The 114351-nt window shown below is 63.6% G+C and carries 102 protein-coding genes, 1 other RNA gene and 2 pseudogenes (1 of these 105 only partly in view); 75 read left to right on the top strand and 30 right to left on the bottom strand.

Annotation, left to right across the window (positions count from 1 at the left end):
- Nucleotides 1-40, bottom strand: the beginning of a protein-coding gene (locus GTP77_RS12245) for a hypothetical protein (protein WP_161072441.1). Its footprint begins 236 nt before the window's first position; 40 of the gene's 276 nt are visible here — the first part of the coding sequence; its start codon is at nucleotides 38-40; its stop codon lies off the left edge, out of view.
- 271 nt (nucleotides 41-311) lie between these two features.
- On the opposite strand from GTP77_RS12245, the gene GTP77_RS12240 reads away from it, so the two are divergent.
- From GTP77_RS12240 to GTP77_RS12195, 10 genes are all read left to right on the top strand, one after another.
- A complete protein-coding gene (locus GTP77_RS12240) occupies nucleotides 312-497 on the top strand; it encodes a hypothetical protein (protein ID WP_161072440.1) in 186 nt (61 codons plus the stop codon).
- Nucleotides 498-499: 2 nt separating this feature from the next.
- A complete protein-coding gene (locus tag GTP77_RS12235; protein ID WP_161072439.1) occupies nucleotides 500-991 on the top strand; it encodes a hypothetical protein in 492 nt (163 codons plus the stop codon).
- Between the two features lie 40 nt (nucleotides 992-1031).
- On the top strand, nucleotides 1032-2699 hold the full coding sequence (locus tag GTP77_RS12230) for an AAA family ATPase (protein WP_161072438.1): 1668 nt from the start codon (nucleotides 1032-1034) through the stop codon (nucleotides 2697-2699).
- A gap of 1 nt (nucleotide 2700) precedes the next feature.
- Nucleotides 2701-3477, top strand: a complete 777-nt coding sequence (locus tag GTP77_RS12225; protein ID WP_161072437.1) for a general secretion pathway protein GspB — start codon at nucleotides 2701-2703, stop codon at nucleotides 3475-3477.
- Between the two features lie 11 nt (nucleotides 3478-3488).
- Complete coding sequence (gene mobB / locus GTP77_RS12220) at nucleotides 3489-4034, top strand: molybdopterin-guanine dinucleotide biosynthesis protein B (RefSeq protein WP_161072436.1); 546 nt, start codon at nucleotides 3489-3491, stop codon at nucleotides 4032-4034.
- A 76-nt stretch (nucleotides 4035-4110) separates the two neighbouring features.
- Nucleotides 4111-4287, top strand: a complete 177-nt coding sequence (locus GTP77_RS12215) for a YjfB family protein (RefSeq protein ID WP_228895360.1) — start codon at nucleotides 4111-4113, stop codon at nucleotides 4285-4287.
- A gap of 163 nt (nucleotides 4288-4450) precedes the next feature.
- Complete coding sequence (locus GTP77_RS12210; protein ID WP_161072434.1) at nucleotides 4451-4633, top strand: hypothetical protein; 183 nt, start codon at nucleotides 4451-4453, stop codon at nucleotides 4631-4633.
- 176 nt (nucleotides 4634-4809) lie between these two features.
- Nucleotides 4810-5079, top strand: a complete 270-nt coding sequence (locus tag GTP77_RS12205) for a BufA1 family periplasmic bufferin-type metallophore (RefSeq protein WP_161072433.1) — start codon at nucleotides 4810-4812, stop codon at nucleotides 5077-5079.
- A gap of 27 nt (nucleotides 5080-5106) precedes the next feature.
- Nucleotides 5107-6780, top strand: coding sequence for an MNIO family bufferin maturase (bufB, locus tag GTP77_RS12200; protein WP_161072432.1), 1674 nt, complete (start codon nucleotides 5107-5109; stop codon nucleotides 6778-6780).
- A 41-nt stretch (nucleotides 6781-6821) separates the two neighbouring features.
- Complete coding sequence (locus GTP77_RS12195) at nucleotides 6822-7292, top strand: DoxX family protein (protein ID WP_161072431.1); 471 nt, start codon at nucleotides 6822-6824, stop codon at nucleotides 7290-7292.
- On the opposite strand, the gene GTP77_RS12190 is transcribed toward GTP77_RS12195, so the two are convergent.
- From GTP77_RS12190 to fumC, 3 genes are all read right to left on the bottom strand, one after another.
- Nucleotides 7289-7573, bottom strand: a complete 285-nt coding sequence (locus tag GTP77_RS12190) for a DUF883 domain-containing protein (RefSeq protein WP_161072430.1) — start codon at nucleotides 7571-7573, stop codon at nucleotides 7289-7291. The genes GTP77_RS12195 and GTP77_RS12190 overlap by 4 nt on opposite strands.
- A gap of 106 nt (nucleotides 7574-7679) precedes the next feature.
- The gene (locus GTP77_RS12185) at nucleotides 7680-7916 is read right to left on the bottom strand and encodes an RNA-binding S4 domain-containing protein (RefSeq protein ID WP_161072429.1); all 237 of its coding nucleotides are present in this window, start codon (nucleotides 7914-7916) and stop codon (nucleotides 7680-7682) included.
- Nucleotides 7917-7964: 48 nt separating this feature from the next.
- The gene (fumC, locus tag GTP77_RS12180) at nucleotides 7965-9362 is read right to left on the bottom strand and encodes a class II fumarate hydratase (RefSeq protein WP_161072428.1); all 1398 of its coding nucleotides are present in this window, start codon (nucleotides 9360-9362) and stop codon (nucleotides 7965-7967) included.
- 184 nt (nucleotides 9363-9546) lie between these two features.
- Between fumC and GTP77_RS12175 the strand changes: the two genes are divergently transcribed.
- Nucleotides 9547-10758 (top strand): type IV pilus assembly protein FimV, encoded by a 1212-nt coding sequence (locus GTP77_RS12175; protein ID WP_161072427.1) that lies wholly within the window; start codon nucleotides 9547-9549, stop codon nucleotides 10756-10758.
- 179 nt (nucleotides 10759-10937) lie between these two features.
- Complete coding sequence (locus GTP77_RS12170; RefSeq protein ID WP_161072426.1) at nucleotides 10938-12155, top strand: aspartate aminotransferase type Ic; 1218 nt, start codon at nucleotides 10938-10940, stop codon at nucleotides 12153-12155.
- Nucleotides 12156-12259: 104 nt separating this feature from the next.
- Here GTP77_RS12170 and GTP77_RS12165 read toward each other — a convergent pair whose 3' ends face one another.
- Both GTP77_RS12165 and GTP77_RS12160 read right to left on the bottom strand, forming a co-directional pair.
- Complete coding sequence (locus GTP77_RS12165; RefSeq protein WP_161072425.1) at nucleotides 12260-12541, bottom strand: flagellar protein FliT; 282 nt, start codon at nucleotides 12539-12541, stop codon at nucleotides 12260-12262.
- A 172-nt stretch (nucleotides 12542-12713) separates the two neighbouring features.
- A complete protein-coding gene (locus GTP77_RS12160) occupies nucleotides 12714-13541 on the bottom strand; it encodes an HDOD domain-containing protein (RefSeq protein WP_161072424.1) in 828 nt (275 codons plus the stop codon).
- Nucleotides 13542-13775: 234 nt separating this feature from the next.
- Here GTP77_RS12160 and GTP77_RS12155 point away from each other — a divergent pair, with 234 nt between their 5' ends.
- The 3 genes from GTP77_RS12155 (at nucleotide 13776) to GTP77_RS12145 (ending at nucleotide 16744) form a co-directional block, all read left to right on the top strand.
- The gene (locus GTP77_RS12155) at nucleotides 13776-15797 is read left to right on the top strand and encodes a M13 family metallopeptidase (RefSeq protein WP_161072423.1); all 2022 of its coding nucleotides are present in this window, start codon (nucleotides 13776-13778) and stop codon (nucleotides 15795-15797) included.
- A 9-nt stretch (nucleotides 15798-15806) separates the two neighbouring features.
- Entirely contained in the window at nucleotides 15807-16445 is a 639-nt protein-coding gene (locus GTP77_RS12150; protein WP_161072422.1) for a class I SAM-dependent methyltransferase, read from the top strand.
- 107 nt (nucleotides 16446-16552) lie between these two features.
- Nucleotides 16553-16744 (top strand): CsbD family protein, encoded by a 192-nt coding sequence (locus tag GTP77_RS12145; RefSeq protein WP_161072421.1) that lies wholly within the window; start codon nucleotides 16553-16555, stop codon nucleotides 16742-16744.
- 110 nt (nucleotides 16745-16854) lie between these two features.
- Here GTP77_RS12145 and GTP77_RS12140 read toward each other — a convergent pair whose 3' ends face one another.
- Nucleotides 16855-19071, bottom strand: coding sequence for a S9 family peptidase (locus GTP77_RS12140; RefSeq protein WP_161072420.1), 2217 nt, complete (start codon nucleotides 19069-19071; stop codon nucleotides 16855-16857).
- Nucleotides 19072-19182: 111 nt separating this feature from the next.
- Complete coding sequence (locus GTP77_RS12135) at nucleotides 19183-20574, bottom strand: MATE family efflux transporter (RefSeq protein WP_161072419.1); 1392 nt, start codon at nucleotides 20572-20574, stop codon at nucleotides 19183-19185.
- A 155-nt stretch (nucleotides 20575-20729) separates the two neighbouring features.
- On the opposite strand from GTP77_RS12135, the gene GTP77_RS12130 reads away from it, so the two are divergent.
- From GTP77_RS12130 to GTP77_RS12120, 3 genes are all read left to right on the top strand, one after another.
- Nucleotides 20730-21428: a beta/gamma crystallin family protein gene (locus GTP77_RS12130; protein ID WP_161072418.1), complete on the top strand. Its 699-nt coding sequence runs from the start codon at nucleotides 20730-20732 to the stop codon at nucleotides 21426-21428.
- 82 nt (nucleotides 21429-21510) lie between these two features.
- Nucleotides 21511-22491 (top strand): DnaJ C-terminal domain-containing protein, encoded by a 981-nt coding sequence (locus tag GTP77_RS12125; protein ID WP_161072417.1) that lies wholly within the window; start codon nucleotides 21511-21513, stop codon nucleotides 22489-22491.
- A gap of 2 nt (nucleotides 22492-22493) precedes the next feature.
- Entirely contained in the window at nucleotides 22494-22832 is a 339-nt protein-coding gene (locus tag GTP77_RS12120) for a MerR family transcriptional regulator (RefSeq protein WP_161072416.1), read from the top strand.
- Here GTP77_RS12120 and GTP77_RS12115 read toward each other — a convergent pair.
- Nucleotides 22798-23304, bottom strand: a complete 507-nt coding sequence (locus GTP77_RS12115) for a chemotaxis protein CheD (protein ID WP_228895379.1) — start codon at nucleotides 23302-23304, stop codon at nucleotides 22798-22800. The genes GTP77_RS12120 and GTP77_RS12115 overlap by 35 nt on opposite strands.
- A 184-nt stretch (nucleotides 23305-23488) precedes the next feature.
- Here GTP77_RS12115 and GTP77_RS12110 point away from each other — a divergent pair, with 184 nt between their 5' ends.
- Genes GTP77_RS12110 through GTP77_RS12070 form a run of 9 tightly spaced genes read left to right on the top strand, consistent with a single transcriptional unit; the run spans nucleotide 23489 to nucleotide 33114 of the window.
- Nucleotides 23489-24661 (top strand): methyl-accepting chemotaxis protein, encoded by a 1173-nt coding sequence (locus tag GTP77_RS12110; protein WP_228895381.1) that lies wholly within the window; start codon nucleotides 23489-23491, stop codon nucleotides 24659-24661.
- 10 nt (nucleotides 24662-24671) lie between these two features.
- The gene (locus GTP77_RS12105) at nucleotides 24672-25040 is read left to right on the top strand and encodes a response regulator (protein WP_107877119.1); all 369 of its coding nucleotides are present in this window, start codon (nucleotides 24672-24674) and stop codon (nucleotides 25038-25040) included.
- Between the two features lie 12 nt (nucleotides 25041-25052).
- Entirely contained in the window at nucleotides 25053-25391 is a 339-nt protein-coding gene (locus GTP77_RS12100) for an STAS domain-containing protein (RefSeq protein ID WP_161072414.1), read from the top strand.
- A complete protein-coding gene (locus GTP77_RS12095; protein ID WP_161072413.1) occupies nucleotides 25388-27628 on the top strand; it encodes a chemotaxis protein CheA in 2241 nt (746 codons plus the stop codon). Before GTP77_RS12100 ends, GTP77_RS12095 begins: the two co-directional genes overlap by 4 nt.
- Before the next feature lie 28 nt (nucleotides 27629-27656).
- Nucleotides 27657-29324 (top strand): methyl-accepting chemotaxis protein, encoded by a 1668-nt coding sequence (locus GTP77_RS12090; protein WP_161072412.1) that lies wholly within the window; start codon nucleotides 27657-27659, stop codon nucleotides 29322-29324.
- Nucleotides 29325-29348: 24 nt separating this feature from the next.
- Nucleotides 29349-29885: a chemotaxis protein CheW gene (locus GTP77_RS12085; protein ID WP_161072486.1), complete on the top strand. Its 537-nt coding sequence runs from the start codon at nucleotides 29349-29351 to the stop codon at nucleotides 29883-29885.
- Nucleotides 29886-29917: 32 nt separating this feature from the next.
- The gene (locus GTP77_RS12080) at nucleotides 29918-30724 is read left to right on the top strand and encodes a CheR family methyltransferase (protein ID WP_161072411.1); all 807 of its coding nucleotides are present in this window, start codon (nucleotides 29918-29920) and stop codon (nucleotides 30722-30724) included.
- 9 nt (nucleotides 30725-30733) lie between these two features.
- A complete protein-coding gene (locus GTP77_RS12075) occupies nucleotides 30734-31864 on the top strand; it encodes a protein-glutamate methylesterase/protein-glutamine glutaminase (protein ID WP_161072410.1) in 1131 nt (376 codons plus the stop codon).
- A complete protein-coding gene (locus GTP77_RS12070; protein WP_161072409.1) occupies nucleotides 31861-33114 on the top strand; it encodes an EAL domain-containing response regulator in 1254 nt (417 codons plus the stop codon). The genes GTP77_RS12075 and GTP77_RS12070 overlap by 4 nt, the downstream gene beginning before the upstream one ends.
- Before the next feature lie 18 nt (nucleotides 33115-33132).
- Here the strand turns inward: GTP77_RS12070 and GTP77_RS12065 are convergent, their stop codons facing one another.
- The gene (locus GTP77_RS12065; RefSeq protein WP_161072408.1) at nucleotides 33133-34050 is read right to left on the bottom strand and encodes a LysR family transcriptional regulator; all 918 of its coding nucleotides are present in this window, start codon (nucleotides 34048-34050) and stop codon (nucleotides 33133-33135) included.
- A 112-nt stretch (nucleotides 34051-34162) separates the two neighbouring features.
- On the opposite strand from GTP77_RS12065, the gene GTP77_RS12060 reads away from it, so the two are divergent.
- From GTP77_RS12060 to pncB, 3 genes are all read left to right on the top strand, one after another.
- Complete coding sequence (locus GTP77_RS12060) at nucleotides 34163-34777, top strand: FMN-dependent NADH-azoreductase (RefSeq protein ID WP_161072407.1); 615 nt, start codon at nucleotides 34163-34165, stop codon at nucleotides 34775-34777.
- Between the two features lie 145 nt (nucleotides 34778-34922).
- Entirely contained in the window at nucleotides 34923-35804 is an 882-nt protein-coding gene (locus GTP77_RS12055; RefSeq protein ID WP_161072406.1) for a cysteine hydrolase family protein, read from the top strand.
- Between the two features lie 31 nt (nucleotides 35805-35835).
- A complete protein-coding gene (gene pncB, locus GTP77_RS12050) occupies nucleotides 35836-37023 on the top strand; it encodes a nicotinate phosphoribosyltransferase (RefSeq protein ID WP_187358692.1) in 1188 nt (395 codons plus the stop codon).
- Here the strand turns inward: pncB and GTP77_RS12045 are convergent.
- Both GTP77_RS12045 and GTP77_RS12040 read right to left on the bottom strand, forming a co-directional pair.
- Nucleotides 37020-37982, bottom strand: coding sequence for a GlxA family transcriptional regulator (locus tag GTP77_RS12045; RefSeq protein WP_161072404.1), 963 nt, complete (start codon nucleotides 37980-37982; stop codon nucleotides 37020-37022). The genes pncB and GTP77_RS12045 overlap by 4 nt on opposite strands.
- Nucleotides 37983-37999: 17 nt before the next feature.
- The gene (locus tag GTP77_RS12040) at nucleotides 38000-38995 is read right to left on the bottom strand and encodes an SLAC1 anion channel family protein (RefSeq protein ID WP_161072403.1); all 996 of its coding nucleotides are present in this window, start codon (nucleotides 38993-38995) and stop codon (nucleotides 38000-38002) included.
- 260 nt (nucleotides 38996-39255) lie between these two features.
- Here GTP77_RS12040 and GTP77_RS12035 point away from each other — a divergent pair, with 260 nt between their 5' ends.
- Entirely contained in the window at nucleotides 39256-39579 is a 324-nt protein-coding gene (locus GTP77_RS12035) for a DMT family transporter (protein ID WP_161072402.1), read from the top strand.
- A 14-nt stretch (nucleotides 39580-39593) separates the two neighbouring features.
- Here GTP77_RS12035 and GTP77_RS12030 read toward each other — a convergent pair whose 3' ends face one another.
- The 7 genes from GTP77_RS12030 to GTP77_RS12000 all read right to left on the bottom strand — a co-directional run bounded on the left by GTP77_RS12030 (nucleotide 39594) and on the right by GTP77_RS12000 (nucleotide 45345).
- Nucleotides 39594-39896 (bottom strand): hypothetical protein, encoded by a 303-nt coding sequence (locus tag GTP77_RS12030; protein WP_161072401.1) that lies wholly within the window; start codon nucleotides 39894-39896, stop codon nucleotides 39594-39596.
- Between the two features lie 77 nt (nucleotides 39897-39973).
- The gene (locus GTP77_RS12025; protein WP_161072400.1) at nucleotides 39974-40273 is read right to left on the bottom strand and encodes an antibiotic biosynthesis monooxygenase family protein; all 300 of its coding nucleotides are present in this window, start codon (nucleotides 40271-40273) and stop codon (nucleotides 39974-39976) included.
- Nucleotides 40274-40353: 80 nt separating this feature from the next.
- Complete coding sequence (locus tag GTP77_RS12020; protein WP_161072399.1) at nucleotides 40354-40599, bottom strand: hypothetical protein; 246 nt, start codon at nucleotides 40597-40599, stop codon at nucleotides 40354-40356.
- Nucleotides 40600-40703: 104 nt separating this feature from the next.
- A complete protein-coding gene (locus GTP77_RS12015; protein ID WP_161072398.1) occupies nucleotides 40704-40994 on the bottom strand; it encodes a hypothetical protein in 291 nt (96 codons plus the stop codon).
- Between the two features lie 74 nt (nucleotides 40995-41068).
- Nucleotides 41069-42703: a glycoside hydrolase family 43 protein gene (locus tag GTP77_RS12010; protein WP_161072397.1), complete on the bottom strand. Its 1635-nt coding sequence runs from the start codon at nucleotides 42701-42703 to the stop codon at nucleotides 41069-41071.
- Between the two features lie 2 nt (nucleotides 42704-42705).
- A complete protein-coding gene (locus GTP77_RS12005) occupies nucleotides 42706-43968 on the bottom strand; it encodes an MFS transporter (protein ID WP_161072396.1) in 1263 nt (420 codons plus the stop codon).
- Nucleotides 43969-44088: 120 nt separating this feature from the next.
- Nucleotides 44089-45345: an acetamidase/formamidase family protein gene (locus GTP77_RS12000; RefSeq protein WP_223149345.1), complete on the bottom strand. Its 1257-nt coding sequence runs from the start codon at nucleotides 45343-45345 to the stop codon at nucleotides 44089-44091.
- 635 nt (nucleotides 45346-45980) lie between these two features.
- On the opposite strand from GTP77_RS12000, the gene GTP77_RS11995 reads away from it, so the two are divergent.
- Both GTP77_RS11995 and GTP77_RS11990 read left to right on the top strand, forming a co-directional pair.
- Complete coding sequence (locus GTP77_RS11995) at nucleotides 45981-46457, top strand: hypothetical protein (protein WP_161072394.1); 477 nt, start codon at nucleotides 45981-45983, stop codon at nucleotides 46455-46457.
- 66 nt (nucleotides 46458-46523) lie between these two features.
- On the top strand, nucleotides 46524-51926 hold the full coding sequence (locus GTP77_RS11990) for a reverse transcriptase domain-containing protein (protein WP_161072393.1): 5403 nt from the start codon (nucleotides 46524-46526) through the stop codon (nucleotides 51924-51926).
- 5 nt (nucleotides 51927-51931) lie between these two features.
- On the opposite strand, the gene GTP77_RS11985 is transcribed toward GTP77_RS11990, so the two are convergent.
- Nucleotides 51932-53326, bottom strand: coding sequence for an RNA-directed DNA polymerase (locus GTP77_RS11985; protein WP_161072392.1), 1395 nt, complete (start codon nucleotides 53324-53326; stop codon nucleotides 51932-51934).
- Nucleotides 53323-53925, bottom strand: coding sequence for an SLATT domain-containing protein (locus tag GTP77_RS11980; RefSeq protein WP_161072391.1), 603 nt, complete (start codon nucleotides 53923-53925; stop codon nucleotides 53323-53325). The genes GTP77_RS11985 and GTP77_RS11980 overlap by 4 nt, the downstream gene beginning before the upstream one ends.
- Nucleotides 53926-54484: 559 nt before the next feature.
- Between GTP77_RS11980 and GTP77_RS11975 the strand changes: the two are divergent.
- A pseudogene (locus tag GTP77_RS11975) lies at nucleotides 54485-54798 on the top strand (IS30 family transposase); the annotation flags it as partial.
- Between the two features lie 235 nt (nucleotides 54799-55033).
- On the opposite strand, the gene GTP77_RS30330 reads toward GTP77_RS11975, so the two are convergent.
- Both GTP77_RS30330 and ssrA read right to left on the bottom strand, forming a co-directional pair.
- Nucleotides 55034-55846, bottom strand: coding sequence for a PD-(D/E)XK nuclease domain-containing protein (locus GTP77_RS30330; RefSeq protein WP_223149344.1), 813 nt, complete (start codon nucleotides 55844-55846; stop codon nucleotides 55034-55036).
- Nucleotides 55847-55977: 131 nt separating this feature from the next.
- Nucleotides 55978-56337, bottom strand: a transfer-messenger RNA (tmRNA) gene (gene ssrA, locus GTP77_RS11965).
- Between the two features lie 179 nt (nucleotides 56338-56516).
- On the opposite strand from ssrA, the gene GTP77_RS11960 reads away from it, so the two are divergent.
- Together GTP77_RS11960 and GTP77_RS11955 are read left to right on the top strand one after the other, a co-directional pair.
- Nucleotides 56517-56957, top strand: coding sequence for a hypothetical protein (locus GTP77_RS11960; protein WP_161072390.1), 441 nt, complete (start codon nucleotides 56517-56519; stop codon nucleotides 56955-56957).
- Nucleotides 56958-56970: 13 nt separating this feature from the next.
- The gene (locus GTP77_RS11955) at nucleotides 56971-57114 is read left to right on the top strand and encodes a hypothetical protein (RefSeq protein WP_161072389.1); all 144 of its coding nucleotides are present in this window, start codon (nucleotides 56971-56973) and stop codon (nucleotides 57112-57114) included.
- Nucleotides 57115-57147: 33 nt separating this feature from the next.
- On the opposite strand, the gene GTP77_RS11950 is transcribed toward GTP77_RS11955, so the two are convergent.
- The 6 genes from GTP77_RS11950 to ompA all read right to left on the bottom strand — a co-directional run bounded on the left by GTP77_RS11950 (nucleotide 57148) and on the right by ompA (nucleotide 67260).
- Entirely contained in the window at nucleotides 57148-58104 is a 957-nt protein-coding gene (locus GTP77_RS11950) for a hypothetical protein (protein WP_161072388.1), read from the bottom strand.
- A gap of 97 nt (nucleotides 58105-58201) precedes the next feature.
- Nucleotides 58202-58909, bottom strand: coding sequence for an HAD family hydrolase (locus tag GTP77_RS11945; RefSeq protein WP_161072387.1), 708 nt, complete (start codon nucleotides 58907-58909; stop codon nucleotides 58202-58204).
- Nucleotides 58910-58949: 40 nt separating this feature from the next.
- Nucleotides 58950-59645: a bifunctional 2-polyprenyl-6-hydroxyphenol methylase/3-demethylubiquinol 3-O-methyltransferase UbiG gene (gene ubiG / locus GTP77_RS11940; protein WP_161072386.1), complete on the bottom strand. Its 696-nt coding sequence runs from the start codon at nucleotides 59643-59645 to the stop codon at nucleotides 58950-58952.
- A gap of 99 nt (nucleotides 59646-59744) precedes the next feature.
- Nucleotides 59745-64550 carry an MBG domain-containing protein gene (locus GTP77_RS11935; RefSeq protein ID WP_161072385.1) on the bottom strand — a complete coding sequence of 1602 codons (4806 nt, stop codon included), beginning with the start codon at nucleotides 64548-64550 and terminating at the stop codon, nucleotides 59745-59747.
- 96 nt (nucleotides 64551-64646) lie between these two features.
- Nucleotides 64647-66338, bottom strand: coding sequence for a ShlB/FhaC/HecB family hemolysin secretion/activation protein (locus tag GTP77_RS11930; RefSeq protein ID WP_161072384.1), 1692 nt, complete (start codon nucleotides 66336-66338; stop codon nucleotides 64647-64649).
- 202 nt (nucleotides 66339-66540) lie between these two features.
- Nucleotides 66541-67260 carry an outer membrane protein OmpA gene (gene ompA / locus GTP77_RS11925; protein ID WP_161072383.1) on the bottom strand — a complete coding sequence of 240 codons (720 nt, stop codon included), beginning with the start codon at nucleotides 67258-67260 and terminating at the stop codon, nucleotides 66541-66543.
- Between the two features lie 420 nt (nucleotides 67261-67680).
- Between ompA and gyrA the strand changes: the two genes are divergently transcribed.
- The 39 genes from gyrA (at nucleotide 67681) to GTP77_RS30605 (ending at nucleotide 114116) form a co-directional block, all read left to right on the top strand.
- Nucleotides 67681-70341, top strand: coding sequence for a DNA gyrase subunit A (gyrA, locus tag GTP77_RS11920; protein WP_161072382.1), 2661 nt, complete (start codon nucleotides 67681-67683; stop codon nucleotides 70339-70341).
- Between the two features lie 190 nt (nucleotides 70342-70531).
- Complete coding sequence (locus GTP77_RS11915; protein ID WP_161072381.1) at nucleotides 70532-71077, top strand: DUF2059 domain-containing protein; 546 nt, start codon at nucleotides 70532-70534, stop codon at nucleotides 71075-71077.
- A gap of 9 nt (nucleotides 71078-71086) precedes the next feature.
- Nucleotides 71087-72169, top strand: coding sequence for a 3-phosphoserine/phosphohydroxythreonine transaminase (serC, locus tag GTP77_RS11910; RefSeq protein ID WP_161072380.1), 1083 nt, complete (start codon nucleotides 71087-71089; stop codon nucleotides 72167-72169).
- A 28-nt stretch (nucleotides 72170-72197) separates the two neighbouring features.
- The gene (gene pheA / locus GTP77_RS11905) at nucleotides 72198-73271 is read left to right on the top strand and encodes a prephenate dehydratase (protein ID WP_161072379.1); all 1074 of its coding nucleotides are present in this window, start codon (nucleotides 72198-72200) and stop codon (nucleotides 73269-73271) included.
- 19 nt (nucleotides 73272-73290) lie between these two features.
- A complete protein-coding gene (gene hisC, locus GTP77_RS11900) occupies nucleotides 73291-74409 on the top strand; it encodes a histidinol-phosphate transaminase (RefSeq protein ID WP_161072378.1) in 1119 nt (372 codons plus the stop codon).
- Nucleotides 74402-75301, top strand: a complete 900-nt coding sequence (locus GTP77_RS11895) for a prephenate dehydrogenase (protein ID WP_161072377.1) — start codon at nucleotides 74402-74404, stop codon at nucleotides 75299-75301. Before hisC ends, GTP77_RS11895 begins: the two co-directional genes overlap by 8 nt.
- A 14-nt stretch (nucleotides 75302-75315) precedes the next feature.
- A complete protein-coding gene (gene aroA, locus GTP77_RS11890) occupies nucleotides 75316-76653 on the top strand; it encodes a 3-phosphoshikimate 1-carboxyvinyltransferase (RefSeq protein ID WP_161072376.1) in 1338 nt (445 codons plus the stop codon).
- A 3-nt stretch (nucleotides 76654-76656) separates the two neighbouring features.
- Nucleotides 76657-77325 (top strand): (d)CMP kinase, encoded by a 669-nt coding sequence (cmk, locus tag GTP77_RS11885; RefSeq protein ID WP_161072375.1) that lies wholly within the window; start codon nucleotides 76657-76659, stop codon nucleotides 77323-77325.
- Between the two features lie 82 nt (nucleotides 77326-77407).
- Nucleotides 77408-79087 carry a 30S ribosomal protein S1 gene (gene rpsA, locus GTP77_RS11880; RefSeq protein ID WP_161072484.1) on the top strand — a complete coding sequence of 560 codons (1680 nt, stop codon included), beginning with the start codon at nucleotides 77408-77410 and terminating at the stop codon, nucleotides 79085-79087.
- A 17-nt stretch (nucleotides 79088-79104) separates the two neighbouring features.
- Nucleotides 79105-79410, top strand: coding sequence for an integration host factor subunit beta (locus GTP77_RS11875; RefSeq protein ID WP_050408958.1), 306 nt, complete (start codon nucleotides 79105-79107; stop codon nucleotides 79408-79410).
- Between the two features lie 104 nt (nucleotides 79411-79514).
- Nucleotides 79515-79820: a LapA family protein gene (locus GTP77_RS11870; RefSeq protein WP_107877036.1), complete on the top strand. Its 306-nt coding sequence runs from the start codon at nucleotides 79515-79517 to the stop codon at nucleotides 79818-79820.
- 13 nt (nucleotides 79821-79833) lie between these two features.
- Entirely contained in the window at nucleotides 79834-81009 is a 1176-nt protein-coding gene (gene lapB, locus GTP77_RS11865; RefSeq protein WP_161072374.1) for a lipopolysaccharide assembly protein LapB, read from the top strand.
- 124 nt (nucleotides 81010-81133) lie between these two features.
- The gene (gene rfaE1, locus GTP77_RS11860) at nucleotides 81134-82078 is read left to right on the top strand and encodes a D-glycero-beta-D-manno-heptose-7-phosphate kinase (RefSeq protein WP_161072373.1); all 945 of its coding nucleotides are present in this window, start codon (nucleotides 81134-81136) and stop codon (nucleotides 82076-82078) included.
- Between the two features lie 81 nt (nucleotides 82079-82159).
- Complete coding sequence (locus GTP77_RS11855) at nucleotides 82160-83437, top strand: DUF4214 domain-containing protein (protein WP_161072372.1); 1278 nt, start codon at nucleotides 82160-82162, stop codon at nucleotides 83435-83437.
- A complete protein-coding gene (locus GTP77_RS11850; RefSeq protein ID WP_161072371.1) occupies nucleotides 83434-83928 on the top strand; it encodes a TlpA family protein disulfide reductase in 495 nt (164 codons plus the stop codon). The genes GTP77_RS11855 and GTP77_RS11850 overlap by 4 nt, the downstream gene beginning before the upstream one ends.
- A gap of 10 nt (nucleotides 83929-83938) precedes the next feature.
- Entirely contained in the window at nucleotides 83939-84202 is a 264-nt protein-coding gene (locus tag GTP77_RS11845) for a DUF4266 domain-containing protein (RefSeq protein WP_161072370.1), read from the top strand.
- Nucleotides 84202-85347: a DUF3570 domain-containing protein gene (locus tag GTP77_RS11840; protein ID WP_229202166.1), complete on the top strand. Its 1146-nt coding sequence runs from the start codon at nucleotides 84202-84204 to the stop codon at nucleotides 85345-85347. The genes GTP77_RS11845 and GTP77_RS11840 overlap by 1 nt, the downstream gene beginning before the upstream one ends.
- A 4-nt stretch (nucleotides 85348-85351) precedes the next feature.
- Nucleotides 85352-86245 carry an FAD:protein FMN transferase gene (locus tag GTP77_RS11835; RefSeq protein ID WP_228895422.1) on the top strand — a complete coding sequence of 298 codons (894 nt, stop codon included), beginning with the start codon at nucleotides 85352-85354 and terminating at the stop codon, nucleotides 86243-86245.
- A 101-nt stretch (nucleotides 86246-86346) separates the two neighbouring features.
- Nucleotides 86347-86718: a ComEA family DNA-binding protein gene (locus GTP77_RS11830; protein WP_161072369.1), complete on the top strand. Its 372-nt coding sequence runs from the start codon at nucleotides 86347-86349 to the stop codon at nucleotides 86716-86718.
- 283 nt (nucleotides 86719-87001) lie between these two features.
- The gene (locus GTP77_RS11825; RefSeq protein ID WP_161072368.1) at nucleotides 87002-87307 is read left to right on the top strand and encodes a hypothetical protein; all 306 of its coding nucleotides are present in this window, start codon (nucleotides 87002-87004) and stop codon (nucleotides 87305-87307) included.
- Between the two features lie 3 nt (nucleotides 87308-87310).
- Nucleotides 87311-88678, top strand: coding sequence for a pilus assembly protein TadG-related protein (locus GTP77_RS11820; protein WP_161072367.1), 1368 nt, complete (start codon nucleotides 87311-87313; stop codon nucleotides 88676-88678).
- Between the two features lie 35 nt (nucleotides 88679-88713).
- A complete protein-coding gene (locus tag GTP77_RS11815; RefSeq protein WP_161072366.1) occupies nucleotides 88714-89580 on the top strand; it encodes a hypothetical protein in 867 nt (288 codons plus the stop codon).
- Nucleotides 89577-90416 carry a hypothetical protein gene (locus tag GTP77_RS11810; protein ID WP_161072365.1) on the top strand — a complete coding sequence of 280 codons (840 nt, stop codon included), beginning with the start codon at nucleotides 89577-89579 and terminating at the stop codon, nucleotides 90414-90416. Before GTP77_RS11815 ends, GTP77_RS11810 begins: the two co-directional genes overlap by 4 nt.
- The gene (locus GTP77_RS11805) at nucleotides 90413-91153 is read left to right on the top strand and encodes a hypothetical protein (RefSeq protein WP_161072364.1); all 741 of its coding nucleotides are present in this window, start codon (nucleotides 90413-90415) and stop codon (nucleotides 91151-91153) included. Before GTP77_RS11810 ends, GTP77_RS11805 begins: the two co-directional genes overlap by 4 nt.
- Complete coding sequence (locus tag GTP77_RS11800; protein ID WP_161072363.1) at nucleotides 91150-91344, top strand: hypothetical protein; 195 nt, start codon at nucleotides 91150-91152, stop codon at nucleotides 91342-91344. Before GTP77_RS11805 ends, GTP77_RS11800 begins: the two co-directional genes overlap by 4 nt.
- A 2-nt stretch (nucleotides 91345-91346) precedes the next feature.
- Nucleotides 91347-92291: a Flp pilus assembly protein CpaB gene (gene cpaB / locus GTP77_RS11795; RefSeq protein ID WP_161072362.1), complete on the top strand. Its 945-nt coding sequence runs from the start codon at nucleotides 91347-91349 to the stop codon at nucleotides 92289-92291.
- A gap of 73 nt (nucleotides 92292-92364) precedes the next feature.
- Complete coding sequence (locus GTP77_RS11790; protein ID WP_228895428.1) at nucleotides 92365-93906, top strand: type II and III secretion system protein family protein; 1542 nt, start codon at nucleotides 92365-92367, stop codon at nucleotides 93904-93906.
- A gap of 2 nt (nucleotides 93907-93908) precedes the next feature.
- Nucleotides 93909-95774, top strand: a complete 1866-nt coding sequence (locus GTP77_RS11785) for a TadA family conjugal transfer-associated ATPase (protein ID WP_161072360.1) — start codon at nucleotides 93909-93911, stop codon at nucleotides 95772-95774.
- Complete coding sequence (locus tag GTP77_RS11780) at nucleotides 95771-96634, top strand: type II secretion system F family protein (protein ID WP_161072359.1); 864 nt, start codon at nucleotides 95771-95773, stop codon at nucleotides 96632-96634. Before GTP77_RS11785 ends, GTP77_RS11780 begins: the two co-directional genes overlap by 4 nt.
- Before the next feature lie 10 nt (nucleotides 96635-96644).
- Nucleotides 96645-97577: a type II secretion system F family protein gene (locus tag GTP77_RS11775; RefSeq protein ID WP_187358691.1), complete on the top strand. Its 933-nt coding sequence runs from the start codon at nucleotides 96645-96647 to the stop codon at nucleotides 97575-97577.
- A gap of 3 nt (nucleotides 97578-97580) precedes the next feature.
- The gene (locus GTP77_RS11770; RefSeq protein ID WP_161072358.1) at nucleotides 97581-99203 is read left to right on the top strand and encodes a DUF192 domain-containing protein; all 1623 of its coding nucleotides are present in this window, start codon (nucleotides 97581-97583) and stop codon (nucleotides 99201-99203) included.
- A gap of 5 nt (nucleotides 99204-99208) precedes the next feature.
- On the top strand, nucleotides 99209-104308 hold the full coding sequence (locus GTP77_RS11765; protein WP_161072357.1) for a DUF6765 family protein: 5100 nt from the start codon (nucleotides 99209-99211) through the stop codon (nucleotides 104306-104308).
- Nucleotide 104309: 1 nt separating this feature from the next.
- Nucleotides 104310-105215: a right-handed parallel beta-helix repeat-containing protein gene (locus GTP77_RS11760; protein ID WP_161072356.1), complete on the top strand. Its 906-nt coding sequence runs from the start codon at nucleotides 104310-104312 to the stop codon at nucleotides 105213-105215.
- Nucleotides 105212-106168 (top strand): right-handed parallel beta-helix repeat-containing protein, encoded by a 957-nt coding sequence (locus GTP77_RS30615; protein WP_161072355.1) that lies wholly within the window; start codon nucleotides 105212-105214, stop codon nucleotides 106166-106168. The genes GTP77_RS11760 and GTP77_RS30615 overlap by 4 nt, the downstream gene beginning before the upstream one ends.
- Nucleotides 106165-107061, top strand: coding sequence for a right-handed parallel beta-helix repeat-containing protein (locus tag GTP77_RS11750; RefSeq protein ID WP_161072354.1), 897 nt, complete (start codon nucleotides 106165-106167; stop codon nucleotides 107059-107061). The genes GTP77_RS30615 and GTP77_RS11750 overlap by 4 nt, the downstream gene beginning before the upstream one ends.
- 43 nt (nucleotides 107062-107104) lie before the next feature.
- The gene (locus GTP77_RS11745; protein WP_161072353.1) at nucleotides 107105-111706 is read left to right on the top strand and encodes an RHS repeat-associated core domain-containing protein; all 4602 of its coding nucleotides are present in this window, start codon (nucleotides 107105-107107) and stop codon (nucleotides 111704-111706) included.
- Between the two features lie 15 nt (nucleotides 111707-111721).
- Entirely contained in the window at nucleotides 111722-112699 is a 978-nt protein-coding gene (locus GTP77_RS11740) for a hypothetical protein (protein ID WP_161072352.1), read from the top strand.
- A 34-nt stretch (nucleotides 112700-112733) separates the two neighbouring features.
- Complete coding sequence (locus tag GTP77_RS30610; protein WP_229202165.1) at nucleotides 112734-113591, top strand: M28 family peptidase; 858 nt, start codon at nucleotides 112734-112736, stop codon at nucleotides 113589-113591.
- On the top strand, nucleotides 113592-114116 hold the full coding sequence (locus GTP77_RS30605) for a zinc-binding metallopeptidase family protein (protein WP_229202164.1): 525 nt from the start codon (nucleotides 113592-113594) through the stop codon (nucleotides 114114-114116). It begins immediately after the preceding gene.
- A gap of 127 nt (nucleotides 114117-114243) precedes the next feature.
- Here GTP77_RS30605 and GTP77_RS31225 read toward each other — a convergent pair.
- Nucleotides 114244-114351, bottom strand: a pseudogene (locus GTP77_RS31225) (IS110 family transposase); the annotation flags it as partial.

The raw sequence follows: 114351 nt of genomic DNA, 5'->3' as shown, positions 1-114351 counted from the left end.
CCAGAACGGTCAGGGCGGCGATCAGTTTCAGCGATTTCATGGTCTTGCTCCTTGTGGAAGTGTGGTGATGGGGTGTTTCCTCATCGATACTTGCCATTGTATACAGCGGGATTGGGCAGAAAAAGACGCATAATCGCAATGCACAATTTTGTTGCTGGCAATAATCACCACCCTACAGCTTTTGCCGTTTCAGTCCGTAAAGTTGTGTAGCGGCATAGCCACTCAATTGCTGATGGCCACGCTTATAGCTGTCATAATGGCTGCAGAGCGACGCCGGCGGAGCGAATGCCAAGCCGGGAAGGAGAAAGAGCATGATCAAATACATAGGGACCAAGAAAACGAGTGAAGGCGGCATCCTCTATGTTTTCCTGATTAACGGCTTGCAGAAGGAGGTGCGGGAGAGCGCGCTCAAGCAATATCCGGGCTGCTACGACGCCTTGCCGGCCGCTGCCAAGGCCAAGATCAGCGCCAACCGCGCCTGGATGTCCAAAATCTAGCAATGTCGTCTTACACCCCACCGTCCGCGCTGCGCGCACTGGTGTTGAGCCTGCTGCTGGCCGCTTCGGCCGCGCAGGCCGCGCCGCCCACCACCTTTGGCACGGTCATCGGCAGCGGCCTGCTGTGCCGCGACGAAACCAGCAACCGTTTTTACTACGACTACATGGTCAAGTTCTTCGGGCCGCCCTACAAGCGCGAAGGCGGCGCTTGGTGGTTCCGCACCCAGGACGCGCGGCTGTGGGGCGCCGAGATCGTGGAAGTGATCGTCAGCGACGACAGCTGGCCCATGGTGTTCGTCGGCGCGGTGGTTGAAAGCACGCCGGAAAAGCTGGAAGAAGCCATCATTGCCCAGGATGGGCTGCGGTATGCGAAAATTGACAGTTCGCGCTACCCGGTGCGGGAAGCCAAGCCCGGCAGCCGCATCGTGTATGCCGACCGCAGGGCGAAGATATACTGCGCCAAGTTCAAGCCGCTGCCGCCTGCCTTGCGCTGACGGCGGGCCTGCGCTGCGGTGGTGCTCATCCAGGGACTACATGTACACGCAATTTTTCAATCTGAAACAATCGCCGTTTTCCATCGCGCCCGACCCGCGCTATCTGTACATGAGCGAACGCCACCGCGAAGCGCTGGCGCACCTGCTGTACGGCGTTGGCAGCGGCGGCGGCTTCGTGCTGCTGACCGGCGAAATCGGCGCCGGCAAAACCACCGTGTGCCGCTGCTTCATGGAGCAGATTCCCGAGAATTGCCAGCTGGGCTATATCTTCAATCCCAAGCTGACGGTGGAGGAGCTGCTGCTGTCGGTCTGCGACGAGTTCCGCATCACGCTGCCGCCGCAGGGCGCGGGGGCGGTCAGCGTGAAGGGCTATGTGGACGCGATCAACCAGCACCTGCTGGCCAGCCACGCGCAGGGCCGCAACAATGTGCTGATTATCGACGAGGCGCAGAACCTGTCGGCCGACGTGCTCGAGCAGCTGCGCCTGCTGACCAACCTGGAGACCAGCGAGCGCAAGCTGCTGCAAATCATCCTGATCGGCCAGCCCGAGCTGCGGTCCATGCTGGCCCGGCCGGAGCTGGAGCAGCTGGCGCAGCGCGTGATCGCGCGCTATCACCTGGGCTCGCTGTCGGTGGAGGAAACCGGCAGCTATATCGGGCACCGGCTGGCGGTGGCGGGCGCGGTGGGCGTGGCGCCGTTCCCGGGCGGGCTGATGCAGCAGATCCACCAGCTGACGAAGGGCGTTCCGCGCCGCATCAACCTGCTGTGCGACCGCGCCATGCTGGGCGCCTACGTGGAAAACGCGCAGCAAGTCACGCGCAAAATCCTGCGGCGCGCCGCAGCGGAAGTGTTCGCCACCGAAACGGGCGCAGCGACCGTGGCGCGGCCATGGCTCCCCATCGCCGCCGGCGTCCTGGCCGGCGCCGTCCTCACCGCCATCGCCGCTTGGCAACTGATGCCGCATTCCGTGCCCATGGCGGGGCCAGGAACTGCCAATGTGGCAGGGTCAGGCGCCGCCAAAATGCCGCAATCCGGCGCCGTTGTGAATGGCGGCGCCGCCGCGCCGGGGTCAGGAGTCGCCAATTTGGCGGGGTCAGGCACCGTGGCGGCGACATCGGACGTGGCGTTGCGGCAGATGGCAGCGCTGTGGGGACAAACTGTTCCGTCCGGGGAGTTTTGCCCGGCGGCGGCGAAGCAGAATTTGCGCTGCCTGTTCGGCAAGGGCGGCCTGGATGATGTGCGCCTGCTGGACCGTCCGGTCGTGTTGAAGCTGATCGACGACCCAACCACGCCGCGCTTCGCGATGCTGACGGCGATGGACGGGCAGGGCGCCACGCTGGACATCGCGGGCAAACGCGAGACCGTGCGATTGGATGCGCTGGCCAGCCGCTTCGACGGCAGCTTCATTACGCTGTGGCGCGCGCCGCGCGGCTGGCGCGACGAGGTGTCGGCGGGCGATCACGGGCCGGACGTGGACTGGCTGGCCAAGCGGCTGGCGTCCCTGCACGGCGGCAAGCCGCCCCAGGAGAACCGCCCCATGGACGCGGAGACCCAGCGCCTGTTGCGCGAGTTCCAGCTCAGCCAGAATCTGAAGGCCGATGGCGTGGCGGGACCGAAGACTTTTATCAGGCTGAATCAGCTCGGCGGCGTGAATGAACCGCGCCTGCTGGCGCCAGCAAAGCCCGGCGTTGCCGTGGCGGGGAAATAATATGTCGTACATTCTGGAAGCGCTCAAGAAGGCGCAGGCCGAACGCCAGCTGGGCGCCACGCCGACCATCCATGCGCCGACGCTCGATGCGGCCGTTCCGCGCGGCACAGGCGGCGCGCGCTGGAAGCCGCTGGCGCTGGCGGCCGGCGCCGTTGTAATCGTGGGCGCCGCCGTACTGCTTTGGCGCCAGCAGCCTGCGCCTGCCGTTCTGACCAGTGCGGCGCAAGTGGCAGCCACTGCACCTGTGGCGGCATCGCCTGCGCCTGTTTCTCAGCCTGTGCCGCCAGCCGCGCTGGATGCGCCCGCCGCAGCGCCGTCTGCTGCGGTGCCCTTGCCTTCCGCCGTGCCGCCTGCGCCGCCCGTTGCCGCTCCAGCGCAAGCGTCTGTTGCCCCGGCGCATCAGGCCGCGCCTGTGCCAGTCCCGGCCCCCGCGCCGCTGGCCCGGCCCGCTGCAAGCGCACCCGCCGCGCCGCAAGCGCAGATTGCTCCCGAGCCGGCAAAGGCGCAGCCTCCGGCACCCGCGCCGCGCGCCGCCGAAGCCCCCGAGGAACCCGTCCAGCTGCTGCGCGACCTGCCCGAACCTATCCAGCGCAGCATCCCGCAGATCACCATGGGCGGCTATATGTACTCGCGCAACCCCGCCGATCGCCTGGTGCTGATCGACAAAATCCTGCGCCACGAAGGCGAGGAGGTGGCTCCCGGCCTGGTACTCGAGAAACTACTGCCCAAGGCAGCCATCTTCACCTTCAAAGGCTACCGCTACCGCGTGCCGTACTGAAAGAATCCCTGATGTATCCAGAACATCCCCCGCTCCCCGGCAATGTCGTCGGCATCGTCGGCACTTCGGGCAGCGGCAAGACTACGCTGCTGGAGTTTTTGGTGGCGCAACTGGCAGCGCAAGGCTTGCGCGTCAACGTCATCAAGCATAGCCACCATGACCTGGAACTGGAGCCGCCGCGCAAGGATTCCGCCCGCCTGCGCATGGCTGGCGCGGCCGAAGTGATGGTGGCGTCGCCATTTCGTTTCGCCATTATCCAGGAGCTGCGCGGCGCGCCCGAGCCCACGCTGGACGAGCAGTTGGCCCGCCTGGCGCCAGCCGACCTGACCCTGGTTGAAGGCTTCAAGTCCTATCCTTTCGACAAGCTGGAGGTCTACCGCCCGGACACTGGCCGCGCCCCCCTGTATCCGGCCGACCCGAACATCGTGGCGGTCGCCTCCGACCAGCCTGCGCCCCCCGAATTGCGCGACGGCCTGGCCTGGCTGGACCTGAACCATCGCCCCACCGTCCTGGCCTGGCTGGCGCAGCGCATAAAAATTATTTCGCCGGCGGCCTAAAGCTTGCAAAAAAACGTCCGTAAACAGGGGATAGCCCACAGTGGAGGAAGTCATGGACGTTACAGGAATTGCCCGGTTGGCAACCAGCATTGCCGATACCGGCACCAAGCAAGACGTGGCTGTGGCCGTGCAGAAAAAAGCCCAGGACATCCAGGCTTCCAGCGCGCAGGCGCTGATTGAAGCGATCCCGCCCGTACCCAAGGCGTCGAATCTGCCTTCGAATCTCGGCAACACCATCAACACCACCGCGTAGTATCAGGCGGCACCCTGCCTGCTTGCGGGCAGGCGCGCCCGCTATTGTTTGCAAACGCAAAAAAAGTTTCACAATCTCTTCAAAATCACGTCAACAGATTCCCGGCGTGCGGCGTTAATGCCCTACGTAGGAATTCTTACGGACAACATCGAGGGAACACCAAATGAAGAAACTGATCGCCGCTGCTATCGCCGCCACTTTCGCCATGGGCACCGCTTTTGCACAGGCGCCTGTCGCCGCCGCTGAACCTGCTGCCGCTCCAATGCACAAGAAAGCCGTGCACAAGAAGGCAACGCACAAGAAAGCCGCACACAAAAAGGCCAAAAAAGCAGTACCAGCCGCTTAATGTCCTGACGCGCCCCGCGCGCACCAGCTAGCCCGGATTCACTGCCTCGGTGACTCCGGGCTTTTTCTTTTTGTAAATCTAAAAAAATGTGTAAGGATGCTGGCACAGTGCGCGACTATGCTTCAGCCGCAGATTTCTGCGCACTGGAAACGATAACTTACCCAAAGGAGATACACATGAACAAGCGTCAAGCCCTGATCGCCGCAGCCCTGGCAACCGTCTGCAGCGCCGCTTCCGTTAGCGCCTCGGCAGGCATGGAACCAGCCGGCGACAAGGAAAAATGCTTCGGCGTGGTCAAAGCCGGCCAGAATGATTGCGCTTCGTCCAACGGCTCGCATTCCTGCGCCGGACAAGCCAAGGCCGACAACGCGCCGACCGAGTGGAAGTACGTGGCCAAGGGCACGTGCGAAAAAGCCGGCGGCAAGACCACCGCGCCAGCCAAGTAATCACCTGCGGACCACGGAGCCCTCGCCATGCCGCACAGCGCCCATCCGGCCCATGCCCTGGGCGCCGGCGTCGGCCTGAGGGCGCCGCATTACCGCCAGTTCCTGGAGCAGCGGCCGCGCGCCGGCTGGCTGGAAGTCCACACCGAGAACTATCTCGACCAGGGCGGATGGGACTGGCATGTGCTGCAGGAATTGCGGCGCGACTATCCGCTCAGCTTGCATGGCGTGGGGCTGGGACTGGGTTCTGCGCGCGGCTTTTCCGAGCAGCATCTTGAGCGTGTGCGGGTGCTGGTGCGGGCGGTGCAGCCGGCGCTGGTGTCCGAGCATTTGAGCTGGGGCGCGGTGTTCGGGCGGCATTTGAACGACCTGCTGCCGCTGGCGCTCAACGCCGCCGCGCTGGACTTGCTCAGCGAGCGCGTGCATCGCGTGCAGGACAAGCTGCAGCGCAGGATATTGCTGGAAAACGTGTCCACCTATGTGCGCTTCCGCGACGATGCGATGAGCGAGGCGGAGTTCCTGGCAGCCTTGGCGCGGCGCACCGGTTGCGGGCTGCTGCTGGACATCAATAATCTGTATGTGAATCAATGCAACCACGGCGAGGACGCGCTGGCCGCCATCGCCGCGATTGCGCCGGGCACGGTGGGCGAGTTCCACCTGGCCGGTCACCTGGCGACACCGGACGCGGTGATCGACCACCACGGCGCGCAAGTCGCCGCGCCCGTCTGGGCCTTGTACGAGGCGGCCCTGCGCCGCTTCGGCCCGCTGCCCACGCTGATTGAGTGGGATACCGATATTCCCGCGCTGGACGTGCTGCTGGCCGAAGCGGACAAGGCCGCCGCCATCGCCGAGCGCGTGGCGGCAGGGCAGGGTGCTGGTGCCGCCGGTAGCGCCGGCGTAAGCTTTGCGCCGCTGCAAGCGGCGCCTGCCGCCGCCTCTGCCGATGGCGACGCGCTGGCCGCCTCTCAGCAAGCCTTCGCCGCCGGCCTGCTCAACATTGCCGAGTCCGCCCCGGCGCTGGCGGCCTTCCAGGGCGAGGGCAAAGAGCATGGCTACGCGCTGTATCGCGGCAACCTCACCGTCACCTGGCGCAAGACTTTATCCAGCGCCTACCCGGTGATCGCGCAACTGGTGGGCGAGGAATTCTTTGACGCGCTGAGTGCCGAATATGGCCGCGCCCATCCGTCCTCCAGCGGGGACCTGAACCAGTTCGGCGCCGAGTTCGCCAGTTTCCTGCGCACCTTCCCGCACACGACCGAGCTGCCCTACCTGCCCGACATGGCCCGCCTGGAATGGTCGCTGCACCGCGCCCATTACGCCGCCGACGCGCCCGCCATGACCGCCGCCGATTTGGCCGCCGTGCCACCCGAAGCAATCGAGGACGCCTGTCTGGCGCTGCGGTCGGCCTGCATTCCGCTCGCCTTCGATTACAGCGTGGTGCAGCTATGGCAAGCCCATCAGCCCGATGGCCCGCCGTTCCCCGGGCTGATGGAAGCGCCCAGCCATGCGCTGATCGCCCGCCCGCGCTGGAAGACGGAAGTGCTGCCCCTGAGCCCGGCCAGCCACGCCGCCTTGGCCGTGCTGCACGGCGGCGGCAACTTCGGCGCCGCGCTGGATGCCGCCTTCGATATCGACGAAACCTTCGACGTTGCCGCGCATTTGCAGCAATGGCTGGAGCACGCCGTGTTCAGCACCATAGCTTGAACCCGCAGCTCCGGCTGCCTCCCGACTGAAACGAGACCAACATGAAAAATCTGTTTGCATTGCATCGCCTGTCCACCCGCTACGACGCCGCGCTGAGCGACTGGGGCGGTTCCGTGGCCAGCGTGGCGCTGCGCCTGTACGTGGGCTGGCAGTTCATGAAAGCCGGACTGGCCAAGCTGAACGACTGGAGCGCCACGCTGGCGCTGTTCCACGACGAATACAAAGTGCCGCTGTTGCCGCCGGACCTGGCCGCCTACATGGGCGCGGGCGGCGAACTGGTGCTGCCGCTGCTGCTGTTCGTAGGATTGTTTTCGCGCCCGGCGGCGCTGGCGTTGTTCTTTGTCAACGCGGTGGCGGTGCTGTCCTACCCGCAGCTGTTCAGTTTTGAATGCCCGGCCGCGGTCAACGACCATTTCTTCTGGGGCGTGATGCTGCTGGTGCTGGTGGCGTTCGGGCCGGGCCGCTTTTCGCTGGACGCGCTGATTGCGCGCCAGCGCCAGGGCCGGATTTAGCGGAAGGCGCGCATCAGCTTGGCCTCGCCGCTGATGTCGTGGAATTGCAGGTTGGCGGAGTGGGTGGCGGCGATCATGCGGGCCAGTTGCGCGTCTTCAAACCGCGCCAGTTCTTCGGTGGCGGCCAGCAGCGCCTGGGTGAGTTTGGCGCGCGCGCTCTGGTACAGCGCGCTGGTGCACTGGTCGGTATTTTTCAGGAGTTCTTCCGCGTTCTCGATGACCTGCCGCAAATCGCCGATCAGGCGCTCCTGGTTTTGCAGCTTCTGTTCAGGGCCGTCCATGGCGCCTCCCCCTCCAGCTGGTTGAGCACTATTTTGCGGAATAGGCACGGCCCGTCCCGCTTTCAGCTTAGCGGCAGATTGCTCAAATGCAAGTAAATTTGCTCTATCAAGCGCCGTCCGCGCCGCTGTCGCCGAGAACGCTGATGCGCACATCGCCTACGCTTACTTGCTGGCCTGCGCGTATTTTGCAGGTCTTGCGCAACTCCTGCTTGCCGTCGACCTTCACCTGGCCGCTGGCCACCAGCACCTTGCCGGCGCCGCCGCTGTCGCACAGGCCGACATTCTTCAACAGCTGGTTCAATTCGATGAATTCCGACGTCAGTTCAAAACTAACCTTTTGCATTTATTTTATCCTCAGTCGCGATGACTTGTAGTTCAGTTATTAAAAAAATCACCCATGGGCGTTGGGTTGCGTCATCTCCAGCGGAACTATCCACCGTTCAAACTGTTCGGCGCTGACAAAACCCAGCGCCAGCGCCGCTTCCTTCAGCGTTGTGCCCTCATGCTGCGCTTTCTTCGCGATTTGCGCGGCGCGATCATAGCCGATATGCGGCGCCAGCGCAGTGACCAGCATCAGCGAACGCTCCATCAGCTCGCTGATACGGCCCAGATTGGGCTCTATGCCCTGGGCGCAATGGTGATCGAAGCTGCGCATGCCATCGCCCAGCAGGCGCGCGCTTTGCAGGAAGTTGTGCGCGATCAATGGCTTGTAGACGTTCAGCTCGAAATTGCCCGAGGCCCCGCCGACGGTAATGGCCACGTCGTTGCCGAACACCTGGCAACACAGCATGGTAACGGCTTCGCACTGGGTAGGGTTGACCTTGCCTGGCATGATGGAGCTGCCCGGTTCGTTTTCCGGGATGGTGATCTCGCCGAGGCCGGAGCGCGGACCGGACGCCATCCAGCGCACGTCGTTGGCGATTTTCATCAGCGCGGTCGCCAGGGTTTTCATGGCGCCGTGGGCCGCCACCAGCGCGTCGTGCCCGGCCAGCGCGGCGAATTTATTGTCGGCGGTCTGGAACGGCAACTGCAGGCGGTCCGCCAGCTCGGCTGCGATGCGGGTGGCGTATTCCGGATGCGCGTTCAGGCCGGTGCCCACCGCCGTGCCGCCGGCGGCCAGTTCCAGCAGCGGGGGCAGGGCGGCGGTGATGCCCAGGTCCGCGTAGTCCAGCTGCGCCACATAGCCGGAAAATTCCTGGCCCAGGGTCAGCGGCGTGGCGTCCTGCAAATGGGTGCGGCCGATCTTGACGATGCCGGCGAAGGCCTTGGCCTTGGCGTCCAGCGTGGCGCGCAGGTCGCGCAGCGCCGGCAGCACGGTGTGCGCCAGCGCGTTGGCCGAGGCGACGTGGATGGCGGTGGGGAAGATGTCGTTGGACGACTGGCCCATGTTCACATGGTCGTTCGGGTGCAGCAAGCGCTTTTCGCCGCGCTCGCCGCCCAGGATCTCGGAGCCCCGGTTGGCCAGCACCTCGTTCATATTCATATTGGACTGGGTGCCGGAACCGGTTTGCCACACGGCCAGCGGGAATTCGCTTGGGTGCTTGCCCGCCAGCACCTCGTCGGCCGCCTGGGTGATGGCGCCGGCCTTGGCTTCGTCCAGCAGGCCCAGGTCCAGGTTGACGCGCGCGGCGGCGCGCTTGACGCTGGCCAGCGCATGGATCAGCTCGGGCGGCATGCGTTCGGTGGAGATGGCGAAGTGTTCCAGCGAGCGCTGGGTTTGCGCGCCCCACAGCTGCCCGGCGGGGACGTCGATAGGTCCAAAACTGTCGCGCTCGGTACGGATGCTCATGGATGCCTCTGTCATGGTGGAATATGCAATTAGTGTAGCGCAGAGTCCAATTTCCGGCGCAGGACTTCAAAACGGAAAATTCCAGCCGTTAAGACTGTTACACTTTAGAAATTCGCAGCTTAGCGACCCCGAATACATGCAGCGTCGTCCTTACCGTTTTCTTGCCCTTCGCGCCGGCGGCCTTGTGCTGGCAGCCGTCCTGTCGTCCGCTTCCCTGGCGGCCGAGCTGGGCGACGTGGTGGTGCGTTCGCACATAGGGCAGCAATTGTCGGCCGACATAGAGCTGGTGATGCTGGCGCCGGAGGATCTGGCAGGCGTGCAGGTCAGGCTGGCGGGGGCGAATGTGTACCAGGGCGCGAATGTGCGCATGAATCCGGTGCTGTCGTCGCTGCGTATGACGGTGGTGAAGCGCGACAACCGGCAGTTTCTGCATTTGACGACTTTCCAGCCGGTGGATGCGGAATTGCTGCATCTGTTTGTGGAACTGGGGACGGGGGCGCGGGCCAGCGTGCGGTCGGCAACCTTGTGGCTGACGCCCGAACCTGCGCCTTTGCCTGCGCCAGCGCCGCTGCCCGCGCCACGGCCTCAGCTTGCCGCGCCGTCTGCGGGCGGCTTGTCCGAGGCGGAACGCGGCGCGCAGGACGCCCAAGCGGCGGCCAACCGCGCAGCGGCCTTGCGCGCGGCCAGGATGCGCGCAGCGGCGAACGCGGCGCGTGATGCGGCCGGCGGCACGGTCGGCAACACCGGCCCCGCAGCTGAGCAGGCCGGCGCCGAGGTCAAGCCGGGGCCGGCTGCTGTGCCCATCAAGCTCGGCCCGGAGCCGCGTGTCGCCAAAAGCAAAGCCGGCGCCAAGGGGGGCGTCTGCGCCGCAGGGCAGCCGGACGGCGAGGCCCAGCAATGCCTCGCGCTGGACCAGACCAATGCTGAACTGAAGACCAAACTGATCGATCTGGAAGGCAAGGTCAAGCAATTGCAGGCCGCGCTGGGGGCGGGCGCCGCAACAGCCGCCGCGCCTGCTGCTGCCTCGGCCGCATCAGCCGCGGCGTCGGCCGCGTCCGCCAGCGAGACGGCTGCCGCAGCATCGGCCGGCGCCTCTGCCGCCGCCAGCGCGCCCGAGGCGGCGAACAAGGCAGACACTGTTACTCCCGCGTCCACGCCGCCCAAGGCCAGCGGCAAAAAGAAACGCGAGCCCGGCGGCGTGAACACCACCACCATGGTGATAGGCGGCGTCCTGCTGCTGGCGCTGCTTGGCGGCCTGCTGTACTACCTGATCCGCCGCAAGAAGATCAAATTCTCCACCGCCCCGCTGAAGGTCTGGCAAGGCTGGCGCAAGGACAAAATAGCCGCCGAAGCCGAGCCTGCGCCTGCCGAAGCCGCCATACCCGAAAAAGAATAACCGCCATAAGGGCGGCCTCGGCAGTGCGGCGCGAAACGCGATATACTCATGCCGTGCTTTTCTGCACCCATCCCCCTCAGTCCAGCTAAACCAGCATCCGCCAGCGCTCCCGCCTGGCGACAGGCGCTGGGTGGTGCCCGCGCACTGCGCACCCGCTTTCAATCCCCAGGAAAGGCATCATGAGCACCGCACCATTACAGTCCCAATACGACGAATTCAAGCAACTCGGCCTGAAACTCGACATGTCGCGCGGCAAGCCCGCGCCTGAACAGCTGGACCTGTCCAACGCGCTGATGGCCGCGCTGGACGGCTACGCCGCGCACGACGGCACCGACACCCGCAACTACGGCGGCGGCGTGGGCCTGCCCGAAGCGCGCGCCCTGTTCGGCGAACTGCTGGACGTGCCCGCCGCGCAAGTGGTGGTCGACAGCAGCGCCAGCCTGTCGCTGATGCACGACGTGATCGTCTACAGCCTGCTGCTGGGCGTGCCCGGCCATGCGCCGTGGATGGGCGCGCAGCCGGTCACCTTCCTGTGCCCGGTGCCGGGCTACGACCGCCACTTCGCCATCTGCGAACAGCGCGGCATCAATATGGTCAACATTCCGATGACGGAAGACGGCCTGGACATGGACCTGGTCGAGCGCCTGGTGGCCTCGGACGCCAGCATCAAGGGCATGTGGTGCGTGCCAAAGTACAGCAACCCGGGCGGCGTGGTCTACTCGGACGAGGTGGTGCGCCGCCTGGCCGCGATGAAAACCGCCGCCCCCGACTTCCGCCTGATGTGGGACGACGCCTACCGCTTCCACCACCTGGGCGACGAGAAAATCGGCATGGCCAATATCCTGGACGAGTGTGCCAAGGCGGGCAATCCGGACCGCGCCATCGTGTTCGCGTCCAGCTCCAAGGTCAGCTGGGCAGGCTCCGGCGTGGCCGCGCTGGCCGCGTCGCCGGCCAATATCGCCTGGTGGACCAAGCACGCCGGCATCCGCAGCATCGGCCCGGACAAGGTCAACCAGCTGCGCCACGTGCGTTTCCTGAAAAACAAGGCCACGGTCGAAGCGCTGATGGAGCAGCACCGTGCGCTGCTCAGGCCCAAGTTCGACACCGTGCTGGCCCTGTTCGAAGAGCATCTCGGCAGCGTGCCCGGCGTAAGCTGGACCCGTCCCAAGGGCGGCTACTTCATCGACCTGGTCACCCCGCCGGGCGCCGCCAAGCGCACCATCGCGCTGGCCAAGGAAGCCGGCATCACGCTGACCCCGGCCGGCGCCGCCTATCCCTACGGACTGGACCCCGAAGACAGCCACATCCGCATCGCCCCGAGCTTCCCCTCGCTGGACGAAATCCGCCAGGCCGCCAAAGGCATCGCCCTCTCCCTGCGCGTAGCAATCAGCCAATAAGCATGTAAGCCTTGCCGAAAAGCCAAAAGGGGTCTGACCCCTTTTTTCGGCTATGGAAATAAAAAAGCGCCGTGAAGGCGCTTTTGTCGTTGGGGCGGGGCGGCTTATTGCGGCATGCCGGGAATGCGGTTCAGCCATGGCTCGGTGACGTCGCGCACGGCGCGGTCGTTGGCCAGGATTTGCTTGAGCAGGTCGATCTTGCGCTGGCGGGCGGCGCCTTCCAGCGGGGCCACGGTGGCGCCGGCCGCTACGGTGGCGGTGGCCACGGCGGTCTGGTTTTCCAGGCGACCCAGGCTCTCCCAGTCGCTTGCGCGCGCTGCCATCACCATGTTATTGGTCAAGGTGGCAACATTTTCGTACATGGCGAGCACTTCGTTGGAGGTCATGGCGCATCCTGAAAAGTAAAAATGGATTACTGCTTGTCTGGATTAACGTCATGCCGTTCGGGAACTTTAGGGTTTTTTCAAAATATTTTGAATTTATTTTTGGGGTGGTGAAAAAGACAAGGCCGGCGCGGCCTCGAAGGGCGGCGCCGGCCTCGGGGGCGGGGCGTGATTCTTACTTGACCAGTTCTTCCAGACCGGCGCTCAGCTCGCTAGGCGGCGGCATGTCGTCGATCAGCGCGTTCGGCTCCAGGCCCAGCTCTTCGGCGATCTCGGTCGGGTAGCAGGCTTCGATTTCCTCGTCCGTCAGCTTGTTTTCCTCGACCCGCGCGCGCCAGGCGGCCAGGTGGATGATGCCGGCCAGGCGGGTGCCGTGCTCGTGGTTCATCGGGTCGGGGAAGGCCATGATGGTCTCGGAGAAGGCTTCCGGGAACTTCCAGCGTTTGGCCAGTTCCGCGCCCACGTCGGCGAAGGTGTAGGCCAGCGACGCTTGTTCGGCGTCCAGGCGGCGCGAGTCCAGCGGGCCGGCGACCTTGTCCAGCTGCATGGCCTGTTCCGGCATGGCGGCGTGCATCACCAGCTGGCCGATGGCGTGCATCATGCCGATGGTGAAGGCGAGGTCGGTGTTTTCCTTGGTCTTTTTGGCGATCCACTTGGCCGAGCAGGCGGTGTACAGGCTGTAGCGCCAGAATTGCTTCAGGTCCAGGCCGGGCACCGTTTTGAAGCCGCTGACCAGGCCGGAGCTGATGACCAGCGTGCGCACGGTGACAAAGCCCAGCATGAGCACGGCGTCTTCCACCGTGCCGATGCTGCGCGAGACATGGTAGTAGGCTGAGTTGGCCAGGCGCAGCAGCTTGGCGCTCAGGACGGGATCGGCGGACAGTTTCTTCGCGATTTCCTCGGTGGAAACGCTGGCTTTATCAAAGCTGCTGATCAGTTCTTCGACAACTTTGGGAGCCGTAGGCAACGCAGTCGGGTTCTGGAAAAGGGCTTCAAGTTTCATAGGGGGCTCTCCTTGTTTTGTATGCGTTGCTGTAAGTGAACTATATAGGGATTCCTTGCTTCGTTGTGGCCTTTTTGCACTGTGCGTAGCATGGATGCACCGCATTCCCCGTATTCTGCAGTGCATCCCCATATTTTGCAGTCTGTCGCGCGGCGCTGGCTTCCGGCCGCGCGCTTGCTTAGAGTGGAGCCTGGCGTACCACGCCGTTTAAAAACACAACAACAGGAACAAGACATGCACGCACCCATCAAGACCGTACTCGGCTTCGCGCTGGCCGGCGCCCTCCAGGCGCTGGCCCCTTGCTATGCGGCCCAGGCAGACGCGCCGGTCTCCACCGCCAAGGCCGCGCTGCTGCCTGGCGACGACTTCTTTGCCTACGCCAACGGCAACTGGCTGGCAAGCACCCAGATCCCGGCCGACCGGGGCAGCTGGAGCTCGATGGCCCAGCTGGCCGAAGACACCAACCAGCGCATCATCAAGCTGATCGAAGCGGTGCCGGGCGACAAGCACGCCGGCGCGGAAGCGCGCAAAGTGAGCGATTACTACCTGGCCTTCATGAACGAGGCCGCGATTGAAGCCAAGGGTGTGGAGCCGCTGCGGCCGGCGCTGAAAAAAATCGGCGCCATCGCCGACAAGACCGAGCTGACCAGGATGCTGGCCGCCACCGTGCGCGCCGACGTCGATCCGCTCAACGCCACCGAATTCCATACCGAAAACATCTTCGGCCTGTGGGTGGCCCAGGGCCTGAACGACCCCAAGCGCAACATGCCTTACCTGCTGCAGGGCGGCCTGGGCCTGCCGGACCGCGTCTACTACCTGGAAGACAACGAGCGCATGCACAAGCTGCGCACCGCCTACCAGGCCCACATCGCCGCCATGTTCAAGCTGGCCGGCTATAGCGACCCGGAAACCCGCGCCGCCCGCGTGTTCGAGCTGGAGCGCAAGCTGGCGCTGACCCACGCCAGCCGCGAAGACTCGGCCGACGTCATGAAAGCCAATAACACCTGGACCGTAGCCGATTTCAGCCAGAAAGCGCCCGGCATGGACTGGAAGCTGTTCCTCAAATACGCCGGCCTGGGCAAGCAGCAAAGCTTCATCCTGTGGCACCCCAGCGCCGTGGTGGGCGTGGCCGCGCTGGTGAAAGAGTGTTCGCTGGATGCCTGGAAAGACTTCCTCGCCTTCCACGCCATCAACACCAGCGCCGGCCACTTGCCGCAAGCCTACACCGAGCAGCATTTCGACTTCTACGGCCGCACGCTGGGCGGCACGCCGCAAATGGCGGTGCGCTGGAAGCGCGCCCTGGCCGCCGTCAACGACGGCATGCCGGACGCGGTGGGCAAACTCTACGTCTCCACCTATTTCCCGCCGGAGGCCAAGGCCAAGCTGCAGCACATGGTCAGCAATATCGTGCAAGCCTTCCACGTCCGCATCGACAAGCTGGACTGGATGGCGCCCGCCACCCGCAAGGAAGCGCACGCCAAGCTGGACGCGCTCTACGTCGGCGTCGGCTATCCCGATAAATTCACCTCCTACGGTCCGCTGGCCGTGAAAGCGGACGACGCCCACGGCAACGCCGAGCGCGCCTCCAGGCTGCACTACCAGCAGCAGTTGGCCAAGCTGCACCAGCCGGTCGACAGCAAGGAATGGTGCATGCCGCCGCAACTGGTGAACGCCGTGAATATGCCGATGCAGAACGCGCTGAATTTCCCGGCCGCCATACTGCAGCCGCCGTTCTTCGATCCTAAAGGGCCGGACGCGCTGAACTACGGCGCCATCGGTTCGGTCATCGGCCATGAAATCAGCCACAGCTTTGACGACACCGGCTCCCAGTTCGACTCCCAGGGCCGCCTGCGCGACTGGTGGACCCCGTCCGACGCGGCGCACTTCAAGACCGCCTCCGGCGCGCTGGTGGCGCAGTACTCCGCCTACAAGCCGTTTGCCGACCTGCCCATCAACGGCCAGCTGACGCTGAGCGAGAACCTGTCCGACCTGGCCGGCCTGGCCGCGTCCTACGACGCCTTCAAGGCCGCCAATCCGCAAGCCGACGACCGCGACTTCTTCCTGGGCTACGCGCAGAGCTGGCGCGGGCTGGCGCGCGAGCAGTCGCTGCGCCGCCAGGTGATGACGGACGGACACGCGCCCTCGAAATGGCGCACCTACACCGTGCGCAATCTGGACGCCTGGTACAAGGCTTTCAATGTGCAGCCAGGGCAGCAGTTGTACCTGGCGCCGGAGCAGCGCGTGCGCGTCTGGTAAAGTAGGAGGATGGAACCGGACAAAGACATCGACAGCATCACGCGGATCACGCAGGCCACGCTGCGGCACTACGAACACAGCGCGCAGCAGTTTTTCGAGGGCACGCGCGACCACGACGTGAGCCAGAACGTGTCGGCGCTGCTGGGCGCCATCCGGTCCGCAACCCCGTACCGCATCCTCGACCTGGGATGCGGGCCGGGGCGCGATCTCAAGACTTTCACCGAACTGGGCCATGTTGCCGTCGGCGTCGACGGCTCGGCGGAGTTTGTCCGCATGGCGCGGGAATGGAGCGGCTGCGAGGTCTGGCGCCAGGACTTCGTGGCGCTGGACCTGCCCGCCGGCGCCTTCGACGGCATCTTCGCCAACGCCTCCCTGTTCCACATCCCCAGCGCCGCCTTGCCGGACGTGCTGCTGCGCCTGTACGCCGCCCTGAAGCCGGACGGCGTGCTGTTTAGTTCCAACCCGCGCGGCGACAACCGCGAAGGCTGGAACGGCCCGCGCTACGGCAGCTATTACGACTACGAAACCTGGGAACGCTATCTGACCGCCGCCGGCTTCGAGCCGCTCGGCCATTACTACCGTCCGCCCGGCCTGCCGCGCGAGCAGCAGGCCTGGCTGGCCAGCCTGTGGCGCAAGCCGATAGCCTGATGGACCGTTAGCGTGCGCTGGCGTACAGAAGCAGGCATGCTCAAAGGATAGGATGCACTCCAGCACACCGCATCTGCGTGTGAGCCTAACCAACCAAGGAGAGCATCATGAACAAGGACCAAGTCAAAGGTAAAGCGAAAGACATCGCCGGTAAAGTTCAGGAAGAAGCTGGCAAGCTGGTAGGCAGTTCCGAGCAGCAGGCCAAGGGCCTGGCCAAGCAGTCCGAAGGCAAGCTGCAAAAAGGCGTAGGCGACGCCAAGGAAGTAGTCAAGGACGCCATCGACCGCGGCAATCGCTAAGCCATAAAAAAGCCCGCAGTACGCGGGCTCTCTGGCAAGCAAAATGGGGTCAGGGTTAGTTTTTCCGCATGGATTAATTAACCCTGACCCCTTTTTGCGTTTTTTTTTTTTTATTGCACCGTATCGGGTTTGAGGTTCTTTTTGAAGAAGGCTTCGATGTTGCCGTACACGTGGCGCTGGCTGGTGGTGCCGGAGATGCCGTGCTTGGCGCCGGGGTAGGTCATCAGCTCGAAACGGATGTTGCGCTTGACCAGCGCGTCTATCATGCGCGTGGTGTTGGTGAACAGTACGTTGTCGTCGGCCATGCCGTGCATCAGCAGCAGCGGCGACTTCAGGCCGTCCACGTGCGGGAAGATGCTGGCCTGCTTGTAGCCTTCGGCGTTGTCCTTCGGCGTGCTCATGAACTGTTCGGTGTAGTGGGTGTCGTACAGTTTCCAGTCCGTCACCGGCGCCACCGACACGCCCATGGCGATCTTGTCCGACGCTTGCGACAGCAGGCGCAAGGTCATGAAGCCGCCGTAGCTCCAGCCGAATACGCCGATGCGCTTGGCGTCCACGAAGCTTTGCTTGCCCAGCCATTCCACGCCGGCCAATTGGTCTTCCACTTCCACCGTGCCCAGGCGCTTGTAGTTGGCGTCGGTGAAGACGCGCTCGCGGCGCGAGGAGCCGCGGTTGTCCAGGCGGAACACCACGAAGCCTTGCTGCGCCATGTACTGGTCGAAGTAGTTGCCCCATTTACGCGACACGTGCTGCGAGTGCGGGCCGCCGTAGGTGGACAGGTAGACCGGGTAGCGCTTGCTGGCGTCAAACTTGTAGGGCTTGATCATCGAGTAGTACAGGGTCTGGCCGTCTTTGGCGGGCAGGGTGCCGAACTCGGTGGGCAGGTGGTCGGCCTGGAACTTGGCGTAGGGGTGCTTGTCGTTCAGCTCGTTGTGCTCCAGCCAGTCCACCATGCTGCCGTCCGGACGGCGGATGCTGACCTGCGGCGGAATGCTGGGGCTGGAGTAGGTGTCGACGAAGACTTCGCCGTTGCGCGAGAAGGAGGCGTCGTGCCAGCCGTCGCCCTGGGTGATGCGTTTGGGCTTGTCGGCCGTGCTGCCGTCCAGGGCCAGCACATAGGTCTGCTTGTCGACCACGGCGTCGCGGTTGGAGGCGATGTAGACCTTGCCGGCCTTCTCGTCCACCGCCAGCACGTTGTCGATGCCCCATTCGCCCTTGCTGATGGCGTGCAGCAGCTTGCCGTCCAGGCTGTACAGGTAGAGGTGGTTGCGGCCGCTGCGCTCGGACGACCAGATGAAGGCGTCGCGGTTTTTCAGGAAGCGCAGGTCGTCGTGGATGGTGGTCCAGGTGTCCGATTTTTCGGTCAGCAGCACGCGCTGTTTTAGCGTGGCGGCGTCCACCGACACCAGTTCCAGGGTCTTCTGGTCGCGGCTCTGGCGCTGGTACAGCAGGGCCTTGCTGTTGCCGCTCCAGTCGGCGCGCACCAGGTAGATGTCCGGGTTGCCGCCCAGGTCCACGTCGCGCGTTTCGCCGCTGGCCGGGGAAACGATTTTCAGCTGCACGGTCACGTTGGGGTCGCCTGCGGCCGGGTAGCGCTGTTCGACCACGTCGGTGCGGTCGGCGTAGATTTCAAAGCGGCGCGCCACCGGCACCTGGCTTTCGTCATAGCGCTTGTAGGCGATGGCGCTGTCGTCCGGCGCCCAGTAGTAGCCGGTGCGCTGGCCCATTTCTTCCTGGGCGATGAATTCGGCTTCGCCGTTGTGGACCTGGCCGGCGCCGTCGGTGGTGAGCTGGCGCTCCTTGCCGGTGGACAGGTCGATCACGAACAGGTTCTGGTTGCGCACGAAGGACACATAGCGGCCCTGCGGCGAAATTTTCGGGTCCAGCACGGCGCCGGAGGCCACCAGGCGGGCCGCGTCCGGCTTGGCCGTGTCGATCAGGTAGAGGTTGCCGGCGATGGGCACCAGCAGCTGCTTGCCGTCCGGCGACCAGCTGTAGCTCAGGATGCCTTTCAGGCTGGCGGTGCGTTCGCGCTCGCGCTTGGCTTTTTCCGCGTCGGACAGGTTTTCCTCGGGCACCAGGGTCTTGGAGTCGACCAGGCGGTGCTGGGTCTTGTCCTTCATATTGAATTCCCACAGGTCCAGCTGGTACTGGTTGTCGTCGCGGCCGCGCAGGAAGGTGACGCGGGCGCCGTCCGGCGACACCTTCAGGCTGCGCACACCGGCGCCGGCCAGGGCCTGGTCGCCGTAGATGCGGTCCAGGGTCAGACGTTCAGCATGGACGGGCATGGCTGCTGCCAATGCCAGGAAGGAGAGAATAAAGCGCATGTGTGGTCCCGAAATGTTCGTGTGGGCAAGACAATACCAGAGTGGCGCACTGCTGGGATTTGGAAAACGCGCCGAAAAACCGTGGTTCATTCGGCGCCTGAGCGCGGCCCCTCAGGCCTGCAAACGCCGCAGCGACAGCCGATGCAGCGACCAGGTGAGCAGCACGGCGGCGATGGTCAGTCCCAGCACCAGGCCTATCCAGAAGCCGTCGGCGGCCATGGGCGCGGCGGGCGCCAGGTGCAAGTCGCGCAGCCATTGCGGCGCCAGGCCCAGCACATAGCCCAGCGGCAGCGCGAACACCCAGAACGCCAGCAGCTGGATCTGCATGGGCTGGCGCGTGACCTTGTAGCCGCGGATGGCGCAGGAGGTGGCCACCTGGGTGGCGTCGGACAGCTGGAACAGCGCGGCGAACAGCAGCAGCTGCACGCAAAGCGCCTGCACCGCCGGGTCCGAGGTGTAGGCGGCGGCGATCTGGTGCCGGAACACGGCGATGAAGATGGCCGACAGCAGCGCGAAGATGAGCGACATGGACACGCCGACCCAGGACGCGAAGCGGGCGCGCGCCGGATTGCCTTCGCCCATGGCCTGGCCCACCCGCGTGATGAGGCCGATGCCGAAGCTGAGCGGCACCATGAACACCAGCGAGGCGAAGTTGAGCGCGATCTGGTGCGCCGACACCACCACCACGCCGAAGCGCGCCACCAGCAGGCTGACGGCGCCAAACGCGCTCACCTCGGCGAAATAGGTCACGCCGATGGGCAGGCCCAGCTTGAGCATGCTGCGGATTTCCGGCCAGTGCGGCCATTCCCAGTGCGTGAAGGGATAGGTCTGGCGGTAGGCGGGGGCCTGGCGTATCCAGAACACCATGGCCCCCAGCATCAGCCACATGCAGCCGGCGGTGGCCACCGCGCAGCCTATGCCGCCCAGCTTGGGCAGGCCGAAGCGGCCGAAAATCAGCAGCCAGTTGACCACCACGTTGAACGCCAGCCCCAGCAGGGCGATCACCATCACCGGCTTGGTCTGGTTGATGGAGGTGGAGTAGCCGTACAGCGCGCGGTAGGCCGCGAACGGCGGCAGGCCCAGGCTGATGATGTGCACGAACAGCGAGGCGCGCGCATTGATCTCGGGCGCCAGGTAGAGGTGGTTGAACAGCAGCGTGGCCAGGTTGGCCAGCAGCGCGGCGATCACGCCCACGCCCAGCGCCTTCCACAGCGCCTGCCGCACCGAGTGCGGGATGGTGCCGAAGGCGCCGGCGCCCACTTCGTGCGCGACCACGCTGTTAATCGCCATCATGGTGCCGCTGACGGTGACCAGGATGATGGACCAGATCGACGCGCCCAGCGACACGGCCGCCAGCTCGTCCGCGCTGGCGTGGCCGGTCATGGCCACGTCGGCCACGGCCATGCCCACCGTCGCCAGCTGGCCCACCAGCACCGGCCAGGCCAGCTTCCACAGGGCGGCGGCTTCGGTGCGGATATTGGGCAGGGTGAAGGTGGTTGGCATGGACGGAAATCTTGGAGCGAAAGCAACGATTCTACTAGCTACCTGGATGGGCGCAGTAGGAATTTGTTACACAGTCGTGTAGGCTGATGCTCCGGCTGATTCGTTGATAGAAAGCATCGAGCGCTGGATGAGAAGAAAACTACGGAGCTAATAATATGAAACACACTGCCCTCAAGACCCTGGCCTTCGCGGCCGCCCTGCTGAGCCAGATCGCCGCCGCCCATGCCGGCGAGATCACGCTGTTCTCGCGCGATAATTTCCGCGGCGAGGAAGTGACCATCCGCGATGGCGCGCGCGACCTGCGCGACGCCGGCTTCAACGACCGCACCTCGAGCCTGATCGTGCATTCGGGCGTGTGGGAGGTGTGCGAACATAAGGACTTCGGCGGCTACTGCGCCGTGTTCGAGCGCGGCCAGCACAATGACCTGCGCCGCTTCAACAACAGCATTTCCTCGCTGCGCCAGATCGAGCGAGGCGGACGCGGCAATGGCGGCGGCTTCCGCGACCGCGACGGCGATGGCCGCGACGACCGCGCCGAGCGCCGCGAAGAATGGCGCGAGCGCCGCGACGACCGTGGCCCAGGCGGCCAGCCCGGCTTCAACCGTCCGGACCCGATCGAACTGTTCGAGCACGCGCGCTTTGAAGGCCGCCGCGTATCCTTCCAGGGCGAGATGCGCAGCCTGCGCGCGGCCGACTTCAACGACCGCGCCAGTTCCATGGTCATTTACGAAGGCCAGTGGCAGCTGTGCGAGCATGACAATTTCGGCGGCCAGTGCGTTGTCTACGGCCCCGGCCGCTACGACAACCTGGGGCCGATGAACGACAAGCCCTCATCGCTGCGCCGCATCCGCTAAGGCTGCAGTAGAATCTGGGGTCAGACCCATCGGGTCTGACCCCGGCATTTTGGCCGGACAGGGCAGCGGGAGATACGCCATCGTGGAATACAAGGACTACTACCAGGCGCTGGGCGTCCCCAAGACCGCCAGCGCCGACGAGATCAAGAAAGCGTACCGCAAGCTGGTGCGCAAATACCATCCGGACGTCAGCAAGGAAGCGGACGCGGACAAGAAAACCAAGGAATTGAACGAAGCCTACGGCGTGCTGGGCGACGCGGAAAAACGCGCCGCCTACGACGCGCTGGGCAACGGCCAGTACCGCGCCGGCCAGGAATTCCGTCCGCCGCCGGACTGGGGCAGCCGCGCCGGCCAGGGCGGCGGCATGGGCGGCATGGGCGGTGGGCCAGGCGGCTTCGACAGCGACTTCTTCGCCGACCTGTTCGCCAATATCGGCGGCGGCCGCCGGGGCCGTCCGGGCCGGCCTCAGCAGCAGCGCGGCGAGGACAGCCACGCCGGCCTGGAAATCGACCTGGCCGACGCCTACCAGGGCGCCAGCCGCACCGTCAGCGTCCGCCTGCAGGAGGAGGACGCGCATGGCCGCGCCGTCACGCGCGAGCGCACGCTGGACGTGAACATCCCGCAAGGCATCACCGCTGGCCAGCAGCTGCGCCTGTCCGGCCAGGGCCACCCCGGCGGCGGCGGCGGACCGTCGGGCGATCTCTACCTGGAAATCCGTTTCCGGCCCGACCCGCGCTACCGCGCCGAAGGGCGCGACGTTTACCAGACGGTGCCGGTGGCGCCGTGGGAGGCCGCGCTGGGCGCGCAGATCGACGTGGCCACGCCCTCGGGCCGGGTGACGGTGACTGTGCCGCCCAAATCGCAGGGCGGGCGCAAGCTGCGGCTGAAAGGGCGCGGCATACCGCCTTCGCGCGCGCAGGCCCAGGCCGGCACGCCGGGCGGCGATCTTTACCTGATGCTGGAGCTGGTGCTGCCGCCCGCCGATACCGAGCGGGCGCGCCAGCTGTATGAAACCATGGCGCGCGAGCTGGACTTCAACCCGCGCGCCGGCATGGGAGCGTGATTATGCAGATACACGGCGAGTTGCTGGACGACGCGGCGCTGACCCTGGAAGAACTGGCGCGCGCCTGCGCTGTGGAACCGGAATGGGTGCTGCGCCATGTCAGCAGCGGGGCGCTGCTGTGCAGCGCGGAAGGGGCGGCCATCGTGGTCGATACGGCGGGCGCGGCGATGGCGTCGCCGCAGGCGTGGCGCTTTGCCAGCGGCGAGCTGCGGCGCGCGCTCAACCTGCTGCGCGTGGAGCGCGACTTCGAGGCCGACGAGGAACTGGCCGCCCTGGTGGTGGACCTGTGCGAGGAAGTGCGCCGCCTCAAGTCAAAGCTGCATAGCCCGGGAACAGCGTAGCCGCTTCCTCCGGCTGCGCCTGGCGGCTCCACACGTGGCCGCTGCTGATGTCGAAAATAATGCTGCGGTGCCCCACGCCATACAGGCTCTCGGACACGATGGGGATGCCGTGCGCGCGCAGCAGGCGCAGCGCCACTTCGCCGTTCTGGCGCCCGATATTGCCGGCCCTGCGGTCCTCCAGCCCGGGGAACATCTTGCTGCCCCCGAAAATCTTGGCCTGGCATTCGCTGGGCTCCACCCCCATGCTGCGCAACTCGGCCAGCATCAGTTCCAGCGCCTCCTCGCCGTAGCGGCTGTTCAAGCCGGCTTCCTTCGAGGAGTTGCGTGCGGACAACAGGAAATGCGACATGGTGCCGATGCGCCGCACCGGATGCCACAGGGTAATCGAAACGCATGACCCGAGCAGGGTGCGGATGCGGTATTCCGGCCCGCCGACGAAGTACTCGCCGGGCAGCAGGAAAATGTCGATCATGTTTTTATTCCTAGCCATAACGACACTGTAATGGCTGGGGCGGGTACTGTAACTTGTACTTTAGTGCATGCGGGAAATGTCACACTGTACCAAAGTACAGGTTACAGAGTGTTCCCTGCTGGATACAGTCGCTAGGCTAGCCACCCGAATGGACGGGCGGCGCCTTCCTTGGAGAATTCCAGCAGTGAATAATTTTGTGCGCAGCCATTCCTGTCTGCTACTCCCGCTCGGCCTGGCCCTGCTGGCCGCCATCGCGGTGCTGGCCTTCAGCGGCTTCAGCCTGGCCGGCCTGCTCACGGTGCTGCTGCTGGTGGGCTGCGGCTACGGCAGCGGCCTGTATTTCAAATCCATGCAAAGCACCTTCCACGACTCGGTGGACCAGTACCTGGACGGCCAGCGCGCGCTGGGCGCGTCGGTGGCGCCGATCTGGTCGCGCCATATTGAAAATTCCATTACGCAGATGGACGAGGCGGTGGCGGCGCTGGCCGGCCGCTTCGGCGGCATTGTCGAGCGCCTGGACCAGGCGGTGGGCGCCTCCAGCGTGGCCACCGCCTCCATGGACGGCGGCGACGGCCTGGTGACGGTGTTCGCCAACAGCGAGCGCGAGCTGCAAGGCGTGGTCGCTTCGCTGCGTTCGGCCACCGAAAGCAAGGCCGCCATGCTGGACAAGGTGAACGGCCTGGGCCAGTTCGTGCGCGAACTGAAGGACATGGCGGCCGACGTCGCCAGCATCGCCGCGCAGACCAATCTGCTGGCGCTGAACGCCGCCATCGAGGCGGCGCGCGCCGGCGAGCGCGGACGCGGATTCGCCGTGGTGGCCAAGGAAGTGCGCATGCTGTCCAACCAGTCGGCCGACACCGGCCGCCGCATCGCCGAGAAGGTGGCGCTGGTCAGCAGCGCGATTGTCGCCACCACCCAGGCGGCGCAGCAATCGGGCGCGCTGGAGGAGGAATCGACACGGCTGTCCGAGGAAGCCATTGCCAGCGTGCTCGACGGTTTTCGCGGCGTGACCGACGCCCTGGTCCAGTCCAGCAATCTGCTGAAGGAAGAAAGCGTGGGCATCCAGTACGAAGTGGGGGAAGCGCTGGTGCAGCTGCAATTCCAGGACCGCGTGACCCAGATCATGAGCCATGTGAAGCAGAACATCGACCTGCTGCGCAGCGCGCTGGAGCAGAACTGCGACAGCTACACCCAGGACCGCCAGTTGCAGCCGCTCGACGCGGCCGGGCTGCTGGCCTCGCTGGAAAAGACCTATGCCATGGCGGAGGAATACGCGCTGGACCGGCAGACCGGCCCGGCCGGCACGCAACAAGCGGCGGCGCTACCCGCGCCGGCCGACGAAGTCACATTCTTTTAAGGAGTAGGGTATGGCCAAGACCATAATGGTAGTAGACGATTCCGCTTCGCTGCGGCAGGTCGTTGGCATTGCGCTGAAAAGCGCGGGCTACGACGTGATCGAGGCGGCCGACGGCCAGATCGCGCTGAGCAAGCTGGGCGACAAGAAGATCAACCTGATCGTGTGCGACGTGAACATGCCCAATATGGACGGCATCACCTTTGTGCGCGAGCTGAAGCAGCAGGCCAGCCACAAATTCACCCCGGTGATCATGCTCACCACCGAGTCGCAGGAAGCCAAGAAACGCGAAGGCCAGGCGGCCGGTGCGCGCGCCTGGGTGGTCAAGCCCTTCAAGCCCGAGGTGCTGCTGGGCGCGGTGCAAAAACTCTGCCTGCCATAACCGGGAGCCGCCATGCCAGGTGAAACCGAGCCGGGTCTGCTGTTTATTGAAGGCGACCTGAACATCTACCGCGCAGCCGAGCTGAAAGATGCTCTGCTGGGCGCCGTGCGTCATGCACATGCGCACGCCCAGGTGCTGGAAGTGGACCTGGCCGGCGTGACCGAGATCGACACCGCCGGCGTGCAGCTGCTGATGCTGGCCAAGCGCACCGCCCTGCAGCTGCAGCGCGAGCTGCGCCTGGTGGCGCACAGCCCCGCCGTGCTGGACGTGTTCGAGCTGCTGGACCTGGCCGCCTGGTTCGGCGACCCGCTGGTGATGGCGGCCGAACGCGGCAAAGGGAGCGCGGCATGAACCTCGACGACGCACTGCAAACCTTCATCGCGGAGAGCCGCGAGCTGCTGGAGGACATGGAAAACGCGCTGCTGTCGCTGGGGCGCCATGGCGACAAGCTGGAAGCGGTGAACGCCATCTTCCGCGCCGCCCACACCATCAAGGGCTCGGCCGGCTTGTTCAGCCTGGACCACATCGTGGCCTTCACCCATGTGCTGGAAAGCGTGCTCGATGAAGTGCGCGCCGGCGCCGTGGAGACGGACAGCCGGCTGGTCAGCCTGCTGCTGTCCTGCTGCGACCATATCGGCAGCATGACGGACGCGGTGGAAGCCGGCCAGACCAGCGCCGACGCCGCCACCCTGGAGCGCGGCGCGCCCTTGCTGCGGCAGTTGTCCGCCTACCTGGGCGCAGAGCAAGCGCACACCGTTTCCGGCGGCGGCGCCGTCGCCGTAAGCGCCGAGACGGACAGCGTGGAACGCATGGCGGGCAGCGGCGCCGACGGCGACCACTGGCATATCTCGCTGCGCTTCGGCCCGGACGTGCTGCGCAACGGCATGGACCCGATGTCCTTCCTGCGCTACCTGAACCAGATCGGCCGCATCACCGCCATCGCCACCCTGCCGGACGCGATGCCGGAGAACGAGCAGATGGACCCCGAAGCCTGCTACCTGGGCTTTGAAATCGCCTTCGACAGCGCGGCCGACAAGGCCACCATCGAAGCCGTGTTCGAGTTCGTGCAGGACGACTGCACGCTGCGCATTGTGCCGCCGCGCAGCCGCATCGAAGAATACGTGCAGCTGATCCGCGAACTGCCGGAGCGCGCCGGCCGTCTGGGAGAAATCCTGGTGCGCTGCGGCAGCGTGACGGCGCGCGAACTGAGCGTGGCGCTGGACCAGCAGCTGGACGCCGCCAACTGGAGCCCGGGCGGGAACGGCAGCGCGCAAGCGGCCAGCGCGCCCCTGGGCGCCATCCTGGTGGGCCAGGGCACGGTGGAGCCGGAAGTGGTGGCCGCCGCGCTGAACAAGCAGAAGCAGGGCCAGGCAGCAGAACAGAAACCGGCCGAGGCGCGCACCGTGCGCGTGGACGCCGACAAGCTGGACCACCTGATCAACCTGGTGGGCGAACTGATTATCGCGGGCGCCTCGGCCAACCTGATCGCGCGCCGCGTGCGCAACAGCGAACTGCAGGAAAGCACTTCGCGCCTGTCCACGCTGGTGGAGGAGGTGCGCGACAGCGCGCTGCAGCTGCGCATGGTGAAGATAGGCGCCACCTTCAACCGCTTCCAGCGCGTGGTGCACGACGTGTCGCGCGAGCTGGGCAAGGATATTGGCCTGGTCGTCAACGGCGAGGATGCGGAGCTGGACAAGACCGTGGTGGAGAAGATCGGCGACCCGCTGATGCACCTGGTGCGCAACGCCATCGACCACGGCATCGAACCGGCCGAGCAGCGCCGCGCGGCCGGCAAGCCCGCGCGCGGCACGGTGAAGCTGAACGCCTTCCACGACTCGGGCAGCATCGTCATTGAAGTGAGCGACGACGGCGGCGGCTTGAAGAAGGAGCGCATCTTCGCCAAGGCGGTCGAGCGCGGCCTGGTGGAAGCGGATCGCAAGATGAGCGACAGCGAAATCTACGCGCTGATTTTCGAGCCCGGCTTCTCCACCGCCGAACAGGTGACCAATCTGTCCGGGCGCGGCGTGGGCATGGACGTGGTCAAGCGCAACATCAACGCGCTGCGCGGCAGCGTGGGCATAGACAGCACCGAAGGCCGGGGCACCATCGTCACCGTGCGCCTGCCGCTGACGCTGGCCATTATCGACGGCTTCCTGGTCGGCCTGGGCAAGTCCACCTATGTGATCCCGCTCGACACCATAGAGGAATGCATCGAGTTCGCCGCCGAGCCGGGACAGGACTACGCCAATCTGCGCGGCCAGGTGCTGCCCTTCGTGCGCTTGCGCGAGCTGTTCGGCGCGCAGGGAACGGCGGGGCGGCGCGAGTCCATCGTGGTGATCAAGCACGCCGGGCAGCGCGCCGGGCTGGTGGTCGACACCCTGCTGGGCGAATTCCAGACCGTGATCAAACCGCTCAGCCCCGTGTTCAGCGGGGTGCGCTGCATCAGCGGCTCCACCATCCTGGGCAGCGGCGAAGTGGCGCTGATCCTGGACGTGGCGGCGCTGCTGCAGCAGGCCGGCGGCGGCCATGCGCCATTGCAGTCGCAGTCGCAGTCGCACTTGCATCAGATTCAGCAGCACGCAGCTTAAAAATTTCAGGATTTCTTTGGAGATGAACATGTTTAATAAATTATCGGTAGCCGTCCGTCTTGGCCTGCTCGTAGCGATCCTGTCCGTCATCATGCTGGGTATTGGCTACTCGGGCGTCAGCGGCATGTCCTTCAGCAATGAGAAACTGAAGACCGTGTACGAAGACCGCACCGTGGCCCTGGTCCAGCTGGGCAAAGTGACCGAAGCCGGCCTGCGCGTGCGCTACCGCGTGTCGCAAGCCATAGGCGCGACCAACGCCGCCGACCTGGATCAGTCGCTGCAGGCGGTCGTCAAATACGACGGCGTGGTCAAGAAGAACTGGGCCGATTATGCCGCCACCAGCCTGACCACGGAGGAGAAGCGCCTGGTGGCTGATTTCACCACCTCCTGGGCTGCCTATGACGAGAAGCGCAACCAGGTGATCTCGCTGCTGAAGAGCGGCAATGGCGCCGCCGCCAAGGAAAACTTCGGAACGCTCGACAAGCTGTTCAACCCGGCCTTCGACGCCCTGGGCAAGCTGCGCGACCTGCAGGAAAACGTCGCCAAGCAGGAATACGAGGGCGCGCTGGAGAAATACGACGCGGCCTTCAAGCTCAATGTGGGCCTGATCGCGGGCGGCCTGGCCTTCGGCATACTGCTGTCCTGGCTGCTGATCCGCAGCCTGCTGCGCCAGCTGGGCGGCGAGCCTGACTACGCTGCGCAGATCGTCAGCGAAGTCGCAGGCGGCAACCTGGCGCTGGACATCCGCGTCAAGGACGGCGACCGCAGCAGCCTGCTGTATTCGATGAAGCAAATGGTGGACAAGCTGTCGCAAGTGGTGGCCGAAGTGACCAACGGCGCCCAGGTGCTGGCCGGCGCGTCCGAAGAAGTGAGCGCCACCGCGCAGTCGCTGTCGCAAGCGGCCAGCGAGCAGGCGGCCGGCGTGGAGCAGACCAGCGCCTCGGTCGAGGAAATGACGGCCTCCATCGCCCAGAACACCGAGAACGCCAAAGTGACCGACGCCATGGCCAGCAAGGCCGCCATGGAAGCCACCGAAGGCGGTGCGGCGGTGAAGGAAACCGTGGCGGCCATGAAGCAGATCGCCAACAAGATCGTCATCATCGACGACATCGCCTACCAGACCAATCTGCTGGCGCTGAACGCGGCCATCGAAGCGGCGCGCGCCGGCGAGCACGGCAAGGGCTTCGCCGTCGTTGCTGCCGAGGTGCGCAAGCTGGCCGAGCGCTCGCAGGTGGCGGCGCAGGAAATCGGCGAAGTGGCGGCCAGCAGCGTGAGCCTGGCCGAACGCGCCGGCGAGCTGCTCAACTCCATGGTCCCCAACATCAAGAAGACCTCGGACCTGGTGCAGGAAATCACCGCCGCGTCCGAAGAGCAATCGTCCGGCGTGGGCCAGATCAATGCGGCCGTCGGCCAGCTGTCCAGCACCACCCAGCAGAACGCCGCCGGTTCCGAAGAACTGGCCTCCACCGCCGAAGAGATGAGCAGCCAGGCCGAGGAACTGCAGGCCGCCATCGCCTTCTTCCGCGTGTCCGGCGCGTCGGCCGCGCCGGTGCAGCACCGCGCCAACGTGGCGCCCATGCGCCGTCCCGCCGCCAAGGCCGGCGGCCGCAAGCTGGCCGCGCCATCGGGCGGCCATGTGAGCACCGCGCACTTCCCGGACGGCGAGCCGGATGAAGCGCACTTCACCAAATTCTGAGCGGGAGACCAGCATATGAACGCCATGACCCATGTCTCCGCCGGCGCGCCGCAGGGCGCACTGGCGCTGGGCGCGGAGCCCAGGCAGTACCTGACCTTCATGCTGGGCGGCGAGATCTATGCGATCGGCATCCTGGCAGTGAAGGAGATCATTGAATACGCAGGACTGACCTCGGTGCCGATGATGCCGGAAGCCATACGCGGCGTGATCAACCTGCGCGGCGCCGTGGTGCCGGTGATGGACCTGGCGGCGCGTTTCGGCCGCGAGGCCAGCGTGGCCACCAAGCGCACCTGCATCATCATCGTTGAAGTGGCGCAGGGCGGCGAGCAGCAGGTGATAGGCGTGATGGTGGACGCCGTCAACGCAGTGCTGGAGATTGCCGCCGCCGACATCGAGCCGGCGCCGTCCTTCGGCGCGCGCATCCGCAGCGACTTCATTGCCGGCATGGGCAAGGTGAACGGCAAGTTCGTGATCCTGCTCGACGCCAGCCAGGTGCTGTCGGTGGACGAAATCAGCGCGCTGGCCGGGGTAGGCGAGCGCGCCCTGGCGGTCGAAGCCTGACCGCCGAACTGCCGCCAAACCGGAATCCCACCATGACGCCAGACGCCATCAGCGACCACGAGTTCGCGCAGTTCCAGCGATTCATTTTTGAAGCCGCCGGCATCACGATGGCGCCCAGCAAAAAGGCGCTGGTCAGCGGCCGCTTGTCCAAGCGGCTGCAGCACCACCGCGTGAAGTCCTACGGCGACTATTTCAAGCTGCTATCGAGCGGCCAGGAGCCGGGCGAGGCGCAACTGGCGGTGGACCTGCTGACCACCAACGAGACCTATTTCTTCCGCGAGAACAAGCACTTCGACTTGCTGCGCAAGGTGGCGCAGGAAGCGCGTGGACGCAGCCAGTCCCTGCGCGTGTGGAGCGCTGCCTGTTCCACCGGCGAAGAGCCCTACAGCATCGCCATGGTGCTGGCCGACGTGCTGACCGACCAGGCCTGGGAAATCACCGCCACCGACATCAGCACCCGCGTGCTGCAGAAGGCGCGCTACGGCCACTACCCCATGGAACGCACCGGAAATATCCCGCGCGAGTACCTGCAGCGCTTTTGCCTGAAAGGCATGGACCAGTACGCGGGCACGCTGCTGGTGCAGCGCCCGCTGCGCAAGCGGGTGCAGTTCCTCGAGATGAACCTGAACACGGCCTTGCCGCAGCTGGGCAGCTTCGACGTGATCTTCCTGCGCAATGTGCTGATCTACTTCAGCACCGACACCAAGCGCCAGGTGGTGGCGCGCGTGGCGCAGCTGCTCAAGCCCGGCGGCTACCTGTTCATCGGCCACTCCGAAAGCCTGAACGACATCAACAACGACGTGGCCATGGTGGCGCCGTCGATCTACCGCAAGCCCTAAGACCGCACCATGAAAAAGATCCAGGTCCTGGTCGTCGACGATTCAGCGGTGGTGCGCCAGGTACTGAGCGCGCTGCTGAACGGCGCGCCGGGCATAGAGGTGCTGCACGCGGTGGCCGATCCGCTGCTGGCGATGGAGCGCATGCGCCTGAGCTGGCCGGACGTGGTGGTGCTCGACATCGAAATGCCGCGCATGGACGGCCTGACCTTCCTGCGCAAGATCATGGCGGACAAGCCGGTGCCGGTGGTGATCTGCTCGTCCATGACGGCCGACAGCACGCAGCTCTCGGTGGAGGCGCTGTCGGCCGGCGCGGTGGCGGTGATCAACCGCCCGCGCCTGAACGTGCGCGAATACCTGCACGGCCACGCGGAAGAACTGATCGCAGCGGTGCGCATGGCTGCGGGCAGCACGCCGAAAGCGGCGATTGCGCCGGCGGCAAAGGCCGCGCGGCCAGCCAAGCCGGCGCCTGCCGGGGGCACCCGCAAATACGGCCCGCTGCCGCCGGCCCCGGAAAAATTCACTGCGGACGCCATCCTCCCGGCGGCGGCGGGCGCGGTCTCGGTGCGCACCGAGCCGCTGGTGGCGATAGGCACCTCCACCGGCGGTACCCAGGCGCTGGAGGAGTTGCTGGCGGCGCTGCCGGCCCATGCGCCCGGCATCGTCATCGTGCAGCACATGCCGGAGAAGTTCACGGCGGCCTTCGCGGCCCGGCTGGACAGCCTGTGCGCCATCACCGTCAAGGAGGCTGAAAGCAATGACCAGCTGCGTCCCGGCCTGGCCCTGATCGCGCCGGGCGGCAAGCATATGCTGTTGCGCCGCAACGGCAACCAGTACTACGTGGACGTGATAGACGGCCCGCTGGTAAACCGCCACCGGCCCTCGGTGGATGTGCTGTTCCGCTCCGTGGCCAAGTGCGCGGGCGCCAACGCGCTGGGCGTGATCATGACCGGCATGGGCGACGACGGCGCCGCCGGCATGCTGGAGATGCGCAAAGCCGGCGCGCGCACCGTGGCGCAGGACGAAAAAAGTTGCGTGGTGTACGGCATGCCTATGGAGGCGGTAAAGCTGGGCGCGGTCGACAAGATCGTGCCGCTGGGCGCCATCGACCGCGAGATCATGGCGCAGCGGGGCGGCGCATGAAAGACTGGTCCACCCATACCGCGCTGGTGGTGGAAGACAGCGCCGTGCAGCGCACCCACATGGTCAGCATGCTGCGTTCGCTGGGCTTCGGCCTGGTGCTGGAAGCCTGGAACGGCGAGGACGCGCTGGAAGTGCTGGACCAGCACCTGCGCAGCAGCGGCCGGCAGGGCGTGCAGCTGGTGCTGACCGACCTGGACATGCCACGCATGGACGGCATAGAACTGATACGCCACCTGAACGAACGCAAACAGACCGACAGCCTGATCGTCATGAGCGCGCGCGACCCGCGCCTGCTCGAGATCGTGGAGAACATGGACGCCGACAATACCGGCCTGAATCTGCTCGGCACCCTGCTCAAGCCGGTGATGATGGACGACCTCAACGTGCTGCTGCGGCGCGTGGGCCAGGTGCGGCAAAGCCCGGCGGCGGTGCTGGAACGTCCCGACCTGCGGCTGGAAGACCTGGAGCAGGCACTGGCCGCGTCGCAGTTCGTGCCCGTGTTCCAGCCCAAGATATCGATGAGCTCCGGCCTGATCAAAGGCCTGGAAGCGCTGGCGCGCTGGGAGCATCCCGAGCAGGGTCTGCTGGCGCCGTGGCACTTCATCTCCTGCATCGAAGGCACGCCGCTGATGGCGGGCTTCACGCTGTCCATCGTGCAGCAGTCGCTGGCGCGGCTGGTGGAGTGGCAGCGCATCGGCCTGACCTCGATGAAGGTGTCGATCAACCTCTCGGCAGACATCCTGGCCGAGCGCGGCTTTATCGACAAGCTCGATGAGCTGGTGGAGTCGTATGGCATTTCGCCCGAGCTGGTGATCTGGGAGATCACCGAGACCATGGTGATGAACAACCTGGCGCAGGCGCTGGCCAACGTGGCGAGGCTGCGGCTGAAAGGCTACGGCCTGGCGATGGACGACTACGGCATAGGCTACTCCTCGATCCAGCAGTTGTCGCGCTGCCCGTTCACGGAGCTGAAGATAGACCGCATGTTCGTGGACGGCGCATCGCAGCGCCCGAACCGGCGCGTGATCCTGGAAAGCGCCATCGAAATGGGCCAGCGCCTGGGTGTGACCACGGTGGCCGAAGGCGTGGAAAAACTGAGCGACTGGGCGCTGCTGCGCGAGCTGGGCTGCGAACTGGCGCAAGGCTATCTGATCGCGCGCCCCATGCCGGCCGGCGAGATCGCCTCCTGGATCAAGGGCAACCGCGCCCGCCTGCGCAAGCTCTCGCTGCCCGCCACCGCGCTACGCTAAGGACGCGCAGGCAGCGCTTCAATAGGCGCCGTGCGGCAGGCTGTGGTCAAGGTCGAAGAACTGCTGCATCAGCCAGCGGCCGGCAGGCCCCGGCTCCTCGTCGCTGCGGTGGATCACGAAGAGCGGATACTGGAAGGCCTTGCCGTCGGCGATATCGAGCTGCACCAGGCGGCCGTTGCTTAAATCATCGTAGATCAGGGCGTGCGGCATGCTGCCCCATCCCAGGCCGCCGCGCAGCAGCGCGTGCTTGGACGCCAGGTCCCCCAGGCGCCAGTTGCGCAGGCCCACCACGCCGAAGTCCTTGCCGGCGGTGAGCTGGCTGCGGTCCGTCAGCACCAGCTGCATATGGTCGCGCAGCGCCGCCGCCGGAATCTTGCCCTCGATTTTGGCCAGCGGATGGTCCGGTGCGCACACCGGCATCATGGTCACCTCGCCGGCCGCGCGGCGCTCGATGGCGTCCGGCGGCGCGATCACGCCGCCGCAAATGCCGATATGGCACACCCGCTCCAGCACCAGCTGCGTCACCGCGCCCAGCGCCTCGGTGCGCAAGCGCATCGCCACGGTGGGATAGGTCTGCTGGAAGTCGTTCAGGATGCGCACCAGCAGGCAAGTAGGGAACATCACATCCACCACCAGCGACACCTCCGCCTCCAGCCCTGCCGACAGCGCCTTGGCGCGCGAGCGCATGCTGTCCACCTTCATCGACACGGCGCGTGCATCGGCCAATAGCGCGCGGCCCGCCTCGGTGAGCGTGGGCTTGCGCTTGCTGCGGTCCAGCAGCGCGATATTGAGCTGCTCCTCCAGGTTGGCGATGGTGTAGCTGATGACCGACTGCGTGCGGTGCAGCGCGCGCGCCGCATGCGCGAAACCGCCATGGTCGATAACGGCGATGAACACGCGCAGCTGGTCCAGGGAGGGAAGGCCGGGATCTCTCATGATCTAAAAAATCGATACTATCGATAGAAATTTACTGTATTTCCTCGATATTAAACCCGAACTAAGATGCATGCAATCCCAGCCGGGTCCCACATATTGAAGGAGCAGCATCATGGCAAACGTACTTTACATCAACAGCAGCGTGCGTAATTCCGGTTCCCTGTCGCGTCAGCTGTCGGCCGAATTCATCGCCAAATGGAAAGCCGCCAACCCGTCCGACACCGTTGTCGAGCGCGACCTGGCCGCCAACCCGGTGCCGCACCTGACCGAACAGATGATGGGCGCCTTCTTCACCCCGGCCGAAGCGCGCAACGCCGACCAGGCCTACACCGTCAAGACCTCGGACACCCTGGTAGCCGAAGTGCAGGCAGCGGACGTGATCGTGATCGGCGCGCCGATGTACAACTTCTCGGTCAGCTCCACGCTGAAAGCCTGGATCGACCACATTGCCCGTGCCGGCGTGACCTTTGTGTACGGCGCCAACGGCCCTGAAGGCCAGCTGAAAGGCAAGAAAGTCTACGTCTTCACCGCCGCCGGCGGCGTCTACAGCGAAGGCCCTGCCTCCGCCTACGACCACCTGAGCACCTACCTGCGCGCCGTGCTGGGCTTCCTGGGCATGACCGACGTCACCTTCATCCAGGCCGAAGGCGTCGCCATGGGCGAGCAAGCCGTCGCCGACACCCTGGCCAAGAGCCGGAAGTCGATCGACGACCTGGTCGCCGCCTAAGCAAGCTGAGCCGCATTCGCACCACTTCGGGGTCTGACCCCGAATTGGGGGAAATGCGGCTCAGGTCGCTTGTAGGAATCCGTGGCGTTTTGTAGGAATTCTTGGCGGAAGGTATCATGGGGCTATCGTGCCCCGGAGCCTGCCCATGAAACACAAACTGCATCTGCTCGTTATTGATCCGCAAAATGATTTTTGCGATCTGCCGCCGGCTTATTTGCCGGAGAATCCGGCGACCAAGGGCGTGCATGCGCCCGCGCTGCCGGTCCCCGGCGCTCACCAGGATATGCTGCGCCTGGCCGGCCTGATCAACCGTGGCCGCCACGGCTTGACGGCCATCAGCGTTACCCTCGATTCCCACCACCGCTACGACATCGCGCATCCCGGCTTCTGGCTCAACGCGGAGGGCGCCGCGCCTGAACCCTTTACACAGATCACCGCCGCCGACGTGCGCGAGAAGAAGTTCCTGCCGCGCGACAGCGCCGCCTTGCCGCGCGCGCTCGCCTATCTGGATGCGCTGGAACAGGCCGAACGCTACCGCTTGATGATCTGGCCGGTGCACTGCGAGATCGGCTCCTGGGGCCACAATGTGCACGAGGACGTGCGCTCGGCCTATAACCGCTGGGAGGACGCCGCGCTCGGCACCGTCGCCAAGATTACCAAGGGCTCCAATCCCTGGACCGAGCACTATTCGGCCGTGATGGCCGAGGTGCCCGACAGCGCGGATCCGGACACGCAGCTGAACCAGGCGCTGATCGATCGCCTGGCCGAGGCCGATCTGGTCTACATCGCCGGCGAGGCCGGCAGCCATTGCGTGAAGGCGACCGCCGAGCATATCGCCGCGCAGTTCGCGGCGCGCTTCGGCGAGGAGGGCTTGCGCCGCCTGGTGCTGATCACCGACTGCATGAGCCCCGTGGCCGGTTTCTGCGACCAGTACCAGGACTTCCTGGAGGAGATGGAAGAATCCGGCGTGCGCCTGGCGCAGTCGGGCGACGTGCTGCAGGAGCTGCTGCTCAATGCCGGCCGCTGATGCCTACACTGGCCGACAGGAGAACGATTTGATGATCCCCGTAGTACGCAGCCTGCTTGAAACCGACCTGTATAAATTCAGCATGTGGCAGGCTTTGCTGCACAGCCATCCCGGCGCGCATGCCGAGTATGAGTTCCTGTGCCGGAATACGCCGGTGTTCCCGCTGGCCGAGCTGGCCGACGAGGTCAACGCGCAGCTGGACCATTTGTGCGCCATGTCCTTTGCCGACGACGAGCTGGACTACCTGCGTTCGCTGCGCTACATGAAGCCGGACTTCGTGGACTTCCTGGCGGTGTTCCGCTTCCAGCGCAAATTCATCCAGGTGGAGGTCGTTGGCGAGACGCTGGCCATCCGTGCGGTAGGGCCGCAGGTGCACGTGATGGGCTTCGAGATCTTCGTGCTCTACATCGTCAACGAACTGTACTTCCGCCGCTTCGACCAGCCCGGCGCCTTGGCCGAGGGCCGCGAGCGCCTGCTCGACAAGATCGCGTCGCTGAAGGCCTTCGGCCTGCAGCCGGGCTTGCGCCATCCCTTCGAGTTTTCCGACTTCGGCCTGCGCCGCCGCTTCTCGGCCGAGTGGCACGACGAGGTGGTGCTGCGCCTGGCGGCGGAGGTGCCGCAGTATTTTAAGGGCACGTCCAATGTCTACCTGGCCAAGCGCCTGGGCACGGTGCCCATCGGGACCATGGCGCACGAGTACATGCAGTCCTTCCAGGCTTTCGGCGTGCGCCTGCGCGACTTCCAGAAGGCCGCGCTGGAGGACTGGGTGCAGGAGTACCGGGGCGACCTGGGCGTGGCGCTGACCGACGTGGTGGGCATGGACGCCTTCCTGGACGACTTCGACCTGTACTTCGCCAAGCTGTTCGACGGCCTGCGCCACGATTCGGGCGACCCGCTGCTGTGGGGTGAGAAGGCGCTGGCGCACTACGCGGCGCTGCGCATCGACGCCAACACCAAGCGCCTGGTGTTCTCGGACGGTCTGGACCTGCCGACCGCCTTCAGCCTGTACCGCCATTTCGCGGGCCGCATCATGACCGGCTTTGGCATCGGCACCAATCTCACCAACGACGTCGGCCTTACGCCGCTCAACATCGTCATGAAGCTGGTGCGCTGCAACGGCCAGTCGGTGGCCAAGCTGTCGGATTCGCCGGGCAAAACCATGTGCAAGGACGAGACCTTCCTGGCCTATCTGCGCCAGGTGTTCCACCACCCGGCTTAGTTCACCGTCTTCTGGAAGCGCATCCGGTAGTCGCCGGGTGTGACGCCCAGTCGGCGCTGGAACGCGCGCCGCAGTCCATTCGGGTTGCCGAAACCGCTCCACGCGGCCACGCGCTTGAGCGGATTGGCGGTGTCTTCCAGCAGACGACGGGCGGCGTCGATGCGGGCGCCCTCGACGAAGTCGGCCGGCGTCATGCCGGTGTCCTGTTTGAACAGGCGCGAGAAATTGCGCGTGCTCATGCCGGCGCGCGCCGCCATATCGTCCACCGACATCGGTTCGGCCAGGCTGGCCAGCACCCATTCCTGAACCTCTCGTATCGCACTGCGCTCGGACGATTGCGCGGCCAGGTGCGCGCTGAATTGCGATTGTCCGCCCGGCCGCTTTAGGAACATCACCAGTTCGCGCGCGGTGTTCAGCGCCGTTTCGCGTCCGAGGTCTTCCTCCACCAGGGCCAGCGCAAGGTCCATGCCGGCGCTGACGCCGGCGGAGGTGTACAGGGTACCGTCGCGCACATAAATCTGGTCCGCCTCTACATGCACCTTGGGATGCTTGCGCGCCAGCTTGGCGGAACTGTTCCAGTGGGTGGTGACGTGTTTGCCGTCCAGCAGGCCGGCGCGCGCCAGCAGGAAGGCGCCGCTGCAGACGGACCCGAGCCGCCGCACCTGGCCTGCCTGGGTGCGCAGCCATTCCAGCAGTGCTGCCTGGTCGTCCAGCGCGTCGATGTGCGGACTGCCCGCCACCAGCAGCGTATCGATGCCGCCGTCGACTGCATCCATCGCCGCGCTGGCAATCAGCGCCATGCCGTTCGATGCCTGGACCGGCCCCGCTTGCGGCGCCACCAGTTCAAGCTGATAGGCGTCCGGTTTGCCGGCTTGGCGCGCGGCTTCGCTGAACACTTCGAGCGGGCCGACCGCGTCCAGCATTTGCACGCCGGGGAAGATCAACAAGGCGATACGCATGGTGTGCTCCTCTGGGCTCAGGCTGTGAGCAGTTTGCCGGTGAACAGCGCATGAAGCGTGCGCACCAGCAGAGTGGCAATGGCGCCGGTAAGGAAGGCCAGCAGGGCGGCGGCCAGCACTGCGTGCACGCCGCTGCCGGTGGCGTCAGCGTACTTCAGGGCGGCGTTCGATAGGGCGGCCAGCGGGAAGCCGATGGCCCACCAGGAGGCGGCGAACCGCACCGAGGGGCGGAACACGCGCAGCGACACCACCACGAACATGAACAGGCCGAAGTAGAACAGCATGGAGGCGAACATGTCGGCTTGGTGCATCAGGTTGACGTAGGCCAGGAAACCGACTTCGAAAGGGGCGATCAGTATCATCAGCGAAGGTGTCATGCCGGCGGGCAGGGCTTCGCTGTGCACCAGGCGCGAGAAGATCAGTACGAAGAACACCACGGCCAGCACGCTGCCGATGGCCACGGCCAGCATATTCACTTCATACGCCCATGGCATCGGCATGGTGGCGCCGGTGACGGCGATGTCCAGCGTGGCCACGCCGGGGATCAGCCAGGCGGGAACGGCGCTGCCTGTTGCGGCGCTCCCGCGCAGAAGGCGGTTGACTACGATAAAGCTGAGCACGATGGTGCTTGCCACGCCCATGGTCCATACAGCCTGCTGCAGCACGGGGCTGTAGCGGTCCAGCAAGGTGGACAGCAGCAAGAGGGAGATGGTGATTGTGCCGAAGAAATTCCCGGCGACCGGATGCGTGAACTCCTTGCACACGGCGTCCGGATAGCTGGCTGCTTTCACCAGATAGCCTGCTGCGAGCAGCAGGAAGGCGGTGATGGCCAGCATGCCGATGCCATTGGCGATTGCGATGTCGGCGCCGAATGTCTTGGCTGCGAGCCGCCAGGCCAGGGCCAGGCCGGACAGACCCATGACCGAAGCAAACAGGTTGACTGGCAGATGCTGGATGGATGAGCGCCCGGCGGGCAGGGCGGCGGCGCTGATATTGGGGTTGGCAGCTTGCATGAAGAACTCCTGGGAGTGGTTTCGATGACTCATTATCTGCCGCGCAGGCTGTGGCTGAAAGTGATACAAAGCGTCAATTTCAGCCAAATATGCGCGGCGGCCAGCCATGCCGGGGGAGCTTGCAGCAGCAGGCTGGCCATTGGCCGAAACCGGCGCCAGTCTGGCCGTTGGCGCCGCCACGCGCCGCTAACACGCGCCCGCCGCCGCATCGCACAATCGCTGCCTGACCGCGTGCTGCGGTGGTTTTTCAAGGAATGATCATGGCTTGGATTTACCTGGCAATTGCCGGGCTGTTGGAGATTGCATTCGCGTTGGGAATGAAATGGTCGCAGGGCTTTACCCGGCCGCTGCCGGGCGTGGCGACCGCTGTGCTGGGGATTGCCAGTATCTGGCTGCTGTCGGTATCGTTGCGCGCGCTGCCAGTGGGGACGGCTTATGCGGTATGGACAGGCATTGGCGCCGTCGGGACTGCCCTGGTTGGCATCGTTTTTCTGGGCGACGCTGCCTCTCCGGCGCGCGTGGCCTGCCTGGCCGCCATTATCGGCGGGCTGATCGGCTTGAAACTGCTGGCCGGCGATGGGTGAGCGGCGGGCCGGGCTCAGGCGTCGATGGCGTTGTGGCGCTGCAGGATGGACTCGGCCTGTTCGCGCTGTTCGTCGTCCAGCGTGTCCACGCTGAGCAGGGCGACCGGGCGCGGGCGCCGCTCGTCGGTGCGGTCTACGTCGTCCGGCGTGAGGGAGTTGAAGATATTGTCGACCGCGCTGACGGTGGTGCTCTGTTCGCGCGCGCGGTGCGGCGCGAGCTTGAGGGCATTGGCCGGGAAGCCTGCGGCCAGCAGCGCGCCATGCGCGGCCTCGGCCTCTTCCTGCGACATGAAATTGCGGTGAATAGTATGGGCCATGACGGCGTGCTCCTGGTGTGCGTAATGGCTGGATTGTGCGCGAAAGCGGCGCGCTGTGTCGCCGCTTTCGGCCTTGCTTAGAATCCGGTGATGACGGTTTCGGTGTGCTCCACTTTAGGCGGCTGCGCAAAGAAGCCGCCCACCAGCGCGCGCCAGGCCTGGAAGTCTTCGCTGCCGCGGAAATCGACGGTATGGTTTTCCAGCGTGGCCCAGTTGATGACCAGGTGATAGGTATCGGGCCGCTCGATGATGCGCTCCAGGCGCATCGCCTCGCAGCCTTTGGCGCGCTTGAACAGCGGCACCGCTTGCTGCACGGCCGCTTCGAAGGCGGCGTTGGTGTCCGGTTTGATCTGGATTTCTGCAACTTCGTAAATCATGGTCAGGTCCTCTCGTTGGCAATCCATCCATTTTGCCCGAAAGCACAAAACCATGCAGGCCGTTGCTGCAATACCAGCAATCAGGACGGCGTGGCGGCCAGTGGCCGTCCGGGATCGGGCCGCTCTGGATCGAGGCCATCTTGCTTGCACTTTTCGATGTAGTACTGCACGGACTCAATAAACGCTGCTCTCAGGCCACCCACCGTATCCGCTTCATAAGTCACCAGATCACTGATCTGAAGGATTTTTCCGAACAGGCAGTCATCCTCCAGGCTGACTTCCACCGATCCCGTATATCCGGCATGGCTTAGGTAGACTTCGCTCATGTGTTCTCCTTGATGGCGACACCATAGCTTCGCGTTTGATAGGGATTAAGTCCTGCGGGTGTTGGCAGTCACTGATCCTTTAAATTGCAGCATCCTGTCGATTTCTACTGTCGATTGCCGCCTCTGCGGGGCGTGCTTTGCGTCTGCAGGCCCTGACGCAGGGCGTCGGCGTTGCAGTCGCGCTGGAAGCCTTCGGCGCGTTGGTCTTCGCTGACGCAGCCGGACAGCAAATCGTCGGTGCGGCCGGCGGATTGGCTGTTGCCGGGCGCGGCCGTGCCGCTGGCGCCGGACTGGCTGCTGCCGCCCGTGCCGCCTGCGCCCATGCTGCCGGCGCTAGTGGTGCCCGAGTGGGTCTGTTGCTCGAATTTACGGCGCCGTGGTTCATATGCGTCCATGATGGTCTCCTCATTTGCTTACGCGTGGGTACAAGGAGTATAGGATTCGTGCCGGCGAAGTCCAGATAAAGCTCCTATAGCATGGGATTGACGCAGTACGGCCGTTCGCGGTACTCGAAGTAGTCGAAATCGGCATGCAAGCCGCTGCCCGACATGTCCTGGCAGGCCATGCCTACAAATGTGCCGGTGAAGTTGGGCTGGCCGGGGGCGTTGGCTTCGTCCGACAAAATGCTGGCGTCGAATTGCTGCGGCAGCCATTGCCAATCGCCGCCGTCCACTCGATAGCCGAAATACAGGCGCTCCTCGTCCACTTCCACCCGCAGCTGCACCGGAACGCCCGCCGGCAGCGGAATGGGGGCGGTGAAGGTGTCGGTTTGCACGTGATTGGGCAGGCTGCTCATCACACGCAGATGCTTGCCCACCGTCTCGTCGTGCGTGATGTAGAGGTAGTGGAACTTGGCGCCGCCGTAATAGCACACCAGGCCCGCCTGCTGCTGGTAATGCTCGGGCTCGAACTCCACCACGGTGGCCGCGCTGTAGCAGTGCGCCTGCTGGCGCCGCGCCACCAGCGCCTGCCGGAACTGGCTGCCCAGCGTTTCGCGGCCGTACAGGCGCAGATGCCCCGGCCGATCGGTCAGGCTGAACAGCTCCTCCGGCCACGGCGTGCGCAGCCACTGGAAGGCAATGGGCAACTGGGCCGCATCGAAATCCTCGCGCTCAGGCCCGGCGGCAAAGCGGTGCTCCGGCAAGCCGGGCGCGGCTGCCTGCAGCTGCGGCGTGCCTTGCCCGTCCTCGGTGCGCAGCCAGCCATCTTCGCCCCACACCATGCGCTGGATGGCCGTCTCGCGCCCCAGCGTGCAGGTGCCGCGATTGCGCAGCGGCCGTCCGCACAGATACACCATATAAGTCTGGCCGTCTTGCGTCTCGACCAGGTCGCCATGGCCGGCGCGCTGCAGCGCGGCGTCCGGGCGGTTGCGCGCACTGAGAATGGTCTGGTCGGGATGCAGCTCATACGGCCCGTGCAGATCGCGCGAACGCGCCATGGTCACGCCGTGGTTCCAGCCGGTGCCGCCCTCGGCGGTGAGCAGGTAGTAGTAGCCCTTGCGCTTGTAGATGTGGGGACCCTCAGTCAGCCCATGCGGCGTACCCTTGAAGATGTTCTCGCGGCGGCCGATCAGCTTGCCTTCCTGTACCGAGTATTCCTGCATCACGATGCCGTTGAAGCGGTTGCTGCCCGGACGGTGGTCCCACAGCTGGTTCAGCAGGTACTTGCGGCCGTCGTCGTCATGGAACAGCGAGGGGTCGAAGCCGCTGCTGTTGAGGTAGACCGGATCGGACCAGGGGCCGTCAATGGACGGGCTGGTCACCAGGTAGTTGTGGAAGTCGCGCAGCGAAGCGCTGCCGCTGGCGCCGCCGGTGGAGGTGCGGCCATAGCGCTTGACGTCGGTGTAGATCAGCCAGAACAGGCCGTCCGCATAAGTCAGGCAGGGCGCCCACACGCCGCAGGAGTCCGGCGCGCCCAGCATGTTGAGCTGGCTGGCGCGCGTGAGCGGGCGGCTTAGCAGGCGCCAGTTCACCAGGTCGCGCGAGTGGTGGATCTGCACGCCGGGATACCACTCGAAGGTGGAGGTGGCGATGTAATAGTCATCGCCCACACGGACGATGGACGGGTCGGGATTGAAGCCCGGCAGGATGGGGTTTTGTATCATGGCTAGTGTTGCAGAGTATGCGAAGGTTCACGGACCAAGGTCCACAGCAGCGCGGCGGCCAGCAGGTCGAGCACGGCGAGGCTGACAAAAAACGGCGTGTAGCCCACGCTGGCCATCAGTCCGCCTATCAGCAGCGAAAAGATCAGCAGGCCCAGGTTGCCGAAGGTGCCGCACATGCCCGCCACGGTGGCCACTTCGTTGCGGCGGAACAGGTCGGACGACATGGTGATGACGGTGACGGACAAGGTCTGGTGCGCAAAGCCTGCCAGGCTCAGCAAGGCGATCGCCGCATAAGGGCTGTCCACGAAGCCGACAAAGGCCACGCCCATCATCATGCAGGCGCCCAGCGTGAAGGCGCCGCGCCGCGCATTAATCAGGCGCACGCCGCGCTTTTGCAGCGCCAGCACCACGAGCGGCCCGAACAGGCAGCCCAGGTCGGCGGCCAGGAAGGGCAGCCAGGCGAACATGGCGATCTGCATCAGGTCGAAATGGCGCACCGTGGTCAGGTACAGCGGCACCCAGAACGACAGCGTGCCCCAAGCCGGGTCGGCCAGGAAGCGGGGCAGGGCGATGCCCCAGAAATTGCGCATCTTGAGAATGCTGAGGATGGACGGGCGCGTGCCGTCGCCTTGCAGGTGCTGCTCCTGGCCTGCGGCGATATGCTGCGCCTCGGCTTGCGACAGGCGGCGGTGGCGCGCCGGCGCGTCGTACAGCAGCAGCCAGGCCGCCACCCACACCAGGCCCAGCGCGCCGGTGATGACGAAGGCCGACTGCCAGTTGTAATGCAGAATCGCCCACACCACCAGCGGCGGCGCCAGCATGGAGCCGAAGGAGGCGCCGATATTGAAAATGCCGCCCGCCAGTCCGCGCTCCTTGGCAGGGAACCATTCGGACACGGCCTTCATGCCGGCCGGGTTGGCCGAGCCTTCTGCCAGGCCCAGCAGGCCGCGCAGCCCGGCCAGCGCTTGCCAGCTGGTGGCCATGCCGTGCGCCATGCAGATGACGGACCAGGCCGCCGCGAACATGGCAAAGCCGAATTTCAGGCCGATTACGTCCAGCACATAGCCGCACAGCGGCTGCAGCATGATGGCGCCCTGGAAGGCGGCGGTGATGTACGAGTATTCCTGGGTGGTGATGTGCAGCTCGGCGAGCAGGGTGGGGGCCGAGACCGCCAGCGTGCTGCGCGTGAGATAGTTGATGACCGCTCCCAGCATGATCAGGCTGATCATCCACCAGCGAAGGCCTTTGATCTTGGAAGCGAACATGTTTGCGCAATCATGAAATGACGGGAATCGAACAATAGCACAATAAAGTCGCTACATGATTGCGCAATCTTTCTGGATTTTCAGGATGGCTATGCTGCTTAATTTGATAGAAATGGGTAGTCAGCGGCGCGGCAGCAGGTCTTTCCTGATTTTCGCAGCGACGCCGACGCTGCGGCCGGCCAGGTTGGCGACCGTGTATTGGACCGCGCTGCCCAGCACCACTGCGCTGTCCGACAGGCTGAGGCCGTAGTCCTGCTCCAGCCATTGCGTCATGCCGGCAGTGGCCGCGCGCAGGGCGTCATCCAGCGAACCGGCCTGGCCCAGCGTCATGATGTGCGTCGGTGATTCAACGCGCGGCATGCCGATCGCCTTGCCCTTGATGACTTCCACGCGGAACTCCACCTCCATCGAAGTTTCAAGCGCGTACTGCGAGGTTTCGCCGTCGCCCTGGAGCGCGTGCGCGTCGCCCAGGTAGAGTAGGGCGCCGGGCTGCTGCACCGGAAGGTAGACCGTGTTGCCTTCGACGACTTCGTTGAAATCCATATTGCCGCCGAAGCGCCCGGTATCACCGGTGGACACGGCGGGTCCATCGGGTGGCGCCACCGCCAGGCCGCCCAGCATGGGGCGCACCGGGACGGCAAAGCCGCGCAAGGTATCGCCCTGCCGTTCGGGGCTTGCCAGGCCGCGCTCGAGGTCCAGCTTCCAGCGCACCGGCTTGCCCAGCGCCGTGGCGCGCGCTGCGACGCCCACCGTCCGTGCGCGGCCGACGATGTCGTCCAGGCTGTCCGCGTAGTCGCGGTTCAACTTCAGTTTGAGCAGGCGGACCACCAGGGTATCGCCCGCTTCCGCGCCCATCACGAAGAAGGGGCCTGTCTGCGGATTGCCGTACAGCGCACGCGTTACGCCGCGCTCATCGACGCCGCCGGAATCGATGGTGGTGGTGTGGATGGTGTCGCCGGGCCAGACCGTCAGCACCGGTGTGCGGGTGGCGCTGAACTCATTCGCATAGTCCTTGGGCTGGAACTCATGCCGCTGGGGCGCGCTGGATGACCGTTCGGGCAAGCGGCGGGCGCTGAAGGTATGGCTGGCGCGGGCTTTTGCATCATTCGTGTCCGGGAAATCTGCGCTGCCCTGCAAGCGGTTTGCCTCGGCACTGCCTTTGTATTCGTAGCGCTTGCCGTCTTTGTCGATGACGCTCAGCAGAATCTGGCCATTCTTGCGCGTGCCGGTCAGGCTGTCGCCGTCGAGCGTGCCGGACAGCTTTCCGCCCTCATCCTGCAGATGCAGGGTCATGAAGGAAGGATTGCCCCAGCGGTCAAGTTGCAGCAGCCAGCTTTCGGCAGCTTGCGCCGAGAGGGCTGCGCCTATAAGAATCATGAAGAGTATTTTGCGCATAAGGTACGCTGGCCGCGTAGTGGAGGGGAGGAGTCGGGCCATGATAGCAAGAATAGAAATGAAGTAGAAGATTTTTTCTACTTTATGGGGGCGTATTGATATGTGGATGCACTGATCTTCGTACCGGTAATTTCCTCAGTTATGACGTGAGCAGGAATTCAGTAGGTCGTTACAGAGATAGATAACGCGCGCGGAAAATCGCCAAAGGCGATTTTCTGAATGGACGAATCGGAGAGGGTTGCGCTTGCAAGCGCACCCCTCTTTTGCGGCGGCGAGCAGTGCTCGCCGAATTCCCGCAAAAGCCCCGCGTCCGTCAGGGACGGACGCGGATTCGATTCCACAGTCTGCGCAATCGAACAAAAAAATGGGTCCCAAGCTTGCGCTTGGAACCCATTTTTTTGTTCGGTGGTGGAGACGGCGGGAATCTGCAATCTCCACCATTGGCACACGTAAGCTATTGATTCTACAGGGCCGCTTGTGCCGGTTTGGCTCGACGGCGCACTTCACTTGGGGTGCGAACTTGGGGGCATTTTAGCACTGGGCTTCGATCCATGAATTACATGTTGACAAATTCTCATGGGGCTGCAAACTACGAAGTTTTGCGATAGAACCTTCCCATGGTTTTAAATATTGACTATCAGCTAACGGGTTCTGGATGGGCCGATTGCAAAGTGCAGTCCGCTGACAAGTCTTGCCAGATTTCCGCGTCTTACTTGTCCGACGCTTTAGGGCGCCTTGTGATTGCCGCTTCTGCGGTCTTGGCGGGGGCGCATAGCATTTCCGTTGGCTTTGATGAGGAGCCAGGCGAATTTCGTTGGGTTATCACCAACACCGGCGGAAACCTTTGGGTGTCGGTCTCGATTTTGTCTTTCCCAGAGCTGTGGGGTGCTCGACCGGACTCGGAAGGCGAAGTGATGTTCTCATACTCATGCGACCCCTCCGAATTTGCGACAGCGGTTCGTGACGCCGCACAAAACGTTCTCGATCACCATGGCGTTGCCGGGTATAAGAAAAAATGGGTCGAGCACGAATTCCCTTCGGAGCAACTGAAATTGCTCGATGAGGCAATCGCCCGTTGGAATTCAAACCGATAGCGGAATAGCTCATCGTTCGACTTTCTCATATACGGCTGAGCTCCACGAACCATACCTTACTTACCAATGAATAATATAGAAAAAATAAGCGCTTATATCGCAAAATATTTTGGTTCAACGGCGAACTTCTATGTGAAACAGGTCAGCGATGGCAGCTACCGGAAAACGGCTGGGAGCGTTAACGCTGCATTAGTTAAATCAGTGATTGCTAACGAACAATCAATTGCTTGCTATCAACGAAACGTCGACCATACGATTAACTGGATTTGTTTTGACTTCGATATATTAAAAAGTAATTTAGGAACGGCATCGGAGGCTGAATGCGAAAAATATTTATTGCAAATAGCTGATCGATTTTCTGAATCTCTGGTGGAAAAAAATATTCAGCACTTGTTGGAGTTTTCTGGAAATCGAGGGATCCACATTTGGATCGGCTTCAGCTCGCCAATTTTCCCATATATCGGATTTGAAATTGTAAAATATCTTTTAGATCAATCCGGTATTTCGATTGACCGATCAATGATAGGGCTGGATCTCTTTCCCTCGTCAGCTTCGCACAAATCTACGCATGGCAAGGCAGTAAAAATTCCGCTGTCAAGACATGCAAAATCAGGTTTCTATTCTGTTCTGGTCCCGAAAATTCCAACAAGCTTTTCGGCGGCTCGCCAAAGTCTGCTTGATGAAAAAACAATACTCCAACAACTTGCTCTCCTCCAGGCATATGTCCAAGAGTCGCTCGCATCGATAGAGGAGAAGACCGGCTATATATTTGAATCAAATGAAATAGATAATAGCGCTATTGAACGGGTCAGAAAGATTAAATTGAACTGTGATGACCTGGGACTTAATGAATTAATGGCTCATTGGTCGACTGTTCCGCTGGTCAGTACACTGGCCCAAGAAATCGAGAAAGGGACTCTGCCACACGCGCATCGAGAGCTTTTAGTGGGCTTATTGAGTAGATTGGTGAATTTAAAAGATGACGATATAGGCCAAAAACTTTTAATCGAAATATTTAGCAAAATGCCTAATTACGATGTGGAAAAGACCAAGTTGGCCCTATCGAAATTAAAGAACTTGCCATTCCCAGATTTGGAAATGGTGGAGCATCTTTGCAACTATAAACATAGCACACGATTGGATAAAGTAAGTTTGGCTATGTTAATAATGCCAAATGTCTGCTCAGTGGATGATGGCTTGTTCTCTATTAAAGAATCAGATGTAAAAGTAACCATAATTGCTGAAAGAAATTATCTTTATCAAAATGACGAAGTTCGATGCATTCGAGTGATAGAAGAGCTTTCCGACATTGATTTTCAGCAGTTAGAAAAAAATTTTGGAGCATTTATCGACGGTGCTGGAGTGATGGAACTATATCGTCATAAACGCAAAGAATTAAAAAAGGAAAATTATCGCGAGCTCATAACGCTTTCCGCACCGTCTCGACTGTATACCACTTGGGCGATTAAGCACCTAGTACAGGTCTATGATTATGAATCGAGTCCAAATTCGTACGGTTATAAGATGAATCCTAACTTTGCGGGCGGACACATTTTCAAACCTTGGTTATACCAGTGGGTGGAATTTTTGTCAGATATTGCAGACGTTATAAACAATGAATTAAATTCAGGATGCTACATCGTTAAAGCTGACATCAAGAGCTTTTATGATTCTATTCCTCAAGATAATCTAGAACGCTTGCTCTTAACCGGATTGAATAACACAATTTTCGAGAAGTTGGAAACCATGTCGCAAAGTTCTGCGGCGAGATACAAAGACATTGTGCGTTCGTTGATGAGAGTAACACAGGAATGCAATGCCGCACGAACGGGCGTACCTCAAGGCCCAGCTTATGCTCGGGTTTTAGCTGAGCTATATCTAGGGCAGATTGACGAATTGATGGACGGTTATTTAGCATCCGGCGAGCTAATTTTCTACCATCGTTATGTGGACGACATCTTTTTTGTGGTTGCAACCCGACCGGAAGCAGATAACAAGCTTGCAGAACTAAGCTCCCGGTTGAGTTTGCTTGGGCTTGCATTAAATGCCGAAAAGACCAGTATTTCGAAAATCAATAATTTTGATGATGAATTCGACAAGTATAGGGCCCAAGCGAAATACGCTATTGACGCAGTTTCTAGTAATATAGATAATGCGACGCCATACGAGAAAAATATGGCCCTTTTAGAGTATAACAAACTTATCTCGCGGCAGGCGGAAAATGATGACGCTGTCTTCCTATTCTCTCATTTGCCAGGATTTGAGATTGCTGATCGATATCGCAGCAAGGCGGTAAATTCCATCATTGTAAGCGAAGTTGGACGGGGCAATCTATTTAAACATGTTTTTATATATCTGCTTAGCACTCCAGACCTATGGCCTGCGTTCAATGCCATCACTAGGTTATCTGAGCTACAGTCCGAGGTTTTCACGTCAGTATGTGCAAATATTCTGGCAGATCAGCGGGATGCTACTCCTGATTTAGTTTTCTTTATCGAGTCCCAGCTTCTAAAACTAACCGATACGAAACTAGTCAATGAACATAAAGTGTATTTGAAGTTATATTATAATGTAGGAAAAGACATTGGGGATTTTGAGGCCGAAGCTGTACTTAAATGTATTCGCAGTGCTGAAAATTCCGATCAGCTGATAATAGATAAAAATGTTCTGGACCTAACCGCATCAACCTTGAATGGTATTTCGGACCTCGGGGAATTTGTAGCCTACCTTTACCCGATGTGCATTGAGGCAAAAACAAACCATGAGGCTTTGCAAGTTCTCGCAAAGATTTTCTCAGCGAAGATCGCGGGCGATGAAAAAAATGGCAGGCTAAGAATCGATGCTTGTGGGGAAACCATCCTTTGCCAAGTTTTTGCTAATAAATTTTATCAACTTCTCTGTTTGTTCACTTTATCAACTGCCATTAACAACAGTCGGCTACTCGAACGAGCTTGGGAATTTTGCGCAACTATCTTTAATTCATTTAGTGAGTTGACGACCCGCAACCGGAAGGCTTCTTGGTATAGAAATTTTGACCAAATTGATGTCAATAATGCGCATCTAAATATTGCAGTAACCTGCATTACTGAAAAGGCGATCTGGCGTGGCGAACCTGATAAACATGGAATATACATTAACTATCACAACTCATTGATGGTCTTTGTTTTAACAGGAGGACAGCATCAAACGTTGGAAGAGGTACGAACGGCAATCGGTAAGGTTCGGGACATCGGGGCGTTTTATCAATGGCTATTTAGTAATGATGTGGACCTCTTCCCTTCAAGAAAATGGTTTATTGAAAATTTGATAAAAAATGATTGCATTCTCCTAAAGCGAGAAGATCAAATCTTGATACGGAAGCGCGTTGAGGCCTTCGTTGCAACTAAGGCGACCACAGACAGTTTGAGCAAGACACTTGTTGGATATGCCGACGATGTAGTCCCTTACAAGTCTTCGTCTCATACATCGATTTTTGATTTAATCGTACCCGGTCGGAAATTCTTTACCAACCTACGTGCAATTAAAAATCTGGTTGGACAATATGCTACAGAGCCTCTTAATCCGCCAAATTTATTTTCGCCAAAAAGTATGTTGACCAAGGATGGAGTTCTTCCTTTCAGCGATGAGTTGAGAGGGGCGCCATATTTAATATACGAAAAAAATGATAAGATTGATAGCGTCTCGAATAGTTTCGGAGCTTTTTTAAAGAATCTTTTCATGATACTAGATTCCGATTCAGAGCAGGCGTACTCTTCCATTAATTCGTCAATGACATTTTCAAATTTTTACTCTCGGTATATTTTGCAATTAGATGCGAAAAAAGAAGTGGCCAGTTTTTTGCATTCTTTTGATCTTCTGAGCAACGACGGTTCCTCTGCTAATGACGAAGTTGGCTTTGACCTGACGGTGGCCAGCTCAATATACGGTACACAAGATATTTCGGAGGCAGTGCCACCGTTCGCCAAAGTAAAAGCATTCTTCGATAAATATAATAGAATTCACCGAAGTTCTACCTTGAAACATATATACATGGTCGAAAAAGGGGTTGGTTATGCCAAAGAAAATTTATCGATATTTATCCAAGATATTTTGAAACCCATTGATGCGGCTCGTAACTATCGCGTCGATTTAGCTTTAGCGCTCGGGGACGATATAAGAGAGTATAAGGCAAGAATTCTTGAAATGATCTTGGATATATCGGCCGTTTTGACTCTTGAGGATTTTGTTCACAGCAATGTCACGCAAAGCATTGTAACTGAGAAAATTCTTGTCAATGGACTTAGTTATTCATACGAAAATGTTTTTGTGGTGAATCCGGCGAGTGGGCTTAATCAGTCTTTTGCATCGGAACATGTTTTCCTTTTGCAATCATCTGAAGATATCTTCTCTTACTCAGAGAATGAAAACGTTTTTCTGTTCTTTACGCCGAAAGAATTTACGATAAGTTATTCGGATATACTTGACCGACAACGTTACTATTTTCCAGCTCCTGGAAAGTCTTCGCCACCGTATCCGTACGTCAAAATTGACTTAAATTTAGACAATTTGGATATTAATCTTGCCGTTAAGGTAATAGCTGCTCAGCGTGATATTTCCAATGAGGATGCTGATAACAGAATTCGGACTTGGCTTAGCCATATACCGGAGGCACTGCGGCGGGCTATGGTTCGCCTAATTGAGGCGCATGAGATGATGTCACATACAGAAATCAGAGTTTTTCGCGCGCATTTCGAGGAGCTGCGAGCTAAGTCAAAAAATCCGGTGCTGCTCAAGAGATTTCGTGATTTTGGTGGTGTCCATCGAATACTCGCAGACAATGCAGAGCTTGCTCGATCGCTTGATGACTGTGGGCTAGATTCTCTGCCAACGGGTGCAAGAGAGGCAACTATATTTTCAGATTTAGGTTTGTCTGGTGGGCAAATCGTAAAATCACTCAAATACTATTTAGATATTGACGAAATTCCCTCTGATAAAATGTATTTTGGCGATTCGGGTGTTTCGCGAACCAAGATTGGTTTAGCTTTGCGAGAGCTAAAAAAACTTAATTTATGTTTCGTTCTTTATACCGACGATTGCATTGAAAAAATTAAGACATGTCTTTTGAATTACGGACTTTCGACGCAGATTGAAGTTACCTGCGGGCGAAATATTTCTGCCACCGCATTCCTTGGAACGACGCAAAAACTGTCAGTTGGAAATAAAGAGACCCTATTCGCGATACTTAAGGATAAGGAAATTATTGACCACCTTATGAATTCCGTGTTTATAACAAATAGGGATATGCGAAAAAATCTACGTGGAAAAATCTCTATTTGTGATTCCATAAATCTAGTATGCCGTTTTCAATCAATGCCAAAAAAAGCCTTGGATTTCCTAACTGCAGACCTTAGAGGGGTACCTGGTAGCGCATTGTTTGAGCGTGTACGAGAGCTCGGAGAGAGTAAGCCATCCACTAGCAATGCTCCATAGTCGGCTTAACCCCGCGAACCACCTTGTATGTCCTCTTCCATTTCAGATGTCTCTCGCCTTATTTTGCGTTTGAATAAACGATCGATCACAATCTCGCTCAAGAGTAGTACGTTATCGATACCGTACATGGTCAGAATTTCACGTTTGTAGGCGAGTGACGTCGTGTCGAAATTCGGAATGTACCTTTGTTCCATGTTTCCACGCTTGGCCTCATGGAAGGTCCTGGCGAATGACTTGATCTCTTTTTGCGCAAGGTCCAGTTCAAAGCGACGTGCCAGTACCAAGAGTGTTTTATCGAGATGGTGGAGTTGCGACATTGCCTCGTCGTCAATTTGAGAAAAGTAAAATATCCAGCCTTTTCGGACACCGTCTGTGATGCAACCAGTTACTCGTAGGTTTAGTCGCCACAGACATATTTTCTTTGCCTTCTCCAGTAAATGAAGTTGTTTGAACGGATTCGCTTCAGTGCGAGCCATATCGCATCGATACTTGTAGGTTGTGAGAATTTTTGCGATAGACGCTTCGATGCGGCGAATAGAATTTAACTTTACTGATGCTTTACCAGCGTTAAATTCATAACCAAGGAAATGAAATTTTTCTGAGATATCACCGATGAAGGATTTTCCTATTTCACCTATCTCGTGTGTTTGAAGCCTGTAATTTTCCCAGAGCCGAGCACGAAATTGCTCGGCAAGCGCATCGGGATCTTCCTTTGTTAGCACAAGGATGTCATCTACATATCTGTGATAAACCACGCCTGGAATGGCGCGCGCCCATTGGTCAAATTCCGATAAGTAAATCTCGGCAAGAATGTTTGAGATTGAGAGGCCTTGGGGGACACCCTTCTGCTCCTTCTCCCGTTCGCGATCAGGAAAGGCGACTGTGGGAGACTCGATAGCTGCACTGATTAGCGATCGAATTTCAGGCTTTCGTATTTTTCGATGGAGTATTCGCATAAGTACCGAATGCTCAATCGTAGGATAAAAGGTGATCACGTCCAGCTTGATGAAGCGAGTGTACTCACTGGTACGCAGGCTGGTCCGCAGTTCGGAGATTGTGTGCTGCGGAAGCTTGACAGTTAATTGGTTTGAGAATGCGTGCTTAAGGACATTGCACAGCGCGCGCAACGTAAGACGGTCCCTGAATGTGGGGATGGAGATCACTCTGGGAGGCTTGTTTGCGCCCTTGGAGATTAGTTTTTCTTGGTACTGGGAAAACTTATATTTTCCTTCCCTCGCTTTCGTCGAAATCAGATTAATTTCTTGCTCCAGGCGGCTCTCAAAGATTTGCCTACTGAGCCGGTCTATGCCGATTGCGCCGGTGAGTGCGATATGGGTTGCGTACAACTGGCGTAGCTGCTCGTGGCTATATTCCTTCGAAAACTGCTGCGCCGCACTCATTTAACGATGTACCAAAGCACCGCTGCCACAGGCGCAGCATAGGCAATGAACAAACTGGTAAATCGCCAGAGCCGCCACCAATAATAGCGACCTCTCTCCTGCCAGGTAAGAAGTCGAGAGGTTAGCCCAGTGCCGGCAAGGATCCGAGCACGGATATCGTCCAGGTCTGAATGGTTTTCAACGTCGCGTAGCGCTTTATTGTAATGGTCTAACAATGCATTGTAGTCTTGCTCGGCCTCTGGTGACTCAGCTTTTTCGGTCAACAATCTCAAGCGGTCTTCTATTCTCTGGAGGTCGTGATAACCACTCTTGAAACGCGCGGCTCGGTCTTTGAAGGACTTGGTGTTCAGATAAAGAGAGAGGGCAAGTAATACTATGGACAGTACTGCTAGGCTTGTATCGATAAAATTCTTGTCAGCTGGCCTGGGATCATACTTGAGCATGATTACAGACAGGCAGCTTGTGTAGGCCGCGTACACTACCATGAGCAGTTGTGTTTGGAAATCGTTTTTTAAAAGCCGGTCTTCAGCATTGATCCACGCTTTACGAGTGAACCATACGTTGTTTGTTAATTTGTTGGCGCGCTCAGAGGTGGTCAAGATTCATCCAGAAAAAGGGGGAGAGCACGAAATTTATGCAAGGTTAAACTCCCCATATTTGGGGACTGCCGAAGCCGATGACAGTGTCATCGAAGGATTAGATTCACCCCAGAAGGGGTCCTGGTTGCCCAGCGTGCTCTCCTTGAATGTACCTTACTGCAATTTCGATGTATAGGCAATAACTTTAGCGACAGCGATACCGTTGGCATTCGTTATGTCGCTGTAATCGACTAGGTTCCTCCTAATCAACATCAAGGTGACATAAATATCCAACGCAGCTAAGTTGTTGTCCCGACCATCTGTCTCGCACTGGTTCGGTCAAGAATCGGTGGATTGCAGCAGGAATCAGAGTGTTGAACAGAAGCCAATGGCTTGTAACAGGAATTCGTAGCTTGGAGCGGGAATCGGTGGCTTGGCGCAGGAATAGGCGGCTTGCTCGAGAAGTAGTGGCTTACAAGAGAACCGGCAGCGTGCTCAAGAACATCCGTCCGCTTTCGTACGGGAATGAGTGACGTTATTGATGTGAGAGCCGGTGGCCGCTTTCACGAGAATACGCACCCGCAGGTTACCGCACGAGCTTTACAAATCGCTGACCTGGGATAGAGGGAAAGAGATGGCGGGGCACAAGCGTTTCACCTTGGCCACCGATGTCCAGGTCTACTTTTGCGATCCGCAGAATCCGTGGCAGCGAGGCTCGAATGAAAATACAAACGGGCTATTACGCCAGTATTTTCCGAAGGGTCTGGACCTTTGCACCTACTCGCAGGACAATCTCGATGAGGTGGCTAGAAGGCTGAACGAACGTCCCAGGAGACGCTACACTACCAAACGCCGGCTCAGCAATTTGAAAGGTGTGTTGCGTTGACCGATTGAATCCGCAGGTGCAAGCGGACCTTAGCATCGAGAACACTCGCCGGCAGCTCTGGAAGCTGACGTATGAGGGGATCGAGCGCCGGGGCTAATTGCGGGGCTAACGCAAGGGAAAACATGGGAATTCAGGGGCAGTTACTTTAGGCGGAGTACATGAAGATGCCCCTTGAAGCCCCGACGCGGTCTCCCCTCGCGAGGTTCATAGCCTAGCGCCAGATTTGGTCAGCCACCCGTAGGTTTATCGCTGTGGTTGGATCACTACAAGAACTTCAAAGCCATCGCTATCGCTATTTAAATCACTTTCGATACCCGCAGGGTTTTGTATAAGTCCATCCGGGTCGTAGACAAAACATATCAGACGACTGCAGCCGGGGTGTGCGCGATACCGCGTAATATCAATTATCAACTGGTCCGAGAGTTCCTTCGTCCGCAACGTATCTCTTGTCTTCTTCACTTCTATGAACGTCTTTAGCGCCGGCAGGTAGAAGTCGGTGCGAGAGCATTTGCTCGCGTAGGAAGGTACATATTCCTCAGGCCGAATGTCCGTGAATTTCAGGCGAAGCAGGGCATGGAGCAGATCCTGGACGTCGTACTCATCTTCAATCGTTACCGGGTCACGCTGGCCGTGCCTATGGCGTAGCTGCATCGCAAACTGATGGAAGTTTAGCAGTAGATTGCGAAGGAAGTCGAGATGCTCGACATTCCCTTGCCCAGAGGCAGGAAGGGGGGGAGTGTCCATAGTCATACGGAGCACGCGTTTTTGCAGTGCCTCGACAATTGTTATTATTTGCCGAACGCTATGTACGCTGGACGAACCGAAGAAATTCTGCTGTCCGACTCCGTACTCATGAGAAAGCTTACGCTTATGCTCCTCAGAGCGGGGTACGTGATCTGTGAGGAAATCACGTAGCTCTTGAACAATCCCATGCAACCTAGACTGATCGCCACTTCCAATATGGATGCCTGAATTCGTCAACTTGAACCCCTGCTCAATCTTGGTAAGAGCCTCGCGGTGTGCCTCAAGTTCATTGACGATCTCTGTTTTATCCATCGATTTGTAATGTTGGATGTGGCAAATAAAAAGGCTGTCATTTTGTTGGCATTCCGGTGCCTAAATAGCCCCAAAACACCCCAATAAATGACAGCCTTCTACTTCTAACTACTTGATTTTACAAGAATTCTTGGTGGAGACGGCGGGAATCGAACCCGCGTCCGCAAGCACTCTACAGACAGTTCTACATACTTAGCACTATCATTTAATTTAACCAGTACGGCACGGATGTGCACGTTACGTACCAGCGATTCACCTTAGATTTAGCGCTACTTCAAGTGACCCGTTATAGCGCGATTCCCTGTAAATGACTCCTCAGCTTTTAACGGCCCGCCCCAGGGAAGAAGCGTTGAGGAGCTAACAGCAATTAAGCTGCCAGTGCGTACGAGTTATCGTTTGCAGTTATTGATTTCTGGGTGTATTTACGAGGTAACCAGGCCTCGGTATGCCCTGTTCTGCTTTGCAACCCACGTCGAAGCCAGGTCGTCCCCACAGACTTATCATTGTACTCGATTCCGACGCCCTGTGTCGTGCTTTCCCACCCCATGTACATCCAGCCGCTTTTCACGCAAGAACTAACCCTGGAAGCCCAAGTGTTGCGGTCGCTTAAAGTCTCGTAGTGCGTTTTCAGGCAGTGTCTGTACTTTCAATGAGCGCGCGGAGGGAACCTATGGGGTGGTTCATTGTCAACATACTGTTGCCGGTCTCGGTGCCGTTGATTTTCATGAAATTGGCCGGCTTGGTGCCCACTTTACCGCCGGAGGTCGCAGCCCGTACCAGCTTGTTGCTACTGGTGAAGGATGGGCAACTTGGCTGGGTTGCCTTGGGATTTTCGGCATCCTGCATCTATGACGCGTTGGCTTATCTTCTAAAGATGGGACGTGATAGTCCGTTGTGGCTTCAGTCCGTGCTGGGGCTGTCTTTGGCGACGCTTGTTTTGTCGAGCCTGCTGGCGGTACTAGGCGGCTTGTTCCCGGTAAGTGGGAGTTTGTCCGAGGTGCGTGCGTGGTCGAGGTGGGCGGAAACGTATCGCGTGTTTCTCATCACTGTCGTGCTGATGGCCGCAGCGGCGACAATGCGATGCGCCGTGCATTACAATTTATCGGTCTAGCGGGAGGAGGATCATGTCCGACACAACTGACGAGCAAGAAAAGGAGGCGCCGCGGCCTCCTGAGTGGCTGATGAATTCCATCGTGGTGATTGTGGCCATCCAGGTGGTGATACTGGTCTGGACGATCTGGCACTACGACTTGCGCCTGTGGGAATGATGCGGCGCGCGCAGCCTGCGCGCGCCCTGTGCGCTACGCCTTGCCCGGCACCCGGAATACCGGTTCGCTGCCCTTGAAGGTCACTTCGAACAGGTGGCGGGCGGATTCTTTGACCTTGTCGGAATACAGGTTCTGGAAAGCGTCCGGCGCCTCCAGCGCCAGGTCGACCTGCAGCCGCTGCAGCATGTGCGCATGGTACAGGCTGGCCACCCGCGCTTCCCTCGACTGCACTTCGCGCGGGCTGCGCACTTTTTCGTTTTCCACTTCGAAGTACTTGATGAGGATGCACTCGAGCAGGTCCATCTGGTCCTTGAGCAGCATGTCCTGCATCTCGTCGCTGTCGGCGCCGGGGATGGGCGCGCCGGTGCTGAAATCCAGGCGCTGGATCAGCAGGAAGTTGTCGAAGTCCGGACCATTGTTGTCGCACACGCGGTTCACGCCGCTGATGCGGCCTTTCAGCAGGCGGCCGGCCGGGTCGCGGGTCTGGCCCACGTAGTGCACCTTGGTCGGGTAGTCGTGCTTGGTGTCGAAGCTTTGCAGCAGGTCGTGGATCGAATAGGTTTCTATCATCGAGCCCCAGTTGAGCGTGAGGAAGCGCTCGAACACCTGCACCGTCGGCTTCTTCAGCGTGGCGTCTTCCGGGACTTTCAGCTCGATGGTGATGGAGTCGCGCTTCTGATCGCCGCCCACCAGGATGGGAATGCTCAGCTTCAGGCCGAAAAAGCCCCAGCTGGTCGAGCGCGACGTGTCGAAGCGCAGCTTCGGACGGCTCACCAGCATGTACATCAGCCGCTTTTCCATGGTCGCTTCCACCGCGAACTGCATGCGGCGCAGGTAGCGGCCCAGCGGGTCGCGGAAGTCCGGCACCGGCGGAAAGTCCACCAGCAGGTCGTACCAGTAGAACTTGGATTCGGACACTGTCACATCCCAGCTCTGCGGCGTATGGCTGCGCGCAGCGGGGTCGGCGATTATTAGTTCATCGCTAGTCATGTGCGTACTCCGGTTCTCACTTGTTGGTTACCCTTCTTGCTTACCCTTTTATCTTACGCGGAGAATTGCCGTGCGGCAATGGTCGCGTGACAATCTATCAGGCTGCAAGCGCGTTTGCGGCCTGTTCTGTTACGGTATTTTGCACTATTTGCAATAAGGATAGCGGTGTCGGCAACAAATAATCGGCATTCCACGCCACGGGCTCGGTCGGGCCGCAATAGCCCCAGGCGCAGGCCACGGTGGCCATGCCGGCCGCCTGGCCGGCCTGGATGTCGCGCAGGTCGTCGCCCACGTACCAGCAAGCTTCCGGCGGCAGGCCGAGGCGGCGCGCCGCTTCCAGCAGCGGCGCCGGGTGCGGCTTGGCGTGCGCGGTGGTGTCGCCCGAGACCACGCAGCCGGCGTGCGCCAGGCCGATCAGCGGCAGCAGCGGGTCGGTGAAGCGGGCTGGCTTGTTGGTGACGATGCCCCAGGCGATGCCTGCCGCTTCCAGCCCGGCCAGCAGCTCGTGCACGCCGTCGAACAGGGTGCTGTGCACGGCGATGGCGGCTTCGTAATTGTCGAAGAAGCCATTTTTCAGCTCATCAAAGCCGGCGTCCTGCGGCGTCAGGCCGAAGGACACGCCTATCATGCCCCGCGCGCCGGCCGAGGCGGTGGGGCGCAGCAGTTCGTAAGGCGTGGCTTCCAGCCCGCGCGCGCTGCGCAGCAGGTTGACGGCGGCGGCCAGGTCGGGCGCGGTATCGGCCAGGGTGCCGTCCAGGTCGAACAGGACGGCGCGCGGGGCGGACAAGGGGGCAGGATGGCTCATGGGAGGGCGGTAGTGGGCGGCCGCAGCCGCCGGAATGTGGTTAGGCGGGGCGGCTGGTGGCGACCATGTAGTTGACGCTGGTGTCCTCGTTCAGCGAGTAGATCTTGCTGAGCGGGTTGTAGCCCAGGCCCTTCAGGCCGTTCACCTGCAGGCCGGCGCTGCGCGCGTATTGCGACAATTCGGCCGGGGTGATGAACTTGGCGTAGTCGTGGGTGCCGCGCGGCAACATGCGCAACACGTATTCGGCGCCGATCACGGCAAACAGATAGGCCTTGGGATTGCGGTTCAGCGTGGAGAAGAAGACCTGGCCGCCCGGTTTCACCAGGGTGGCGGCGGCGCGCACGATGGCGCCCGGGTCGGGCACGTGCTCCAGCATTTCCATGCAGGTCACCACGTCGTACAGGCCGGCTTCCTGCGCGGCCATCTCTTCGGCGGCGATCAGCTTGTAGCGCACCTGCACGCCGCTCTCCAGGCTGTGCAGGTCGGCCACTTTCAGCGCTTTTTCGGACAGGTCGATGCCGGTCACCTTGGCGCCCTTGCGCGCCATGGATTCGGCCAAGATGCCGCCACCGCAGCCGATGTCGATCACGTTCTTGCCCGCCAGCGGGGCGCGCGCGTTGATCCATTCCAGGCGCAGCGGATTGATTTCGTGCAGGGGACGGAATTCGGACGTGGGATCCCACCAGCGGTGGGCCAGTTCGCTAAATTTTTGGATTTCTAGAGGGTCGGCATTCATATCCGCATGATAGCGGGATTTTGCCGCGCGCCAAAGTGTGCGCGCAACAAAATCCGCGAAAAGCGGGGCGGGGGCCGGCCCGGCCGCCCGACCGTGCGGCTATTTGGCAGGGTTGAGCAGGTATTCGCCGCCGCTGACGTGGCCCGAGGAGACGATGGCGCCGTAGGCGGGCGACTGCTCGGCGCTCTTGCGCACCTGCTCGCGCACCCGTTCCAGCACCGTCTTGGCGGGCTGCTCGGTGTTCTTGTCGAGCTCGGCCAAGAGGTAGTAGGTGAACGGCGAGTGCCCCTCGAAGGCGCTGTCGGCCACCACTTCCTCGCCGCCCGAGGTCATGGCCACCACCGAGCGCCGGTTCAGGATGGCGTTGCGGCTCAGCGTGCTGCCCGCGCCGGCGGCGCCGGTTTCGCGCGTCAGCGCGCCCGAGAAGCAGCTGTCGGACACCAGCAGCACCTGGCGCGCCGGAATATTGGCCAGGAAGCGGGCGATGTCGATATTGGACAACCAGCCGCGCGGGTTGTCGATGCGGCCGTCGGCCGGGATCCAGTAGCCCACCGAGGAGCCAGGGTGGATGTGGCCGTGCCCGGCGTAGAACACCATCACGCTGTCCGCGCCTTCGGCATCCTTGATCAGCTTGTTCATGGCGTTGACCATGTCCAGCCGCGTCGCGTTGCTCAGGCCGGACACCTCGTAGCCTTGTTTTTTCAGCACGTCGCCGATGGCCTCGGCGTCCTGGCCAGCGCCCTCCAGGCTGGTGAGCGGCGAGCCGTACTGCTGGTTGCCGATCACCAGGGCCAGCTTGCGCCGGATCTGGGCCGCCGGCGCGGCCTGGCCATCGGTGTCGATGCGCGCCTGCACCGGCACGCGCGGCTGGGCGATGCATTCGCCCTCGTTGTTGGCGCCGCAGTCCGGCAGGCGGGCGATGTTGGGATTGCTGGTGATCAGCTGGTTGGCCGGCGCAAACAGTTCCTTGCGCTGGGCGCTGACCGTGCCGCCGGCGATGGCGGCCGGTTTCTCCGGCTCGGCCTGCATCGGCGCGGGCGGCGTCACCACCGTCACGGTCTCCAGCGCGCGGGTGGACACCGGCGGCTCGATCGGCGCGGGCGGCGGCGGCGCGGACACCACCAGCGCGCCGTTCGCGGTGCGCACAATATAGTTGTCGCCCGCCGCGCCGCCGGCGGCGGTGATGACGTAGCTGCCCACGGCCGAGCCGGCGCCGGCCGGCGTGCTCAGGCTCACGCCGGTCACCAGGTCGCGCGTGTCGTTGTAGACCAGGCCTTGCACGCTGTAGGTCAGGGTGGGGTCGGGATCGGCCAGCAGCTTGAATTTGTCGTCGGCGCGCACCGTCAGCGTGGCCTTGCCCACGGTCAGCGTGGCCGGCGCGCCGTAGCCGGTGATGTTGTAGTTGGCCGCCGTGCCGCCGCTGATGCTGATCGGGTAGGTGCCCACCTTGGCCGCCGCGCCGGTGGTGGTGGCGAAGTTCACGCCGCTCACCACGGCGGCCGTGTCGCTGTACAGCAGGCCGGTGGCGCCGAAAGTCAGGGACGGGTTCACGCCGTACACGGTGCTGGCGTTGTTGGCGTTGAGCACCAGGTTGGCCTTGCTCACCGTCAGCGTGCCGCCGGTGGCGCTGCGGATGGTGTAATTGTCCGCCACCGCATTGGTGATGTTGATGCTGATGGCGTGGCTGCCGGCCACGGCGGTGGCGCCGGTGGGCGCGCTCAGGGTGGCGCCGCTGACCACGGCCACGGTGTCGTTGTACTTCAGGCCGCTGGCCGTGAAGCGCAGCGTGGGGTCGGCCGCGCCATACACCTTGCTCAGGTTGACGGCGGCCAGCGTCAGGTCGGCCTTGGTCACGGTCAGCGTGCCGTTGACGAACACGATGTCGTATTTGCTGGAGGTGAGCCCGCCGGGGATCACGCTGTACACGCCCACATTGGTGCCGGTCTGCCAGGTGCCGGAGTAGCTCAGCGTGCCGCCCAACGAGGCCAGCGTGTCGCCGTCGGCCAGGCCGGTCGGCGTCACGGACAGTTCCAGCGGCGTAACGCGGCTGCCGTACACGCGCGTCAGGCTGTTGGCGGCGATGGTCAGCACGATGGCTTGCGGCGAGATGACGCGCAGCACCGGGCCGGCGCTGCTGGTGCGCCAGACGCCGGTAAAGTCCCAGCCCACATAGGTGGCCTGTTGCGCCAGCTCCGCGGTGGTCTTGCCGCTGCCGCCGCCGGCGCTGGCGGCCTGGCCGGACTTTTGCGTGTCCCAGTAGCTGCTGCTCACGCCGCTGGCCGCGCCCGAGCCGATCAGCCCGCCCGTGCTGGCGCCGCCCTGCACGCTGCCGTAGGCGTAGCTGTTGATGACCTGGCCGCTGTTCACGCCCACCAGGCCGCCCGCCGCCGCCGTGGCCGGGGCGGACACGCTGGCGCTGCTGGCGCTGTCGCGCACGACGCCCGTGTTCAGGCCGGCCACGCCGCCGTTGGCGCCGCTGCCGCCGCCCACGGTGCTGGTGACGACCTGGGAGTTGCTGATGGTGCCGTTGTTCACGCCGGCCAGCCCGCCTGCGTTGACGCTGCCGGCGATGGTGGCGTTTTCAATGCTCAGGCCGGTCAGGGTGCCGCTGTTGACGCCCACCAGGCCACCGGCGCCCGCAGCGTCCACGTTCAGGCCGCGTATGCTGCGGCCGGCGCCGTCCAGCTGGCCGGCAAAGGCTGGCAGGTAGAGCCCGGGCGAGGCGCTCAGGTCGAGGCTGGCGCCCAGCCGGAATTTCAGGCTGGACTGCTGCGCGAAGCCGAGCAGGTCGCGCAGGCCCTGCACATCGCTGATCAGGTAGGCGCCCAGCAGCGTGTCGAAAGGCAGCGAGGCGGCGTAGTTGGCGATGCTCAGCGTTTTTCCGTGCGTGAGCCAGTCCTGGAACTGGGCGTGGTAAAGGCCGCCCGTGCCCAGGCGCGCCGCGCCGTTGACCTGCACCGCGTCCACGTCGTAATAGCTGTTGACCGGCGTGCTTTGCAGATTGCCGGCCAGGGCGTTAATGGTGTAGCGGGTGGCGGCGGTCACATTGTTGCCCGCCACATTGGCCTGGCTGTAGCTGTCGCGGATCTGGGACGCGTTCTGCGCGCTGCCGGCCAGGCCGCCCACATTGCTGGCGCCGCGCACGGTGCCGGCCACGCTGACGCCGTTCAGGCTGCCGCTCAGGGTGCCGGCGATGCCGCCCACGTTGCTCAGCCCGTTGATGGTGACGCCGGTCAGCGCCAGGTCGCGCACCTGCCCGCTCAGCACGCCGAACAAGCCCATATCGCTGCTGGCGGGGCGGTTGATGTTGAGCTTGTCGATGGTGTGGCCGAAGCCTGCCATCAGGCCGCTGAACGGGGTGGTGGCGTCGCCCACCGGCACCCAGCCCTGGCCGCCGTCCAGCAGCGCGGTGGCGCTGGCGTCGATGTCGCTGGTGAGCGCGAAGGCGCGGTTGGGCTGGGTGCGCAGCATGGTGTTCAGGGCCGCCGTGCTGTTGGTGTTCATCACCACATAGCTGACGTCGTTGACGGTGACCGACGGCGCGGTGCCGGACAGCGTAATCTTGTTGCCGTTGAGGACGTAATCGGTGGCGTAGCGCATCACCAGCCCGGCCGTGTTGCCGCTGGCCGTCAGGCCGTTCTGGCCGCCCGCGCCGAACACGATGCCGCCCTCGGCCAGCAGGCCCAGCGTGTTGTTGGAGCTCCAGCTGATGGGGTTGTTGATGTAGATGGTGCCGGTGCCGTTGCGCGAGCCGCTGGCGCTCTGGATGTCCAGGCTGGTGCTGGCCAGGTTGGCCGATACGGTGGCGCCGCTGATGTCGTCGCCGGCCGCCGTGCCGATGGTGAAGTCCTGCGGATCGATCAGCCAGCTGCCGGCCTTGCCGCCGGCCGACAGGGTGTTGACGCGCGCGCCGTCGCCCACCTTGACGCTGGCGGCCGAGGTTTCCACCGCGCCGCCGCTGCCGCCGCCGCCCGCGCTGGCGTCTATGCTGCCGGTAAAGCGCACGCTGCCGTTTTGCATATCGCCGAACACGTCCACCTTGCCGCCGTCGCCCTGGGCGGACGCGGCCGCAATGCTGCCGCCGGCCTGCACCTCGCCGCCGGTGAGCGACACGATGCCGCCGTTGTGGACCACGCCGCTGGCGCGGATGATGCCGGTGTTGGCCACCAGCCCGCCCGCCGTGCCCGCCGCCGTGCTGGCCGCCAGCGCAATGCGCCCGCTTTCGCTGTCGAGCAGGCCGCTGTTGTCGACCAGCGCCTGCGCCGCCGCGCCCGTCACCTGCGCCTGGATCAGGCCGTCGGATGTGATGTTCAGCCGCACCGCGTCGCCCGCCGCCAGCGCGATGGCGCCGCGCGGCGCGGTGATGCTGCCGCTGTTGCGCACCGCCAGCCCGGTGAGCGCCACGCTGCCGCCGTCGGCCGCGCGGATCTCGCCCTGGTTGACCACGCTGCCGCTGTTGCGCACCTCGGCCGCGCCCGCCAGCCAGGACTCATTGCTGGCGCTGCCCGCCGCCACGCCCAGGCTGCCCACGTCCACCCGCGCCGTGGGCGTGAAGGTCACGCCGTTCGCGTTCAGCAGGAACACCCGGCCGTTGCTGCTGAGCCGGCCGGCGATCTCGCTGCTGCCGTTCAGTACGCGGTTCAGCGTGCTGGCGCTGGCATTCGGCTGGATGTACTGCACGCTGGCGTCGCGCCCGATGTTGTAACTCTGCCAGTCGATAATGGCTTGCTGGCTGCTCTGGCGCACCTGCATGGTGGCCGCGTTCTGGCTGATGGCGGCCTGGCCGGCGGCCACATTGCCGCCGGTGGGCAGGGCGCCCGGCGCGGCCTGGGCCGCTGCGCGTTCCATGGCGGCCAGGGCCAGCAGGCAGCACAGCACGGTCTGTTTGAGAGGGAATTGCGGCATGGACATGATCAGCACCCCACAACGGCAAGTTAAGAATGACCCAGCGACGGCGTGTATCCTCGTAGGGCGGCTTAGCGCGGAGCGCGTAAGCCGCCGCTAGAACCGGAAAATCGCGAACGCCCACACTCGGAAGCGCGACGAGCGGCCATCGCTGTCGTTGCCGGTCAGCGGGTCGGCCACCGGGTTGTGGCCCAGCTTGCGCGCCGCGATCAGCGACAGCTCGACCCGGCTGGCCGGCTGCCAGGCCACGCCCAGGCCCGCGCCTTTCAGCGTAAAGCTGTTGTCGCCCACAAAGCTTGGCCACGGGTGCTTGCGCACCTTGATCCAGCCCATGTCGTAGAAGGCAAAGCCGCGCAGCGCCTGGCCGAACTGCTGGTGGTACTCCAGCTGCGCCACCAGGCTCTGGTCGCCCGCTGTTTCGCCGCTGGGGTAGGCGCGCACGGCGCCCATGCCGCCCAGCAGGAAAGTTTCCGACGAGTCCAGGTTTTTGCTGGCCAGCTGGCCGGACAGATTGGCCACGAAGCTGCCGTCCTTGGCCACCGGCTGGCTGCGCGTGTAGCCGAAGGCCAGCTTGCCGAAGCCGCCGCGCAGGTCGGGGCCGAGATGGTCGCTGACGGCGTCCAGCGCCGCGCCGTCCAGCTTGACGTTGCCGCCGGTCAGCGTCACCCAGCCGTAGTTGAAGGCCGTGCCGCTGGTCCAGTCGGTGCGCAGGCCCAGGTTCAGTTCGTTGACCGTGTGCTCGCTGGTGAGCGCGCCCAGCTGGTGATTGGTCAGCTTGCGGCGCAGCACCTCGGCGCTGGCGTACAGGTTGTAGGCGCGCGAACGCGCCAGCGCGCGCTGCAGGTCCACGCCGAACAGGGTGGTGCGGCCGTGCGCGTCCAGCGGCTCGAAGGCGCCGCCCAGTTCGTAGCGCGACACTTGCCCGCTCAGGCCGATGCGGTAGTCGCCCGGCAGCGGATGCTGGTAGTGGGCGCGCAGGCTGCGCTGCTTGTCGGTCAGCAGCTGGCCGGTCAGCTGCAGCTGGTCGGCGTGGCCGGTCAGGTTGGCCACTTTCAGGTTCACCGTGTCGTGCCACTGGCTGGTGTAGCGGTTGCCGGTGTTGTCCACGCTCACGCTGCCGCTCACGCGCCCGGCCGCTTCCAGTTCAAACTGGATGTCGTAGCGGCCCAGGGCGGCGGCCGGCAGCAGCAACGCGCGCACCGGCGTGCCCACGTAGTCGGACATGCGGTACACCGCTTCCTCCAGCCTGGCGCGGCTGATGGCCGAGCCGGGCGGCAGCAGCATGCGGGCCGGCGCCAGCGCGCCCGACGGCACGGACAGCTGGCCGGGCGCGGCCGACAGCTTGAGCTCCTCCACCGTGCCCTGCAGGATGCGAATTTCCACCATGCCGTCCTGCACGTCCTGCAGCGGCACCCAGGCCTTGGCCACCACCAGGCCCAGGTCGGACTGCAGATGGCGCTCGACCTTGTCGGCCACGGTGTGCAGTTCACTCAGCGCCATCACGCGGCCGCCGTCGCCGGCGGTCAGGCTGGCCAGCGTGGCCGGCGCAATGCCGTCCAGGTCGCCGCTGAAGCGGAAACCTTTCACCATCAGGCTGCCTTCGGTGAGCGCGGGCTGGCCCGGCTGCGCGGCGGGATTGAGCACCACGCGCGGTGCGGAGGGCGGGGGGGAGGGGGGCGGCGGGCGGTTGCGGTCGTCCAGCCGGCCTGCGTCCGGCACCGTTTGGGCCAGGCAGTTGAGACACTGTGCGGCAGCAATGCCGCCGAAAAGCCAAGCGCGGTTAATCATGCTTAACCCCTGTTCTCTCACTTCAGCGATTGTCCAACAGGAAAGAATCGTCCTGCAACGCCGATGTCGAGTCAACAACAAATTGGGGTGAGTACAAATTTACAACGCCGCATTTTGCATGGCAAAAAAAAGCCGCCCGGCATGAACCGGGCGGCTTGAATGGTGCTATTCGCGCGCGTTTAATGCATGCGCGTGCTGCGTATTACTTGGTGCTGCGGGTACCCACAACTTCGATTTCCACGCGGCGGTTTTTAGCGCGGCCGGCGGCGGTCTTGTTGTCGTCCACTGGCTGCTTCTCGCCTTTGCCTTCGGTGTAGACGCGGTTCGCTTCAACGCCTTTGGAGATCAGATAGGCTTTCACGGCTTCCGAACGGCGTACCGACAGCTTCTGGTTGTATTCATCGCTGCCGACGGAGTCGGTGTGGCCTACGGCGATGATGACTTCCAGGTTGATCGCGCCCAGTTTCGAGCTCAGGTCGTCCAGCTTGGCTTTGCCTTCAGGCTTCAGCACGGCTTTGTCGAAGTCGAAGAAGGCGTCCGCTGCGAAGCTGACTTTTTCCGAGGTCGGCGCCGGAGCCGGTGCTGGCGCAGGGGCTGGTGCAGGAGCCGGGGCGGGGGCCGGTGCTGGTGGCGGCGGCGGTGCTACGCATTTGCCGTTCTCCAGTTTCTCTGGCTCAACGCAGATTGGCAGATCGCAACCTGGCACGGCGTCAGCCGGGGTCCAGTAGCCGGTGCGCCAGCACAGGCCGAACGGGTCGCGGGCGATAATGCCGCGTGCATCCTGTACATAAGCGCTCTTCGGAGTGGCGGCCTTGATGTCCTGGGTTACGGGGGCGAAAGGCGGGGTGGTTGGCTGCTGGGCCACGGCGGATCCAGCGATCACTGCCGACGCAGCAAAAATCGATGCAATAATTTTATTCATATTTTTTCTTCCTTTCGGGGTGATATCCGCAGAAAAACTGCGCGACGTTGGTGCATGGGGCGCATCCTACCATATGCCCCTCTGTCGCGCGGGTTCCCGATTGCGAAACAGGCAATTAACTTCTAGTCCATTTTGCCATAGGGATGGAAATGGAATACTAATGGCGCAAATTGAATCCGGGCCGCAATTGACCAAAATGTTGTTTTTGCGCAACGCTGGGCGAAATAATAACGTTTCATTGTTTCAGCTCCGTGACATCGCCGGTCCCGGTCTCGCGGCGGTCGCGGCAGGCCCCGGCGCCGGAATTGCGCAGTAGCCATGACGCGCATGCTAAAATCGTGCGCTTGTCTGCGGACAACGGGTGTACGGCAGCGTGCGTAACAGATAAGTCAACCTCAGTTAAGAACAGACGACCCACACATGGATCAATTCGCAAAAGAAACAATCCCTATTTCCCTCGAAGAAGAGATGCGCAAGAGCTACCTCGACTACGCCATGAGCGTGATCGTGGGCCGAGCCTTGCCGGATGCGCGCGACGGCCTGAAGCCGGTACACCGCCGGGTCCTGTTCGGGATGCACGAACTGAACAATGTCTGGAACCGCCCTTACGTCAAGTGCGCGCGCGTGGTCGGTGAAGTCATGGGTAAATACCACCCGCACGGCGACGCCTCGATTTACGACACGCTGGTGCGCATGGCGCAGGACTTCTCGCTGCGCTACATGCTGGTGGACGGCCAGGGCAACTTCGGCTCGGTCGACGGCGACAACGCCGCGGCAATGCGTTACACCGAGTGCCGCCTGGACAAGATCGCCGGCGAAATGCTGGCCGACATCGACAAGGACACGGTCGATTTCGCGCCCAACTACGACGGCAAGGAAAAAGAGCCGACCGTCCTGCCGACCCGCATTCCCAACCTGCTGATCAACGGTTCGTCCGGTATCGCGGTGGGTATGGCGACCAACATCCCGCCGCACAACCTGACCGAGGTGATCAACGGCGCGCTGCACGTGCTGCGCAACCCGGACTGCACCATCGACGAGCTGATCGAGCTGATTCCTGCGCCGGACTTCCCGACCGCCGGCATCATCTACGGCGTGTCCGGCGTGCGCGACGGCTACCGCACCGGCCGTGGCCGCGTGGTGATGCGCGCCAAGACCCACTACGAGGAATACGGCAAGGACGGCGGCCGCACCGCCATCATCGTTGACGAGCTGCCTTACCAGGTCAACAAGAAGTCCCTGCTGGAACGCATCGCCGAAAACGTGCGCGACAAGAAGCTGGAAGGCATTTCCGACATCCGCGACGAGTCCGACAAGTCGGGCATGCGCGTGGTCATCGAGCTGAAGCGCGGCGAAGTGCCGGAAGTGGTGCTGAACAATCTGTACAAGCAGACCCAGCTGCAAGACACCTTCGGCATGAATATGGTGGCCCTGGTCGACGGCCAGCCCAAGCTGCTGAACCTGAAAGAAATGCTGGCGTGCTTCCTGTCGCACCGCCGCGAAGTGGTCACGCGCCGCACCGTGTTCGAACTGCGCAAGGCGCGCGAACGCGGCCACGTGCTGGAAGGCCTGGCCGTTGCGCTGGCCAATATCGACGACTTCATCGCCATCATCAAGGCCGCGCCGACGCCGCCGGTCGCGAAGACCGCGCTGATGGAGCGCGGCTGGGATTCGTCCATCGTGCGCGAAATGCTGGCCCGCACCGGCGACGAAGGCCAGGCGGGCATGGAAGCCTTCCGTCCCGAGCACCTGCCCAAGCACTACGGCCTGCAGCCGGACGGCCTGTACAAGCTGTCCGACGACCAGGCGCAGGAAATCTTGCAGATGCGCCTGCAGCGCCTGACCGGCCTGGAACAGGACAAGATCGTCAACGAATACAAGGACGTGATGGCGCTGATCGCCGACCTGCTGGACATCCTGTCCAAGCCGGCCCGCGTGACCACCATCATCACCGACGAAATGACCGCCGCCCAGCTGGAATACGGCAGCAATGACGCGCGCCGCTCCACCATCGAGCACAACGCCACCGACCTGGGCACGGAAGACCTGATCACGCCGCAGGACATGGTCGTGACCTTGTCGCACCTGGGCTATATGAAGTCGCAGCCGATTTCCGAGTACCGCGCGCAGAAGCGCGGCGGACGCGGCAAGCAGGCCATGGCGACCAAGGACGAGGACTGGATCGACCAGCTGTTCATCGCCAACACGCACGACTACATCCTGTGCTTCTCCAACCGTGGCCGCATGTACTGGCTCAAGGTATGGGAAGTGCCGCAGGGCTCGCGCGCCTCGCGCGGCAAGCCGATTGTGAACATGTTCCCGCTGCAGGACGACGAGAAGATCACCGTGGTGCTGCCGCTGTCGGGCGAAAACCGCACCTTCCCGGAGGACCATTACGTCTTCATGTCCACCAGCCTGGGCACCGTGAAGAAAACCCCGCTGAAGGACTTCAGCAACCCGCGCAAGGCCGGCATTATCGCCGTGGACCTGGACGAGGGCGACTTCCTGATCGGCGCCGCGCTGACCGACGGCCAGCACGACGTGATGCTGTTCTCCGACGCCGGCAAGGCGGTGCGCTTCGACGAGAACGACGTGCGTCCCATGGGCCGCACGGCGCGCGGCGTGCGCGGCATGAACCTGGAAGAAGGCCAGAACGTGATCGCCCTGCTGGTGGCCGAGAACGAGCAGCAGTCCGTGCTGACGGCCACCGAGAACGGCTACGGCAAGCGTACTCCGATCACCGAGTACACCCGCCACGGCCGCGGCACCAAGGGCATGATCGCCATCCAGACCTCGGAGCGCAACGGCAAGGTGGTCGCCGCGACGCTGGTTGAGCCGACCGACGAGATCATGCTGATCACCACCGGCGGTGTGCTGATCCGCACCCGCGTGGCGGAGATCCGCGAAATGGGCCGCGCCACGCAAGGCGTGACCCTGATCGCGGTGGAAGACGGCACCAAGCTGTCCGGCCTGCAGCGCATCGTGGAAACGGACATCGACGAGGTGGAGCTGGAACCATCCGGCGGCAATGTGGCGGAAGCGCCGGCCGCGCCGGACGAACCGGAGGCGGCGCCCGAGTAAGCTTTGCGGCGCGCACAGGCGGGTTACGCTACGCTAACCCGCCCTACGCCTGCATCGCGCGACTTGGTTCGTGATGGTGCGTAGGGCGGGTTAGGCCGGAGGCCGTAACCCGCCACGGCGGGGCCAGGGTCGTTTGCGCAATTAATGCGACAATGACACTGGCCCCGTTTTTACATTCGAGAGAGACAAATTGAAAAAAATCGTTGCCCTGCTAGCCGCCGCTCTGGCGCTTTCCTGCGCGCCTGCCATGGCGCAGAACGCCGTCCCCAGTGCGGAATCCACCGCCGCCGCCAAGCAGCTGATGGAGGCGATCAACGCGCGCGGCCTGATGCAGGCGTCGATGCAGCAGATGACGGCGCAGATGCCGCAAATGCTGCGCGCCATGAGCGGCGGCATGATTGAAACCCGTGCCAGGGGCATGACCCCGGCCAAGAAGGCCGCAGCCCAGGCCGAGCTGGAAAAAATGATCCCGGCCATGACGGCCTCCCTGCAGAAGTTTTTTGCCGACCCGGCGCTGTTCGATGAACTGGAACGCGAAACCACCGCCATCTACGCCCGCAACTACACGGTCGATGAGATGCGCGAACTGCTGGCCTTCTACCGCAGCCCGATCGGCGCCAAGATGCTGGCCACGATGCCGAAGGTGATGCAGGAATCCATGCAGACCAGCCAGAAAATCATCTTGCCGCGCATGGGGAAAATCGTTGAGGAAATGACCGCCAACCTGGTCAACTAAGGAAAGAACGTGACGAATATCTACAATTTCTCCGCCGGCCCAGCCGTTTTGCCGAAAGAAGTGCTGGCCCAGGCCGCTGCTGAAATGCTGGACTGGAACGGCAGTGGAATGTCCGTCATGGAAATGAGCCATCGCGGCCCGGAGTTCATTTCGATCTACCGCGCCGCCGAGCGCGACCTGCGCGAACTGCTGGCGGTGCCGGACAACTACAAGATCCTGTTCATGCAGGGCGGCGGGCTGTCGCAGAACGCCGTGGTCCCGATGAACCTCGTCGCCGGCGCCGATAGCACCATCGACTTCGTGCAGACCGGCTCCTGGTCCAGCAAATCCATCAAGGAAGCGGCGCGCTACGCCAAGGTGAACGTTGCCGCCAGCGCCAAGGACAACGGCTACACCTTCGTGCCGCCGCAGTCCGAGTGGAAGCTCACGCCCGGCGCGGCCTATCTGCACCTGTGCACCAACGAGACCATCGACGGCGTGGAGATCGACTTCGTGCCCACCGCGCAGGGCGACACCACCCTGGTGGCCGACATGTCCTCGCACATCCTGTCCCGTCCCGTGGACGTGGCCAAGTACGGCCTGATCTTCGGCGGCGCGCAGAAGAACATCGGCCCGGCCGGCGTGACCGTGGTCATCGTGCGCGAGGACCTGCTGGGCAAGGCGCTGCCTTTCTGCCCGTCCGCCTTCGACTTCAAGAACGTGGCCGACAACGAATCGATGTACAACACGCCGCCCACCTATGGCATCTACATTGCCGGCCTGGTGTTCCAGTGGCTGAAAAAACAAGGCGGCGTGGCCGAGATGGAACGCCGCAACAAAGAAAAAGCAGCGCTGCTGTACGCCGCGCTGGATGCGGACGACTTCTACCAGAATCGCGTCCTGCCCCAATACCGCTCGCGCATGAACGTACCGTTCTACCTGCGCGACGAAAGCAAGAATGAAGCATTCCTGGCCGGCGCCAAAGCGCGCGGCCTGCTGCAACTGAAGGGCCACAAGTCCGTCGGCGGTATGCGTGCATCGATCTACAACGCGATGCCTATCGAGGGCGTACAAGCCCTGGTCGATTACCTGAACGAATTTGCGGGCCGCTAAGGCCAAACCCACCCTCTGGCTGCAGAACATGACAGATAAACTGAAACCCCTGCGCGAGCAGATCGACGCGATCGACGCGCAGATCCTCGCCTTACTGAACCAGCGCGCCAAAGTGGCGCAGGAAGTCGGCCACGTGAAGGCCGAAACCAACGCGCCGGTGTTCCGTCCTGAACGCGAAGCCCAGGTGCTGCGCGGCGTGGCCGACCGCAACCCCGGCCCCATGGTCGCCACCGACGTGCAGACCATCTTCCGCGAAATCATGTCCGCTTGCCGCGCGCTGGAAAAGCGCGTCACCGTGGCCTATCTCGGCCCGGTCGGCACCTTCAGCGAACAGGCTGTGTACCAGCAGTTCGGCAGCGCCGTCGAAGGCCTGCCTTGCGCATCCATCGACGAAGTGTTCCGCGCCACCGAGGCCGGCACCGCCGATTTCGGCGTGGTGCCGGTGGAGAACTCGTCCGAAGGCGCCATCAACCGCACGCTGGACCTCATGCTGGGCACGACCACGCTGATCAGCGGCGAAGTGGCCATCGCGGTGCACCACAGCCTGATGACCAAGACCGGCAATATGGACGGCGTGCAGGTGATCTGCGCGCATTCGCAGGCGCTGGCGCAGTGCCAGGTGTGGCTGAACCAGAACTATCCCAACATCGAACGCCGCGCCGTGGCCTCCAACGCGGAAGCGGCGCGCATGGCCGGCGACGACGCCAGCGTGGCGGCCATCGCCAGCGAAATGGCGGGCACGCAGTACAAGCTGGGCGTGGTCAAAGGCCATATCCAGGACGACCCGCACAACCGCACGCGCTTCGCCGTCATCGGCCATCTGCAAACGCTGCCGTCCGGGAAAGACCACACCTCGCTGGTGCTGGCCGTGCCGAACAAGGCCGGCGCCGTGTACCAGCTGCTCGCGCCGCTGGCCAAGCATGGCGTGTCCATGACCCGTTTCGAATCGCGCCCGGCGCGCATCGGCACCTGGGAGTACTACTTCTACGTTGACGTGGACGGCCATGTGAACGACGCCGCCGTCGGCAAAGCCCTGGCCGAACTGAAAGACCAGGCTGCATTCTTCAAGGTGCTGGGCTCTTACCCGGTCAGCCTTACTTAATTCAATTATTGAGAATCCTATGTCCAAGAATTTCGGTCCTGAATACGTCCGCGCCATCGCCCCATACCAGGCTGGCAAACCCATTTCCGAAGTGGCGCGCGAGTTTGGCCTGGACGAAGCGTCCATCGTCAAACTGGCCTCCAACGAAAACCCGTACGGCGTGCCGGAATCGGCCAAGACCGCGATGGCTGCCGCCGCCGCGGACCTGGGCCGCTACCCGGACGCCAACGGCTTCGAGCTGAAGGCCGCGCTGTCCGAGCGCTACGACGTGCCGGCCGACTGGATCACCCTGGGCAACGGCAGCAACGACATCCTGGAAATCGCCGCCCACGCCTTCGTGGAAAAGGGCCAGGCCATCGTTTATTCGCAGTACTCCTTCGCGGTGTACGCGCTGGCCACGCAAGGCCTGGGCGCGCGCGCCATCGTGGTGCCGGCCAAGGACTACGGCCATGACCTGGACGCCATGGCTGCCGCCATCGACGCGGACACCCGCCTGGTCTTCATCGCCAACCCGAACAACCCCACCGGCACCTTCATCGGCGCCGCCGAAATCGAAGCCTTCCTGAAGAAGGTTCCGGCCAACGTGGTGGTGGTGCTGGACGAGGCCTACAACGAATACCTGTCGCCGGAAAACCAGTACGAGTCCGCAGCGTGGGTCAAGCAGTATCCCAACCTGCTGGTGTCGCGCACCTTCTCCAAGGCTTACGGCCTGGCCGGCCTGCGCGTGGGCTTCGCCATCGCCCAGCCTGCGCTGACGGACCTGATGAACCGCATTCGCCAGCCGTTCAACGTGAACTCGCTGGCGCAAGCGGCCGCCATCGCCGCGCTGAACGACAAGGACTTCCTGGAGCAGGGCGCGCGCAACAACGCCGCCGGCTACCAGCAGTTCGTGGAAGCGTTCCAGCAGATGGGCCTGGAGTACGTGCCGTCCTTTGGCAACTTCGTGCTGGTCAAAGTGGGCAAGGACCTGGCCGCCGGCGCGCGCGTCAACCTGGCGCTGCTCAAGCAGGGCGTGATCGTGCGCCCGGTGGGCAACTACGGCCTGCCCGAGTGGCTGCGCATTTCCATCGGCCTGCCGCAGGAAAACGCCATCCTGATCTCGGCTTTGCAGAAAGCGCTGGCGTCGGACCGTGAATAAGATCGTTATCTTCGGCGTCGGCTTGATAGGCGGTTCGTTTGCGCGGGCGCTGAAACAGGCCGGCGCCGTGCGCAGCATTGTCGGCATGGACCGTTCGCCGGCATCGCTGCAACGTGCGCTGGAGCTGGGCATCATCGACGAAATCGGCGGCGACCTGGCCGTGGCGCTCCAGGACGCGGACCTGGTGCTGCTGGCCGCGCCGGTGGCGCAGACCGCCAACATCCTGGCCGCGCTGCTGCCGCACCTGGGGCCGCGCACCGTGGTCACCGACGCGGGCAGCACCAAGGGCGACGTGGCCGCCGCCGCGCGCGCCGTGCTGGGCGACAAGCTGGGACGCTTCGTGCCCGGCCACCCCATCGCGGGGCGCGAAACGAATGGCCCGGAAGCGGCCATTCCGCATCTGTATCAAGGCAAGAAAGTAGTGCTCACGCCGCTGGCCGAAAACGCCGAAGCGGACGTGGAGCTGGTGGCCGCCGCCTGGCGTGCCTGCGGCGCTGTGATCCATCGCCTCTCGCCGGAAGAACACGACAAGGTGTTCGCCGCCGTCAGCCATTTGCCCCATTTGCTGGCTTACGCACTGGTGGACGACATCGCCCACAAGCCGCACGCCGATCTGCTGTTCCAGTACGCCGCCAGCGGCTTCCGCGACTTCACCCGCATCGCGGGCTCGTCGCCGGAAATGTGGCGCGACATCAGCCTGGCCAACCAGGCCGCGCTGCTGACGGAGCTGGACGCCTATCTGGCACAATTGACCACGCTGCGCGCGCAGCTTGCCGCCGGCAACGGCGCCGCCCTCGAGGCGGTGTACGGCAATGCCCAGCAAGCCCGCCAGCGCTGGATTGCGACGATCGAGGCGGCCGAGGCGCCGCCCGCACAAGACAAAGCTGAGTAAGCAAAAGGACTGGTATGACGCAGCAAAACTATCCCGAACACATCGATCTGGCGACGGTCGCCCACGTTGAAGGCGTGGTGCGCCTGCCGGGTTCGAAATCCATCTCCAACCGCATCCTGCTGCTCGCTGCGCTGGCGGAAGGCGAAACCCGCATCGGCGGCCTGCTCGCGTCGGACGACACGCACGTCATGCTGAACGCCTTACGCGAGCTGGGCGTGCGCTGGGAAGCGCAGCCCACCATGGACGGCTACCCCATGCACACCGTGGCCGGCGGAGGCGGCGTGGGCGGCGTGCACTTTGCGCCCTCGGCCGATCTGTTCATGGGCAACGCCGGCACCGCCATCCGTCCGCTGACGGCCGCGCTGGCCGTGATCGGCGGCGACTACAAGCTGCACGGCGTGCCGCGCATGCACGAGCGCCCGATCGGCGACCTGGTGGACGCGCTGAACGCCATCGGCGCGCAGATTGAATACACGGGCAATCCCGGCTATCCGCCGCTGCACATCCGCAAGGGCAATCTGACGGCGCAGCGCCTGTCGGTGCGCGGCGACGTGTCCAGCCAGTTCCTCACCGCGCTGCTGATGGTGGCGCCGCTGATGGCGCAAGGCCACGCCGTCACCATCGATGTCGTTGGCGAACTGATTTCCAAGCCTTACATCCAGATCACGCTGAACCTGATGCGCCGCTTCGGCGTGACGGTGGAGCAGGACGGCTGGGCGTCCTTCACCGTGCAGGCCGGCCAGCGCTACAAGAGCCCGGGCCTGATCCACGTGGAGGGCGACGCCTCGTCCGCTTCCTACTTCCTGGCGGCGGGCGCCATTGCCGGCGGCCCGGTGCGCGTGGAAGGCGTGGGACGCGATTCCATCCAGGGCGACGTGCGCTTTGCCGAGGCGCTGGAGCAGATGGGCGTGCAGATCACCATGGGCGACAACTGGATCGAAGCCAAGTCCAATGGCCCGCTGAAGGCCGTGGACATGGACTTCAACCATATTCCGGACGCCGCCATGACCATCGCCGTGGCCGCGCTGTATGCGGACGGCACCACCACGCTGCGCAATATCGCCAGCTGGCGCGTGAAGGAAACCGACCGCATCGCCGCCATGGCCACCGAGCTGCGCAAGCTGGGCGCCGTGGTGGAGGAGGGCGCGGATTACCTGAAGGTGACGCCGCCCGCCGCCATCGGTTCCGCCGCCATCGACACCTACGACGACCACCGCATGGCCATGTGCTTCTCGCTGGTCGCGCTGGACGGCGCATTGCGTCGAGGCAATAATGTACGGATTAACGACCCTAAATGCGTGGCCAAGACTTTCCCCGACTATTTCGACGCCTTCGCCGCCATTGCCAAATAAAACATGTCCACCTCCCATATTCCAGTCATCACCATTGACGGCCCCACCGCATCCGGCAAGGGCACCGTCGCACACAAGGTTGCCGACCACCTCGGCTTCCACCTGCTGGACTCGGGCGCGCTCTACCGTTTGACCGCGCTGCAGGCTATCCGCCGCGACACCAGCCTGACGGATGAACACGCGCTGGCCAAGCTGGCCGAGCACCTGAACATCAGTTTTACCGGGGAGGCGGTGTTTTTGTCGCATGAAAACGTCACCGACGCGATCCGGCAGGAAGAGGTGGGCAACACGGCCTCGAAAATCGCCGCTTTCCCCTCGGTGCGCCAGGCGCTGTACGGCCTGCAGCTGGGTTTCCGCAAGACGCCGGGCCTGGTGGCCGACGGGCGCGATATGGGCACGGTGATCTTCCCCGGCGCCCAGTTGAAGGTGTTTTTGACCGCCAGCGTGGAAGCGCGCGCCGAACGCCGATATAAGCAATTGATAGCTAAGGGATTTTCTGCTAATATGGAAGACCTCCTGATGGATTTGAAGGCAAGGGATGACCGGGATACGAACCGGGCCATCGCGCCGCTGGTCCCCGCGGAGGGAGCGCATGTGCTCGATACCTCGCGTATGGCCGTCGATGAGGCGGTGGCGCAGGTGTTGCAGTGGTATGCCGCCGCAGCAAAGTAATTGTTGTGTTTTATTAACCCTAACCCAGTTGAAGCCGCATATCGCGGGCCTTACTGGCTGACCTGGAAGTACTATGTCTAATATGGAAAGTTTCGCAGCCCTCTTTGAGGAATCCCTGTCCCGTCAGGACATGCGTTCCGGCGAAGTGATCTCCGCTGAAGTCGTTCGTCTGGATCACAACTTTGTGATCGTAAACGCCGGCCTGAAATCGGAAGCTTTCATCCCTGTTGAAGAATTCAAGAATGACCAAGGCGAACTGGAAGTCAAAGTAGGCGACTTCGTTTCCGTGGCCATCGAATCGCTGGAAAACGGTTTCGGCGATACCATCCTGTCGCGCGACAAAGCCAAGCGTCTGGCTTCGTGGCTGGCACTGGAAAAAGCAATGGAATCCGGCGAAATCGTCGTCGGTACCGTCAATGGCAAAGTCAAGGGCGGCCTGACCGTTCTGACCAACGGCATCCGCGCGTTCCTGCCAGGTTCGCTGGTGGACACCCGTCCTGTCAAAGACACCACCCCATTCGAAGGCAAGACCCTCGAATTCAAAGTGATCAAACTGGACCGCAAGCGTAACAACGTCGTTCTGTCCCGCCGCGCCGTCATCGAAGCTTCGATGGGCGAAGAGCGTCAGAAACTGATGGAAACGCTGAAAGAAGGCACCGTGGTGACCGGCGTTGTGAAAAACATCACCGACTACGGCGCGTTCGTGGACCTGGGCGGCATCGACGGCCTGCTGCACATCACCGACCTGGCATGGCGTCGTGTGCGTCACCCATCGGAAGTGCTGACCGTTGGCCAAGAGATCACCGCGAAAGTCCTGAAGTACGATCAGGAAAAGAACCGCGTGTCCCTGGGCGTGAAACAGCTGGGCGACGATCCTTGGACCGGTCTGTCCCGTCGTTACCCACAAGGCACCCGCCTGTTCGGTAAAGTAACGAACCTGACCGACTACGGCGCGTTCGTTGAAGTTGAACAAGGCATCGAAGGCCTGGTTCACGTTTCCGAAATGGACTGGACCAACAAGAACGTTGCTCCTAACAAAGTTGTCCAGCTGGGCGACGAAGTAGAAGTGATGGTTCTGGAGATCGACGAAGAGCGTCGCCGTATTTCGCTGGGCATGAAACAGTGCAAAGCAAATCCATGGGATGACTTCGGCGTAACCCACAAGAAGGGCGATAAAGTCCGTGGCGCCATCAAGTCGATCACCGACTTCGGCGTGTTCATCGGTCTGGCTGGCAACATCGACGGCCTGGTGCACCTGTCCGACCTGTCGTGGACCGAGTCCGGCGAAGAAGCCGTGCGCAAGTTCAAGAAAGGCGACGAACTGGAAGCCGTGGTTCTGGCTATCGACGTTGAGCGCGAGCGCGTTTCCCTGGGCGTGAAGCAACTGGAAGGCGACCCATTCAACAACTTCGCAGCCATGAACGACAAAGGTTCGATGGTTAACGGTACCGTTAAATCGGTTGAGCCTAAAGGCGCCGTGATCCAGCTGTCCGAAGAAGTTGAAGGCTACCTGCGTGCATCCGAAATCTCCCGCGACCGCGTGGAAGATGCCGGTACCCACCTGAAGGTTGGCGACGCTGTTGAAGCGCTGGTCATCAACATCGACCGTAAAGCACGTTCGATCCAGCTGTCGATCAAAGCTAAAGACAATGCTGAAACTGCAGAAGCCATGCAGAAGATGGCATCGGTTGACAGCAGCGCCGCTTCGGGCACCACCAGCCTGGGCGCACTGCTGAAAGCTAAGTTCGACAACAAGAACTAAGAACGTCAGTAACGTAGATGACCAAGTCCGAGTTGATCAACCGCCTGGCTGAGCGCTATTCTCAGCTGGTGGCCAAGGATGCGGAGTACGCCGTCAAGACGATACTCGATGCAATGACCGGCGCGCTTGCGAGCGGCCAGCGCATCGAGATCCGCGGCTTCGGCAGCTTTGCTTTGAATAGCAGGCCGCCCCGCATCGGCCGCAATCCGAAGTCCGGCGACAAGGTGATGGTGCCCGAAAAACGGGTGCCGCACTTCAAGCCGGGCAAGCAGTTGCGCGAGCGTGTCGACGCGATGGTGGGCCAGCCCATCATCGAGGACTGAAGCGTCTACATGACGGTAGCCGGGGCGGGTGCAAGCCTGTTCCGGCTGATGTAAAAGAGCGGCGTCCCTGGATGCCGTTTTTTTTTGAAACGGGAAGCTGACGAATGAAAATTGTTTCCACTGTTTTTGGTTTTATCCTGTTTGTGCTGTTTTTCGGCTTCGCGCTGAAGAACACCCAGGAAGTGAATCTGGTCCTGTTCCTGAACTACGAATTACGCGGCCCCCTGGTGCTGATGCTGCTCGGCTTCTTTGCCGCCGGCGCCTTCCTCGGCGTGCTCGCGCTCACCCCTACCGTTTTCCGCCACCGGCGCGAAGCGACCAAACAAAAATCCACCATCCAAACGCTGCAAACCTCGGCGCTGCAGGTCAACGCCCAGCCGCAGCCGGACAGTATCAACACGCAGCAATAAGCCTAAGAAAAGTATGGAATTCGAACTCTGGTGGTTATTGGGCATGCCCATTTTCTTCGGCCTGGGCTGGGTCGCCGCGCGGGTGGACATCCGCCAGCTGGTGTCCGAGTCGCGCACGCTGCCGCGCGGCTATTTCAAGGGCCTGAACTTCCTGCTCAACGACCAGCCCGACAAGGCCATCGACGCCTTTATCGAGATCGTGCGCCTGGACCCGGAAACGGCCGATATGCACTTCGCGCTGGGCAATCTGTTCCGCCGCCGCGGCGAGACCGAGCGCGCCATCCGCGTGCACCAGAACCTGCTGTCGCGCCCGGACCTGCCGGCCGAGCAGAAGGCGCACGCCGAATACGAGCTGGGCATGGACTACCTGAAGGCCGGCCTGCTGGACCGCGCCGAGGAAACCTTCAAGCGCCTGGTGGACAGCTCCTACGGCGTGCAGGCGCGCCGCTCGCTGCTGGAGATTTTCCAGCGCGAGAAGGAGTGGCCGCGCGCGATTGAAGTGGCGACCGGCCTGCAGGACGCGGGCGCCGGCGTGCGCCAGAAGGAAATCGCGCAGTTCTACTGCGAAATGGCGCAGGACGCGCTGGTCCACATCCATCCGGACGAGGCGATGCAGCTGCTGGAGCAGGCGCTGCAGGCCGACCGCACCAGCGTGCGCGCCACCATCCTGGTGGGCGACGCGCAGCTGATGCAGGGCGACGTGGAAGCGGCGCTCAACACCTGGCGCCGCGTGGAGCAGCAAAGCGTGCCGCACGTGGCCCTGGTGGCGCAGCGCCTGATGGACGGCTACAAGAAAGTGGGCCGGGCGCAGGAAGGCGTGTCGCTGCTCAAGTCCTACCTGGAGCAGGCTTCGTCCATCGATTTGCTGGAAGTGGTGTTCAAGGCCGTGATCGAACTGGACGGCGTGAGCGCGGCCAAGCAGCTGGTGAGCGACGAGCTGCGCCGCACGCCGACCCTGCTGGGCCTGGACAAGCTGCTGGAAGCGCGCATGATGGACGCGCCGCCCGAGCTGCTGTCCGAGCTGTCCATGGTCAAGGGCCTGGTGCATGGCTACACCCAGAAGCTGGCCCGCTACCAGTGCGGCCATTGCGGCTTCAAGGCGCGCCAGTATTATTGGCACTGCCCGGGCTGCAGCAAGTGGGAATCCTACCCGCCGCGCCGCACGGAAGAACTGAACGTAATGAATTGATGCGCCGGCGGCTTACGCTGCGCTAACCCGCCCTACGATGCCGCCCATGTGCGTGGCCGTAGGGCGGGTTAGGCGCAGCCGTAACCCGCCGATCCGAGCGCACCGCCGACCCTGAGAGACCGCCATGAGTACTTCCGTTACCACCTTCCAAGCCCCCGCGCTCGACAAAGTGCGCATCCTCGTGGTCGGCGACGTGATGCTGGACCGCTACTGGTTCGGCGACGTGAGCCGCATTTCGCCGGAAGCGCCGGTGCCCATCGTGCGCGTGGACAAGCGCGAAGCGCGCCTGGGCGGCGCGGCCAACGTGGCGCGCAACGCGGCCGCGCTGGGCGCGCATGCCGGCCTGCTGGGCGTGGTCGGCGCCGACGAGGCGGGCGACCAGGTGGAGCAGCTGCTGCACAGCGGCGGCATCCACAGCTACCTCAAGCGCGACGAAGCCATCTCCACCATCATCAAGCTGCGCGTGATCGGCCGCCAGCAGCAGATGCTGCGCATCGACTTCGAGGAGCCGCCCAGCGACACCGTGCTGCGCAACAAGCTGATGCAATACAAGGCCCTGCTGGCCGACTACGACGTCATCATCCTGTCCGACTACGCCAAGGGCAGCCTGGTCAACGTGGCCGACATGGTGGCGGCGGGCCGCGCGGCCGGCAAGGTGGTGATGGTCGACCCGAAAGGCGACGACTTCGCGCGCTACGCCGGCGCCACCGTGCTGACCCCGAACAAGTCCGAGTTCCGCCACATAGCCGGCGGCTGGAGCAGCGAGGAGCAGCTCACGGAGAAGGCGCAGAAGCTGCGCAGCGAACTGAAGCTGGACGCGCTGCTGCTGACCCGCTCGGAAGAGGGCATGACGCTGTACACGGCACAGGAGCGCTTCCACATGCCGGCCGACGCGCGCGAAGTGTTCGACGTGTCCGGCGCGGGCGACACGGTGATCGCCACCATGGCCGCCATGCTGGGCGCGGGCGCGGGCTGGAACGAGGCGGTGCAGACCGCCAACCGCGCCGGCGGCATCGTGGTCGGCAAGCTGGGCACGGCCACCGTCACGCGCGAGGAGCTGTTCCTCTAACGTTGTTTGCCCGGCCCGGGCTGGTTGCCAAATAATACAGGGATGGCTAAGATGTAAACCTTCCCTTTTTGGTACACCGCTATGGACGCTCGCCGCCTCTGCTGTCTGGCCCTGCCGCTGTTGCTGGTTGCCTGCGGCGCGGGCGAGCAATCCCAGCCGGGCAATCCGAGCGCCGGCGCGCGCCTGTCCGCTTCGGGCGCTCCTGCGCCGCAGCACGCGGCGGCCCCCGGCCCGGCCATCAGCTTCAGCGGCTATCTCAGCCAATACACCGTCGCCCCCGCCACGGGCGGCTTCCTCGTCACCGACATCCTCAGCGGCGCCACCCAACTGGTGCCGGCGGACAGCCGCTTGCGTTTTGCCGATACCGCGCTGGCCCTGGACTTGTCCGGCAACGCCGGCCAGGCCTACCGCCTGTATCAGGCCGCCTTCAAGCGCAAGCCGGACCTGGCCGGCCTGGGCTACCACATCGGCACGATGGACAACGGCGCGCCGCTGAACACGGTTGCCGCCAGCTTCGTCACCAGCCAGGAATTCATGAGTTTGTACGGCGCGCCGAACAGCGCCGCTTTCGTCACGCTGCTGTATGCGAACGTGCTGGGCCGCGCACCGGACGCGGCAGGCCTGGCCTACCATGTCGGCAATCTGGACGGCACCGGCCCGCTGGGCGTCCGGCTGAGCCAGGCCGAGGTGCTGGCCCAGTTCTCCGACTCGCCGGAAAACATCGCGCTGCTGGCCAACGCGGTGCGCAACGGCATCGAGTATCTGCCCTTTGGCAGCAGCCTGCCGGCCAATGCCATGGCCGAGTATGCGGGCCAGTATGACGTGACGGTGCGCGGCGCCGACCAGGGCGCCATCGGCATCACCATACAGCCCGACGGCACGATGGCGCTGTTCGGCCACCTGGTGAACCAGGACGCCGGCGGCAGCGGCACTTTGCAGCCGGGCGGCCGCTTCAGCGTGGCGCTGCCCACCACCGCAGGCCAGAGCGTCACGCTGACTGGCAGCCTGAACCTGGCGGCCGGGGTGCTGGCGGGCAGCTGGGTCAACACCAGCACCGGGCAGGCAGGCGTCTTCAGCTGGACCAAGCCGGTGCAGCCGGCGCTGAAATTCCCGCAGGTGCAGGCCATCATCATCCAGCGCTGCGTGCCGTGCCATTCCGCGCGTCCCACCGTGCCCGGATTCAACCCGGCACCGCTGGGCATCCGCTTCGACACCGAAGCCGAGATCCGCGCGCGCTCGACGCAAATCTTTACCTCCACCGTGCAATCGCAATTCATGCCCTGGGCGAATATGACCGGCATGACGCAGGCCGAACGCGACCTGCTCGCCGCCTGGTTCGCCGCGGGCATGCCGCCATGACGGCCGCTGTCGCCGGCAGCGCTGTCCTGGCCCTGGCCATCACGTGCGCAAGCGCGGGCGCCAAGGCGGGCGAGGCCTTGGCGCCGGGTTTCGACTTGCCGGGAGCACAGGGCAGGGTGCAGCTGAGCGCCTATCGCGGCAAGCTGGTCTACCTGGATTTCTGGGCTTCCTGGTGCGGCCCCTGCAAGCGCTCCTTCCCCTGGATGAACGGCCTGCAGCAGCGCCATGGCGGCGCCGGCCTGCAAGTACTGGCCATCAACCTGGACGCCAAGGGCGAAGACGCCGCCGCCTTCCTGTCCCGCGTGCCGGCCGCGTTCACCATCGCCTACGACCCGGCCGGCGCCACCGCGCGCGCCTACGGCATCAAGGGCATGCCCAGCAGCGCGCTGATCGGCCGCGACGGCAAGCTGCTGTGGCTGCACAGCGGCTTCAACGACAACGACACCGCCGCGCTGGAAGCACGCATCCAGTCCGCGCTGCAACAACCATAAGGAGGCAGGCATGCAAGCACAAATAAGGTGGCGCGGGGCGTGCAGGCTGGCGAGGTGGGCTGCATGGGCCGCGCTGTGCGCCGCAGCCGGACTGGCCACCGGCTGCGCTCCGCTCCAGCCTGTGGCGGCGTGGGAAAAAGGCGCGCTGGCACAGCCCAATATGCGCTTCGACCGCGACCCTGCCGCGTCGCGCTACAGCGCCCACATCTACGACAGCAAGGAAGCCGCCAGCGGCGCGGGCAGCGTGGGCGGCGGCGGCTGCGGGTGCAACTGATGCCGAAGACCGACCTGCCGCCAAGCCAGGCCCTGATGCTGGCTGCGCTCGCACTGCCCGGCCTGGGGCTGGGCTTGCCGAGCGCAGCCGCGCAAACCCTGCCGGACACCGCCACCCTCAGCGTCGACTATCTGCACTACAAGGACGAACAGCCCGGCCTGGACCGCGTGAGCGTGCGCTCGCCTGCGGTGCGCCTGTCGCTGCCGGTGGCCGGCGGCTGGCTGCTGGAAGCGGGCGCCGTCAGCGACCACGTGTCCGGCGCCACGCCGCGCTACCACACCGCCATCTCCGGCGCCTCGCGCATGGACGACCTGCGCCACGCCGCCGACCTGCGCGTCACGCGCTACCTCGCCAACGCCAGCGTCAGCGCAGGCGCCGCCTGGTCCAACGAGAACGACTACCGCTCGCGCGCGCTGTCGCTGGGCGGCACCATCAGCAGCGCGGACCACAACACCACCGGGAGCCTGTCCTTTGGCGTCAGCAACGACACCATTTCCCCGGTCAACCTGCTGGTGACAGGCGAGCGCCGCCACACCGTGGAATGGCTGGCCAGCCTGGAGCAGGTGCTGACCCAGCGCGACATCGTCAAGCTCGACCTGACGCATGCGAAAGGTAAAGGCTACTACTCGGACCCCTACAAATACGTCGACAACCGCCCGCGCAAGCGCGACGTCAACAGCCTGCTGCTGCGCTGGAACCACGCGCTGGGGGACGGCAGCGCCATGCGCACCAGCTACCGCTACTACATGGACAGCTTCGGCGTCCGCGCCCACACCCTGGGCGCCGAATACGAGCGCGCGCTGGGCGGCGGCTGGGCCTTGACGCCCTCGCTGCGGCTGAGCACGCAATCGGCGGCGGACTTCTATTTCGACCCGGTGTACGACAAGCGCTTCGGCCCGCCTTTCCCGCCCGGCTACACCTTCGGTTCCACCGCCTTCACCTCGGCCGACCAGCGCCTGTCCGGCTTCGGCGCCGTCACGGCCGGTCTGCAGGCCGCCTACAGTTTCGGCGACGGCTGGCGCGCGCAGGTGAAGGCCGAGCATTATCGTCAGAGCACCCGCTGGCGCCGCTTCGGCACCGGCAGCCCCGGCCTGGCGCGCATGGACGCGCAAATCTGGCAGCTGGGCATCAGCAAGCAATGGTGAGCGCTTGAGCGCGCTGTACACCGTGGCCTTCCAGGCCATGGCCAGCCCTTGCCAGCTGCTGCTGCCCGCCGCGAGCGAGGAGGCGGCGCAGGCGCTGGCCGCGCCCGCCATGGCCGAAGTGCGGCGCATCGAAGCGAAGTACTCGCGCTACCGCAGCGACAGTGTGGTGTCCGCCATCAACGGCGCGGCCGGCGGCGCGCCGCTGCCGCTGGACGACGAAACCTTGGCCCTGCTGGCATACGCGGACCAGCTGTACACCCTCAGCGGCGGCCTGTTCGACATCACCACCGGCGTGCTGCGCCGGGCCTGGAACTTCAAGCAGCCGCGCGTGCCGCAGCCGGAGGAGCTGGCGCCGCTGCTGGCCCTCACCGGCTGGCGCAAGGCCGAGCGGGAAGGGAGCAGCCTGCGCCTGCCGCTGGCCGGCATGGAGCTGGATTTCGGCGGCTTCGGCAAGGAATACGCCGCCGACCGCGCCGCCGCGCTGCTGCTGGCGCAAGGCGTGCACTGCGGCTACGTCAACCTGGGCGGCGATCTGCGCGTGCTCGGCCCGCAGCCGGACGGCAGCCCCTGGCGCATCGCCATCCAGCACCCGCGCCAGGAGGACGGCGCCATCGCCGCCATCGATGTCGCCAGCGGCGCGCTGGCCACCTCCGGCGACTACGAGCGCTATTTCGAGCTGGATGGCCGGCGTTACTGCCATATCCTCGACCCCGCCACCGGCTACCCGGTCACGGCGTGGCGCTCGGTCAGCGTGCTGGCGCCGCTCACGGTGGCGGCGGGCGCCAGCGCCACGATTGCCATGCTGAAAGGCCCGCAGGCGCTGGATTTCCTGGCCCAAACAGGCTGCGCCTGGCTGGCGCAGGACGCGGCTGGCGGCCTGCACAGCCATGCGGTTTGATTGATTTACATCAAACAAAGCCGGTCAACTGGCGTCGGCGGCCTCCGTTTACCACGGGCGAGGCGGAATCCCGTTTCGCTACCCACATAACGGAGACAAATATGATGAAGAAACTGTTGATGGCAGTTGCCGCATTGGTTGCGACGATGGGCTTCGCATTTGCACAGGTCGACGTGAACAAGGCCGATGCGGCCGCGCTGGACAGCGTGAAGGGCATCGGCCCGGCCAAGTCGAAAGCGATACTGGACGAGCGCACCAAGGGCGGCCCCTTCAAGGACTGGGCCGACTTTGAAATGCGCGTGAAGGGCGTGGGGGAAAAGAACGCGGTCAAACTGTCCGAAGCCGGCCTGCAAGTGAACGGCAAATCGCGCGACGGCGCAGGCGAAGCCAAGCCCGCCAAGCCGGCCAAGGCCGCGAAGGGCGAGAAGGCGGACAAGACGGCTTCTGCCGCTGCCCCCGCGACCGCCAAATAGCCTCCGGCTGCCGCAGTACCCCCAAAACCCCGCGCTGCGGGGTTTTTTTTATTCCGCCGCCAGGCGGCCATCGTAACTGATGAGGTGGCCCCGCACGATTGAAATGTTGCCAAAAAGCCCAATAAGTAAAAATAAAAATTATTTATTTAACATCGTTACATTTGGTGAAAATGTGCGCGGTGTACAAGGTCTACAGTTGGCTCCGCTTCCTCGCGCGGGCCACACCCCGTCCGTGGAGGCCCATTCCATTTGGTGTTTCCACAATTTGATAAAGGGGTATCGCATGAACATCCGCGCTTTCAAACGCAGGCAAACCGGTCAGGGCATGACCGAGTACATCATCATCGTCGCCATGATTGCCGTGGCCGCCATCGCCGTCACGCAACTGTTCGGCGCCACCGTGCGCAACCAGATGGCCGCCATCTCGAACGAGGTGTCCGGCAACGACGGCACTGCCGCCATCACCGCATCGCAAGCAGCAGCGACCAAGGCCGCCGCCGCCGCCAAGGACGCCAACAAGAACTCGCTGGGCACTTACGGCGACCAAGCCACCACCGGCAAGCAGGGCAGCGCAGGCGGGAGCAACTAAGTCATGAGCCGTTTCGCCTCCAACCCGCTGTCTTCCCTGCCGCGCCGCGCGCGGCAGCGGGGGCAGGCGCTCATCTATGGATTGTTCGTCCTGCTGAGCGGGCTGGTTGCGATGTTCTTCATGTTCAACACCGGGCAGCTGACGGCCGAAAAGGCCAAGCTGGTCAACACCGCCGACGCCGTGGCCTACAGCGCCGCCGTCATGCACGCCCGTGCCTTGAACTTCGATGCCTACACCAACCGCGCGCTGATGGCGAACGAGGTAACGATCGCCCAGATGGTGAGTGTCGATTCCTGGCTTGAATACTCCGCTGAACACGCCACCAGTGCCGATACGGCGATGCTCTGTACAACGAATTACCCTGTTCCCGGTGGCCTGCAGTTGCTGAAGTACACGCCGGCGTGCGGAGTCTTGGCCTATGGCGCAACAGTGATCAACGCCACTGAGAATGTCGTTAGCCCGGTGCTGCAGGTCACCGTGCTTGCGACTGAAACGGCAAAGGTGGCCTTGCAGCTGGCTCAGACCACCATGTATGCCAGTTTCCTGCCGGCTCGCACCCGGCTGATGCAGGAAGTTGCGGATGCCAATTACGTCGGCGATGGCGTGGTGAAGGTCGACCTGATTCCGCTGCTCGACAACTACACGTTGTTCGACGGAAAACCCTTCATAACGCCGAACATCGGCAATGACCGCACCCGCTTCAAGGATGTTGAGCTGAGTGCCGCCTACAAGGACGGTTTCGTCCGAAACCGTTCCTGGAGCGACAGCTCAATCTTGCCCTGCAATCCGGTGCCGCGCGGGAAAGCGAACCGAACCGGCAGCACTCAGCTAATTGGATTCGACGAGTGGCGCGCGCAGGACAGCGCAACGCTGCGGGCGGAGCAATTGCGCTTCCGCTTCGGCATACCGCGTTGCCGCACCGTCGCCAACTACTCGCTGGGTACCGGCCAGCAGTCCGCCCGCAAGAACGGCGGCGGCAGCGACTGGTTCTACAGCGGCGTGCCCAATTTTTTCGACGTCTCCAGCGAAGTGCTGTCGTATTCCCCGGACAGTCCCACTGCCGCAAAACGGGTAGACCCCACGCTACGCTTCGCCATTCGTCTTACGCGCGCTAAAGCGCAGACCATGACCTCCGACGGCCGCTCGCAGATCAAACCCACCGGCCGCCTGGACGTGATGAAAGGCGCGCAGGCGCAGGACGTACTGGCGGCGGTATCGACCTCCGAAGTCTATTTCGACCGCCCGGTGGCGCGCGCGGACGGCAAGAAGGAACTGCCAAGTTTGTTCAATCCTTACTGGCAGGCGCATTTGGGCGACAACTCCGCAGCGACGCTGGCAGCGGCTGCGGCACTGCAGGGCATCAATCCATGACTAGTTCAAAATATTTCATCTGCGGCGGGGTCGCCATGGCAGTAGTCTGCGCAGCGCAGGCCACCACGCCGCAAGAGGACGAGATCTTCAAGGCGCCCATGCCGCACGAGGCCTACGGCAGGGCGGGCGCGCAGGTGCAAGTGCACCGCGCGCGGCTGCACGGCTACTTCAACGGCAAGGAAGGCAACGCCGCGCTGCTGGCGCGGCTCAAGGAGAACGTGCAGGCTTGCGTGACGGATCACCAGCGTACCGGCCAGCCGGTCAATCCGCCCAAGGCTTGGCCGGACTACATGGTGAGCCACCGCGACGACTACTACCTTGCCTTACAGCGCAGCATCCAATATTCGTCCGGCGTTTCCTACCAGGTGAAAATCAGCGACTGCAGCCTGCTGTCCAAACCTGTGCGCACGGCCAAGCTGGAGTCGAGCGCGGGTATCTGCCAGATCGACCTGGTGGCGAAGATCGCCAAGGGCAACTGCGGCCCGGATGGCCACGCCGGTGCCCGACCTATGCCGGCCCGTCCTTCAGGTGGGGCGGATGCATTGCAGCGCATGGCGAACGACCCAGCCATGGCGGCGATGGCTGCGCAACTGCGCCAGGTATCGGCCTACGCCGCCAGCAAGACCGCCCAGCGTAAAGACGTGAAGGGCGTCACCTGCGACATTTGGGCGCTGCCCGCTGCTACCGGCGGCGGCAGCGCATGCTACGCATCCGGCGGCTCGTTTAAACCTGCGGTGGGCGCGGCGTCGCGCCAGTTCGGCGGCCTGTTGCTGGAAATGGAGCAACCGGAAGGCTTGAAGCTGAACGCCGCCGACGCCGCCATGGACACGACCGTCAGCGCGGCTGTCTTCACGCCCTATGCAGCCGGTGGCTACAGCTTTACCGGAGGGGGCGGGCAATGACGCGCACGCCATTCTTCGCAGCCCAGCGCGGCCAGGCGCTCACGGAGTTAGTGGTCATGTGCCTGGTGCTCGTGCCACTGTTCCTGTTGATGCCGGTGGTGGCGAAGTACCAGGACATCAGCTACGCCACGCAGATGGCCAGCCGCTACGTGGCCTTTGACGCGATGACGCGCAACGACGGCATGAGTTCATGGAAGCCGGTGTCGCAGCTGGAGGACGAAGTGCGCAGCCGCTACTTCAGCAACTCTGATGCCCCTATCAAGACCGGTGACACGGCGGGCGACTTTAATGCCAACCGCAATCGGTTCTGGAGCGACCAGAACGGCGGTGCGCTGATCAGCAAATTCAGCGACGTGCGGGTGACCTTCGGTGCTGGCGCGGCAGGTGCAGCGCAGTCCGACGGCTACGCTGCAGCCTCAGACGACGCACCATTTTCAATGCCTGTGCCGATCAATGTGCGCGATCAGCTCGAACTGAAAGCGAACGGCGTCTTCACCGCCAACGTTAGCGTCACGCTGGCCAATTTGCCGGCACCCGCCGGCAATCCGGCCGAGACCTACGAGCCGTTCAAGAACATCGGTCTGACTATCAGGCGTGCCACCAGTGTGGCGGTCGATACCTGGACCGCCAGCGGGCCAGGGCAGGTGGAGTCGCGCATCGACCAAACACTGCTTACGCCGGGCAAGGCGCTGCGCCCATTCAACGGCGTCGTGGATGACGCGGTGAAAGTGACAGAAATGACTGGCTGCTTTCCTGGCGCTTGCAATGGAAAAGGCCCAAAGCTGGGCGAACTGGCTTACTGGCGCGACGAAGTACCTGTGGACCGCCTGAAATGATGCGCCGCGCCCTATCCACCGCCGCACTGTCCGTACTGCTGTCGCCGGCTGTGCTGCCTGCAGCTGCGGCCGTCTGGCCGCAGGTGGAGCTGCCACCCGGCGCCGCCATCGTGGACATGGGGGCGCAGGTTGCCGCACAGGGCATGCCGATGCGCATGACGGGTTTTGCGACCAGCGAGTCCCCTGCGGTGCTGGCGGCCTGGTTTCGCAGCCACATGGAAAAGCCGCTGATGGAAAGCAAGGTTGGCAACAAGCTGGTGCTGGGCCGGCCGCGCGGCGACTACTACATCACCATTCAGCTCGAAGGCCTGCCGCAGGGCACGCGCGGCCTGCTGGCTGTAACCGACTTGAAGGCCGCTGCGAGCCAGCGCGGCGCCACGCAGGCGCAACGCGCGCGCTACCTGGCCCAGCTGCCGCAGGGCTCGTCCGTGATCAGCTTCCTCACCTCGAACGAGCGCGGCGTGGCTTCGCTGCTGCTGGCGGTGAACAACAGCTACAGCGAGGACGTGAACCGCGACCGCGTGCGCCAGCTGATGCGGGACGAAGGATTGGAATTCGAACGGGAAGCAAAACCCGAGGAATACGGTGGCCGGCCCCTGCCTGCCGGCGCCGTCAACGGCAGCACCCTGTTCTTCAAGGGACGGGGCAAGGACGCCATGGCCGTGATTTGCCGCGACCGCGAAGGGCGCGTCACCGTGGTGTTGAACACTACTTCGCATATGGAGCAACTGAAATGAAAAAGAACCAGGCAGGCTACACCTCTATGGAATACGCCATCGTTTGCGCCGTGCTGGGCTTCGCCCTGTTCGTGCCGATACAGGACAACCCCGCCAGCCCGGGCAAGGCGCGCACCACCTTCGAGATCGTCAGCGACGGCTTCCAGCTGGCCTACAAGAACATCAGCTACGCCATCTCGCTTCCGTTCTGATCATGAAGCTGCCTAATGTTGAATCGCTGCGCCGCATCCGGCCCGGCAAGACCTGGATAGTTCTTGGTATCGCGCTGCTGATCGGCGGCCTGGCGGCCTTCGCCGCGCGCAGCTTCCTGAGCGGCCAGATGGCCGCCATCGAGGCGCGCGGCAAGGGCCAGATGACGGCCGTGGTGGTGGCCAAGGTGGACATCGCCAAGGGCGAAAAGGTGAGCAATGAAAACCTCGCCATCCGCCAGGTGCCGTCCGAATACGCGCACTCGGTGGCGATCACGCCGGACGACTTCGCCCGCATCGACGGCCAGGCCGTGGCTTATCCGGTCAAGGCCGGGGAAATGATCCTGTGGGGGCTGATGGAGACGCAGCGCGCGCCGTCGTTCTCGTCGCGCGTGGAGAGCGGCCATCGCGCCATGACGGTGCCGGTGGACGAAATCAATTCCATCTCCGGCATGCTGGAGCCGGGCGACTTGATCGACCTGATTATCACGGTCGAGCAGAACGGCAAGAAGTCCACCTTCCCGCTGCTGCAGCGCATGCAGGTGATGGCCACCGGCCAGCGCTCGATCGACGATCCAAAAAGCGGCGAGCGGCGCAGCTATTCCACCGTCACGCTGGACACCACGCCGGCCCAGGCGCAGAACCTGATCGTGGCGCGCGAAGTGGGCAAGCTCACGGCGCTGCTGCGCAACCCGCAGGACCAGACCCCCATCGGCGCGCAGACCAACGACCTGGCTTCGCTGCTGGGCATGAACCAGCTGCGCGCGCAGGGCAAGGGCGGACGCCGCGCGGTGCCGGTTTTGTATGGCAATGGCGCGGGCAGCATGACGCCTGAAGCGATGCGTTTGCGTCCGCGCGGCGCAGCGGCGGCGGCAGCTGCGCAGGCGGCGCAGGAAAGCGATGTTCCTCCAGCGGTGCCGGTGGCCGTTGTCGGCGGCGGCGTGCATTAAACACATACCTAGAACAACAATGAAAACAATAAAATACTTACTCCCACTGCTTGCTCTGGCATTGGTACTGGCTTTGATACTGTTGGGCGTGCTGGCCGCGCCCGCATGGGCTGCAGCCCCGGAAGCCGAGGCGCAGCAGGCGCCGGCGGCGGTCCCTGCGGCAGCGGTACAGGCGCAAGCCCCAGCGCAGGCTCCCGGCGCAGCGCGCATGGGCAATATCGAAAATCTGAAGCCCACCACGAAACGCCAGCAGGCCAAGCCTGCCGTGTACGCGCCTATCGACCCTGCGCATGAAGCGGGCGCCGCGCCGGAGATTGAATTGTTCGCGGGCGAGTCGCGCGTGTTCCCCACGCCGGGCGTGGCGCGCATCGCGGTCGGCAACGGCCAGGTGATGACGGCGCATGCGCTGGACGACAAGGAAGTGATCATCTTCGGTAACAGCGTAGGCACGTCCACGCTGTTCGTGTGGAACGAGGATGGCCGCTACCAGCGCATCCGCGTGAACGTGGTGCCGGGCGAAACGGCCCGCGTGGCGCGCGAGATCGCCGGCTTCCTGCAGCGCATCCCCCGCGCCACCGCTTCGGTGGTGGGCGACAAGGTCATTGTCGAAGGCGATGAGCTGGACGACGCCGACCGCGAGAAAGTGGCCGAGATGGCCAAGCGCTACCCTCAGATCGTCAACTTCACCAGCCCTATCGGCTGGGAGCAAATGGTGATGATGGACGTGAAGGTGGTGGAGTTTCCCAAGTCCGAACTGCGCGAACTGGGGCTGAAGTGGAGCCCCACCGGCGGCGGCGCCATCGGCGGCATCTGGTATCCGGGCGGACGCGGCGACGTGGGCGGACGCAAGATCAATATCATCTCGCCGACCAGTGCCCCTGCGCCCATAGGCTCGGGAGACGGCAGCCCGGTCACGCTGCCGTCGCAGTTGACCATCCTGAGCGCCATCAACATGGGCCTGAACGCGCAGCTCAACCTGCTGGAGCAGAACGGCACCGCCAGCATCCTGGCCGAGCCGCAGCTGTCCACCCGCAGCGGCTTCAAGGCCAGCTTCCTGGCGGGCGGCGAGTTTCCCTACTCGGTGTCGTCGGTGAACGGCGTGACGGTGGTGTTCAAGCCCTACGGCATCAAGCTGGACATCGAACCCAAGGTGGGCCGCAATGGTGTGATCCGCGCCATCATCGACTCCGAAGTCAGCTCGCTGGACTCCTCCATCACCACGCTGGGCGGCCCTGCGCTGCTGAGCCGCAAGACCAAGACCGAGTTCAATGTGCGCGCCGGCGAAACCATCGTGCTGTCCGGCCTCCTGCAGCGCAACAGCAGCAACGACGTGGACAAGGTGCCCTTCCTGGGCGACATCCCCATCCTCGGCGCGCTGTTCCGCTCCAAGCGTTTCCAGAACAAGGAGACCGAGCTGGTGGTGTTCGTTACGCCGACCATTGTCGATCCGCGCTCGAAGGGGCTGGTGGACCGCGTGGAAAGCACCGGCCAGCGCCTGGGCGAACGGCTCGGCAAGTCGCCTTATCTGAGCGATCCGCTGCAGCCGGGAACCGATGCGGGCAAAGCGTACCTGCCGCAATCCCAGCCGCAGGCCCAGCCTGAAGGGAAGGAATAGCCATGCTGGAAATCGAGATCACCGAAGGCAGCGGCGCGCCGCGCCTGGAACACGCGCCGGACGAATGCCTGATCGGCAAGTCGCCGCAGAACGACGTCAAGCTGGGTGGCTGGCGCGTGAGCAAGGAGCATGCGCGCCTGCTGCGCACGCCCGGCGGCGTGCTGGTGCAGGACCTGGGATCGTACGGCGGCCTGTATGTGAACGGCGAACGGATCACGTCGCAATATGGCCCGCTGGGCCTGAACGACGTGCTGGCCATCGGGCCCTACCGTCTGCGCGTGCTTAATAGCGAGCCGGAACCGGAACTGGTGCAGGCCGCCGCGCCGCAGTCGCGCTCCAGCGCGGCGCAGCACCGCAACCGCATGGCCACCGAGGAGATCCACGCCTCGCGCGTGAATGCGGAAAGGGCGCACGCCGCCGTCGAACAGGCGCGCGCGCAGCAGCCGGAGCCCGAGAAGGAGCCCGGCTTCGCCGTGGTGCTGGGCATAGACCCGCGCCGCAAGGAACTCGAATTCGAATGGCGCAAGCGCATGCACGCGCGCCTGCTCGATACGATGGACCTGCGCCGCAAGGACGTATCGAGCATGACGGACGCGCAGCTGCGCACCGAAACGAGCCGCGTGATCCGCGAAATCCGCCAGGAGCTGGAGGCGGACATTCCGTCCGAGCTGGACCGCGATGTGCTGTGCCGCCAGGTGCTCAACGAGGCCGTGGGCCTGGGGCCGCTGGAGGAACTGCTGGAAGACGACAGCGTGAGCGAGATCATGGTCAACCGCCACGATGAAATCTACGTCGAGCGCGCCGGCCGCTTGCAGCGCCATCCGCTCACCTTCACCGGCGACCGCGCCGTGCTGGGCGTGATCGAGCGCATCGTGGCGCCGCTGGGACGGCGCATCGACGAATCCTCGCCCATGGTCGATGCGCGCCTGGCAGACGGCTCGCGCGTGAACGCCATCATCCCGCCGCTGGCGCTGAAAGGCCCCACGCTCACCATCCGCAAATTCGCCAAGCGCAAGCTGGACGCGGACGACCTGGTGCGCTTCGGCGCCATCAGCCCTGACATGGCGGAGTTCCTGGAGGTGTGCGTTCGTTCGCGCAAAAACATCATCGTGTCCGGCGGCACCGGTTCGGGCAAGACCACGCTGCTCAACATCCTGTCCAACTTCATTCCACCCGGCGAGCGCATCATCACGGTGGAGGACGCGGCCGAACTGAAGCTGCATCACGAACACTTGATCAGCCTTGAGTCGCGGCCGTCCAACGTGGAAGGCAAGGGCGCGGTGCTGATACGCGACCTGGTGAAGAACACGCTGCGCATGCGCCCGGACCGCATCGTGGTGGGCGAATGCCGGGGCGCCGAGGCGCTCGACATGCTGCAGGCCATGAACACCGGCCACGAAGGCTCGCTCACCACGCTGCACGCCAATACGCCGCGCGACGCGCTGGCGCGGCTTGAAACCATGGTGCTGATGGCCGGCATGGATTTGCCGCTGGTGGCCATCCGCGAACAGATTTCGTCGGCGGTGGACATCATCGTGCAGCAGACCCGCTTTGCCTGTGGCTCGCGCAAGGTCACCAGCATCACCGAGCTGACCGGCATGGAGAGCGGCCGCATCCAGCTGCAGGAGCTGTTCCGCTTTGCCGGCCAGGGCTACGGCAAGGCCGACGCGCATGGCGTGAGCCGCGTGCAGGGCGTCTTCACCGGCTGCGACATGGCGCCCACCTTCTACGAGGAGCTGCGCGCCATGGGCAACGAGCTGCGCATGGACATCTTCCGTCCTGCCGCGCAGCTGGCCGGCACGCAGCAGGAGCGCGAGTGGATGGCCCGCAGCGGCCATGACCGGCGCGCGGAAAGGCGTTCGGCATGAACACCAGCGCCACCTTCCTCACGGTGCTGACGCTGGTCGTCGCGCTGTCTGGCGCGCTGCTGGCGTGGTTCGCCATCGACGTCGGCACCGCCACCATGAAGCGCTACCGCGCCAGCTTCACCGAGCGCGCGCAGTTCCAGGTGCGCGAGTTCTTCCTGTTCATCGATGCGCGCAAGCTGTTCGCCGCCAATATGGCGCTGATGGCGCTTGGCACCCTGGGCGCCTGGATGGCGACCGGCAGCGCAATCCTCACGGCGGTGGCCTGCGCCATGCTGGTGTGGGCGCCACGCCTGCTGTATTCGGCCATGCGCCAGCGCCGCATGCTGCAGTTCGAGCATCAGCTGCCGGACGCGCTGATGATGCTGGCCGGCGGCATGCGCGCCGGCGCCGGTTTCGGTTCGGCGCTGTCGCAGCTGGTGGCAGAGGCGCCCGCGCCGCTGGGCCAGGAGTTCGCGCTGATGCTGCGCGAGCAGCGCATCGGCGTCACGCTGGAGCAGAGCCTGAGCAACCTGGCGCACCGCATGCCGACGCAGACCACGGTGCTGGTGGTGTCGGCCATGCGCATCGCATCGGAGACCGGCGGCGGCCTGGCGGAAACGCTGGAGCGCACCGCAGGCACCATCCGCAGCCGCCTGCAAATGGAAGGCAAGATCCGCGCGCTGACCGCGCAAGGCAAGCTGCAGGCCTGGGTGGTGGGCCTGCTGCCGATCGCGCTCGGCCTGGTGTTGCAGAAGATGGAGCCGGCCGCGATGGACATGCTGTGGCACACGCCGGCTGGCTGGGCGGCGCTGGCGGTGGTGGTGGTGTTCGAGGCCATGGGCATGTTCATCATCCGGAAAATCATCAGTATCGACGTGTGAGGAGACCTGCATGGAATCGCTGCTGATCCAACATAGCACCGCCGTCATCGCCTTTGTGGCGGTTGCCGCCGGCCTGTCCGTGGCGCTGTGCGCCTGGCTGCTGAGCGGCGCGCTGGCCGAAGTGCCGCCCGAGGACCGCGAGTACAAAGACCCGCCGCCGCTGGGCTTCCGCCTGCTGTGGTGGCCCATCCACTGGATCGCGTACTTCATCGGCCCGCTGGTGCCTGCCCGTCGCCACATGCTGGTGCAGGCGCGGCTGCGCAAGGCGGGGCTGGAGTATGCGCTCAGCGCGGGCCAGTTCATGGCCGCGCGCCTGGTGTCCGGCGTGGTGGGCGCGATGCTGCTGCGCTGGGGCCTGGCCAGCCTGGAACACGCGCTGGAGGGACGGCTGCAAGTGGGCGCCACCGGACAGCTGTGGACCTGCGCCATTGGTTTTTTAATCGGCATGCTGTTCCCCGGCATCTGGCTGAACGACCTGCTCAAGCGCCGCACCAGCGAGCTGCTCAAGTCGCTGCCGTTCTACCTCGACATCATCACCCTGTGCGTGGAAGCGGGCCTGAATCTGCAAGGCGCGCTGCAGCAGGCCGTGGCCAAGGGGCCACGCGGCGTGCTGCGCGACGAGATCCAGCGCGTGCTGCGCGATATGCGGGCCGGCAAGGCGCGCGCCGAGGCGCTGCGCACCATGGCCGACCGCCTGAACGAGCCCAATGTGTCGCACTTCATCACCGCCGTGATCCAGGCCGAGCGCATGGGCATGAACCTGGGGCCGGTGCTGCGCGCGCAGGCCGACCAGCGCCGCGCCGAGCGCTTCCAGCGCGCTGAAAAGCTGGCCATGGAAGCGCCGGTGAAGATGCTGTTCCCGCTGCTCGTCTTCATTTTTCCCTGCACCTTCGTCGTCCTGTTTTTCCCCATCGCGATGAAGCTGCTCCACCCTGGAACCTGAACCATGAGTGATTCCCTTTTCCCCGGCGCCAGCCTGCATACCCGCAGCGGCGTCCATCGCCTGGGCGTGCAGGTGGCGCAGCGCTTCTGGAGCCGCTTCATGGGCCTGATGCTGCGCAAGGCGCTGCCGCGTAACCGGGGCCTGCTGCTGACGGGCTGCCCCAGCGTGCATACCGCCTTCATGCGCTTCGCCATCGACGTGGTGTATCTGGACGCGCAGGGCGTGGTGACGCGCTGCGTGCCCGCGCTGCGCCCCTGGAGCGCCAGCATGGGCCACGCCGGGCGCGACGCGGCGGGACAGCGCCATCCGCGCGCGGCGCATACATTGGAACTGGCGGCGGGCAGCGTGGCGCGCTGGGCCATCGCCCCCGGCGACCGCCTGCAGCATCCGCTGCTGGACGGCAGCGCAGCGCCGGAAGCCCCGGCCGCTCCGCGCCGTGCTGCGCGCCGGGCTGGCCAGCGCGGCATCGCGGTGCTGGAATTCGCCATCGCGGCGCCGGTGCTCACCGTGCTGGGGCTGGGCGTGACGCAATACAGCCTGCTGTTCTTCACCAAGAGCCAGCTCAATCAGGCCAGCTTCATGGCCGCGCGCGCGGGCAGCGTGGCCAACGCCAAGCTGGGCAAGATTGAAGACGCGTATGCACAGGCGCTGATCCCGCTGTACGGCGGCGGCCAGAACGCCACCGAGCTGGCCGAGGCGCTGGCGCGCGCCAAGGCCGACATGGCGGGCAATGTGCAGATCACCATGATCAACCCGACCAAGGAAGCCTTCGCGGACTTCAACGATCCCGCCTTGCAGGCCAAGCTCAATACCCAGGGCAAGCGGGTGATCCCGAACAGCAGCCTGGCGTTCAAGGGCCAGGCGCTGGGCGCCAGCTCGGGCGAGACCATACAGGACGCCAACCTGATCAAGCTGCGCGTGATGCAGGGCGTGAAGCCCAAGGTGCCGGTGGTGGGTAGCATCTACACCGCCTACCTGAAGTGGCAGGACAACGGCACCGACGCCTTCCGCACCAAGCTGATACAGGATGGCCGCATTCCCGTGGTCAGCCACGTGACGATGCAGATGCAGAGCGACGCCATCGAACCTGAAAATCCCATCTCCATCCCCGGCACCGGGAACAACGGCAACCCCACCGATCCGGGCGATCCACCGGGTCCGGCCAATCCGAACGATCCGCCGGACTGTCCGCTGGGCGGCTGCACCACGCCGACGCCAACGCCGGGCGACGGCGGCACCTGTCCGGCAGCCTCCACCGCCACGCTGGGCTCGGACACGCTGTTCGGCTTCGACCAGTCCACGCTCACGCAGGACGGCAAGGACATCCTCGACAAGCTGGTCGCCAACATCGGCAACACGCAGATCGACACGCTGACCGTGACCGGCTACGCGGACCCGCTGGGCAACGACGCGCACAACCTGGCCTTGTCCAAAGCCCGCGCGCAAGCCGTGTACGACTACCTGGCCGCGAAAGGCATCAAGGCCGACAAGGTGAACGTGGTGGGCGCGGGTGCAACCGACTTCGTCAAGGAACTGTCGGCCTGCCAGCCCGCCACCGGCGCCGCGCTGCAATCCTGCCTCGCGCCGAACCGGCGGGTGGTGGTGAAAGTGAAACCGAAAACATGAACAACATGGTGAATGCTATTTACAAGAGCGTGCTGGCCTCCGCGCTGCTGGCCCTGGCCGGCGGCTCGGCCTACGCCTGCGGTCCCGGCGGCTCCGGCCAGACCTGCGACCTGGGCACGGCGGCGCCGGCCAGCCAGAGCGCCGCCTCGGTCAACGTCGGCGCGGGCAATCCGATCAACGTCATCAGCGGTAACAAGTACCAGCGCGAAACCGACATGCCCGCGCTGCCCGGCGTGCTGGGGCTGGAGATTGTGCGCCACTACAACAGCAGCCTGAGCGCGGCCAATATGGCGCCGGGCAGCGTGGGACGCGGCTGGAAGCTGTCCTACGAGACCGAGCTGTACGCCTTCGACAGCACGGTGCAGATCATGCAGGCCGACGGCAGCCGCCTGATCTTCAGCCGCGACCTGCTCAACCCCAGCCTGTGCGCCAGCGCAGATCCGGCCAACGGCACGCTGGCCATTTCCGGCGCGCGCGGACGCGAGCAGTACGTCTGGACCTGGACCGACGGCCGCGAGCTGACCTTCGACCACCGGGGTAAGCTGAACCGCATCAAGGCGGCCAGCGGCGAAGTACTGACCCTGCTGTACGACCCGCACGGCCTGCTTGTGAAAGTGACCGACCCGCAAGGCCGCAGCCTGCGCCTGAGCTACCTGGACCGCGAAAGCGTGGCGCGCGGCGACCGCTTCCGCGGCGTGCAATCCATCACCACGCCGGTGGGACGCTTCGCCTATGAATACGGCAGCGCCATGCCCAAGGGCGCCAGCGCACCCAAAAACAGCGTGCTGGCCAACCTGGTGCGCGTGCGCTACCCCTCGGCGTCGGCGGCCGCTGCGGGCCGCACATACCAGTACGAGGACGTACTGCGTCCGACCTATCTGACCGGTATCAGCTTCATCGAGGAGGGTAAGGCGGAAGCGCAGCGCTACGCCACCTTCGGCTACGACGAGAACGGCAAGGCGGTGCTGTCGACGCACGCCAATAACGTCGATAAAGTCACGCTGGACTACAGCCAGGGCGGCCAGACCACCGTCACCAACAGCCTGGGCCAGCGCACCGTCTACAAGCACAAGATCATGGGCGACGCATTCCGCCTGCTGGAAGTGCGCGGCCCGGGCTGCGCGCTGTGCGGCGAGAGCAATGTGCGCTATGGCTACGACAAGCTGGGACGGCTCACGGAAACCACGCAGCTCGACGCCGGCGGCGCCCCGCAACTGACTCTGCGCGCGGAACTGGACCATTACGGCCGTCCTCTCACGCTGAGCAAGGTGGCTTATCGCGACGGCAAGGCCGGCGCGCCGCAGCGCCAGGTGCGCTACGAGTACGGTTCCAGTCCGCTGCCCACGCCCGTGTTGATCGCGCGCCCCAGCGTGGTGCCGGGACGCGATTACATCACCCGCGTGCGTTATCGCGCCGGCCAGCCTGCGGAAATCAGCCAGGACGGCTTCATACCCACCTACGACGGCAAGGCTGTGGCGCAAGCCATCAGCCGCACCATGCGCTACCAGTACGATGCGCGCGGCAAGCGCACCGAAGCCGACGGCCCGCTGCCGAATGCAGCGCAGGCGCCGGGACCGGCCAATAGCGACATCACCCGTTTTGAATATGCGCCGGCGACCCAGTTGCTGTCGCGCGTGACGCTGCCCGGCGGCGAAACCAGTGAGGTGCTGGAGCGCGACCCGGCCTTGCGCCCGGTGCGCATACGCCGCAGCGACGGCCATGTTGTACACACCATTACGATGCGCAGCAATTGGCGCGGCCAGGCAGAGGAGGTGCGCATCGAAGCGGCAATGCTGAAAGGCGGCGCGCCCGACCCCGGCACCCGGCAGGAGCGCGTCTGGCGCTACCGCTATGACGGGCAGGGGCGCTTGCTCTCCGTCACGCAGCCGGGCGGCTTGCCGGCCCGCTTCGACTATGACGAGGCGGGGCGCATCGTCTCGCGCGTGATGCCGGACGGCAGCCGCGTGGTCACGGTGCAGGACAGCGAAGGCCGCACATCGGCCGAGGCGCGCTTCGCCGATGCGGACCTGGCGCCGGCGAAAGCGCTGGGTGCGGTGGGCTACGCCTACGACCAGTCGGGACGCCTGGAATCGCTGGCGGACGCCGCCGGACAGCGCGGCCGCAGCGACCACACCACGCAGGGGCAGGTGGCTGAGCTGAGCAACGCGCTTGGCGCCAGCACCCGCTTTGAATACGACGAGAACGGCATGCTGGCCGTCCGCACCGCCGCCGCCAATACGCCGGATGCGGCCAGCGTGAAGCTGGCCTACGACGCGCACGGCAGCGCAGTGAAGATCACCGATGCGAACGGCGTGGTGACCGAGCGCCGCTACGACGACTTCGGCCGCAAGGTCATGGAGGCCAATGCCGACCGGGGCGCCACGCTTTTCATGTATGACCAGGCAGGCCATGTGCTGGCGCGCATTGATGAAAGCGGCAGCGCCACGCGCTACCGTTACGACAACGCAGGGCGCCTGCTGGCGCTGGGCCGGGACCAGCACACCGAGCTGGTTCGCTATCGTTACCAGGGCTGGCGCCTGCTGGAAACCAGTTCGGGCGCGGACGGCAAGGAAGAGCATGCGCTTGAGCGCACCACGTATGTCTACGATGCGTTCGGCCAGGTGCTGAGCGAGCAGCGCTGGCTGGCCAGGCCGGATGGCAAGGCTGGGCAAGGTCTGCGCTTTGTCACCGGCAGCAGATATGACGAAGCCGGCCATCTGCTGGACCAGACCCTGCCCGACGGCCACCAGCTCAGCTACCGCTACGCGGATAACGGGCAGCTGCGCGAGGTGCTGTTTGACGGCCAGGCTGTTGTCGGCGCCATAGAACAAACAGCGGCGGGCGGCCTGCGCGGCTACACCATGGGCAATGGCGTGCGCCAGCAGTTTGAGCTGGACGCGCATGGACGCATTGCTGAACTGAGCGCGGTGGCGCGCGCTGGTGCTGCGCCGGGCGGCTGGATGCAGCGCATTGCCGGCTGGTTCGGCAGTGCGCCCGCAGCCGGTCCGCGCCCGGTGTATCGCCAGGTGAACCGCTACGACGAGGCGGGACGCCTGACCGGCATCGAACGCGAACAGGCCGGGACGGCCGGCACGGCCGCCATTGCGCGCAGCGAGCGTTACGGCTACGACGCGCTGGACCGGCTGACCCGCGTAGAGCAGGGCGACGGCGCAGTCACGCGTTTCGCTTACGACAGGGGAGGCAACCGTATCGCGCAAACCACGGCGCCGGACGCGCCGCGCGTGATCCGCACTGCGCTCGATGCGGAGGGGGCGGCTGAATTTGGCACCCGCCAGCACATCTATCAGCCGGGGACCAACCGGCTGGTGGCGCAGACGGACGCCGCGCCCGGCGCGCCGCCGCACACCGCCAGCGCATGGCTGTACCACGCCACGGGCGTGCCCATGGCCCAGCTGGCTGCGGGGATATCGCCATTGCGCCCGGCGCTGGACCCGCTGCGCGGGCAGCGCCAGCGCATCGAATACAACAGCGCGCGCCGCCCCGTGGCGGTGTACGGGCCGCAGCAGCAGCCCGTGGCGCGCTACTACTACAACAGCCAGGGGGAGCGTATTGCCAAGACCGTCTATGCCGCCGCTGCTGGCGGTTCGCGCGTGGCGCGCACCACCTACAGCCTCTATCGCGGCCAGCGCCTGGCCGCCGAGGCGGACGAGCAGGGCCGCATTACGGCGCACTATGTCTACCTGAACGGCAAGCCGGTGGCGAAGATTGAAATGGCCGCCAATGACGGCCTGCTGCACCGTGCGTGGCGCGCCATCGTCACGCTCAACGGCATGGTGGTGCCGGCCGGCCCCCACGCCAGCGACAGCGAGGCCAGTATCTTCGCCATCCACGGCGACCAGCTCGGCACGCCGCAGGCCGTCACCGACAGCGCCCAGCGCGTGGTATGGCAGGCCAGCACCACGCCCTTCGGCCACGCCAGGGTGGTGCACGCCGCCGCGGGCGCGGCAGGCAAGGCGTTCGAGATGAATCTGCGCCTGCCTGGGCAGGTGTACGACGCCGAGACCGGGCTGAATCAAAACTACTACCGCGACTACGATCCGCAACTGGGCCGCTACACCACGCCCGACCCGATGGGCATCGAAGGCGGCATGAACCCCTATCTGTACGTGGGCGGCAATCCCTTGTCGAATGTCGATCCCCTGGGCCTGTACCAGAGCGACATCCACTACTACATGAACTTCTTCCTGGCCGTGGCGGCCGGCATGAGCGTGGAGGAGGCGCAGGTGCTGGCGCTGGCGGCGCAGTACGTGGATGACAATCCGGAGACCAAGCCGCTCAACCTCGACACCGGCGTCTCCGACGCGCACAGGGCGCGTTTGCTGGCCTATCACTTCACCATGGTGCCGTCCAAAATCGACCCTGCCACCGGCCTGGTGAAAGGCGGCGTGAGCGACTACGGCTCGCCACCGGGCAGCGCCGCTTACGCCAACATCGCGGAGAACGAGCAGCTCAAGCACCTGTATGCGGCGGTCACCAACGCAGGCAAGGCAAACAATCTGGCGAACACGCGCTGCACCCAGCTGCAATTCATGGGCGAGTACCTGCACTCGTTTGAAGACACTTTCGCCCACCGCGACGCGAACAACAATCCCTTCCCGCTGAATGTGGGCCTGGGGCATGGCGGCTACGGCAGCAATCCAGACTACACCTACAACCACTGGTCCGCGATTCCGCTGCCGGGGGCGATGAACTGGAACCACAACGAGGAACGCACGCTGCAGATGGAAAAGGAAGTGCTGGCCAAGCTGGCGGCCTGGAAGTCGCCGGAAACCAAAGCGCATTCGTTCAGCGAAATCGAATCGCTTTTGAAGCAGTTCAACGCCACCGAGGAACATGAGGGCAGCGGCTACGATCCTGAAAATCCAAGACTTAGCTCAAAGATTAAACTGCTAGCAGCCAAGCTGACGGAATGGGGTATCGAAGGCCTGAATTGGACGAGTTCGGCTGACGACGAAGGTGTCTACAGTAAGGAGCTTGGTGAGAAAAATCGTGCCAAATTTCTGTGTGGTAGTGATGGAAAACCACTGGATCAAATAAAATACGCTGGCACCATACTTCCAACCGTGTGCAGTCAGGGAGAGTAACTTGAAGCTGAAGAAAATGAGCTGGAGGTTGGTACTGATGATTTGCTTGAGCCCTGTTGCCCATGTGCTGGCTGAGGAGTGCAAACCGATCGAGTTTTTTGACGGAGATTTGGCGCGGGCCATCCGCGGCCCGGGCAGTTACTGCCTCCAGACGGATATCAAGCGCAAGCCTGCCTTCGATATTCATGCGGGCAGCTTGAAATCAGCGGCTGGAGAATCTCTGCTGAGCATGACGTTCCGCGAGCCGGGCGTGGGTGGTGCCGGCCGTGTCGATCTTGATTTGCTCGGTCATCGCATCAGCAGCACGGCCCCGAACATGCTGGGCGTGCGTTCGACCCGTATGGTGCGCAACGCGCACGTGCACAACGGTAGCATTGAGCTCGTGGGGGGGACCAGCGTCGGCGTATCTCTTTTATATGCAGGCACGCAGGGCATGCCGTCCAGTCTGGATCCGGCGCAGCCGCAATACGAAGACGTGCCCGCGCCGCCGTCGGGTAGTTGGGGCAATACCGGCAATGTAGTGGAGCGACTATCCATACGCGCCGGTGGGCGTGGCGTGGTGCTCGGCGGGGACAATAACGTTGTGCGCGACAGTACGATAGAAGTCGACGGGCCGGTTGCCATCTTTGCATACGGGAAGGGCACGGTCATTGAAAACAACACCATCATCGTGCATGGCCGCGGCACCGGAAATTATGACGCCGTCATCAAACTGCGCGACGCGCGCGGCGCCATCGTCAGGAATAACCGCATCATCCACAAAGGATTTGGCAGTGCCGGCACGGCCATCAATCTGCTGGATTCGGCCGAGGTGCGGGTCGAGAACAACATCCTGGAAGGGATAGAGAACGTTGTGCGGAGGGTAGGCGCAAGCAGCGTGAATGAACGCGGCACGGAGCGCCGGTGAACGTTGGTCTATCACTGCCGCTGGCGGGGCAGGCGCTTAGCAGACCGCGTGCCTACGTGGCTGCGGCGGTGTTGGCTTGCGCAGTAGGGATTGCATCCGCAGCTGGCGCGCAGGACTGCCGGCCTATCCTCAGGGATGACACCGGCAGCGCCAGTGGCGTCAGCGTTGTGTTTGCGGGAAAGCACTGTCTACAGCACGATTTTCGCGTAGGCCGGGAATTTGATCTCCACTCGGCCGCCTTCAAGGGGCCGTCGACCCGCTCGCTGATCGCCGTCACTCCGCGCACAGGATGGAAATATTCGCCGGATGGTCCGTTTGAGCTGGACATGCAAGGCCATCATGCCCGGGCGGATGTGGCCGGCATGGATGGCGTGCGCGGCATCGGTCCGGGCCGGAATGTCATCGTGCGAAATGGAACACTGACGGTGGCAGGACAGGGGAGCACCGGCGTGCGTTTGCTGCTGCGTTCCCGCGCGCAGACCGCAGGCATGCGCTCGCCGATTGAGTCGGAGTACGAGGATGTATCCATGCCGGAGGCAGCTGACACAGGCCAGGCGAATTTCCTGCTGAGCCGTCTCAACATCCGTGCCGGGGGAAGGGGCGTCATCATGAGCGGCGCTGGCAACAGCATACGCGACAGCACGATCGAGGTGGACGGCGGAAATGCGATTTTCCTGCATGGGCGAGGCAGCGTGATCGAGAACAATACCATTATTGTTCACGCGCGCGCGGCGGGACCCAATGATGCGGTGATCAAGCTGCGCGACGCGGACGGCGCGGTCATCCGGAACAACCGGATTATTTACAAAGGCGACAGCCGCGCTGCTACGGCGATCAATTTGCTGGGCTCGAACAATGTCCGGGTCGAGAACAACATTGTGGAAGGGATCGACGAAGTAGTGCGGCAAACGGGCAAGACGAGTGTTCGTGAACAGGGGACCCAGCGGCGATGAAAATCCTTCCCAGGCTGCTGCTTACGTGCCTGCCGACGTTGCTGGCAGCGCCGGTGCTCGCGTGCGAACCGGTCGAGCTGTATGCCGCAGCCAAGGCGAAGACCATGCGCAAGCCGGGCAGCTACTGCCTGCGGTCGGACGTCAGCCGCCCGCGCACCTTCGACATTCACGCGGCCAGTTTCAAAACGGCGGCTGGGGAAGCCTTGCTGACAATTGATTACGGCAGTCGCGGCGGTGGAGCGGACGGCCGCCGGGTCGACCTCGATTTGCGCGGCCACCGCATCAGCAGCACGGCTCCGGACATGCTGGGCGTGCGCTCCTTTGGCATGGTGAGGAATGTGCGGGTCAGCAATGGCAGCATCGAGGTGACGGGCGACACCAGCGTAGGCGTGTCCATGCTGTATGCGGGTGCGCAAGGCATGCCTGGCGGCCTGTATCCCTCGCTGCCGCAGTTCGAAGACGCGCCTGCGCCGGCGTCGGGCAGCTGGGGCGACAGCGCCAATGTGGTGGAGCGTGTGGCCATCCGTGCGGGCGGACGCGGCGTGGTGCTGGGTGGAGACAACAACGTGATCCGCGACAGCACGATAGAAGTCGACGGTCCGGTCGCCATCTTTGCGTACGGGAAGGGCACGGTCATTGAAAACAACACCATCATCGTGCATGGCCGCGGCACCGGAAATTATGACGCCGTCATCAAACTGCGCGACGCGCGCGGCGCCATCGTCAGGAATAACCGCATCATCCACAAAGGATTTGGCAGTGCCGGCACGGCCATCAATCTGCTGGATTCGGCCGATGTGCGGGTTGAGAACAACATCCTGGAAGGGATAGAGAACGTTGTCCGCCAGGTTGGCAAAACCAGTGTGCTCCAACAGGGCACGCAACGCCGGTAAAGCGCCCGACGCGGCGCTGAGGCTACGTACTTAGGGGATAGCTTTGAATATTCAGCGTACCTTGCGCAGCGCCTTGCTCGCTGCGGCACTGCATCTGGCGGCCGGCGCCAGCCATGCCTGCGGTCCCGGCGGCTCGGGCCAGATGTGCCCCGCGCCCGATCCGGCGCCGGCCAGTCTGCCCGCGTCGGGCGCGGTCAGTCTCGCAGTGGGCAATCCGATCAACGTCATCAGCGGCAATAAGTACCAGCAGGAGACCGACATGCCCGCGCTGCCGGGCGTGCTGGGGCTGGAGATTGTGCGGCACTACAACAGCTTCCTGAGCGGTAGCAATAGCACGCCCGGCATCACGGGGCGTGGCTGGAAGCTGTCGTATGAAACGCAGCTCTACGCCTTCGACGGCACGCTGCAGATCATGCAGGCCGACGGCAGCCGCCTGATTTTCAGCCGCGACCTGCTCAACCCCAGCCTGTGCGCCAGCGCGGATCCCGCGCACGGCAGGGTGGAGATCAAGGGCGTGCGCGGCAAGGAGGAATACCTGTGGACGTGGAACGACGGGCGCACCTTGCGCTTTGACCGTGACGGCAGGCTGACGCAGATCCAGGCGCCCACAGGCGAAGTACTGAGCCTGCTGTACAACCAGGGCTTGCTGGTGAAGGTGACCGATCCGCAAGGCCGCAGCCTGCGCCTGGCTTATCTTGACCGCGAGGGCGTGGTGCGCGGCGAGCGCTATCGCGGCGTGCAGAGCATCGCCAGCCCGGTGGGGCGCTTCGTGTACGAATACGGCAGCGCCGCGCCGCAGGGCGCCACGGTGGGCAAGGTGGCGCTGGCGGCCAACCTGGTCCGGGTGCAGTATCCCGTGCCGGAAGGCGCGGCGCAGCGGGCGGCAGGCGGCCCGGCCGCGCGCCGCTACCATTACGAGGACGCGCTGCGTCCCACCTACCTGACCGGCGTCAGCGTCGAAGCGCAGGACGCGGCCGGCAAAAACGCCAGCCAGCGCTACGCCACTTTCGGCTACGACATCAATGGCAAAGCCGTGCTGTCCACGCACGCGGGCAATGCGGACAAGGTGACGCTCGATTTCAGCCAGGGCGGGCAGACCGTTATCACCAACAGTGCCGGGGAAAAGACAGTGTACCGGCACGCCATCGTGGCCGGCGAGTTCCGCCTGCTGGAAGTGCGCGGCGCGGGCTGCGCGCTGTGCGGCCCGGCCAACCAGCGCTACGGCTACGACAAGCAGGGCAGGCTGGTGGAGACCAGCGAACTCGATGCGCAGGGCGCCGTGCGCCGCACCGACAAGACCGAGCTGGACTTCTATGGCCGTCCGCTGCGCATCAGCCGCATCGAATACAAGAACGGCCGCGCGCTGGCGCCGCAGTGGCTGCAGCGTTACGAGTATGCGACTGAAGCGCCGCTGCCCAGTGTGGTGGCCCGGCCCAGCGTGGTGGCGGGCAGGGAAGCATCGGCGCGCATGTCCTACAACGGCAAGGGCCAGCTGCTGAGCATGACCGAGCAGGGCTGGGCGCCCGCGCCGGATGGCAAGGGCGAGCCGCAGCCCATCGTCCGTACTACGAGCTATGGCTACCGCACGGTCAACGGCCGCAGCGTGCTGGCGCTGGTGGACGGGCCGCTGCCGAACGGGAAGGCGGGCACGCCGGCCGATTCCGATATCACCCTGCTGGACTACGATAGCCAGGGCCGCATGATAGAGCGCATTACGGCGCCGGGTGGCGTGGTGACGGAGGTTGTGCAGCGGGACGAGGCGCTGCGCCCAGTCACGGTCAAGGCCAGCGACGGTTACCGCCTGGTGCGCAGCGAAGCGCAATTGCTGCACGGAGGCCAGTTGGCTGCGCTCACCGAGCGCGCCTGGCTGCTGGACAAGAAGGGCCAGCCGGACGCCGGCAGCGTGCAGGCCGACGGCGCCGCCTACCGTTACGACGGCCAGGGACGCGTCGGCGCCGCCGCCGTTCCCGACGGCGGCATTGCGCGCTACGTGTTTGACGGCGGCGACAATCTCACCCACGTGGTGGCGCCGGACCAGGGCCAGCGCGTGCGGACTTTCGACACGGAGGGCCGCTTGCTGGCGGCTGTGCAGTACAGCGCCGGCGCACCGATTGCGCTGGCCGGGCAGGACGATGCGCAGCGCGTGCCGCTGGCGGGCAGCTACCGGCGCGGCGCGCCCGGCAGCGTGGCCGAGGCGCTGGTCGAAAGCGTATCCCGCCCCGGCGGCAGCGAAGTGCGGCGCTGGCTGGACGATTTCGGCCGCGTGGTAGCCATTCTTACTCCCGAAAGCGGCTTGCGGACGGCGGCCTACGCGGCGGACGGCTCGCTGCGCAAGCTGGCCTTTGCCGACGGCAGGACCGTGTCCGTGGAGCGCGATGCGCAAGGGCGCGCGCTGCGGGTGTTGTATTTCGACGCCGCCGGGCGTCACCAGCACAGCGTCACATACCAATACCAGGGCGTCGCGCTGGCCGGCGAAGCGCGTTATGCGCAGCAGCAGCTGGCCAGCCAGGTTGACTGGCAGCCCGACGCCTGGGGGCGGCCTTCGCGCAAGCGCTTGGCCGTGTATGGCGCTGGGACGGAACCGTCTGCGCTACTGGAGGTAGGCTACGCGCGCGACGCGCAGGGGCGGGTGGTGCGCAAGACCATGCCGGGCGGCGCGGTGCTGGACTATGCCTACGATGCAGCGGGAGGCGTCACTGCCATTTCCATCGGCGGAAAACCCATCGTATCCGGTGTGCGCTACACGGCTGCGCAGGACGGCGCGCGCCTGGCCGGCTACGTCTACGGCAACGGCCTGGCTGCGCGCAGCAGCTACGACGGCCTGGGCCGGCTCACGCTGCACGAGAGCGGCACGCGACAGCGCATCCTGCGGGCGGACGCGGACAAGAACACCACCCTGGTCGAACAGCGGCTGGCCGTCACCCGCGCGCCGCAGCCCGAGCGCCTGTCGCTGCGGCTGCCGCAGCTGTTCTCCACCGCCACGGCGGCCGATGTGGCCGAACCGGCCGCCACGTCCAGCGTGCCGCACCAATACCGCTATGATGAATACGACCGCCTGGTGGCCGAGTCCAGCGGCGAGCGGCAACTGCTGGACCTGCGCTACAACGCGCTGGGCGACCGCCTTGGCCTGCCTGCCCCCAGCACGGACGCGGTGGGCAATGTGCTGGAACACGGCAAGCACACGCTGGACTACAACGCCGCAGGCGAACTGGCCGAGGTGCGCAGCGCGGACGGCAAGCTGGTGGCCCGGTATGGCTACGACGCCGAAGGCATCCGCGTGGTCAAGCGCGCGGGCGGACGCACCAGCTACTTTCTCTACGAAGACGGCCAGTTGCTGGCGGAAGCCGACGGCGAAGGCCGCGTGGTGGCCGAATACGTGTACCTGGGCCGCAAGCCCGTGGCGCGTCTGCTGAGCGAGCCCGGGGCGATGCGCGGGATTGCGCGCTGGCTACCCAAAGTCTTCGCAGCCGGCCCCGAAGTGGAATACTTGCACCCGGACCAGCGCGACGCGGTGGAGTCGGTCACCGATGCCAGCGGCGCGCTGCGCTGGCAGGCCGAACTCGGGCCGTTCGGCGACCTGCGCCAGGAAGGCGGGCCGCGCGGCCATATGCCGCTGCGTCTGTCCGGCCAATACGCCGACCCGGAAACCGGCTTGTACTACAACGTGCACCGCTACTATGACGCCGCCACCGGCCGCTACCTGCAGCCGGACCCGCTGGGCATAGAAGCAGGCCTGAACCTCTACGCCTACGCCGAAGGCGACCCGCTGCGCAAGACCGATCCGCTGGGCCTGTCGATAGAGCCGGACAGCGGCTGGGGCGGCGGCGTGGCGCCCTGGCTGTTCGGTACGGCGGTGCACAGCCAGATGGCGGCGCAGATACGCGGCAATGGGCTGGGCTGGGGCGCCAACGACGGCCGCAACGGCACCTGGGTGGGCCTGCGGCCGGACGCCTACTACGTCAAGCCGACAGACTTGTTCAAGCCCAGTTTCCACGGCACGCTGTGGGAGCTGAAGCCCATCAGCTGGAGTTCCGCCGTCAACCCCGCCAACTACGCGGCGGGCAAGGGCGAAGTGGCGGCCTATATCGCGGGGGCGAAGAAAGGCTGCTGGACCGCCGGATCGAGCAAGGCCATTGTCAGCCAGCTCACGCCCACGGCCGTGCTCATGGGCGGCAAGGTGTGGAACGTGACCTTCCAGGCCGATGCAGTGAATGACCAATCCGGCCTGCTGTTTTATAGTAAGCAGCAGGCGCAGGAAAAGCCGGTGCCGCAGCAGGTGCCCGCGCCCGCGCTGTCGCCCAGCCAGCGCAATGAACTGGATAAGCAGATGCAGCAGATCAAGGCGCAGGGGGCCAAGGAAGGCTGGTCCACGCTGGAGACCATAGGCATGGTGGTGCTGATCGGCCTGGCCATTGCGCTGCTGGTGGCGGCCGCCATCCTGCTGGCGCCGGCGATTGCCGCCGTGCTGGCCTCGATTGCCGCCGCGCTGTCCGCTGCGGCGGCAGGCACGGTGGCGCTGATGGCGGCGCTGGCGGCGCTGTTTGCCTTCAGTCCGGCGGTGGCGGCCGAAGCCACCAAGAAGGGCGAGGAAAAGCAGAAGGGCATGCTGGACGGCGCCATCGACTGGTTCAAAGGTTGGTTCTGATTGAAAGGAAGTGGTTTGGACACGAAGCAGTTGCGGGACGAAGTGAGCGGGCTGGTGGCCGCGTCGGCGGACAAGCTGGCGGCCTTCCAGGAAGAACTGATGGACCGCGAAATCGCGGAGGGCTGGCGCTGCTTTTACGCGCGCCAGCTGTGGCTGCGCGAGGCGCTGCCGGAGCCGCTGGTCAACGAGGCGGGCCGGCGCTACATGGTGGAAGCCTACCGCCAGCGCATCCTGCAGGCCGAAGCGCCGGACTACGTGGCGCTGCCCGCCGGCTACCGCAACTACCTGGAAACGGGCGTGCTCGATATCGAGAACCCGATGGGAACCGGCGACGCGCTCGACGCGGTGGCAAACGACACCGTCAACAGCCTGGCGGCCGGGCTGCAGCGGCACATGGCCATGGAAGTCCAGGCCAACGCCACCAAGTGGCTGAAGGAAGCGGGCGAGCGCGCCACGCTGACGCCGCCTTTCATGCTGTCGCACCTGGAGCTGGGGCCTGCCGTGCGCGATGCCAGCGTGCCGCCCGCCGAGGACACGGCCTACTGGCGCGCCCTGTACTGGAACAGCGAGGTGGTGGTGGCGGACCCGCAAGTGGTGCTCAATCCCGACTGGACCCTCAGGTTGATGGCGGCGCTGGCCCCGGATTTTCCCTACAACGCTGCGCTCAGCACGGCGAAGCGGCTGGTGTTCGCCGCGCCCGGCGACACCGCGCTGCGCTGGGCCGTCATGATAGAAAAGCCGGACGGCGCGCCGGACTTCCGCTATCCGCCGTCGCTGCTGCTGGTGCCGGGATCACAGACCAAAAAGCTGAAGGACAGCGACATCGTGTTCAAGGACGTGCCGCTGACCTGGCTCTACGCCATCGTGTATGACGCACGCAGCATCGAGCTGCAGCTGCGCTACTTCCTTGAGCGCTACCGCCGCCTGGCCAACTTCTACGCGCTGCTACTTGCCGATACAAAAATCCCGTTACGCGGGCTGCGGGGTTCGTGAGAATATTGCAGGCTGTATCAACCAGGATAACGATATGGCCCATAACAAGACTACCCTCATCGCCGCCGCATTGTCCGCAGCCTTCGCCTGTAACGGCGCCATCGCCGCCGAGCCAGCGGCACCGGACACCGCCCGCCGCCAGCCGCAGATCGACAAGATCGTCAGCGAGATTTCGCCGCAGCGCATTGAAGCCACGATACGCAAGCTGGTGAGCTTCCAGACCCGCCACACCATGTCCGAGACCGAATCCGACACGGTGGGCATAGGCGCCGCGCGGCGCTGGATCAAGAGCGAATTCGAGCGCTGCAACGCGCAGAGCGGCGGCCGCCTGCAGGTGGAATTCGACAGCCATATCGCGCCAGTGTCGCGCCGCATCAGCCGTCCGACCGAGATCGTCAACGTGGTGGCCACGCTGCCCGGCACGCAGGACGCGGCCAAGGAACGCATCTACGTGGTCAGCGGCCACTATGACTCGCGCAACACCGACGTGATGGACGCCACCGGCTTCGCGCCCGGCGCCAACGACGACGCTTCCGGCACGGCGGCCGTGATGGAAATGGCCTGCGTCATGGCCAAGTACAAATTCGACGCCACGCTGGTCTTCATGACAGTGGCGGCGGAGGAACAGGGCCTGCTGGGCGCGGCGCACTGGGCCGAACAGGCCAAGCAGAAGAAGCTGAACATCGCCGGCATGTTCACCAACGACATCATCGGCAGCTCGCGCGACGAGCACGGCAAGGTGGACGACAAGCAGGTGCGCCTGTTTGCGGAAGGCCTTCCGGTGGAGAAGGAAGCCAGCGACACCAACCGCACGCTGATACAGACCGGCGGCGAGAACGACTCGCTGTCGCGCCAGCTGGCACGCCACGTGAAGGAGCAGGGCGAGCGCTAGGTGAAGGATTTCAAGGTCAGCGTGATACAGCGGCGCGACCGCTATCTGCGCGGCGGCGACCATATGCCTTTCCTGGAGCGCGGCTACGCGGCGCTGCGCTTTACCGAGCCGGCGGAGGACTTCAACCACCAGCACCAGAACGTGCGCACGGAAAACGGCGTGGTGATAGGCGATATGCCTGAGTACAACGACTACAAATACATTGCCAAGGTGGCGCGCGTGAACGCCGCCGCGCTGGCCACGCTGGCGCTGGCGCCCGCGTCGCCGCAGCAGGTGCAGGTGCGCACGGGGCAGCTGGAGAACGACACGGCGCTGGTGTGGAAGCCGAACGGCGAGCCGGACCTGGCGGGCTACCGCATCGTCTGGCGCGCAACGGATGCGGCGGGCTGGCAGGGCAGCAAATTCGTCGGCAACGTCACCGAAGCGCGGGTGCCGCTGTCGAAGGACAACTACTACTTCGGCGTGCAGGCCATCGACAAGGACGGCAACGCCAGCCCGGCATCGTATCCGGTGCCGCTGCGCTGAGCCGCGTTCGGCGGGTTACGAACCTGCGGTTCTAACCCGCCCTACGTCACCGTTCACATCACTACATCACTACATCGGCACATCGGCACATCGGCACATCGGCACATCGTAGATACTGTTATGCCGGTCAAGCGTTTTGAAGCTCCTGATTGAATGGTTTGCCAGATTTTAAGACGCCGAAAGCAACGTGGACGAGCTTGCGCATCATGGCGCCGATCACCAGCTTGGCCGGCTT

It is taken from the genome of Pseudoduganella aquatica, from assembly GCF_009857595.1.
Lineage (GTDB): Bacteria > Pseudomonadota > Gammaproteobacteria > Burkholderiales > Burkholderiaceae_D > Rugamonas > Rugamonas aquatica_A.
Note: the sequence above shows the minus strand (reverse complement) of the source record. Positions and strands in the feature narration are given on the sequence as shown.

What these genes read in the sequence shown, in the direction of transcription:
- GTP77_RS12240 (WP_161072440.1), top strand. Translation starts at nt 312, where the DNA reads ATGATCAAATACATAGGGACCAAGAAAACGAGTGAAGGCGGCATCCTC.
- GTP77_RS12235 (WP_161072439.1), top strand. Translation starts at nt 500, where the DNA reads ATGTCGTCTTACACCCCACCGTCCGCGCTGCGCGCACTGGTGTTGAGC.
- GTP77_RS12230 (WP_161072438.1), top strand. Translation starts at nt 1,032, where the DNA reads ATGTACACGCAATTTTTCAATCTGAAACAATCGCCGTTTTCCATCGCG.
- GTP77_RS12225 (WP_161072437.1), top strand. Translation starts at nt 2,701, where the DNA reads ATGTCGTACATTCTGGAAGCGCTCAAGAAGGCGCAGGCCGAACGCCAG.
- mobB (WP_161072436.1), top strand. Translation starts at nt 3,489, where the DNA reads ATGTATCCAGAACATCCCCCGCTCCCCGGCAATGTCGTCGGCATCGTC.
- GTP77_RS12210 (WP_161072434.1), top strand. Translation starts at nt 4,451, where the DNA reads ATGAAGAAACTGATCGCCGCTGCTATCGCCGCCACTTTCGCCATGGGC.
- GTP77_RS12205 (WP_161072433.1), top strand. Translation starts at nt 4,810, where the DNA reads ATGAACAAGCGTCAAGCCCTGATCGCCGCAGCCCTGGCAACCGTCTGC.
- bufB (WP_161072432.1), top strand. Translation starts at nt 5,107, where the DNA reads ATGCCGCACAGCGCCCATCCGGCCCATGCCCTGGGCGCCGGCGTCGGC.
- GTP77_RS12195 (WP_161072431.1), top strand. Translation starts at nt 6,822, where the DNA reads ATGAAAAATCTGTTTGCATTGCATCGCCTGTCCACCCGCTACGACGCC.
- GTP77_RS12190 (WP_161072430.1), bottom strand. Translation starts at nt 7,573, where the DNA reads ATGGACGGCCCTGAACAGAAGCTGCAAAACCAGGAGCGCCTGATCGGC.
- GTP77_RS12185 (WP_161072429.1), bottom strand. Translation starts at nt 7,916, where the DNA reads ATGCAAAAGGTTAGTTTTGAACTGACGTCGGAATTCATCGAATTGAAC.
- fumC (WP_161072428.1), bottom strand. Translation starts at nt 9,362, where the DNA reads ATGAGCATCCGTACCGAGCGCGACAGTTTTGGACCTATCGACGTCCCC.
- GTP77_RS12170 (WP_161072426.1), top strand. Translation starts at nt 10,938, where the DNA reads ATGAGCACCGCACCATTACAGTCCCAATACGACGAATTCAAGCAACTC.
- GTP77_RS12165 (WP_161072425.1), bottom strand. Translation starts at nt 12,541, where the DNA reads ATGACCTCCAACGAAGTGCTCGCCATGTACGAAAATGTTGCCACCTTG.
- GTP77_RS12160 (WP_161072424.1), bottom strand. Translation starts at nt 13,541, where the DNA reads ATGAAACTTGAAGCCCTTTTCCAGAACCCGACTGCGTTGCCTACGGCT.
- GTP77_RS12155 (WP_161072423.1), top strand. Translation starts at nt 13,776, where the DNA reads ATGCACGCACCCATCAAGACCGTACTCGGCTTCGCGCTGGCCGGCGCC.
- GTP77_RS12150 (WP_161072422.1), top strand. Translation starts at nt 15,807, where the DNA reads ATGGAACCGGACAAAGACATCGACAGCATCACGCGGATCACGCAGGCC.
- GTP77_RS12145 (WP_161072421.1), top strand. Translation starts at nt 16,553, where the DNA reads ATGAACAAGGACCAAGTCAAAGGTAAAGCGAAAGACATCGCCGGTAAA.
- GTP77_RS12140 (WP_161072420.1), bottom strand. Translation starts at nt 19,071, where the DNA reads ATGCGCTTTATTCTCTCCTTCCTGGCATTGGCAGCAGCCATGCCCGTC.
- GTP77_RS12135 (WP_161072419.1), bottom strand. Translation starts at nt 20,574, where the DNA reads ATGCCAACCACCTTCACCCTGCCCAATATCCGCACCGAAGCCGCCGCC.
- GTP77_RS12130 (WP_161072418.1), top strand. Translation starts at nt 20,730, where the DNA reads ATGAAACACACTGCCCTCAAGACCCTGGCCTTCGCGGCCGCCCTGCTG.
- GTP77_RS12120 (WP_161072416.1), top strand. Translation starts at nt 22,494, where the DNA reads ATGCAGATACACGGCGAGTTGCTGGACGACGCGGCGCTGACCCTGGAA.
- GTP77_RS12115 (WP_228895379.1), bottom strand. Translation starts at nt 23,304, where the DNA reads ATGATCGACATTTTCCTGCTGCCCGGCGAGTACTTCGTCGGCGGGCCG.
- GTP77_RS12105 (WP_107877119.1), top strand. Translation starts at nt 24,672, where the DNA reads ATGGCCAAGACCATAATGGTAGTAGACGATTCCGCTTCGCTGCGGCAG.
- GTP77_RS12100 (WP_161072414.1), top strand. Translation starts at nt 25,053, where the DNA reads ATGCCAGGTGAAACCGAGCCGGGTCTGCTGTTTATTGAAGGCGACCTG.
- GTP77_RS12095 (WP_161072413.1), top strand. Translation starts at nt 25,388, where the DNA reads ATGAACCTCGACGACGCACTGCAAACCTTCATCGCGGAGAGCCGCGAG.
- GTP77_RS12090 (WP_161072412.1), top strand. Translation starts at nt 27,657, where the DNA reads ATGTTTAATAAATTATCGGTAGCCGTCCGTCTTGGCCTGCTCGTAGCG.
- GTP77_RS12085 (WP_161072486.1), top strand. Translation starts at nt 29,349, where the DNA reads ATGACCCATGTCTCCGCCGGCGCGCCGCAGGGCGCACTGGCGCTGGGC.
- GTP77_RS12080 (WP_161072411.1), top strand. Translation starts at nt 29,918, where the DNA reads ATGACGCCAGACGCCATCAGCGACCACGAGTTCGCGCAGTTCCAGCGA.
- GTP77_RS12075 (WP_161072410.1), top strand. Translation starts at nt 30,734, where the DNA reads ATGAAAAAGATCCAGGTCCTGGTCGTCGACGATTCAGCGGTGGTGCGC.
- GTP77_RS12070 (WP_161072409.1), top strand. Translation starts at nt 31,861, where the DNA reads ATGAAAGACTGGTCCACCCATACCGCGCTGGTGGTGGAAGACAGCGCC.
- GTP77_RS12065 (WP_161072408.1), bottom strand. Translation starts at nt 34,050, where the DNA reads ATGAGAGATCCCGGCCTTCCCTCCCTGGACCAGCTGCGCGTGTTCATC.
- GTP77_RS12060 (WP_161072407.1), top strand. Translation starts at nt 34,163, where the DNA reads ATGGCAAACGTACTTTACATCAACAGCAGCGTGCGTAATTCCGGTTCC.
- GTP77_RS12055 (WP_161072406.1), top strand. Translation starts at nt 34,923, where the DNA reads ATGAAACACAAACTGCATCTGCTCGTTATTGATCCGCAAAATGATTTT.
- pncB (WP_187358692.1), top strand. Translation starts at nt 35,836, where the DNA reads ATGATCCCCGTAGTACGCAGCCTGCTTGAAACCGACCTGTATAAATTC.
- GTP77_RS12045 (WP_161072404.1), bottom strand. Translation starts at nt 37,982, where the DNA reads ATGCGTATCGCCTTGTTGATCTTCCCCGGCGTGCAAATGCTGGACGCG.
- GTP77_RS12040 (WP_161072403.1), bottom strand. Translation starts at nt 38,995, where the DNA reads ATGCAAGCTGCCAACCCCAATATCAGCGCCGCCGCCCTGCCCGCCGGG.
- GTP77_RS12035 (WP_161072402.1), top strand. Translation starts at nt 39,256, where the DNA reads ATGGCTTGGATTTACCTGGCAATTGCCGGGCTGTTGGAGATTGCATTC.
- GTP77_RS12030 (WP_161072401.1), bottom strand. Translation starts at nt 39,896, where the DNA reads ATGGCCCATACTATTCACCGCAATTTCATGTCGCAGGAAGAGGCCGAG.
- GTP77_RS12025 (WP_161072400.1), bottom strand. Translation starts at nt 40,273, where the DNA reads ATGATTTACGAAGTTGCAGAAATCCAGATCAAACCGGACACCAACGCC.
- GTP77_RS12020 (WP_161072399.1), bottom strand. Translation starts at nt 40,599, where the DNA reads ATGAGCGAAGTCTACCTAAGCCATGCCGGATATACGGGATCGGTGGAA.
- GTP77_RS12015 (WP_161072398.1), bottom strand. Translation starts at nt 40,994, where the DNA reads ATGGACGCATATGAACCACGGCGCCGTAAATTCGAGCAACAGACCCAC.
- GTP77_RS12010 (WP_161072397.1), bottom strand. Translation starts at nt 42,703, where the DNA reads ATGATACAAAACCCCATCCTGCCGGGCTTCAATCCCGACCCGTCCATC.
- GTP77_RS12005 (WP_161072396.1), bottom strand. Translation starts at nt 43,968, where the DNA reads ATGTTCGCTTCCAAGATCAAAGGCCTTCGCTGGTGGATGATCAGCCTG.
- GTP77_RS12000 (WP_223149345.1), bottom strand. Translation starts at nt 45,345, where the DNA reads ATGATTCTTATAGGCGCAGCCCTCTCGGCGCAAGCTGCCGAAAGCTGG.
- GTP77_RS11995 (WP_161072394.1), top strand. Translation starts at nt 45,981, where the DNA reads ATGGTTTTAAATATTGACTATCAGCTAACGGGTTCTGGATGGGCCGAT.
- GTP77_RS11990 (WP_161072393.1), top strand. Translation starts at nt 46,524, where the DNA reads ATGAATAATATAGAAAAAATAAGCGCTTATATCGCAAAATATTTTGGT.
- GTP77_RS11985 (WP_161072392.1), bottom strand. Translation starts at nt 53,326, where the DNA reads ATGAGTGCGGCGCAGCAGTTTTCGAAGGAATATAGCCACGAGCAGCTA.
- GTP77_RS30330 (WP_223149344.1), bottom strand. Translation starts at nt 55,846, where the DNA reads ATGGATAAAACAGAGATCGTCAATGAACTTGAGGCACACCGCGAGGCT.
- GTP77_RS11960 (WP_161072390.1), top strand. Translation starts at nt 56,517, where the DNA reads ATGGGGTGGTTCATTGTCAACATACTGTTGCCGGTCTCGGTGCCGTTG.
- GTP77_RS11955 (WP_161072389.1), top strand. Translation starts at nt 56,971, where the DNA reads ATGTCCGACACAACTGACGAGCAAGAAAAGGAGGCGCCGCGGCCTCCT.
- GTP77_RS11950 (WP_161072388.1), bottom strand. Translation starts at nt 58,104, where the DNA reads ATGACTAGCGATGAACTAATAATCGCCGACCCCGCTGCGCGCAGCCAT.
- GTP77_RS11945 (WP_161072387.1), bottom strand. Translation starts at nt 58,909, where the DNA reads ATGAGCCATCCTGCCCCCTTGTCCGCCCCGCGCGCCGTCCTGTTCGAC.
- ubiG (WP_161072386.1), bottom strand. Translation starts at nt 59,645, where the DNA reads ATGAATGCCGACCCTCTAGAAATCCAAAAATTTAGCGAACTGGCCCAC.
- GTP77_RS11935 (WP_161072385.1), bottom strand. Translation starts at nt 64,550, where the DNA reads ATGCCGCAATTCCCTCTCAAACAGACCGTGCTGTGCTGCCTGCTGGCC.
- GTP77_RS11930 (WP_161072384.1), bottom strand. Translation starts at nt 66,338, where the DNA reads ATGATTAACCGCGCTTGGCTTTTCGGCGGCATTGCTGCCGCACAGTGT.
- ompA (WP_161072383.1), bottom strand. Translation starts at nt 67,260, where the DNA reads ATGAATAAAATTATTGCATCGATTTTTGCTGCGTCGGCAGTGATCGCT.
- gyrA (WP_161072382.1), top strand. Translation starts at nt 67,681, where the DNA reads ATGGATCAATTCGCAAAAGAAACAATCCCTATTTCCCTCGAAGAAGAG.
- pheA (WP_161072379.1), top strand. Translation starts at nt 72,198, where the DNA reads ATGACAGATAAACTGAAACCCCTGCGCGAGCAGATCGACGCGATCGAC.
- hisC (WP_161072378.1), top strand. Translation starts at nt 73,291, where the DNA reads ATGTCCAAGAATTTCGGTCCTGAATACGTCCGCGCCATCGCCCCATAC.
- aroA (WP_161072376.1), top strand. Translation starts at nt 75,316, where the DNA reads ATGACGCAGCAAAACTATCCCGAACACATCGATCTGGCGACGGTCGCC.
- cmk (WP_161072375.1), top strand. Translation starts at nt 76,657, where the DNA reads ATGTCCACCTCCCATATTCCAGTCATCACCATTGACGGCCCCACCGCA.
- rpsA (WP_161072484.1), top strand. Translation starts at nt 77,408, where the DNA reads ATGGAAAGTTTCGCAGCCCTCTTTGAGGAATCCCTGTCCCGTCAGGAC.
- GTP77_RS11875 (WP_050408958.1), top strand. Translation starts at nt 79,105, where the DNA reads ATGACCAAGTCCGAGTTGATCAACCGCCTGGCTGAGCGCTATTCTCAG.
- GTP77_RS11870 (WP_107877036.1), top strand. Translation starts at nt 79,515, where the DNA reads ATGAAAATTGTTTCCACTGTTTTTGGTTTTATCCTGTTTGTGCTGTTT.
- lapB (WP_161072374.1), top strand. Translation starts at nt 79,834, where the DNA reads ATGGAATTCGAACTCTGGTGGTTATTGGGCATGCCCATTTTCTTCGGC.
- rfaE1 (WP_161072373.1), top strand. Translation starts at nt 81,134, where the DNA reads ATGAGTACTTCCGTTACCACCTTCCAAGCCCCCGCGCTCGACAAAGTG.
- GTP77_RS11855 (WP_161072372.1), top strand. Translation starts at nt 82,160, where the DNA reads ATGGACGCTCGCCGCCTCTGCTGTCTGGCCCTGCCGCTGTTGCTGGTT.
- GTP77_RS11850 (WP_161072371.1), top strand. Translation starts at nt 83,434, where the DNA reads ATGACGGCCGCTGTCGCCGGCAGCGCTGTCCTGGCCCTGGCCATCACG.
- GTP77_RS11845 (WP_161072370.1), top strand. Translation starts at nt 83,939, where the DNA reads ATGCAAGCACAAATAAGGTGGCGCGGGGCGTGCAGGCTGGCGAGGTGG.
- GTP77_RS11840 (WP_229202166.1), top strand. Translation starts at nt 84,202, where the DNA reads ATGCCGAAGACCGACCTGCCGCCAAGCCAGGCCCTGATGCTGGCTGCG.
- GTP77_RS11830 (WP_161072369.1), top strand. Translation starts at nt 86,347, where the DNA reads ATGATGAAGAAACTGTTGATGGCAGTTGCCGCATTGGTTGCGACGATG.
- GTP77_RS11825 (WP_161072368.1), top strand. Translation starts at nt 87,002, where the DNA reads ATGAACATCCGCGCTTTCAAACGCAGGCAAACCGGTCAGGGCATGACC.
- GTP77_RS11820 (WP_161072367.1), top strand. Translation starts at nt 87,311, where the DNA reads ATGAGCCGTTTCGCCTCCAACCCGCTGTCTTCCCTGCCGCGCCGCGCG.
- GTP77_RS11815 (WP_161072366.1), top strand. Translation starts at nt 88,714, where the DNA reads ATGGCAGTAGTCTGCGCAGCGCAGGCCACCACGCCGCAAGAGGACGAG.
- GTP77_RS11810 (WP_161072365.1), top strand. Translation starts at nt 89,577, where the DNA reads ATGACGCGCACGCCATTCTTCGCAGCCCAGCGCGGCCAGGCGCTCACG.
- GTP77_RS11805 (WP_161072364.1), top strand. Translation starts at nt 90,413, where the DNA reads ATGATGCGCCGCGCCCTATCCACCGCCGCACTGTCCGTACTGCTGTCG.
- GTP77_RS11800 (WP_161072363.1), top strand. Translation starts at nt 91,150, where the DNA reads ATGAAAAAGAACCAGGCAGGCTACACCTCTATGGAATACGCCATCGTT.
- cpaB (WP_161072362.1), top strand. Translation starts at nt 91,347, where the DNA reads ATGAAGCTGCCTAATGTTGAATCGCTGCGCCGCATCCGGCCCGGCAAG.
- GTP77_RS11785 (WP_161072360.1), top strand. Translation starts at nt 93,909, where the DNA reads ATGCTGGAAATCGAGATCACCGAAGGCAGCGGCGCGCCGCGCCTGGAA.
- GTP77_RS11780 (WP_161072359.1), top strand. Translation starts at nt 95,771, where the DNA reads ATGAACACCAGCGCCACCTTCCTCACGGTGCTGACGCTGGTCGTCGCG.
- GTP77_RS11775 (WP_187358691.1), top strand. Translation starts at nt 96,645, where the DNA reads ATGGAATCGCTGCTGATCCAACATAGCACCGCCGTCATCGCCTTTGTG.
- GTP77_RS11770 (WP_161072358.1), top strand. Translation starts at nt 97,581, where the DNA reads ATGAGTGATTCCCTTTTCCCCGGCGCCAGCCTGCATACCCGCAGCGGC.
- GTP77_RS11765 (WP_161072357.1), top strand. Translation starts at nt 99,209, where the DNA reads ATGGTGAATGCTATTTACAAGAGCGTGCTGGCCTCCGCGCTGCTGGCC.
- GTP77_RS11750 (WP_161072354.1), top strand. Translation starts at nt 106,165, where the DNA reads ATGAAAATCCTTCCCAGGCTGCTGCTTACGTGCCTGCCGACGTTGCTG.
- GTP77_RS30610 (WP_229202165.1), top strand. Translation starts at nt 112,734, where the DNA reads ATGGCCCATAACAAGACTACCCTCATCGCCGCCGCATTGTCCGCAGCC.